The sequence below is a fragment of the Paenibacillus sp. FSL F4-0087 genome (assembly GCF_038020215.1).
GTDB classification, from domain to species: Bacteria; Bacillota; Bacilli; order Paenibacillales; family Paenibacillaceae; genus Paenibacillus; species Paenibacillus taichungensis.
This window is the reverse complement of sequence record NZ_JBBODJ010000001.1, coordinates 4,729,065-4,844,407: the sequence shown is the minus strand read 5'-3', so window position 1 is coordinate 4,844,407 and position 115,343 is coordinate 4,729,065. Positions and strand designations below refer to the sequence as shown.

General features: G+C 46.6%; 105 protein-coding genes, 2 tRNA genes, 1 other RNA gene and 1 other annotated feature (2 of these 109 cut by a window edge). Of the genes, 8 read left to right on the top strand and 100 right to left on the bottom strand.

Annotated elements, in window-relative coordinates:
• The 24 genes from MHB84_RS22230 to pyrR all read right to left on the bottom strand — a co-directional run.
• Positions 1-221: the 5' portion of a DUF1904 family protein gene (locus MHB84_RS22230; protein WP_063567881.1), read on the bottom strand. 109 nt of this gene lie to the left of the window's left edge; 221 of the gene's 330 nt are visible here — the first part of the coding sequence; its start codon is at positions 219-221; its stop codon lies off the left edge, out of view.
• A 171-nt stretch (positions 222-392) separates the two neighbouring features.
• Positions 393-515: a sporulation protein YjcZ gene (locus MHB84_RS22225; protein WP_083678795.1), complete on the bottom strand. Its 123-nt coding sequence runs from the start codon at positions 513-515 to the stop codon at positions 393-395.
• A gap of 107 nt (positions 516-622) precedes the next feature.
• A complete protein-coding gene (locus MHB84_RS22220) occupies positions 623-1,306 on the bottom strand; it encodes a hypothetical protein (protein WP_179087131.1) in 684 nt (227 codons plus the stop codon).
• Positions 1,307-1,478: 172 nt separating this feature from the next.
• Positions 1,479-1,649 (bottom strand): hypothetical protein, encoded by a 171-nt coding sequence (locus MHB84_RS22215; protein WP_175383144.1) that lies wholly within the window; start codon positions 1,647-1,649, stop codon positions 1,479-1,481.
• A gap of 88 nt (positions 1,650-1,737) precedes the next feature.
• Positions 1,738-3,288, bottom strand: a complete 1,551-nt coding sequence (locus MHB84_RS22210) for a hypothetical protein (protein WP_076288157.1) — start codon at positions 3,286-3,288, stop codon at positions 1,738-1,740.
• Positions 3,289-3,527: 239 nt separating this feature from the next.
• Positions 3,528-3,953 carry a hypothetical protein gene (locus MHB84_RS22205; RefSeq protein ID WP_076288156.1) on the bottom strand — a complete coding sequence of 142 codons (426 nt, stop codon included), beginning with the start codon at positions 3,951-3,953 and terminating at the stop codon, positions 3,528-3,530.
• A 221-nt stretch (positions 3,954-4,174) separates the two neighbouring features.
• Complete coding sequence (locus MHB84_RS22200; protein WP_076288155.1) at positions 4,175-4,372, bottom strand: hypothetical protein; 198 nt, start codon at positions 4,370-4,372, stop codon at positions 4,175-4,177.
• Positions 4,373-4,554: 182 nt separating this feature from the next.
• Positions 4,555-5,787 carry a sialidase family protein gene (locus tag MHB84_RS22195; protein ID WP_076288154.1) on the bottom strand — a complete coding sequence of 411 codons (1,233 nt, stop codon included), beginning with the start codon at positions 5,785-5,787 and terminating at the stop codon, positions 4,555-4,557.
• A gap of 23 nt (positions 5,788-5,810) precedes the next feature.
• Entirely contained in the window at positions 5,811-6,179 is a 369-nt protein-coding gene (locus MHB84_RS22190; RefSeq protein ID WP_076288153.1) for a hypothetical protein, read from the bottom strand.
• Positions 6,180-6,417: 238 nt separating this feature from the next.
• Positions 6,418-6,491: transfer RNA gene (locus MHB84_RS22185), tRNA-Ile, on the bottom strand.
• A 56-nt stretch (positions 6,492-6,547) separates the two neighbouring features.
• Positions 6,548-6,621 (bottom strand) — tRNA-Met (locus tag MHB84_RS22180).
• A 72-nt stretch (positions 6,622-6,693) separates the two neighbouring features.
• Complete coding sequence (locus MHB84_RS22175; RefSeq protein ID WP_167666091.1) at positions 6,694-6,858, bottom strand: hypothetical protein; 165 nt, start codon at positions 6,856-6,858, stop codon at positions 6,694-6,696.
• 132 nt (positions 6,859-6,990) lie between these two features.
• On the bottom strand, positions 6,991-8,445 hold the full coding sequence (locus MHB84_RS22170) for an ABC transporter substrate-binding protein (protein ID WP_076288152.1): 1,455 nt from the start codon (positions 8,443-8,445) through the stop codon (positions 6,991-6,993).
• Positions 8,446-8,466: 21 nt separating this feature from the next.
• A complete protein-coding gene (locus tag MHB84_RS22165) occupies positions 8,467-9,330 on the bottom strand; it encodes an ABC transporter ATP-binding protein (RefSeq protein ID WP_063567873.1) in 864 nt (287 codons plus the stop codon).
• A 2-nt stretch (positions 9,331-9,332) separates the two neighbouring features.
• Entirely contained in the window at positions 9,333-12,239 is a 2,907-nt protein-coding gene (locus tag MHB84_RS22160) for an ABC transporter permease (RefSeq protein WP_076288151.1), read from the bottom strand.
• Positions 12,239-13,354, bottom strand: a complete 1,116-nt coding sequence (locus MHB84_RS22155; protein ID WP_076288150.1) for an efflux RND transporter periplasmic adaptor subunit — start codon at positions 13,352-13,354, stop codon at positions 12,239-12,241. Before MHB84_RS22155 ends, MHB84_RS22160 begins: the two co-directional genes overlap by 1 nt.
• The gene (locus tag MHB84_RS22150; protein WP_246318205.1) at positions 13,317-14,237 is read right to left on the bottom strand and encodes an ABC transporter ATP-binding protein; all 921 of its coding nucleotides are present in this window, start codon (positions 14,235-14,237) and stop codon (positions 13,317-13,319) included. Before MHB84_RS22150 ends, MHB84_RS22155 begins: the two co-directional genes overlap by 38 nt.
• A 289-nt stretch (positions 14,238-14,526) precedes the next feature.
• Positions 14,527-15,168 carry an orotate phosphoribosyltransferase gene (gene pyrE, locus MHB84_RS22145; protein ID WP_076288149.1) on the bottom strand — a complete coding sequence of 214 codons (642 nt, stop codon included), beginning with the start codon at positions 15,166-15,168 and terminating at the stop codon, positions 14,527-14,529.
• The gene (pyrF, locus tag MHB84_RS22140) at positions 15,165-15,905 is read right to left on the bottom strand and encodes an orotidine-5'-phosphate decarboxylase (RefSeq protein WP_076288148.1); all 741 of its coding nucleotides are present in this window, start codon (positions 15,903-15,905) and stop codon (positions 15,165-15,167) included. The genes pyrE and pyrF overlap by 4 nt, the downstream gene beginning before the upstream one ends.
• Positions 15,906-16,016: 111 nt before the next feature.
• Positions 16,017-19,235, bottom strand: a complete 3,219-nt coding sequence (gene carB / locus MHB84_RS22135; RefSeq protein ID WP_076288147.1) for a carbamoyl-phosphate synthase large subunit — start codon at positions 19,233-19,235, stop codon at positions 16,017-16,019.
• Between the two features lies 1 nt (position 19,236).
• Positions 19,237-20,379 (bottom strand): glutamine-hydrolyzing carbamoyl-phosphate synthase small subunit, encoded by a 1,143-nt coding sequence (gene carA / locus MHB84_RS22130; protein WP_076288146.1) that lies wholly within the window; start codon positions 20,377-20,379, stop codon positions 19,237-19,239.
• 405 nt (positions 20,380-20,784) lie between these two features.
• Positions 20,785-22,089, bottom strand: a complete 1,305-nt coding sequence (locus MHB84_RS22125; protein WP_076288145.1) for a dihydroorotase — start codon at positions 22,087-22,089, stop codon at positions 20,785-20,787.
• A gap of 126 nt (positions 22,090-22,215) precedes the next feature.
• Positions 22,216-23,127: an aspartate carbamoyltransferase catalytic subunit gene (locus tag MHB84_RS22120; protein ID WP_094939311.1), complete on the bottom strand. Its 912-nt coding sequence runs from the start codon at positions 23,125-23,127 to the stop codon at positions 22,216-22,218.
• On the bottom strand, positions 23,127-23,690 hold the full coding sequence (gene pyrR / locus MHB84_RS22115) for a bifunctional pyr operon transcriptional regulator/uracil phosphoribosyltransferase PyrR (protein ID WP_076288144.1): 564 nt from the start codon (positions 23,688-23,690) through the stop codon (positions 23,127-23,129). The genes MHB84_RS22120 and pyrR overlap by 1 nt, the downstream gene beginning before the upstream one ends.
• A 791-nt stretch (positions 23,691-24,481) precedes the next feature.
• Between pyrR and MHB84_RS22110 the strand changes: the two genes are divergently transcribed.
• Entirely contained in the window at positions 24,482-27,157 is a 2,676-nt protein-coding gene (locus tag MHB84_RS22110) for a YhgE/Pip domain-containing protein (RefSeq protein ID WP_076288143.1), read from the top strand.
• 154 nt (positions 27,158-27,311) lie between these two features.
• Here MHB84_RS22110 and MHB84_RS22105 read toward each other — a convergent pair whose 3' ends face one another.
• From MHB84_RS22105 to lspA, 8 genes are all read right to left on the bottom strand, one after another.
• Positions 27,312-28,523 carry a DUF6080 domain-containing protein gene (locus tag MHB84_RS22105; protein WP_341143062.1) on the bottom strand — a complete coding sequence of 404 codons (1,212 nt, stop codon included), beginning with the start codon at positions 28,521-28,523 and terminating at the stop codon, positions 27,312-27,314.
• 115 nt (positions 28,524-28,638) lie between these two features.
• Complete coding sequence (locus MHB84_RS22100; RefSeq protein WP_256716754.1) at positions 28,639-28,959, bottom strand: EamA family transporter; 321 nt, start codon at positions 28,957-28,959, stop codon at positions 28,639-28,641.
• On the bottom strand, positions 28,946-29,236 hold the full coding sequence (locus MHB84_RS22095) for an EamA family transporter (RefSeq protein ID WP_090810048.1): 291 nt from the start codon (positions 29,234-29,236) through the stop codon (positions 28,946-28,948). The genes MHB84_RS22100 and MHB84_RS22095 overlap by 14 nt, the downstream gene beginning before the upstream one ends.
• A gap of 26 nt (positions 29,237-29,262) precedes the next feature.
• Entirely contained in the window at positions 29,263-29,895 is a 633-nt protein-coding gene (locus MHB84_RS22090) for an HAD-IB family hydrolase (RefSeq protein ID WP_076288141.1), read from the bottom strand.
• A gap of 32 nt (positions 29,896-29,927) precedes the next feature.
• A complete protein-coding gene (locus MHB84_RS22085; RefSeq protein WP_076288301.1) occupies positions 29,928-30,818 on the bottom strand; it encodes a decaprenyl-phosphate phosphoribosyltransferase in 891 nt (296 codons plus the stop codon).
• Positions 30,819-31,028: 210 nt separating this feature from the next.
• The gene (locus MHB84_RS22080; RefSeq protein ID WP_076288140.1) at positions 31,029-32,282 is read right to left on the bottom strand and encodes an LL-diaminopimelate aminotransferase; all 1,254 of its coding nucleotides are present in this window, start codon (positions 32,280-32,282) and stop codon (positions 31,029-31,031) included.
• A gap of 109 nt (positions 32,283-32,391) precedes the next feature.
• Positions 32,392-33,375, bottom strand: coding sequence for an RluA family pseudouridine synthase (locus MHB84_RS22075; protein WP_143764570.1), 984 nt, complete (start codon positions 33,373-33,375; stop codon positions 32,392-32,394).
• Positions 33,368-33,862 (bottom strand): signal peptidase II, encoded by a 495-nt coding sequence (lspA, locus tag MHB84_RS22070; protein WP_024628399.1) that lies wholly within the window; start codon positions 33,860-33,862, stop codon positions 33,368-33,370. The genes MHB84_RS22075 and lspA overlap by 8 nt, the downstream gene beginning before the upstream one ends.
• A 220-nt stretch (positions 33,863-34,082) precedes the next feature.
• On the opposite strand from lspA, the gene MHB84_RS22065 reads away from it, so the two are divergent.
• Positions 34,083-34,820 carry a TraR/DksA C4-type zinc finger protein gene (locus tag MHB84_RS22065; RefSeq protein ID WP_076288138.1) on the top strand — a complete coding sequence of 246 codons (738 nt, stop codon included), beginning with the start codon at positions 34,083-34,085 and terminating at the stop codon, positions 34,818-34,820.
• A gap of 12 nt (positions 34,821-34,832) precedes the next feature.
• Here the strand turns inward: MHB84_RS22065 and MHB84_RS22060 are convergent, their stop codons facing one another.
• The 37 genes from MHB84_RS22060 to MHB84_RS21880 all read right to left on the bottom strand — a co-directional run bounded on the left by MHB84_RS22060 (position 34,833) and on the right by MHB84_RS21880 (position 78,145).
• The gene (locus MHB84_RS22060; RefSeq protein ID WP_076288137.1) at positions 34,833-35,189 is read right to left on the bottom strand and encodes a DUF5665 domain-containing protein; all 357 of its coding nucleotides are present in this window, start codon (positions 35,187-35,189) and stop codon (positions 34,833-34,835) included.
• A 229-nt stretch (positions 35,190-35,418) separates the two neighbouring features.
• The gene (ileS, locus tag MHB84_RS22055) at positions 35,419-38,517 is read right to left on the bottom strand and encodes an isoleucine--tRNA ligase (protein WP_076288136.1); all 3,099 of its coding nucleotides are present in this window, start codon (positions 38,515-38,517) and stop codon (positions 35,419-35,421) included.
• A gap of 676 nt (positions 38,518-39,193) precedes the next feature.
• Positions 39,194-39,485 (bottom strand) — a binding site (T-box leader).
• A gap of 58 nt (positions 39,486-39,543) precedes the next feature.
• Positions 39,544-40,053, bottom strand: a complete 510-nt coding sequence (locus MHB84_RS22050) for a DivIVA domain-containing protein (RefSeq protein WP_063566974.1) — start codon at positions 40,051-40,053, stop codon at positions 39,544-39,546.
• Between the two features lie 241 nt (positions 40,054-40,294).
• Positions 40,295-41,077, bottom strand: a complete 783-nt coding sequence (locus MHB84_RS22045; protein WP_076288135.1) for a YlmH family RNA-binding protein — start codon at positions 41,075-41,077, stop codon at positions 40,295-40,297.
• Between the two features lie 16 nt (positions 41,078-41,093).
• Positions 41,094-41,363 carry a YggT family protein gene (locus MHB84_RS22040; RefSeq protein ID WP_205524745.1) on the bottom strand — a complete coding sequence of 90 codons (270 nt, stop codon included), beginning with the start codon at positions 41,361-41,363 and terminating at the stop codon, positions 41,094-41,096.
• Between the two features lie 7 nt (positions 41,364-41,370).
• Positions 41,371-41,838 carry a cell division protein SepF gene (locus tag MHB84_RS22035; RefSeq protein ID WP_063566976.1) on the bottom strand — a complete coding sequence of 156 codons (468 nt, stop codon included), beginning with the start codon at positions 41,836-41,838 and terminating at the stop codon, positions 41,371-41,373.
• On the bottom strand, positions 41,829-42,530 hold the full coding sequence (locus MHB84_RS22030) for a YggS family pyridoxal phosphate-dependent enzyme (protein WP_076288134.1): 702 nt from the start codon (positions 42,528-42,530) through the stop codon (positions 41,829-41,831). Before MHB84_RS22030 ends, MHB84_RS22035 begins: the two co-directional genes overlap by 10 nt.
• Positions 42,531-42,536: 6 nt before the next feature.
• Positions 42,537-43,430, bottom strand: a complete 894-nt coding sequence (pgeF, locus tag MHB84_RS22025) for a peptidoglycan editing factor PgeF (protein WP_076288133.1) — start codon at positions 43,428-43,430, stop codon at positions 42,537-42,539.
• A 51-nt stretch (positions 43,431-43,481) separates the two neighbouring features.
• Positions 43,482-43,835, bottom strand: coding sequence for a YlmC/YmxH family sporulation protein (locus MHB84_RS22020; protein ID WP_076288299.1), 354 nt, complete (start codon positions 43,833-43,835; stop codon positions 43,482-43,484).
• Positions 43,836-44,069: 234 nt separating this feature from the next.
• Positions 44,070-44,852 (bottom strand): RNA polymerase sporulation sigma factor SigG, encoded by a 783-nt coding sequence (gene sigG / locus MHB84_RS22015; protein WP_024628410.1) that lies wholly within the window; start codon positions 44,850-44,852, stop codon positions 44,070-44,072.
• 111 nt (positions 44,853-44,963) lie between these two features.
• Positions 44,964-45,686 (bottom strand): RNA polymerase sporulation sigma factor SigE, encoded by a 723-nt coding sequence (gene sigE / locus MHB84_RS22010; protein WP_017687308.1) that lies wholly within the window; start codon positions 45,684-45,686, stop codon positions 44,964-44,966.
• Between the two features lie 11 nt (positions 45,687-45,697).
• A complete protein-coding gene (spoIIGA, locus tag MHB84_RS22005) occupies positions 45,698-46,678 on the bottom strand; it encodes a sigma-E processing peptidase SpoIIGA (RefSeq protein WP_063567038.1) in 981 nt (326 codons plus the stop codon).
• Between the two features lie 255 nt (positions 46,679-46,933).
• Entirely contained in the window at positions 46,934-48,046 is a 1,113-nt protein-coding gene (gene ftsZ / locus MHB84_RS22000; protein WP_063566980.1) for a cell division protein FtsZ, read from the bottom strand.
• A gap of 150 nt (positions 48,047-48,196) precedes the next feature.
• Positions 48,197-49,483 (bottom strand): cell division protein FtsA, encoded by a 1,287-nt coding sequence (gene ftsA / locus MHB84_RS21995; RefSeq protein WP_076288132.1) that lies wholly within the window; start codon positions 49,481-49,483, stop codon positions 48,197-48,199.
• A gap of 293 nt (positions 49,484-49,776) precedes the next feature.
• A complete protein-coding gene (locus tag MHB84_RS21990) occupies positions 49,777-50,544 on the bottom strand; it encodes a cell division protein FtsQ/DivIB (protein ID WP_076288131.1) in 768 nt (255 codons plus the stop codon).
• Between the two features lie 58 nt (positions 50,545-50,602).
• The gene (murA, locus tag MHB84_RS21985; protein ID WP_053781219.1) at positions 50,603-51,886 is read right to left on the bottom strand and encodes a UDP-N-acetylglucosamine 1-carboxyvinyltransferase; all 1,284 of its coding nucleotides are present in this window, start codon (positions 51,884-51,886) and stop codon (positions 50,603-50,605) included.
• A 17-nt stretch (positions 51,887-51,903) separates the two neighbouring features.
• Positions 51,904-52,809 (bottom strand): UDP-N-acetylmuramate dehydrogenase, encoded by a 906-nt coding sequence (gene murB / locus MHB84_RS21980; RefSeq protein WP_076288130.1) that lies wholly within the window; start codon positions 52,807-52,809, stop codon positions 51,904-51,906.
• A gap of 148 nt (positions 52,810-52,957) precedes the next feature.
• Complete coding sequence (gene murG / locus MHB84_RS21975) at positions 52,958-54,067, bottom strand: undecaprenyldiphospho-muramoylpentapeptide beta-N-acetylglucosaminyltransferase (protein ID WP_076288129.1); 1,110 nt, start codon at positions 54,065-54,067, stop codon at positions 52,958-52,960.
• A 7-nt stretch (positions 54,068-54,074) separates the two neighbouring features.
• Positions 54,075-55,172, bottom strand: a complete 1,098-nt coding sequence (gene spoVE / locus MHB84_RS21970) for a stage V sporulation protein E (RefSeq protein WP_076288128.1) — start codon at positions 55,170-55,172, stop codon at positions 54,075-54,077.
• Between the two features lie 48 nt (positions 55,173-55,220).
• Entirely contained in the window at positions 55,221-56,642 is a 1,422-nt protein-coding gene (gene murD / locus MHB84_RS21965; protein WP_076288127.1) for a UDP-N-acetylmuramoyl-L-alanine--D-glutamate ligase, read from the bottom strand.
• Positions 56,643-56,645: 3 nt separating this feature from the next.
• Complete coding sequence (gene mraY, locus MHB84_RS21960; RefSeq protein ID WP_063566988.1) at positions 56,646-57,614, bottom strand: phospho-N-acetylmuramoyl-pentapeptide-transferase; 969 nt, start codon at positions 57,612-57,614, stop codon at positions 56,646-56,648.
• 12 nt (positions 57,615-57,626) lie between these two features.
• Positions 57,627-59,039: a UDP-N-acetylmuramoyl-tripeptide--D-alanyl-D-alanine ligase gene (locus tag MHB84_RS21955; RefSeq protein WP_076288298.1), complete on the bottom strand. Its 1,413-nt coding sequence runs from the start codon at positions 59,037-59,039 to the stop codon at positions 57,627-57,629.
• Entirely contained in the window at positions 59,039-60,526 is a 1,488-nt protein-coding gene (locus tag MHB84_RS21950; RefSeq protein ID WP_076288126.1) for a UDP-N-acetylmuramoyl-L-alanyl-D-glutamate--2,6-diaminopimelate ligase, read from the bottom strand. Before MHB84_RS21950 ends, MHB84_RS21955 begins: the two co-directional genes overlap by 1 nt.
• Positions 60,527-60,656: 130 nt before the next feature.
• The gene (locus MHB84_RS21945; protein ID WP_076288125.1) at positions 60,657-62,621 is read right to left on the bottom strand and encodes a stage V sporulation protein D; all 1,965 of its coding nucleotides are present in this window, start codon (positions 62,619-62,621) and stop codon (positions 60,657-60,659) included.
• Positions 62,622-62,714: 93 nt separating this feature from the next.
• Positions 62,715-65,045 carry a penicillin-binding transpeptidase domain-containing protein gene (locus MHB84_RS21940; RefSeq protein ID WP_076288124.1) on the bottom strand — a complete coding sequence of 777 codons (2,331 nt, stop codon included), beginning with the start codon at positions 65,043-65,045 and terminating at the stop codon, positions 62,715-62,717.
• A 50-nt stretch (positions 65,046-65,095) separates the two neighbouring features.
• On the bottom strand, positions 65,096-65,524 hold the full coding sequence (locus MHB84_RS21935; protein WP_076288123.1) for a hypothetical protein: 429 nt from the start codon (positions 65,522-65,524) through the stop codon (positions 65,096-65,098).
• Between the two features lie 27 nt (positions 65,525-65,551).
• Entirely contained in the window at positions 65,552-66,502 is a 951-nt protein-coding gene (gene rsmH, locus MHB84_RS21930; protein WP_076288122.1) for a 16S rRNA (cytosine(1402)-N(4))-methyltransferase RsmH, read from the bottom strand.
• An 18-nt stretch (positions 66,503-66,520) separates the two neighbouring features.
• Entirely contained in the window at positions 66,521-66,958 is a 438-nt protein-coding gene (mraZ, locus tag MHB84_RS21925) for a division/cell wall cluster transcriptional repressor MraZ (protein WP_017687291.1), read from the bottom strand.
• Between the two features lie 275 nt (positions 66,959-67,233).
• Positions 67,234-68,499 carry an adenosylhomocysteinase gene (locus MHB84_RS21920; RefSeq protein ID WP_076288121.1) on the bottom strand — a complete coding sequence of 422 codons (1,266 nt, stop codon included), beginning with the start codon at positions 68,497-68,499 and terminating at the stop codon, positions 67,234-67,236.
• 45 nt (positions 68,500-68,544) lie between these two features.
• The gene (gene bshC, locus MHB84_RS21915; RefSeq protein WP_076288120.1) at positions 68,545-70,176 is read right to left on the bottom strand and encodes a bacillithiol biosynthesis cysteine-adding enzyme BshC; all 1,632 of its coding nucleotides are present in this window, start codon (positions 70,174-70,176) and stop codon (positions 68,545-68,547) included.
• Between the two features lie 155 nt (positions 70,177-70,331).
• Positions 70,332-72,095, bottom strand: a complete 1,764-nt coding sequence (locus tag MHB84_RS21910) for an ABC transporter ATP-binding protein (protein WP_076288119.1) — start codon at positions 72,093-72,095, stop codon at positions 70,332-70,334.
• Positions 72,096-72,112: 17 nt separating this feature from the next.
• The gene (locus tag MHB84_RS21905) at positions 72,113-72,994 is read right to left on the bottom strand and encodes an ABC transporter permease (RefSeq protein WP_371121656.1); all 882 of its coding nucleotides are present in this window, start codon (positions 72,992-72,994) and stop codon (positions 72,113-72,115) included.
• A gap of 47 nt (positions 72,995-73,041) precedes the next feature.
• A complete protein-coding gene (locus MHB84_RS21900) occupies positions 73,042-73,974 on the bottom strand; it encodes an ABC transporter permease (RefSeq protein WP_076288118.1) in 933 nt (310 codons plus the stop codon).
• Between the two features lie 190 nt (positions 73,975-74,164).
• The gene (locus tag MHB84_RS21895; protein WP_076288117.1) at positions 74,165-75,862 is read right to left on the bottom strand and encodes a peptide ABC transporter substrate-binding protein; all 1,698 of its coding nucleotides are present in this window, start codon (positions 75,860-75,862) and stop codon (positions 74,165-74,167) included.
• Positions 75,863-76,013: 151 nt separating this feature from the next.
• The gene (locus tag MHB84_RS21890) at positions 76,014-76,388 is read right to left on the bottom strand and encodes a DUF3397 domain-containing protein (protein ID WP_076288116.1); all 375 of its coding nucleotides are present in this window, start codon (positions 76,386-76,388) and stop codon (positions 76,014-76,016) included.
• Positions 76,388-77,350, bottom strand: a complete 963-nt coding sequence (locus MHB84_RS21885; RefSeq protein WP_076288115.1) for a ketopantoate reductase family protein — start codon at positions 77,348-77,350, stop codon at positions 76,388-76,390. The genes MHB84_RS21890 and MHB84_RS21885 overlap by 1 nt, the downstream gene beginning before the upstream one ends.
• 144 nt (positions 77,351-77,494) lie before the next feature.
• Positions 77,495-78,145 carry an RsfA family transcriptional regulator gene (locus MHB84_RS21880; protein WP_063567002.1) on the bottom strand — a complete coding sequence of 217 codons (651 nt, stop codon included), beginning with the start codon at positions 78,143-78,145 and terminating at the stop codon, positions 77,495-77,497.
• Between the two features lie 315 nt (positions 78,146-78,460).
• On the opposite strand from MHB84_RS21880, the gene MHB84_RS21875 reads away from it, so the two are divergent.
• Together MHB84_RS21875 and MHB84_RS21870 are read left to right on the top strand one after the other, a co-directional pair.
• The gene (locus MHB84_RS21875; protein ID WP_053781237.1) at positions 78,461-78,697 is read left to right on the top strand and encodes a DUF2626 domain-containing protein; all 237 of its coding nucleotides are present in this window, start codon (positions 78,461-78,463) and stop codon (positions 78,695-78,697) included.
• Positions 78,698-78,878: 181 nt separating this feature from the next.
• Positions 78,879-79,958, top strand: coding sequence for a hypothetical protein (locus MHB84_RS21870; protein WP_083678793.1), 1,080 nt, complete (start codon positions 78,879-78,881; stop codon positions 79,956-79,958).
• Here the strand turns inward: MHB84_RS21870 and MHB84_RS21865 are convergent.
• Together MHB84_RS21865 and MHB84_RS21860 are read right to left on the bottom strand one after the other, a co-directional pair.
• The gene (locus tag MHB84_RS21865; protein WP_076288114.1) at positions 79,950-81,230 is read right to left on the bottom strand and encodes an extracellular solute-binding protein; all 1,281 of its coding nucleotides are present in this window, start codon (positions 81,228-81,230) and stop codon (positions 79,950-79,952) included. The genes MHB84_RS21870 and MHB84_RS21865 overlap by 9 nt on opposite strands.
• Before the next feature lie 222 nt (positions 81,231-81,452).
• On the bottom strand, positions 81,453-82,787 hold the full coding sequence (locus MHB84_RS21860; protein WP_076288113.1) for a PhoH family protein: 1,335 nt from the start codon (positions 82,785-82,787) through the stop codon (positions 81,453-81,455).
• 153 nt (positions 82,788-82,940) lie between these two features.
• Here MHB84_RS21860 and MHB84_RS21855 point away from each other — a divergent pair, with 153 nt between their 5' ends.
• Positions 82,941-83,636: a YhcN/YlaJ family sporulation lipoprotein gene (locus MHB84_RS21855; protein WP_064636421.1), complete on the top strand. Its 696-nt coding sequence runs from the start codon at positions 82,941-82,943 to the stop codon at positions 83,634-83,636.
• Positions 83,637-83,643: 7 nt separating this feature from the next.
• Here MHB84_RS21855 and MHB84_RS21850 read toward each other — a convergent pair whose 3' ends face one another.
• The 6 genes from MHB84_RS21850 to MHB84_RS21825 form a co-directional block, all read right to left on the bottom strand.
• Complete coding sequence (locus tag MHB84_RS21850; RefSeq protein WP_063567005.1) at positions 83,644-84,096, bottom strand: pyridoxamine 5'-phosphate oxidase family protein; 453 nt, start codon at positions 84,094-84,096, stop codon at positions 83,644-83,646.
• 99 nt (positions 84,097-84,195) lie between these two features.
• The gene (locus tag MHB84_RS21845; RefSeq protein WP_076288112.1) at positions 84,196-85,257 is read right to left on the bottom strand and encodes an LCP family protein; all 1,062 of its coding nucleotides are present in this window, start codon (positions 85,255-85,257) and stop codon (positions 84,196-84,198) included.
• Positions 85,258-85,347: 90 nt separating this feature from the next.
• Positions 85,348-85,644 (bottom strand): YlaH-like family protein, encoded by a 297-nt coding sequence (locus MHB84_RS21840; RefSeq protein WP_036614990.1) that lies wholly within the window; start codon positions 85,642-85,644, stop codon positions 85,348-85,350.
• A 293-nt stretch (positions 85,645-85,937) separates the two neighbouring features.
• On the bottom strand, positions 85,938-87,782 hold the full coding sequence (typA, locus tag MHB84_RS21835) for a translational GTPase TypA (protein WP_076288111.1): 1,845 nt from the start codon (positions 87,780-87,782) through the stop codon (positions 85,938-85,940).
• 177 nt (positions 87,783-87,959) lie between these two features.
• Positions 87,960-88,454 carry a hypothetical protein gene (locus MHB84_RS21830; RefSeq protein ID WP_076288110.1) on the bottom strand — a complete coding sequence of 165 codons (495 nt, stop codon included), beginning with the start codon at positions 88,452-88,454 and terminating at the stop codon, positions 87,960-87,962.
• Between the two features lie 288 nt (positions 88,455-88,742).
• Entirely contained in the window at positions 88,743-89,402 is a 660-nt protein-coding gene (locus MHB84_RS21825; RefSeq protein ID WP_076288109.1) for a TerC family protein, read from the bottom strand.
• Positions 89,403-89,505: 103 nt separating this feature from the next.
• Between MHB84_RS21825 and MHB84_RS21820 the strand changes: the two genes are divergently transcribed.
• Complete coding sequence (locus MHB84_RS21820) at positions 89,506-90,207, top strand: TerC family protein (protein ID WP_062326458.1); 702 nt, start codon at positions 89,506-89,508, stop codon at positions 90,205-90,207.
• 130 nt (positions 90,208-90,337) lie between these two features.
• Here the strand turns inward: MHB84_RS21820 and thiI are convergent, their stop codons facing one another.
• From thiI to MHB84_RS21790, 6 genes are all read right to left on the bottom strand, one after another.
• Complete coding sequence (gene thiI, locus MHB84_RS21815; protein WP_076288108.1) at positions 90,338-91,582, bottom strand: tRNA uracil 4-sulfurtransferase ThiI; 1,245 nt, start codon at positions 91,580-91,582, stop codon at positions 90,338-90,340.
• Between the two features lie 6 nt (positions 91,583-91,588).
• Positions 91,589-92,737 carry a cysteine desulfurase family protein gene (locus tag MHB84_RS21810; RefSeq protein WP_076288107.1) on the bottom strand — a complete coding sequence of 383 codons (1,149 nt, stop codon included), beginning with the start codon at positions 92,735-92,737 and terminating at the stop codon, positions 91,589-91,591.
• 174 nt (positions 92,738-92,911) lie between these two features.
• Positions 92,912-93,673 carry a lytic transglycosylase domain-containing protein gene (locus MHB84_RS21805; RefSeq protein WP_076288106.1) on the bottom strand — a complete coding sequence of 254 codons (762 nt, stop codon included), beginning with the start codon at positions 93,671-93,673 and terminating at the stop codon, positions 92,912-92,914.
• A gap of 242 nt (positions 93,674-93,915) precedes the next feature.
• Positions 93,916-94,335, bottom strand: a complete 420-nt coding sequence (locus MHB84_RS21800) for a hypothetical protein (RefSeq protein ID WP_076288105.1) — start codon at positions 94,333-94,335, stop codon at positions 93,916-93,918.
• 34 nt (positions 94,336-94,369) lie between these two features.
• Positions 94,370-94,588: a DUF1540 domain-containing protein gene (locus MHB84_RS21795; RefSeq protein WP_064636410.1), complete on the bottom strand. Its 219-nt coding sequence runs from the start codon at positions 94,586-94,588 to the stop codon at positions 94,370-94,372.
• A 155-nt stretch (positions 94,589-94,743) separates the two neighbouring features.
• Complete coding sequence (locus MHB84_RS21790; protein ID WP_063567014.1) at positions 94,744-95,250, bottom strand: YpuI family protein; 507 nt, start codon at positions 95,248-95,250, stop codon at positions 94,744-94,746.
• Between the two features lie 287 nt (positions 95,251-95,537).
• Between MHB84_RS21790 and MHB84_RS21785 the strand changes: the two genes are divergently transcribed.
• A complete protein-coding gene (locus tag MHB84_RS21785; RefSeq protein ID WP_076288104.1) occupies positions 95,538-97,415 on the top strand; it encodes a S8 family peptidase in 1,878 nt (625 codons plus the stop codon).
• 95 nt (positions 97,416-97,510) lie between these two features.
• Here the strand turns inward: MHB84_RS21785 and MHB84_RS21780 are convergent, their stop codons facing one another.
• On the bottom strand, positions 97,511-97,768 hold the full coding sequence (locus MHB84_RS21780) for a hypothetical protein (RefSeq protein WP_064636406.1): 258 nt from the start codon (positions 97,766-97,768) through the stop codon (positions 97,511-97,513).
• An 85-nt stretch (positions 97,769-97,853) separates the two neighbouring features.
• Positions 97,854-99,374, bottom strand: a complete 1,521-nt coding sequence (gene pdxR, locus MHB84_RS21775) for a MocR-like pyridoxine biosynthesis transcription factor PdxR (protein ID WP_076288103.1) — start codon at positions 99,372-99,374, stop codon at positions 97,854-97,856.
• Positions 99,375-99,483: 109 nt separating this feature from the next.
• Here pdxR and MHB84_RS21770 point away from each other — a divergent pair, with 109 nt between their 5' ends.
• Entirely contained in the window at positions 99,484-100,713 is a 1,230-nt protein-coding gene (locus tag MHB84_RS21770) for an aminotransferase-like domain-containing protein (protein WP_076288102.1), read from the top strand.
• A 250-nt stretch (positions 100,714-100,963) separates the two neighbouring features.
• Here the strand turns inward: MHB84_RS21770 and rnpB are convergent.
• The 15 genes from rnpB to MHB84_RS21695 all read right to left on the bottom strand — a co-directional run.
• Positions 100,964-101,373, bottom strand: an RNA gene (rnpB, locus tag MHB84_RS21765) — RNase P RNA component class A.
• Between the two features lie 81 nt (positions 101,374-101,454).
• On the bottom strand, positions 101,455-102,570 hold the full coding sequence (locus tag MHB84_RS21760; protein ID WP_076288101.1) for a Nif3-like dinuclear metal center hexameric protein: 1,116 nt from the start codon (positions 102,568-102,570) through the stop codon (positions 101,455-101,457).
• Positions 102,546-103,304, bottom strand: coding sequence for a tRNA (adenine(22)-N(1))-methyltransferase (locus MHB84_RS21755; RefSeq protein ID WP_076288100.1), 759 nt, complete (start codon positions 103,302-103,304; stop codon positions 102,546-102,548). Before MHB84_RS21755 ends, MHB84_RS21760 begins: the two co-directional genes overlap by 25 nt.
• A 184-nt stretch (positions 103,305-103,488) precedes the next feature.
• A complete protein-coding gene (rpoD, locus tag MHB84_RS21750) occupies positions 103,489-104,628 on the bottom strand; it encodes an RNA polymerase sigma factor RpoD (RefSeq protein ID WP_024628459.1) in 1,140 nt (379 codons plus the stop codon).
• A gap of 43 nt (positions 104,629-104,671) precedes the next feature.
• Complete coding sequence (gene dnaG, locus MHB84_RS21745) at positions 104,672-106,492, bottom strand: DNA primase (protein ID WP_076288099.1); 1,821 nt, start codon at positions 106,490-106,492, stop codon at positions 104,672-104,674.
• Between the two features lie 47 nt (positions 106,493-106,539).
• Positions 106,540-107,028 carry a YaiI/YqxD family protein gene (locus MHB84_RS21740; RefSeq protein WP_076288098.1) on the bottom strand — a complete coding sequence of 163 codons (489 nt, stop codon included), beginning with the start codon at positions 107,026-107,028 and terminating at the stop codon, positions 106,540-106,542.
• Positions 107,029-107,235: 207 nt separating this feature from the next.
• Entirely contained in the window at positions 107,236-109,311 is a 2,076-nt protein-coding gene (gene glyS, locus MHB84_RS21735; protein ID WP_076288097.1) for a glycine--tRNA ligase subunit beta, read from the bottom strand.
• Positions 109,304-110,191, bottom strand: coding sequence for a glycine--tRNA ligase subunit alpha (gene glyQ, locus MHB84_RS21730; protein ID WP_024628463.1), 888 nt, complete (start codon positions 110,189-110,191; stop codon positions 109,304-109,306). The genes glyS and glyQ overlap by 8 nt, the downstream gene beginning before the upstream one ends.
• A 407-nt stretch (positions 110,192-110,598) precedes the next feature.
• Positions 110,599-111,351 carry a DNA repair protein RecO gene (gene recO, locus MHB84_RS21725; RefSeq protein WP_076288096.1) on the bottom strand — a complete coding sequence of 251 codons (753 nt, stop codon included), beginning with the start codon at positions 111,349-111,351 and terminating at the stop codon, positions 110,599-110,601.
• 33 nt (positions 111,352-111,384) lie between these two features.
• Positions 111,385-111,525: a YqzL family protein gene (locus MHB84_RS21720; protein WP_076288095.1), complete on the bottom strand. Its 141-nt coding sequence runs from the start codon at positions 111,523-111,525 to the stop codon at positions 111,385-111,387.
• A gap of 104 nt (positions 111,526-111,629) precedes the next feature.
• Positions 111,630-112,529, bottom strand: coding sequence for a GTPase Era (era, locus tag MHB84_RS21715; RefSeq protein WP_076288094.1), 900 nt, complete (start codon positions 112,527-112,529; stop codon positions 111,630-111,632).
• A 41-nt stretch (positions 112,530-112,570) separates the two neighbouring features.
• A complete protein-coding gene (locus tag MHB84_RS21710; RefSeq protein ID WP_076288093.1) occupies positions 112,571-112,984 on the bottom strand; it encodes a cytidine deaminase in 414 nt (137 codons plus the stop codon).
• Between the two features lie 242 nt (positions 112,985-113,226).
• Entirely contained in the window at positions 113,227-113,598 is a 372-nt protein-coding gene (locus MHB84_RS21705; RefSeq protein WP_076288092.1) for a diacylglycerol kinase family protein, read from the bottom strand.
• On the bottom strand, positions 113,598-114,095 hold the full coding sequence (ybeY, locus tag MHB84_RS21700; protein ID WP_063567028.1) for an rRNA maturation RNase YbeY: 498 nt from the start codon (positions 114,093-114,095) through the stop codon (positions 113,598-113,600). Before ybeY ends, MHB84_RS21705 begins: the two co-directional genes overlap by 1 nt.
• 34 nt (positions 114,096-114,129) lie before the next feature.
• Positions 114,130-115,343, bottom strand: the 3' portion of a protein-coding gene (locus MHB84_RS21695; protein ID WP_063567029.1) for an HD family phosphohydrolase. Its footprint extends 1,036 nt past the window's final position; the window shows 1,214 of its 2,250 coding nt (coding positions 1,037-2,250); its start codon lies beyond the right edge, outside the window; the stop codon is at positions 114,130-114,132.

Below are 115,343 nucleotides of genomic sequence, written 5' to 3'. Positions count from 1 at the left end.
ACCTGCATTGAGGAAGCAATCCGATTATGAATCTCCTGATCACGTTGGAACATCAAGATCTCTACTGAAGCCGGAGAAGGAGTAAGGGCTTGTACGTCATGACGTTCTGCCTTCATTCTCTCCCGCGGAATATTGGTAATTAACGCAAATTGCTCCGTGATACGGGGTACAACTTCCTCCAGTTGCGGTCCTGTGAATCCTTTAAAACGAATAAACGGCATTGCTATCCCTTCAATCTCTATTATTAGTCTCTTATGTGATTTTAAGCACATTGTTTTCGGTTGTCAAATCTCTTTCATCATATCATTTTTTTCATAGAAACGCAGAAAAGCCCCGCTGAAGTCTCAGCGGAGCATTCACGTAACCATCATCTCACTTTGTTCTACAGTGGCTTACAGCCAGAAAGATTTAGTGATGATTACGAGCAGGATGAAGAGTACGAGAATTGCGCTTGTGGAAGTCCATCCGCCAAATCCACCAACATTGCCGCCACAACCGTATCCAACTTGACTCATTTGATTGGCCTCCTTTAAATTTCAAGGTATGCCATAACATATGTTGATTCGAATAAGAATGACCGGGCTATACGGCAAGCTAACCGGCCCAATCATTGTGTATTCTGTCAGTTGAATGATGCCAAAGGAATGACTTGAATGTTCACATGATTTCCTGATACTTCACGATAGAGGTCTGCTGTATTTTGCTTCTCCAGGACAATCAAACGAGTACGCGTATCGTTTCTGGACGCCAAGACCACTTGACCATCCGGGGCAATGCAATAGGCGATTGGTATTGAAATTTCACTGTCACGATATGAACCGTCCGCATGACTGGTCCCCATAACAATGCATTGATTTTGTATCGCCATCCACCGTGCTTCTTCAATCCACTCTATATACTGCTCTTCACTGAACATCCCCACACCAATGGAATGCATAATGATATCCACTCTGCCAATATTCTCATTGCGAAATCCTTGCAGCACCAGTTCGTCACATAACAATGTGCTTATGGTCCAGTCCTGTTCCTTAACGACCTCAGCAGCGGTATACTTGGCTTTCTCCAATACAGTCTCCCCAGCTTTGTTAATGATGATGGCACGGTCCTTGGGACGTTCATCCAACCTGCGATGACCTGACACAATCATCGTTCCATATACAGCCGCCAGACGTCTAGTCTCTTCCACATTCTGATTCAAGTAGCCCTCAGGAAAGAGTAACACATCCACTTCTGGATGTTGTTTCAATTCCGCCTCCAGCTGCAGCAATTGTTGTTCCAACCTGGGTTGTCCAATAATAATCTTCAACGTTTATCCCCCATTCATGAAAAAAACCGGTTCATACCTGTATCAGGTACGAAACCGGCTTAAAGGCTGCTGTACAGGCAGGATTCCTGCTCATCACACTTCGCTTCAAGAGTAATTGTCTTTGGAATAACGCTAATCTAACAATTACTTTTACAGTTTAAATGATATGTAGTTAGGAGTTTCTGTGTTCAATTCTATCATAAATCTCCTGCCCGTCATAACCTCGATCTGTAGCTATATCTTTCGCAAAAAGTACCATATCGCCAGCCGCAGCTGAATTCGTGCCCAACGCTCCCACAACCGCCGCAAGTGGATAAAGCAAAATGGTCAGAACCTTCTTCATGTACTCATCTCCTCTTCCGTATACAGGAAATTTTTGTGTGATCATCCTAATAATACGATGAAGAGAAGTAAGTTTCAATATTTTATAGTCATTCGAAGCTTTTCAGCAAATCCATTGCCTCTTCATGATCAGGTTCCAAAACCAGTACTTTCCGCGTGTAAGCCAGTGTTTCTTCTTCCAGTTCAAGTTCATAACAACACACGGCCAAGTCATACAGCACCGCTGAGTCCTGTTTACTCGAATCAGCATCTAACGACAGCTCCAGAAACCGCTTGGCGTCCTCATACATGTACATCCCATATAACAACTGACCTGCAAGGAATGCCACATCTCCTAGCCGCTCCATTACATAATATGAAGACCACATGATGTGGATTCCAGACTGAATATCAAGCATTTCCTCATCGCTTGCATCCGGTAGAAGGTTCGAAATTCGGTTGGCACTATGAATCAAAAACTCAGCATCATATCCGCCCAGACGCCAGAACGGTATAATCTGCTTCAGTTCCATTCGCTCTACCTGATGATCCATCCATTCTTTCATACTAAAGAAATCATCGGGTCCAAAACGTTCAACAAATCGGTGATACGCCAGCCGTGTGTTCACGTACCCTAACGGTTCGTCCACCATCAACATACATCCAACGTTCAGATCCTTGTAATGATGTGTTGTAAAGCGAGTGTGGGCTCCTTGCCCTTCCAATACATATTGAATGGCATGATAATTCGCCGTTAAAGAAAAACTCCCATGAAGTACGAATTCAGGCGGCTCAGCAAACTTCCAGTTGTCCAGTCGATGGTCCCCTTTGTCCGCAGTAATCAACACATATCCCGACTCAGATAACTTGTTTAATCGTTCGAGACAGGACAGACCGATTGCCGGGAACATAATGTGCGAATCCTCCAACTCTTCCTTGTACAGAGCGATAAGCCCTTGATAGGGATAGTCTTCTGCACTGTACTCAGGTGCACGGCGGTATTCATAACTCAGTATCATGTTTTGCAGTAACTCGGCAGGCTCCGAATGAAGAGGAGATTTTGGAGATTGGACGAGTACGTCACACTCATATATCTCACCCTCACCGACATAAATTAATTCCTGTGGAATGCTGTCAAAAAAGTAATTGGCAATCAACAGCAAAGGTTGCTTCAGATCGCCTGGTCGAATAACTGTATCCGCCACTACCAGATCCAACTCAGTGTCCTGTATCGCGTCAAAACGTGCAAAATCCAGTATTCCTTGGTCAATAAAGGATTGCATAGACGGATGCTCTCTCCAGCCCAATACATTATCTTCGACCAGATCGGTCATTACATATCGAAAAGCAGGCAGCTCCACGCCTGCAAAATCTTTCAACTCTGTCAGTTTGAGCAGAATTTGGTGAGCCAAGCGGCCTACGCCCGCTCCAAGTTCCAGAATGATCACCGTCTCAGCCGTCTTTCCTTTGTTGGCGAGATCTTGAAGAAAACCAAAAATCATCTCTGCATACGCCGTTGCAATCATGGGGTTACTCGTAATATATTGCGGAACCTGATTCTCGGTCCAAGCGTGCAGTCCTTTCTGTTCATAGTATGCCCGCTGCCAGTCCCATACCGGAGCTTCACTGAAGCGGAATCGTTGTCCTTCGTTTTGCATCATTGGTTGAAAACCTGCTTTCCATTCATAATTTCATCGACTTTTTGGACTTACAATTCCATGCACTCATAGACCGTTCCCTTAATCTCTAACGCATTATATCATAAACGATGCCTGATCCAATGAAGTGCTAAACCGCACTCCTGTAAAATAGAAAAAACCTACCTTTCTCAAGGTAGGCCATATTCGTTAATACATTTATGCTTCATTTATAACGAACTGTTGGCAAGGGCGCTCAAAGTTTAGTCCGAATACAAGACTCCATCAAAGTTCTCTGGACCTACACGAATCGTACCCAGCAAGTTAGAGCTGACGAATGCAGTGTACGTCAATTGAGGTGTGACTGGTGGATTGAAATCATCCGCAGAGAACGTAATGATCTGAGGAGCCAGAATGCTCAAGCTGAACGTAGACGTTGCAGAATAGATGACAGGGTCCGTTGCCAAGGTTCCTCTGACAATCGTTATCGTTATTCCAACGAGGGCCAAGGGAAGTTGAACTGAAACGGTTCCTTTGAATTGCACCCTCGGATTAGCACCAATACCCGCGCTAGTTACAAGTCCAATCTGGCCAAATAATTGTGGCGTATTAGTAACAAGAATCGGTATTGCAATGGAGTTCGCCAAACTAGCATTCTGGGACGTTCTCGCATCAATAAATTGGCTCATGAAATCTACCTCCTATTGTTTGGAATATGATAGTATATGTGAGATTTCCTATATGGCATGGACAGACACTGATATTCTGAAAAAAGGGCACACTAAAAAGACACTGCCCGTATTGCTACGGCAGTGCCTCTATCGTTTATCTTTCAAATTTTGCAAAGTAGCGGCTTCAATCTGATCGAATATACTATCTTCAATTTTGGATATTCGTCATTTTAGAATAACTATTCAAGTTTATGCTCGTTTTTCTCCAATTTCTCTTTTAATAATCGAATCTCTTGTTTCAAACCTGAGATTTCCTCTCTTAAACCAGATCTTTTTATTGCCATAGAAAACACAGCATATAAAATCAGACCAACCAAACCAATGAAAATAAATATAGTTAAAATCCCTACAAAACTGACAGCACTAGCACCATTCATAACTTTAAGTTGTCACCACCTTTACAACATATATTTTAACAATGATACCATATATTTATGGTATCAGTTTCGTTTGCAAGTTCGTTCACATGAGCCTGTCAAAGAAAGCTCCGTAGCATTGTGCCAACAGAGCTTTCTTACCGTTGTTTATTTGAAATATTCTCATCATAACTTGGAATTCATCAACTTCCAAAATAAACGTCCAATTTTCCAGTGGGCGGTGTGGTTGCCATCCAAACTGCTGCTAAATTATCGGGAGCATACGTTGTAGCGGTGATATAATCACCAATTAATACTGTAGGTGTAGAGGAATTGCCATTAGGATTAAATGAAGTCGTCGTGAGTCTGCGATTTGCGAAGGTTGCTCCTCCGTCAAACGATTCAGCCACAAACACATCTAAAAGAAACCCGTCAATTTGATTGGAATAATAAATAACCCTTACAGTTCCTGTGAATGGCGATACGGTGATGGAGGGGAAGAAATTTTGTGACCCAGCAGGTGCTCCGGTAATGCTAACGGGATCTGACCATAGAAGCCCATCCGGTGAACTGCATAGGAAAATGTCGGTGTATCCATTCCGCGCATCATTCCATGTTGCATAGACTGTCCCACTAAAGGTTCCATTGGATATGTCAGCTCCCAAGCCCAGGTTCGTCTGAACTCGAAAAGCATAATTCGTGACAGGTAAGGGAGATGGTGCAGGCACAACAGAAGCGATCAACGTGGATTGTTGTTGAATAGGTGGCTGAAACGTAGCCCCTCCATCGTACGAGATGCGAAGTAAAGCGTACGGACTGTCCGGACCCGTAGTAATATAACCTGCATATACCTCACCTGTAAAACCTATAGCTATAGCACTTCTATCATGAAAACCTCTCGGGCTTGAAATTCGGCTTGGAGTCTGCCACGTTGTACCCTGATCTAATGATCTCTGCAAAAAAATGGACGATGCCAAGGTAGCGAGAGGTGTGTACCCCACATACGCGTTGCCCCGATAAGGACTTCCAGGTGTTCGATCCACTGCAATATACGGTTCATCATTATGAACGATAAGACCATATCCCCTGTTCACAAACACGGGAGGAGTCCAAGTCACCCCATCATCTAGGGACGTGTAACTAATAATTGTACCGTCATTATCACCGTTAAATATATGGACTGTCACTATGAACGTACTCGGAAATGTGTAATCAATGGTTGGTGCTTCGGCGCCAGCATATCCGGCAGGTTGCTGCAAAATTGTCGTTGTCCATGTCTGCCCAGTATCAATTGAACGGTAAAACCCAATGAGCGTAGGGCCTGTACTTGTATCTACTGCAACCGCACACATGATATTGGGAAGCAATTCGTTGGTAGCTATAGAAGGTTCGAACTGATTTCCACCAAGTGCTCCTGTAATATTTACAACGGGCAAACCACTCACCTCCAATTCGTAAGTTAAGGAATATTCGTAAATCGGTCAACCCATATCATTTCAGACTGTAAAACGCGTTGAATAATCTCACCCGTAGAATCAATGCCGTACACATGAATGATCGTACTCGTAGCACTAAAGTAGTCCGCTTGGACTTCATAAAAAGCTGCACCATTCAGCGCATAAATCAAGGTCCGAGAAGCTTGAGGTCCTAATTGAAATAAATCGTGCCCAATTGGAATTCTGGCATTCTGAGTAGTGTCCCACTTAAACGCTTCAATCTCGATATTCACAGGAATATTAAGTGAATCATTTAAACAAGTTACAAGAATCTGAGTAGCCATACTTGCACCTGTTGGTGAATTGTAAATCAATCCTGTAGAGTTTGGCAATCGAACCATCCCTCCTCTTTGAACCGCAAATTAACTACACTATTTGTACGCGCCTATCATTTAAAGTAGTACCGGTTCTTTGTTAAAGGAGAACACAATAAAAAAGCCTTGATAAAACAGCAAAGAATGATGATGATCACCATCGGGCTTTTGCAGGCTTGTTCCAGGCTCAGTTAGTATTTATTTTGAGTTTGTAACAATAGAAAAAAACCCTTGCTACGCAAGGGTTTTGAGAGAATGGGCCCTACAGGACTCGAACCTGTGACCAATCGGTTATGAGCCGACCGCTCTAACCAACTGAGCTAAGGGCCCTGAACAAAAATGTATAACGTTCAGATGATGGCTGTGAATCATCCAGTAAAACTAAATTGCGGGGGCAGGATTTGAACCTGCGGCCTTCGGGTTATGAGCCCGACGAGCTACCGGGCTGCTCCACCCCGCGTCAGTAAGAAATATTAAAACAGCGACTTAATTAATATACACCATACCTACCCATTAAGTCAAGGGGTAATGTTTAGGGGATAAAGCGTACACCATATCTCCCCTTTTTTGAACGATATACTTCCACTTCAGCCGGCTCGTTATGGCCATAAATCCACCCATCCTGCTCCATCCGTTTTGCAAGACACCCTGCCTGAAATTTGGTTGCATACAATTTGCTGAAATATACCCAGTGCATTCCACTCGTCCTTTCTTTAAGTCATCATTTATCCCTGCTTTTGTAGAATACCCCAATTCCATAAAAATAGCCGCCGAAGATATAAATCTCCAGCGGCTGCATCTATGATTTTATTACAAGATCATCTAACTTTTATTGAAACGTGGCTTTAGGGTTCTTTTTCAATTTCTCCAGCATCTCGTTCCCTTTGGCTGCCCATTCACCAAGCGCTTCTTTTGGTGTTTTTTTGTTCGCAAGAACTTGATTGAAGTATTCCATACCCTTATCACTTACTTGCCACAGGTTCGGCATTTTTTGATACATTTTATCCAAGTTCGTATTAGTCGGAGGTACAGGTTTCAATGTATAGAATGCCTGAATGTTGTAATCCAAACCATCCTTCGGTTTAATGAAGCTTTTCCGAGAAACCATCTCGTAACTGCTGCGCGCTTTGATCTTCGCCCAATCTTCACTGTTCATATACTTGATCAATTCCCACGCATCATCAGGGTTCTGAGCTGAACTATTAATGGCCATAAGGTTGCTCAGATAAATATTGCCTCCAATTTCAGGAGCCTCCGGATGCACTGGAGGAGTGACAACATCCCAGTCTACCTTCGTAAAACCTTTCATTTTATCCGCATTTTTATTGGCATCAATCAATTGATTAATGTAACTGTAATCTCCAATCACCATGGCTGTTTTGCTACTCAGGAACAGATCACCCTGAAGCGGATTATAACGTCCACTCTCATCCTGATTATCCTGCGGTTCGTCTCCTTTAGGGATGACTTTATCTAAGGCGAGTTTGCTTATCGTGCTCCATACTTTCTCCCACTGAGGAGAATCTACAGTCATTTTCTCCGCTTTGTCATCAAAAATTTTCAGCTGCAAAGAGTTATAATACTGCGACATCGTATAGTATGGAGAACCGCCTTGATAGGTACTGAAAGAGAAACCAAATACATGGTCTTTTCCTTCACCTTTGGTAAGGCGTGTACCCAAGTTGAAAATATCATCCCAAGTCATGTTATCCGTTGGAGGCTCAACGCCTGCTTTTTCAAACATACCCTTGTTATAGAACAAAGCTGAAGAGGAAAACGTTGGCGTCAAAGCGTAGATGCTCTGATCTCCCAAATCCTTGATTCCTTCGAGAACACTTGGCACAATATCCGTAGTATCAAACTTGTCTTCCTGCATCAGTGGGTCCAGTTGTTTCACCATGTTTTCCTGAATTAACGACTTGACTGTCGCCGTATCAGCCACGATGACGTCTACCGGGTTATCTCCTGTCATAATCTTCTTCAAGCTTTCCATCGTATCCGGAATGTCCTGCTGTTCTTCCTGGTTACCATACCCATACATGCTGCCCTGATCTACCGCTGGTACAACTTCAATCGTTATATTTGGATGTGTCAGTTCAAAAGCATCGGTAAACTGCTGACGGAAATAACTGTCATCCTGCCCCCCCCATAACGTCGCTACACGCAGTACACGCTGCTCGTTATCCTTGGACTCACTCGCTGTACAACCCGCAAGCAGCGGCAAAGCCAGACTGGCTGTAGCCAGCACGGCTAGCACCCGTTTTCCCCAAAACCTGTTCTTCATCTCCCAATTCCCCCTCTAAAATTATCTTGGCGGTGTAATGACAATACGTTCACCGTCAAATTCCAATGTGGCACGATTATCAATGGACAGCGCCTCCAGATACTCCTTGGGCACCTGAAGACGTCCCGCCCGGTCAATAATGACAAAAGCTTCATGAATATCCGGGGCTCCAGCCTCCGATAAGCCATGTTCGTCATCCAGATTCGGATTGCGTTTCACAAACTCGGTGCTAGTCAAACCGTCCCGAATCGCCACGATGCGGTCCACCTTACCAGCAAGGGTTAGATCATGAGTAACAATTACAATCGTGACCCCGAGCTCCTTGTTCATTTTGCGAAAAATGCCCATGATGGTATCACATGTCTCTGAATCCACCGAACCTGTTGGCTCATCGGCAAGCAGCAGCTTGGGGCGATTCGATAGCGAGATGGCAATTGCCACCCGCTGCTGCTCCCCACCGGATAATTGATGCAGCTTGTTGTGCATGCGATCCTTCAGTCCAACCCACTCCAGCAGCTGCATGGCATAGGCGCGATCTCTCTTGCCTCCCAAAATCATGGGCGTTTCCACGTTTTCCAGTGCTGTAAGGTATGGCAGCAGGTTACGGCCGTTATTTTGCCAAATGAACCCTACGGTATGACGTTTGTACTCCACCAATTGGGCATCTGTCATTTTCAGCAAATCCCAATCCCCGACAACGGCTGTACCAGCTGTTGGACGATCAAGTCCACCCAGAATGTTGAGCAATGTGGATTTACCACTACCACTGTTACCGATAATGGCCATCATTTCACCTTGATTGACAGTCAGATTGAGACCTTGAAGGGCAACGACTTCCACATCGCTGGATTTAAAAATTTTGACAAGTCCTTCGCATTGGATCACGTTTACCTCTCCTCTCCCATTTTGACTGCCTGGTGAACACGCAGCCTGCGGATTTGCCACAGCAGCATCGTTGCTCCAATGATCAGCATGACCACGGTCACGCCATACAGTTGCAACATATCTTTCTCTTCAAATACAATTCGGAACGGAGGTACCTGTGCGGACACATTATCTGTCGTTTGCAGGAAGGGCAGGAACAGACGGCTGGATACCTGACCAATGCCAATACCAAGAATGATGGACAGACCCGCCGTGAACACCTGCTCCAGCAGCAACATACCGCTCAATTGCGCCCTGGATAACCCCATTGCCCGCAGAACACCGAATTGTACTACACGCCCGGATAGATTGAAGAACCAGTACAGAATGTATCCGATCAGGGAAATAATCACCGACACAAGGAATCCGAGACTCAATATGCCGAACACTCCCCCCCTTGACGGATGTTTGCCCTGGGATACCAGCTCTGTACGCACATCGCGCACAGACGATAACTCAATGCCTTCAGCTGCAAGTTTCTCCATCAAAGGAGCGACTTTGGCATCCGGCTCCATCTTAAGCCAGACCTCATATGGAATCAGAGGCACCTGATCATAGATGTAATCCAGATTGGCAATGAAAAACGGCATCTGATCCGGGTACTGGGCAGGCCAGTAAGGTATAATGCCAAAGACCACAAATTCAATCGCCTGGCCCTGTACACCAATGGAGACGAGGTCTCCGGTTTTGAGCTTGAATTTGTCTGCAAATTTGGAAGAGATCAATACGGCCCCTTCATATTTTCCAAGCAAGTCAAGGTACTTATAAGGATGAGCCGGGAACAGATCGTTGCGGAACCACGCCACTTGGGCAAAATCCACATTGTCGATCCCCACGAGCATTCCCTGTCCACCTGATTTGCCAGAGACAATAATATTGCCTTTCGTTTGCAGCACTCTCGCTGCATGTTCGACACCATTCAGGCTGCGGAACACTTCAAAAGGTGGCTCGGAATAGATCATCTTCGTGGGTTGTGAAGTACCACCGCCCCCACCTGATCCACCTCCACCACCGTTACCGCCGCCTCCAGAACCACCACTACCGTTTCCTCCACCCTGTCCACCGCCTGAACCTCCGTTTTGTCCGGAACCCGTTGGCTTAACCTCAGGTGTGCCTTCCCATACCGTCTGCATAATAACATCCGAACCATAGCGATATAATGTACGCTCGGTTGAGTTCAGATCAATGGTACGAGCCGCCGCCGAGTTATACACACCGAGTCCGAGTGTCAATACAAGCAGGATCATCAAGGGATAATAAGAAGATGATGAACGCGAAAGTTGCGTCAGTGTCAGATACAGTGGAACCGGGAGAAACTTACGCCCAATCAGCTGTATCAGCTTCAAAATCCACGGGAACAACCGTAAGAAGAACAGTCCCAGTGCAAAGATCGCGAGTGCCGGTACAAAGAACAGAAACGGCTGCACCTGAAGCTGATCTGTCGTCATTCCGGTCTGGAACGTCAACATTTGCCGTTCATAGAACAAGTAGTATCCATATCCGGCGAGCCCCAACAGCGCGATATCCAGGAACCAGCGCTGCCATACCGGCGCACGATCTGTACGTGCTTGCCGACGCTTAGCCGATACAATTGTGGCCCGTGCATAAGTTACTGCCGGAATGAGCGAGGCTATGATTGCCACTAACACGGCGATAAGGCCAAGCAGGATGGCTTCCTTTGATATTCCGATTGGAATGGATTTCCGATCCACGAACGACAGGAATCCGCTCGCTGAACCGATGCTTTTCGCCATAAACCATCCAAGAAACGGGCCGATGACAAGAGCAATCGCTCCCAGGAATATACCTTCAAGCAGATAAAGAGAGAAGATCTGCCGGGCAGAAGCTCCGCGACTGCGAAGAACCGCGATGTCACTTTCCTGCTTTTGTAGTGACTGTCTAGCATTCATGGCTATAAAATAAAAGACCATCGCAATCATCGGTGCTGCCAATGTGAACAGCATGGTCTGCAATTGCAGACTCTGACTGCGGAATTGTTTCAGCAGATCCCCGAAGGTGATGTCCACTTTCGTATCCTTCAACCGCTGATACAGATCGATATCCAGCCTTTCCAGCACAGAGGTCAATCCCGAGAGCTGGCTCGTTTGAATCTCTTTCAGATCAAATGCATAATACCAACGTGAATTCTGAAGAGGGATCCCTTTTTCCTTTAGCAAAACATTATTAAATACCGATTCATCCACATATAGTCCATTCATCATACCGTCAAATCCCTGTACCCAATACGGGCTGCTAGGATCATCGGCTTTGAAAGAACCTATAATCTTCACACGCAACGTAATATCGAGACCGCTGTAAATCGGATATTCCAGAACATCTCCGATATGCAGATCGTTACGATACATACCCTCTTCGAGCATAACCGCTTCAATCGTATCGTCCTTGACCTGGTTGCCCGGCTTCACTCCCGCAGAATAATTAACCTGTGCATCCAGGCCTGTCATCGTACCCAGACTCATGCTGCGGACCCGGCTGGCATCCACTTTCGTCGGGTCTTCCGGGTTCACTTCCGTGCTGCGGATGGAACGGGAGTTCACATACGTATGAAAAGGAAATCCGATGTCACGAGGCACATCCTCACGAATATATCGATCCACCTCTTCCAGACCACGTGTGTCTGTCTTCACACCACCAGGTGCCTGGTAACTCATGAGCAACGAGCCGGCTGGCAGTCCCTCACTGTTATCCTGCAGCGTCTGGGCCACGACCCGCTTCAGCGCACCATCGGCATACATTGGAATACTAACGGTGAACGCTACCGCCACAATCAGTCCGATCAGTGTGCTGAACGTCATCCAGCGAGTGTTCCACATTTTGCGGAACAACAGTCGAAGCAATGGCAGCCCCATTAGCGGCCCACTACTTTCTGTCCAACAGTCAGACCTTTCAGAATCTCCACATCCGTGGATGTCTGCTGCCCGACTTCTACGTCCACTTCACGCTTGCTTCCATCACTCTCCACCACTTGCACGTACGTTCTTGAACCGATGGAGCGCAGAGCGGATACAGGAATGACAATCGCGTTCTCTGTACGCTGCGTGACAATTGACACCGTTAGAGGTGTACCGCGTTCAACACCCTTCGGCATTTTCGCCAGCGAGACGATCACATATTGATCCAAGCTTTCTTTTGCTGGAGGCGTTCCGCCTTCTCCTGAACCTCCGCCGGTACCACTTCCACTTCCCGATGCTTGGGCTACAGGCATCACTTTGACTTTGCCAGCCACTTTGCCTGCGCCATTAATGTCCACATCCGCCTTCATGCCAGCCGAGAACTTTTCCAGATCTTCCTTGGCAAACGTAGCTGCGACAACCAGGTTGGATGTATCTGCTATGGTCGCAATCGGGTCATAAGCTTTGACAGCCGCACCCTTCTCCACCTGCACAGCAATGATTGTTCCACCGAATGGAGCGGTCAAAGTGGCTTTACCCAACTGATCCTCCAGATCGGCGAGTTCCTGACGTAGCTCTTCAAAGGCAATCGTGGACTCTTCGAACTCTACCGGGTCCATCTCATCCCGTTTGCGAAGTGTTTCCTTCATTTGCACTTCCGATTTGCGAATCTGAAGGTTTTTGGCCCGGATTTCCTTCTCCACGCTCTCTACATCAAGAACAGCGAGAAGTTGACCTTTTTTCACTTTATCCCCTGGTTTTACATTCAACTCTTTGATATGCATACCGTCCAGCGTAAAATACACCTTTTCCTCCCGCTGGCTCATCATCTTGCCGCTTCCGCTTACTTTCTTCTCCAGCGTCTCCGTCCGAACTTCATATTCCGGCTTCTTGGAGATCGTTGGCGGTGTAATCGGCGGAAGTACTTCTTCCTCTGTCTCAGCCGGCAGCAAAGAGCAGCCGGACATCGTTGCAGCCACTATCGCACTAAGCACAATAAGCGCTGCGCGTCTCCCCCTCTTCGGAGCGGCCCCTTTACTTGATAAATCTGCCGTCCGCCATTTCATAAACATGGTCCGCAACCTCCAAAATCGTAGGATCGTGTGTAGTCATACAGATCGTTACTTGTTCAACTTCAATAATATTGCGAAATACAGCCATAACCTGTGCTCCCATTTTGGAATCGAGTTCAGCTGTCGGCTCATCCGCGAGCAATAACCTCGGTCTGTGGGCTATCGCCTTGGCGATGGCCACCCGCTGCTGCTCTCCCCCGGACATCTCGAATGGACGGTGCTTGACCCGTTTGGTTAGTCCGACCAGATCCAGACAATGACCTACACGGTCCTTCCATTCCGAACGCGGCACGTCCGCCATGCGCAGCGACAGCTCTACATTTTCCCAGGCAGACAACAAAGGCATAAGTGCATACGCCTGAAAAATAAAACCAATTTCTCTGCGCCGCAAAGCGGTCCGCCGCCGGTCGCCCCAATCCTGAAGAGGCTGGCCGGAGAACAGAATATCTCCACTTGATGGCTGATCCAGCCCACCCAACATATTGAGCAGCGTCGTTTTCCCTGAACCTGACCGCCCTTTCAACATCACCAGCTGTTGCGGGTTCACTTCCATATCGATGCCTTTGAGCACATGAATAATACGGCTACCCGTCTGGAAACTGCGATGAACATTGCGAACCTCCAGCACAGGTCCGTCATATGGAGGCAACAGATCCTTCTTGGAGGACTTGGACTTCACTTCAGGTTCAGCTGCTGCAACCGCAACTTCCTCCTGGCTTGTTTCACTGGTTATGTCGTGCGGATCGATGGATGTATTCTGCGGTTCACTTATGTATGCCGATTCCTCCTGCCCGACTGGTTCCCTATGCTCCGTTTGTCCGACTGCACTGTCCTCGCCTGACTGGCTCTTGGCAGGTCTGATTTTGGAAAATAAATTCTTCATGCCAGCAATCACGCTCATCCTTTCTTCATATCCCGTTCACTTCATCAAGACACTAAAAATAGAAATCTATTCCATACTACACTGCATTATAAACGACGGATCACAACTAAAAGTTACAAGCTTTTTACAACGTTCCCGTGAAAAAGTTAATATTTTGATGAACAAACGAAAAAAGCACCCCAACGAGCGGGATGCCTCTTGAATATTCGATGAATTTGCCTCTATGGCGGCAATCATTACAATTTTGATACCGTTCACAAGCAAACCTTTCAATCCGGTGTGAATGATATTATTTACCAAATGAAGAAGGATCTTCACGCCAGGATTTGAGCAGTTCAAAATCACTTTCCTGGATTGTACCCTCAGCCAAAGCTACATCCATCAGAGCTGTGTAATTGGACAGAGTTTGCAGCGGAATTCCCGCTTCTTCAAAAGCCTTAATGCCTTTGTCCAGCTGATAGCTGAAAATCGCCAGTACTACCAGTGGAGTGGCCCCAGCTACACGTACTGCTTCAGCGGCCTTGATTGAACTGCCACCTGTCGAGATCAGGTCTTCAATGACAACAACCTTCTGCCCCTCAGTGATCAGACCTTCAATCAGGTTCTCTTTGCCATGTCCTTTGGCTTTATCGCGAATGTAAGCCATCGGCAGATTCAGCTTTTGCGCCACCCAGGCAGCATGTGGGATACCCGCAGTTGCAGTACCTGCGATGACTTCTGCATCGGGGTATTGATCACGAATCATCGCAGCAAAAGCTTCAGCGATGTCGTTACGAATCTCGGGATAAGACATCGTTAGACGATTATCACAATAGATTGGTGATTTGATGCCGGATGTCCAGGTGAATGGCTGCTGCGGACGCAGCGCCACCGCTTTAATTTTCAACAGTTGGGAAGCAATATGGTTAGGAATCTCAGTAAGTTCGATCATGCGTTCAACATCTCCTTCAAAATGGTTTCTGCCGCTTCACGCGGATTGGGAGCGCCCGTAATTGGTCTGCCTACAACAATGTAATGGCTGCCTCTGACAATGGCTTCACCTGGCGTCAGGACACGAGTCTGGTCTCCGAGTCCACTTCCTGCTGGACGAATGCCTGGTGTGACCGTGTGAAAATCACTGCCACAGGCTGCGCGGATCGCCGGTACTTCCAGCGGGGAAGCAACGACGCCATCGAGACCTGCCTCATGGGCCAGTCCTGCATAACGGACTACTGCTGCCTCAACGCTGCCCTGGATGCCGATCTCGGTATTCATCGTTTCCTGACTGGTACTGGTCAGCTGGGTAACCGCAATAATCTCAGGTCTGCGAAGAGAAGGATCAGCAGCCAGAGCCGCCTCTGCACCTTCACGGGCAGCACGCATCATGCTTGTACCTCCAGCTGCATGCACATTGAACATATCCACTCCCAGACGGGTGATACTTTCAGCACCCCCACGAACCGTGTTGGGAATATCATGCATCTTCACATCAAGGAATACCGAGTACCCCTTTGACTTCAACTCACGAATGAAGTCCGGACCAGCGGCGTAAAAGAGCTGCATGCCCACCTTCAGATAGCAGGGAATGCCTTCTAAAGCTTGTACCAATTCCTGTGCTTGCTCTGCTCCCGGATAATCGAGTGCAACCATCAGACGACCAGCCATTTCGTTGAAATTCGGGTGATTCATATTCCAGCGCTCCTTCCAAAAGCTTGATTTTTCCGTTTTTGCCCGATATAAAGGACATCCCGCCAGCCCGAAGGCTGACTGATGTCCTTGATCAGTGACAAATCGTCTTATTTATTGTACAAGAGCTGGCATAGCCTCAGAGGAGAAGTTGATCGTTTGCAGCATGATCAACAGGGCACGGATCGTATCCAGTGAAGTCATACATACAATGCCGTTCTCTACCGCTTCACGACGAATACGGAATCCGTCACGCTGCGGGGTTTTGCCTTTGGTCAGCGTGTTGAACACAAAGTTTGCTTCGCCGCTGCGAATCATATCGAGAATGTTCGGCGAACCTTCACTTAATTTGTTTACCGTCGTCACCGGAATGTTCGCTGCTTCAAGCGCAGCTGCCGTACCTCCGGTAGCCATGATTTTGTATCCCAGTCTATAGAAACCTTCAAGCAGTGGAACAGCTTCCTCTTTGTCTTTATCGGCTACCGTTACCACGATTGCTCCGGTGGCTGGGATCTTCATGCCTGCACCGATGAGACCTTTGAACAACGCTTTAGCGTAATTCGGGTCACGACCCATAACCTCACCTGTGGATTTCATCTCAGGTCCAAGCGTTGGTTCCACACGACGCAGCTTCGCGAAGGAGAAGACCGGAACTTTTACGGAAACATGATCCGATTCAGGCCACAGACCGTCCACATATCCGAGGTCTTTCAGCTTCACGCCCAGAATGGCTTGTGTTGCCAAGTTCGCCATCGGAATGTTGGTTACTTTGCTCAGGAAAGGTACTGTACGGGATGAACGCGGGTTCACCTCGATGATGTACACTTCACCCTTATGGATAACAAACTGGATGTTAACCAAACCGATCGTTTTCAGTTCTTTTGCAATCTTGATTGTAATCTCTACAATTTTCTCTTTGAGATCCTGGGACAGGTGCTGTGGCGGATAAACCGCGATGGAGTCGCCGGAGTGAACCCCTGCGCGCTCGATATGCTCCATGATCCCCGGAATCAATACCGTTTCACCATCACAGATCGCGTCAACCTCAACCTCTTTACCCATCATGTAACGGTCGATCAGGACCGGATGCTCCGGATTGATTTTAACCGCCTGCTCCATATATGTCAGCAATTCTGCATCGGAGTACACAATCTCCATCGCACGACCGCCGAGTACATAGGAAGGACGAACCAGTACCGGGTAGCCCAGACTTTGAGCCGTTTCAACCGCATCATCTACCGAAATGACTGTTTTTCCTTTTGGTTGTGCAATTTCCAGACGGGAGAGCAAACGCTCGAACTTCTTGCGATCCTCTGCCTCATCAATGTTTTCCAGATCTGTTCCGAGAATCGTTACACCAGCGGCACGCAGTGGTGCTGCCAGGTTGATTGCCGTTTGGCCACCAAACTGTACGATAACACCTACAGGCTGTTCCTGTTCGATAACGTTCATTACATCTTCGAAGAACAGAGGTTCAAAGTACAAGCGATCTGATGTATTAAAGTCCGTAGACACGGTCTCCGGGTTGTTATTGATGATAACTGCTTCATAGCCTGCTTTTTGCAGAGCCCATACTGCGTGTACTGTTGAGTAGTCAAACTCAATCCCTTGACCGATCCGGATTGGACCGGAACCAAGCACAACTACTTTTTTCTTATCTGAAGGAATGACTTCATTCTCAGTTTCGTAAGTAGAGTAGTAATATGGCGTTGTTGCTTCAAATTCAGCTGCACATGTATCTACCATTTTGTAGACTGGGCGAAGGTTTTCCTCTTCACGACGTGCTCTGACTTCAGCTTCTTTCGTTAGCGTACCTCCTGGTTGACCTTCAGCCCGCAGCTCAGCAATGGCACGGTCTGTGAAACCAAGACGCTTCGCTTGATACAAGGTTTCGGAGGACAATTCGGATTCCTCACGAATGCGATCTTCGAAGCGGATCAGCCCTTCGAGTTTATCCAGGAACCACCAGTCAATCTTCGTCAGATCTTGAAGCTGTTGCAATGTATACCCTCTGCGGAATGCTTCAGCGATCAGGAAGATACGCTCATCGTCAGCTTTGACCAGACGCTCGTTCAGCGTTTCTTCATCAAGGGTTTCGGCATCTTTCAGATACAGACGGTGTACGCCGATTTCCAGGGAACGAACAGCTTTATGAATTGACTCTTCGAATGTACGGCCAATCGCCATAACTTCGCCTGTCGCTTTCATCTGTGTACCCAGTTTGCGGTTCGCTGAGATAAACTTGTCAAACGGCCAGCGTGGGATTTTGCTCACGATATAGTCCAGTGTTGGCTCAAAGCATGCATATGTTTGGCCCGTTACCGGATTCACGATTTCGTCCAGTGTGTAACCCATTGCAATTTTGGCAGCCATCTTAGCAATTGGATATCCCGTTGCTTTGGAAGCTAGTGCCGAAGAACGGCTTACCCGTGGGTTAACTTCGATAACATAGTATTGGAAGCTGTGCGGATCAAGCGCAAACTGTACGTTACATCCACCTTCAATGTTGAGGGCACGGATAATTTTCAGGGAAGCTGAGCGCAGCATTTGATATTCACGGTCAGACAACGTCTGGCTTGGTGCCACAACGATACTGTCACCTGTATGAACACCTACCGGGTCAAAGTTTTCCATGTTGCAGACCACGATACAGTTATCGTTTTTGTCCCGCATAACCTCATACTCGACTTCTTTCATGCCTGCGATGCTCTTCTCAACCAGACATTGACCGATCGGGCTATACCGAATACCTGCTACGACTGTCTCACGCAGTTCTTCTTCGTTGGCACAGATTCCGCCGCCTGTTCCGCCAAGCGTGTAAGCTGGACGGACGATGATTGGATAACCAATCTCATTCGCAAAATCAAGTGATTCCTCAAGTGTAGTTACGATTACACTCTCAGGTACAGGCTGTTCCAGCTCGCGCATCAGATCACGGAACAAGTCACGGTCTTCCGCTTTCTCAATGGAAGTGAGCTGAGTTCCGAGTAGTTTAACATTCTCACGTTCAAGCACACCGGCACGTGCCAGTTCCACAGCCATGTTCAGACCTGTTTGACCGCCAAGGGTAGGCAGCAAACCGTCTGGACGTTCCTGACGAATAATTTGCGTTACAAAATCCAGTGTGATTGGCTCGATGTATACTTTGTCAGCCATGTTGGTATCCGTCATGATCGTAGCCGGGTTGCTGTTGATGAGTACAACTTCCACGCCTTCTTCTTTCAGTGCCTGGCATGCTTGTGTACCGGCATAGTCGAACTCGGCCGCTTGACCGATGACGATTGGACCTGAACCAATCACCAGGATTTTTTTGAGATCTTTGTTAATCGGCATGTTATTGTGCTCCTTTCACTGCGGCTGCCAGTACGGCTTGACGCGGCTGTTGCGGGTGAGTAATCTTGTGTTCCCGAATCATCTCGATAAAGCGGTCGAACAGATAGCTGTTATCATATGGTCCTGGCGCTGCTTCCGGGTGGTACTGAACGGAAAACGCCGGGAATTTTTTATGTTTCAGACCTTCGATGGTCTTATCGTTATTGTTGATATGTGTCACTTCAAGCTCCGTATTTTTCACGGATTCTTCGTTTACAGTGTAACCGTGGTTCTGAGATGTGATGAAGCAACGTCCGCTCTCCAGTTCTTTAACCGGGTGGTTTCCGCCACGGTGTCCAAACTTGAGCTTCTCTGTGTCGGCTCCTGCCGCAAGTGCGAACAGTTGGTGACCCAGGCAGATTCCGAAGATCGGATATTCGCCGAGAAGTTCACTGATCATTTTAACCGCGTGAGGAACGTCTTTCGGGTCCCCAGGGCCGTTGGACAACTGGATGCCATCCGGGTTCATGCGGCGGATTTCGTCCGCTGTTACATCATGCGGAACTACGACAACGTCACAGTTACGTTTGCTGAGTTCACGCAAAATCCCTGTTTTTGCACCGTAGTCAACCAATACAATGCGTTCAGCCGTTCCCGGGCTGTTGTAAACATGTTGAGTAGAAGTCATAGGAACTTGATTACGCAGCTCAGCGATGCTGGTGTCTCCCATCATCTCCAGCAACTCTTCCACAGGTTTCGATCCTGTTGTGAGAATTCCTTTCATTGTGCCGTGGTGACGAATCCGACGAGTCAGCATCCGTGTATCAATCTCGCTGATTCCTACGATGCCATACTCTTTAAGCAAATCGTCTACGCTGTATTCCGCACGCCAGTTACTTGGTGTTGGCTCATGACGACGTACCACAAAACCGTGTACGAACGGACGAATCGACTCGAAGTCGTCACGCGTAATGCCGTAGTTACCAATCAGTGGGTACGTCATGGTTACGATTTGACCGCAATAAGAAGGATCCGAAAGCACCTCTTGATAGCCTGTAATTCCCGTATTAAAAACGACCTCACCTGTTGTTTCACCTTCAGCACCGAACGCTTTCCCGGTGAACAGTGTGCCGTCTTCCAACAATAATCTTGCCTGTGCCTGCATCCCATTTCACTCCTCTGTGTTTATCAAAGTTGAATACTTTGAGTTGAACTGGGAGACGTTACGTTTGGTGCGGCTTCGTGGGCAGAAAACCCTTTGATCGCTGTTATCCCCGGATTACTTTGATCCCATTCTTCAAATGGAGTAATCCGGTGATAAAGGCGAACGCTTTGCTTCTTCGGGTTCTTTCTGCCCACTCCGCAGTTACGTTCGTGTCCAAGTTCAAAAATCATTATTCAACTTTTCTTTGTTTCGTATGTTTGACTCTCGGCATGGTCTGCCTCGAGTTAGTTGTAAAGTTGTTACTGGTCTATACATTGTTAATTTAAAGCTATGAAGACTAGTTGTTTGATCAATTATTCAAAACCTGATGATGTAATTGATGTAGCGGTTCAGCAAGGTGCCGTTTTACTGTTGTACCGTATTATTCCACACGCTTTTGCCGTCCACCCATGTTTGTGTGGCCCAGCCTTTCAGCTTCCAGCCTGTGAATGGTGTGTTTCTTCCTTTGGTTGCGAACGTTGCAGGATCAACCGCTTTTTCCTCGTTCAGGTCAATCATCGTGATATCCGCAGGTGCTCCCTCTTCCAGTTTGCCAGTATCCAGCCGGAATACCCGTGCCGGATCAGCTGTCATGCGTTTCACGAGGAAGTCTAGGCTCCAAAGCCCTGTTTCCACAAACTTCGTGTACAACAGCGGGAAAGCTGTTTCGAATCCGACGATGCCGAAAGGTGCCAGCTCCATGCCTTTTGCTTTTTCTTCTTCGCTATGCGGCGCGTGATCGGTAACGATCATGTCCAGCGTTCCGTCCAGCAAACCTTCGATACAAGCTTGCACATCGCGTGGTGAGCGAAGGGGCGGGTTCATCTTCCAGTTGGCATCCATACCTGGGATATCCTCATCAGACAATACCAGATGGTGCGGACATACCTCAGCAGTTACTTTAATACCGATGGACTTCGCCAGGCGAATCAAGCGAACCGACTGCTCCGTACTTACGTGGCAGACGTGGTAGTGAACTCCCGTTGCTTCTGCAAGCAGGATATCACGGCCTACGTGGATGGCCTCAGATTCATTTGGGATACCTTTGATACCGTGACGCTTCGAAAACTCGCCTTCTGTCACATATCCGCCAACAACCAATGAGTCGTCTTCGCAGTGAGCGATGACTGGCATATCCATGCTTGCTGCAAGGTTCATAGCATCTTTCATCATTTGAGCGTTTTGTACGCCAACGCCATCATCCGTGAATCCAATCGCACCCGCTTCTTTCAATGCAGCGAAATCCGTAAGCTCACGTCCAAGCTCGTTCTTCGTAATAGCTGCATAAGGCAGTACTTTTACCAGGTCGGCTTCTTTGGCTTTATCCAAAACCAGCTTAACGACATCCGCGCTGTCGGTTACCGGTCTTGTGTTCGGCATACATGCAATCGTTGTAAAACCGCCTTGTGCTGCCGAACGGGCACCCGTCTCGATCGTCTCTTTATGCTCGAATCCAGGCTCACGCAGATGCACATGCATATCAATCAAACCGGGAATGACCAGTTTGCCTGAAGCATCGGTTACGCTATGCGCTGATTGCTCTGCTTTCAGTACCGCTTCGTCTTCCACTCCAGCGATCTTTTGAATTTTTCCTTCATCTATAATGATCGTTTTCCGTTCAAGTTCCCCTTGTTGATTCAAGATGTTCGCGTTCTTTATAATCTGTAGCATAATTGCCCTCCGCTTCGGTTCTGTCCGACTTGCCAGATAAGCCGGATGATTTTCTTTATCGTGTACCCTCACATTGCTCTATAAGAACTTCCGTCCCGTCAGCCTATGACCCACAGCCAGACCCTGTTACAGTTTCATCGCACGTTCCATGACCGCCATGCGGATTGGAACACCGTTTGCCATCTGCGGGAAGATCCGCGATGCTGCGCTCTCCACTACCGCGTCATCCACCTCGACATTTCGGTTCACAGGAGCAGGGTGCATAATGATTGTGCTTGGTTTCAGGCGTGACGCCCGTTCTTCCGTCAATCCATAGTGTTCGCGATAATCCTCAGCCGAAGTAATCAAGCCATGTTTATGACGTTCCAGTTGAACTCGGAGCATCATGACTACATCCGCATCGAGAGCTTCTTCCAGACCTACATAAGGTGCGTGTTCTGCGAGCTCCGGTGCCTGCATCGTTTGCGGTGCGCAGAAGCGCACATCTGCACCAAACTTTTGCAGTGCCCACAGATTAGAGCGAGCTACACGGCTGTGTAGGATGTCTCCGATAATTGACACACGCAAACCTTTCAGCTCACCGAAAGCCTTCCGCATCGTGTAGAGATCCAGCAGCGCCTGTGTAGGATGCTCGTTATTCCCATCTCCAGCGTTCACCAGTGGAACATTCACTTTCTGAGCCAGTTGTTGCAGAACCCCCGAAGGTTTCAATCGGATCACCCCTGCGTCGATGCCCATGGACTCCAGTGTGCGTACCGTATCATAGATGGATTCACCTTTCTCCACGCTTGATGCAGCCGCCGTGAAGTTCAGTACTTGTGCACCCAGACGTTTTTCCGCCATCTCAAATGAGAAGCGAGTACGCGTGCTGTTCTCGAAGAACATGTTGGCTACGAAGTGGGATTCCAGTACAGGAACCAGTTTCTCCTTCTGCGCTTCCCAGTGTGCTGCTCTGTTCAGAATGGATTCGATCTCATCGCGACTAAGTTCCTTGAGGCCAAGCAAGCTCCGGTCCTTCAATGCTGGTTGTGTAATCATCATGCTTGTTCCCCCCGGTTCTGAATGATCTTGACTTCGTCCTGTCCGTCCGTTTCCATGAGCGCAACCACGATCTCCTCTGATTTGGAAGTTGGCACATTCTTGCCGATAAAATCAGGTCGTATCGGAAGTTCCCGGTGTCCGCGATCTGCGAGAACCGCCAGCTGAATGTTCTGTGGTCTTCCACAGTCCATCAGGGCATCCATCGCTGCGCGAATCGTCCGTCCGGTATAAAGCACATCATCGAACAAAATCACTTTTTTGTTATGAATCGAAAGTGATTCAGGTGTCATCGTCAACAGTTCCTTGCGATTCGCTTTATTCTCATCCAAGCGATCATCGCGATAAGGGGTCACATCGAGTTCTCCCCAAGGGATCGGTGTACCTTCGATTTCTTCAATCTTGGCGGCGATCCGTTCTGCGAGGTATACACCCCGTGTTCGAATTCCGATCAGTACACAGCCCTCAATGCCTTTGTTTTTTTCCAAAACCTCATGGGCAATCCGTGTTAATGCGCGGCGGATCGCGGTTTCATCCATAATGACATGTGTCTCTGTGCTCATGCGTTCAGCCTCCTCAGGATTTACCTTTCAGATCATGGCCCCGTGACGAGGAGAACAAAAAAGACTCCTTGCCGTGTTTATTGGCAAGGAGTCTCCGAACTTCAGACCGCTCTGAAGAAAGTTTACTCTCGGGATGCATCGCTTCATTTGCCGCAGCAAAAAAACGATGTATCGTTCACGTTACCTTGCCAGTCTCACGGGACTGATTTAAAGGTGCTATTCATGTCGTTCATATTGAAGGACCTCACAGGGTTCTATACTCAATATGTCCGTTTGTCTTCATGAATTATGACAGAAAGACAACCCTCTGTCAACACCTCAACATCACAGGCGAAATTCCACTACTGTATTCCCTTTAGAACTAGAATCAGCAGTTCGGCTGAAAAACATCCAAACACATCACATTTCATTCGTTATTCATAATTATACAATAATTCTGTATATTTATCCATAGGAAATTGCAGAGAACCTTACAACCAAAATAATCCTCTGACTATAATCCAAGTTGAGACAAAGCTCTCCCCCTTTGGAACATGCAATGAGTTTTGTCATAACTATTTTAAGTTCTGAAGGCATTTTCAATATGATCCATCTCTTCTAATTTTAGAGTTCAACGTCCAGAAACACGGAATACATGAAGGCTCTGCATTAGTCCCCAGTGAAATGGGTAAAGTTTATAAACATGAAACAATTCATTGATGCTTCAATAAAGCCGATATACATAAGGATTTACAAATACGCGACATAGAAATAAGATAAGACCTACATTTATTTACATTTAGGAGGAAGTTATGCGTCACATTTGGCAAGTTTACAAAACAGACTGGTTGCATATTTTGAAGGTTCCCACAGGTATTTTTCTAATTGTGGCTATTATTTTACTACCCGGGGTGTATGACTGGGTCAACGTGAAGTCCGTATGGGACCCGTACAGTAACACCCAAGGAATTAAAATTGCGGTGACAACCGAGGACAAGGGTGCAACTGTTGCAGGAACTAACGTCAATATTGGAGACGAATTGGTGTTCAGCCTTAAACAGAACGAAAAGCTGGGATGGACTTTTGTGGACCAGGCTGAGGCTGATCGTGGTGTACAAACAGGAGAGTATTATGCAAGCCTGCTCATTCCTGGGGACTTTTCAACCAAAATTACAGGTATCGTTGACGGGAAGCTGGAGCGCCCAGAGGTAATCTATACCGTTAACGAGAAGGTTAATGCCATCGCTCCAAAAATCACAGGCTCTGGTGTATCTGCGATTACAACACAAATCAATGAAAATTTCACGGAAGCCGTCAGTCAGGCTGTTCTAACCAAATTGAAGGAAGCCGGAGTTGAGATCAATGCCCAGCTTCCAACTTTGCGCAAGATGGAGAATGGCATATTCACGCTTGAGAAAAATCTTCCGGATATACAAGCTGCAGGTCAAAAGGTACTGGAAGTAGAAAAAGCCATGCCTGGTATCGTAAAAGATGCTCAAAAGATCGTCGAAATCGAAAAAAAACTACCCGAAATCAATGAAGCTGCACAATATGTGCTCAAGGTACAGGAGTATTGGCCTCAAATTAATGATGCGGCATCCGAGGTGTTGGCTATTCAGGGGCGGATTCCCGATATTCAAAAAGCCGTAGAACGTATTCAAGAAGTGGATGCGAACTTTGGTCAGGTATCTAGTGTCATCCAAACGGCCCTGGATAAAACCGATAAGGCTCTCTCTATCGTAACCGCCGCTGAGCAAGATCTGGACAAAGTATCCCAAATCGCTGGTAACGGGATTGAGCTGGCCGAAGGCTTGAATCGGTTTGTGGATTCCAGTGAAGAAGCATTTCAGGCCATAGGCCCGGCAATCCGGCAAAACCTGCTGTTGGTGCAACAAATCGCAAACGCTGCGTCAGACGTATTTGGGCAATTGCAGAATACGGATCTTACTAAACTGCCAACAGCAGAAGATCTGGACCGGATCGCTGCCCGCTTGGGGATTGCGGTAAAACTCGTCGACAGTATGGCAGAACTACTGGGCAAAATCGACAACTTGCTTCCAAGCCATCCACTTGCTAATAAAATTACGCAGCTGAACACCATTTCAGATAAACTTCAGTTGCAAATCCGCCTGGCTGGGATTATCAGTGATGCTCTGCGTCGCAATACAACTCCACCCGCAGACGTCATCGCCCAGTTAAATGCTCTCTCCAAGGAGATTAGCAGCGGCATTGGGAATTTCATGAACACCTACGAGAGCGAAATATCGCCGGCTCTTGCGGCTGGTACGGATAAGCTGAGGTCTATCCTTTCCACTTCAGCAGATACACTACAGGGAGCAAGAGATCGAATTCCGGATATTGCGGACATTCTTGCATCAGCCAAAGAAGGCATTACGTTTGGGCAGACTGAATTGACAAAAATCCAGAGCGAACTGCCCCAAATACAATCTAAGATTCATGAGATATCAGAGACGCTCGCAAATAAAAGTGAAGGCTTTATCCAAGCTTTGAACACAGTGTCTTCATTAATACGAAACGATCTGCCCAAGCTGGGGACCAAGCTGAATGAAGCGGCTGATTTTGTTCGGAACGATCTGCCCAATGCTGAGAAACAGATAAGCAAGGCATCCGATTTTGTACAAAATCAGCTTCCGGAGGTCGAACAAGGAGTACATCGTGTTGCCACGCTGGTACGTGATGATCTGCCTGCATTGGAAAGTGCCATCAGCAAGGCAGCAGACAAACTTAGAGAAGTCGAAGGCAATAACCAGTTTGCCGAGCTCGCCAAGCTTTTGCGCGGCGACATTGAAGAAGAAAGTGCTTTCCTAGCAAGTCCGGTGCAAATCAAGGAACAGCAGCTTTACCCGATTCCGAATTACGGATCAGCCATGTCACCGTTTTATGGCGTGCTGTCCTTGTGGGTAGGCTCAACGCTGCTGATTTCCCTGCTTCGTGCCGAAGCTGAGAATCCAGAAGGCAAGTTCCGGGGATACGAGTTGTATCTTGGACGTCTTGCCACTTTCCTGACGATTGGATTGCTTCAGGCGATCTGTGTCAGCCTGGGAGATATCTTGATCCTCGGCACCTATGTCGCAGATAAACTGTGGTTTGTCCTATTTGCCATGCTGGTGAGTGCCGTATTTGTCACCATAACGTATACCCTACTGTCCGTTTTTGGGAATATCGGAAAAGGGATCGCGATCATCTTCATGGTGTTCCAGTTCTCAAGCTCCGGCGGGACGTTTCCGATCAGTATGACATCGCCCTTTTTCCAGGCATTGAATCCGTTCATGCCCTTCACGTATGCGATCAGCCTGCTACGTGAGTCGGTCGGCGGCATCCTGTGGTCGACTGCCATTAAGGATATTCTGTGGTTATGCATGTTTATCGCGCTGAGTCTCATCATTGCACTCGCTTTGAAACGTCCACTCAGCAGTCTCACCAAACGTTCAGCCGAGAATGCCAAGAAGACCAAAATCATTGCTTAAAAGTGTCCCTGAGACCCTCTGCGTAATGAATGCAGTGGGTCTTTTGTTTGAAACCAACATGCACATATCGAATGAATCTTGCCAAACAAGACAAGGCCATTGGATCTACAGTCCAATGGCCTTGTCTCATTATATAGATAATTAAAACCTCTGATTATTTCACTGTACGTTCCTGTTCCAACTGATCATAGGACTGCTTAATGGTTGTTAATGTTTCTACATGCCGATAGATGTTGTTGCCTGCGGTGACGAGAATACATAACATGATCAAGCCTATTAGCACTTTTTTACCTAGCCCCGGACGGAGACCGATGACGAAGCCCCCACCGAGGAGGAAAAACGCAAACAGATAGTGTCCTGCATACAGGTACATATCGTATTGAAATACCGCAAGCCCAAAACCAACAACGATATGAAGTAAAAATGCAAACAGAATGTATGGCACAAGAGTCCACACTTCCCGTTCACGTATCCCTTTAATAAACCCCGTGAGCGCCAGCAGCAGAATAAAAATACCCGTGAGCTGAACATAGATCGGATTAGAACGGGATAGATCCGTTACAAACGCGACCATGCCCGGGTCCAGCAAATGCACTTTCGGTGACAGCATCGGATTAATTGTTAGCAGGCTTAGAGCCTTCCAATGAACTGCGAACTGAAATGGAGTGGCATAGCTTGTTCCCCCATTTTGAATACCAAGCAACCAATTGCTGACCCAACTGCGACCGCCAAACGCGATGTACTGTATCCCAGTCAATACTACAATGAAGGCAACAGCCAGTGCCATAATCCCGATATACTTTTTCCAACCAGATTTGTTACGCCACGTACGTAAATTAAAAAACATGGCGGCCGCAAGCGGTACAATGTTCGTCGATGTCAGTCCAAAGTTGATGGATGCCAGCAGCGCATTCGGGATGTAACGGACATCTTTGCGTTCACGGTTGTACTGCATATACAGCACAGAGAACAGGATAACAAACTGTACGTACGGATACGAATCCGGAATCAACGCGGTAAACATCAGATAGGAGCTGAAACCGAACAGTACTGCGAAAAGTAACGGTGTGGTGATTTGTTTATCTTTTTGATTCAAAAACAGAAATACCAGCACAACCGAACCTGCATTCACAAGGGACTGCAGGACAAGAAAGAACCAATTTCCGCCCAACAGTTGAGCACCTGCTTCAAGCGCGACTGCTAGAAATGAAATTAACGGATGAATTACCGAAGAACTGTTATCTCCATAATACATGGAAGGATCGAAGTTAAATAAATTAAGTGGAAACTGCGTCGTACTAAATGGCGTGTATGAGCCAAGCAGCTCGGCATGATTCGCTATGTATGTCACGTAAGGCCCATTCATGAGAGCGTAAAAAAGAGCAAAACCCGCAAAAAGGCAAAATGCCGTCCAATTGGTCCTGCGATTATAAAATATGAAGTCCAAAAATTTCATGCGTTCACATCCAGTTTCAATTATTCTAGAAAACCAATAAACACAACCCGCCCATAATACAAGCGACACCGATCCAGCGCAAAGGACCCACTGTTTCCTTAAAGGCAAAGCGCGCTATAATGAGCGTCCACACATACGTTAATGCATTGGCAGGCAGCACAACCGTTAAGGGGAGAAATTTCAACAATACAATATTCAGCAGCGCACCTGTACCGTAAAATCCTAGCCCCATTAGAACATGCAGCTTTTTGCGGCTGGTGGCGTAGGCTTTCAAACCCGCTCCCCCCATCGCTCCACACAGGGTCATTGCAATTAATACAGCAATCATCCAGCTATCGATCAACACTGGTCAACGTCACCCCGATTCCAAGCAGCACAACAGCGGCCAGCTTCTGCACCGTAATTTCTTCTCCTAGCAAAAAGTAACCATAGATCAGCGCAAACACATAGCTGGCACACATCAAAGGATAGGCCACAGACAGCTTTTCCAAAGCAAAAGCCTTGATCATCAAAATGGCACCCAGCCCATAACATAGAAAGCCGATGCCCAGATAGATCCACTCGGTCAGACCCCACTTCCAGAACAGTTGTCCCGTCGCTGTAAGAAAAGCGGAGACAAGCATCAACAGCTTGCCTGTGTGGCGCCCTTTTATCTCCCCCACGACAATGCCTCCATCTCTGGCACGCGCTTGTTAATAAAGTATCGCTGACTCACCAACTGCATCACTGGAAGATCGGATAAGGAGTCGGAGTAAGAGCAGGATTGATCATAATCAATCACCATCTTTTTCTCATCCAGATAGGCCTGAATACGGCGAACCTTCTCATCCCCTTTGCAATTGCTGCCTTCAATCCTACAAGTATAGCCATTCGAGTGACGAACCAGATCGGTACCAATGACATGATCCACCCAAGGGAAATTTTTAAAATATTTCATATAGGCATGCGGAGATGCGGTCACCAGCAATACATGATAGCCTGCTTCCTTACGGTGCTGCATCTCTACACTTGCCTCTGCAAAAATAGCCGTACGCAATCGTGTATCAAAAAAATGCTCCAGATCATTTTCGGACATGCGCTCAATGCTCTTAAAATAGGAACGTTTGACACGCTCAACGGTCATCAGACCAGCCTTGAACAACGCAGTATGAAATGCAATTACAGGCAATCTCCATACCTGCCATGGGTAACGCCGAACGCCGTAATGTACAAACTGAAACATGGAATCTCTGCGTATAATCGTTTTATCAATATCAAAGATGGCAACTTTCGTGCTTTTCACCCTGATCCCCCTCTAGCTTTTTGACTCTAGTTTTATTCGAAAATAGCGAAAATAGAAACAACACTGATGACATACAAAACAACGGTGATTAAGATGGGCTTGTCCTCAAATAGAACTCGATCAGGCGAACCCCCTTGGTTCTTCATATGAATCAGATACAGATAACGGAACATGCCGTATATAACCAAAGGAATCGTCCACATTAAATGAATGGTGCGATCGGATGTGAACGTAAAGAGCGAATAACTGATAATGGTCGCCGTTGTGACAATGGTATTGAACTGATCCAATAACGTAATCGAATAATTATCCAATACTTTACGGTGTGAACCGGTATTTCCCTCAAGCAGAGTAAGTTCATTCCTCCGTTTGCCAATAGCCAGGAATAGAGACAAAAGCATCGTACAGATGAGAAACCACGGCGTAAATGGTACATGGATCAGCACACCGCCCGCAATCGCACGAAGTACAAACCCAGCCGCAATAGTCATCATATCCAAAATAACGAGATGTTTCAGTACAAATGAGTACGACACATTCAGAAGGAAATAAACAATACATAACACTCCGAATAACGGGTTCATTACGAAGGCTGTCCCGAGCGAAAAGATCAATAACAGTATTCCAAACAGCAAGGCGTGAGCCGGATTGACCTGTCCAGAAGCAAGGGGACGGAACATCTTCACCGGATGCTGACGATCTCTGTCGCGATCTACATAATCGTTTAAAATATAAACGCAGCCTGCAACCAGGCTAAATAAAATAAAACCTAGCAAAGTCGATAGAATGGTCTCCGTCCGAATTTCCTCAAAAGAAAAAAGCAGCGCGGCAAATAACAACAAATTTTTGGTCCATTGTTTTGGCCTCAATAATTTTAGCAATCCTGAAATGGTATTGCCTGTCCCTGCAGCAGGTGTAGACACGGTACTGGTACGTGATGATAACAATTTCCATAACTCCCTTCAAAAGCAACTTCTGACTTATATAAATAACGTAAAGATCTAATCATATGTTGCTTGTATAATTTTGTAAAGGGATTACAGGAAGAATTTATATTTTTTTGCATAAAAAAAGAGACCGTTTCCGGTCTCTTCTTTCTTTACATTACATCATTATGATTATGTGAATTTAAACTAAAATTCGAATTGCACGTCGCTTAGACGGTGTTTAATCTCAGCGATAACACGTTTCTCTTCTTCTTCCCCTTTAGCTTCAAAGGTAACGGAGAAACGAACAAAGTTACCGGCATCATCCCAAGGCACCGAAGAGATCAGTTTCTCACGAATCAGGAACTGGGAGAAGTCTTCGCCTGATTCAAAGCGGCGGCCTCCGACAATACCTTTTGGAGCTTCAACATAAAGGAAGAAGGAACCTTTAGGTTTCTCAGCTTGGAAGCCCAGCTCGTTCAGTGCAGCTACCAGCAGGTCGTGACGACGGGAATATTTCTCGGCGATTTTTTCCGTGATTTCCGGGTGGTTCAATCCATAAGCAGCAGCCTTTTGGATCGCGATGAACTGACCGGAGTCATTGTTGTCTTTTACGTCGCTGAATGCTTTAACAACAAGCGGGTTACCTGCAACAAAACCGATTCTCCAGCCTGTCATGTTATAGGACTTGGACAGGGAGTGCAATTCTACGCCCACATCCTTCGCACCAGGTACAGACAGGAAGCTGAACGGTTTTTTGCCGTCATAAGTCAATGCTGCGTATGGAGCATCATGTACAACGACTACGCTGTATTTCTTCGCCCATTCAACCACTTCCGTAAAGAACTCTACGGTAGCACTCGCGCCCGTTGGGTTATTCGGATAGTTCAGATAGAGCAGTTTCGCTCGTTTCGCGATATCTTCCGGAATAGCCGACAGATCTGGCAGGAAGTTGTTCTCCTTGGTCAATTGAATGTTGAACACTTCACCACCCAGGTATTTGGTGTGTGTACCCATAACCGGATACCCTGGCACCGTCATAATCGTTACATCACCTGGATTGATGAAGCAAGAAGGCATCATCGCCAAAGCTGGCTTGGAACCGATGGAATGCACGATTTCAGTTGATGCATCGATACCTTCAACATTAAATACATTTTTCAGGTAAGCAGCTGCCGCTTCCTTGAATTCAGGAATACCATTATCCGCGTATCCACGGTTCTCAGGTTTGGAGGCTTGCTCCGCCAATGCAGCTACGATGCCTGCATCTGCCATCTCGTCTGGTTCACCTACGCCGAGGTCAATCAGTTCTACATTTGGAAAATCTTTTTTAGCCGAAGCTTTGGCACGTTTGATTTTCTCGAATTTATAGATGTTGGTGTCTTTACCATAGTTGGAGCCGCCAATACGGTCGGCAAAATTAGTCTGAATGTACGTTTCCTGATATTTATCGATACTCATGATTTTGTTCATCTCCTCATTTGACGCAAATTTCTACACTTTAATATGAAGCATTTGCGCGTTCAAAACCATGGACAAATTATCCGAACATTTGTACTTTCTCGAGCTGTCAGCGGCTACGCAGTGAGGCCAGAACATCTTCCATATCCTGCGGAAGCGGAGCTGTAAATTCAAGGTATTCTCCAGTCGTTGGATGTACAAAACCGAGAATCGCGGCATGCAGGGCTTGTCCCTGCATTTTGATTCCTTTGTTACGACCATACGTCGGATCTCCAACAAGCGGATGACCTATAAACTTCATGTGAACACGAATCTGGTGGGTACGCCCTGTCTCCAGTTTCAGCTCCAACAACGTGTAGTCATTGATGCGCTCGGTGACGGTAAAATGCGTGACCGCATGTTTACTGTTACGCTCTGTCACGGTATACATTTTGCGATCATTGGTATCTCGACCAATCGGTGCATCAATCGTACCCTGATCATGGCTAAGATGCCCATGAACGAGTGCAATATATCGTCTATTCACACTATGTTCTTTGAGTTGAGCGGCCAGTGAGGCGTGAGCACGATCATTTTTGGCAGCCATAATTAGACCTGATGTGTCCTTATCAATCCGATGAACAATACCCGGACGCAGTTCGCCGTTAATGCCTGAGAGATCTTTACAGTGATACATCAATGCATTTACCAGTGTTCCTGACGTATGTCCTGGTGCTGGATGTACAACAAGGCCACGCTGTTTGTTGATAACGATCAAATCACTATCTTCATAAACCACTTCAAGTGGAATATTTTCAGCAATAATCTCTACAGTCGTCGGTTCAGGGATCAGAAGCTCTACCAGATCGCCTTCAGATAATTTGGTGTTAGCTTTGACTTTAGCCCCGTTCACCGTTACGAATCCGTCTCCGATCCACAATTGAACTTGGGAGCGCGATACGTTATCCATGGATTCTGTAATATATTTGTCAATTCGTTCTTTATTATGTTCAGCAGCAACCGTCCATTCCATACGATCATTGCCATTCAAGAGTTCATCGTCATGCGTTGACGTGTCTCCGTTAGTCTGTTCTTCATTTTGCGATTTACTCATGATGTTCATTCCCTTCGACCTTTGCGGCTGCTTTCTCGCGCCGTCCTTCAAGCAACGTTTCTACAATAATCAGTACCACACCGATACAGATCGCCGAGTCGGCTATGTTGAAAATGGGAAACGTATAGCTACCAAAATTAAGCTGGATAAAATCGACAACTTCTCCGGTCAAAGCCCGATCCAGGAAGTTACCAATAGCCCCCCCAAGCACCAAACTAAGCGCTACAGGCAGCAATTTGTGCGGAGTATCTTTTACCTTTTGCAAATACCAAACCAAAGCCACCACGACAACCAGTGTAACCACAATAAAGAACCAGCGTTGATCCTGTAAAATACCAAAAGCTGCACCTGAGTTACGATGTGATGTGATGACAAAGAAATTGCCAATCACCGGAATTTCATCTCTAAGTTCCATCCGGGTTGCAATTAGGAACTTCGTTCCCTGATCGACTAAAAATACGATAAAAGCGAGGATATAATACACCACGTTTGTTTGTCACTCCGTTCTTGTCTTTTCCAAACGATACCAGGCTTTACGCCAGACTTGTTCATTGTAGCACAGCTGTTTGGAAATCGTCCACGACGCGGTTAGCCGCAGCCTGCATGGCAAAAACGATAACATTTCCCTTCTGTAATTCTGCACCAAATGGTACATCCTACAACAGAGTTAAAATCCGGAGTTCATACGGAACAGAAAGGGGAAAATGATGTCACATTTCACTGCCAAACAACTGCAATCCTTACGTTCCCAATTGATAACTGAAAAGCGCGATATTGAACATAGACTGGAGCAGAACGAACATTATGGTCTTGGTGACTCCATGAAGCTTCAGACAGGCGAATTATCACCGATTGACAACCATCCGGGTGATGTAGCTACCGAGATGTATGATCGCGAAAAGGATATTTCCCTGCTGGAGCATGATGAATTTCAATTGGAGCGCATTGATTCTGCCCTGCATTCCATCGAAGAAGGTCATTATGGAACTTGCGCCGTCTGTCAGCAACCTATCCCCTATGAACGCATGCAAGCTGTTCCTTACACCAAATACTGCAAAAAGCATCAACCGGAAACGGTTGTTTCCGAAAATCGCCCTGTCGAGGAAGAATTCCTCGCCCCTGCCTTTGGCCGCACAAGCCTAGATGAACGTGATGACCAGAACGGTTTTGACGGCGAAGACGCATGGCAGATTGTTGAAAGTTGGGGTACCTCCAATACTCCCGCTATGGCTGAGGGACGCGACATCGACAGTTATGACGTTATGGCGATTGAAGCCACTGACGAAGTCGAGGGATGCGTTGAGGCATATGAGAGCTTTGTTGCAACCGATATCTACGGTCATGACGTGTCCATCGTGCGCAATCGGCAATATCGACAGTATCTGGAGAACCGTGAAGGGGAAGGTCTGTTAGAACCGGATGTCGAGTCAGATGACACGTATTAATCTACGGGTACTCTAATAAGTGTTTAATTCCAACTGTCGCTGCACAATCCGTACAATATCTGCGATGTAATCACCCACGATGGGCAGATTAAGCGCGCCTAGCACTTGTAACACATAAATGATCGTTGCTGCAAAAAAAGTAAAACCGATGGCAATCCCCACGCCCCTTGCGGCGCCAGACAACAGATTAAGTCCGATCAGCTTCCACGGTCGGTTCAGTAATTCCGTATACTGTGCGATTCGTGAACGTTCAAGTTCATTCGCGAGCCGGTTAGTGAGCTTGTGAAGTTCTTCAATCTTGTCCTCCGCATTTTTGGAATGCGTCGTGGATCCTGTATTAGATGGCGATTGGGTATCATGTTCGTTCATAATTTACTCAGTTCCTTTGATGTATATAGAATGTCTGCACAATAGAAATCATTGCCCATTTGCTGAAAAACCAAACGAGCCAGGACACAGGATTGATCTCCTGCATCTGAGGCTCGTTGGCATGTCTGTCTCTATATACTGTCCTATTTGAAATAGAGTTACTCTGTCCCCGTTAAAGTCTGACAGAGCAATCCTTTCTTCAGGAACGCCTTACGTGAGAATTACAGTATTACCCCTCGATATAAACACCGATGGCTTTGCCTCCAGCTTCAATGCGCTGCATTGAATCATTCGTTCCGAAGGTAACTTCGGTAACGAGCACATTTTCACGCAGCACATGATCAAAAGCCTTAATCGCTTCTTGTAAAGCAGAGTCTACATCCAGCGTCAAACGTACTCTTTTCTCAATCGGCAGATCCAGCTTCTTCCGTGTGTCTTGAACTGCACGAATAACTTCACGGACCCAACCTTCCTGTTCAAGTTCTGCTGTGATCTCCGTATTGAGAGCTACCGTCAGACCATAGCCGGATGCCGAGGCAAAACCGGATTTGGCTTGTTTCTCAACCAGCAGTTCTTCACCCGTCACTTGCAGCTCTTCACCTTCCGGAGAAACAACGTTCAGAAGATTTTCTGTCACCACTTTACGCGTCTCATCTGCTGACATTCCCTTGAAGAAATTCTGCAGGAACCCTACGTTTTTACCGTATTTTTTACCCGCTACTTTCAGGTTCAGCTTCAAAGTGAAATCAACGAAATCCGCATCATCATGCTCAGTACGAATAGTTTTGACATTGATCTCATCCTTGATGATCTCTTCATAACTTGCCAGATCGAAGCCTTTATCCAGAGAAACAATCAGTTCGGACAACGGTTGACGTGTCTTGATTCCTGTTTCGTTACGGACATTACGGGCAAGTTCCACGATTCGGCGTGCTGTCTCCATATCCTGCTCCAGATTCAAGTCAATCAGCGTTTCATTGGCAACCGGATAATCATCCATGTGCACACTCTCACCGGTAGTCAGGTTCAGATAGATATCTTCTGCAAGCATTGGTGTGAATGGAGCCACGAGCTTGGCAGTAGTCACCAGCACCTCGGTAAGTGTACGGTAAGCGTCCAGTTTGTCTTCTGTCAATCCACTACCCCAGAAACGGTCACGTGAACGACGGATGTACCAGTTGCTGAGTTCATCTACAAACGCTTCAATGGCTTTGGAAGAGTTCAGATAGTCGTTAACAGACAGCGCTTTTTCTACAACGAGAATCAGACTATTCAGTCTTGACAAAATCCAGCGGTCCAGATTGTGTGAAGACAACTTGAATGGATGCTCCTGTGGATCAAATCCATCAATCGTAGCATACAGCGTCAGGAATGCATGGGTGTTGACCAACGTATCCACCATTTTGGATTTCGCTTCGCCCACGATGCCTTTGGAGAAACGTTTGCTGTTCCATGGTGCGCTGTCAGACAGTAATGCCCAGCGGAATGCGTCTGTACCGTATTCTTCGATAACTTCCCAAGGATCGATAACGTTACCTTTGGATTTGGACATCTTCTGTCCGTTCTCATCGAGAACGTGGCCTGTTGCCATAACTGCTTTGTAAGGCGCTTTGCCTGTCAAAAGTGTAGATACAGCCAGCAAGCTGTAGAACCAGCCACGCGTCTGGTCAATTCCTTCACAGATCATGTCTGCCGGATATTGCTGTTCGAATATTTCTTTATTTTCAAATGGATAGTGCTGCTGGGCAAACGGCATGGAGCCGCTGTCGAACCAGACATCAATCACTTCTGGTGTGCGTTTCATTTCATATTTGCCACAAGAGCTCATGACTTTGACGTCATCTACATACGGCTTATGCAGCTCCAGATTCTCAGGCACGTCACCAATTGCACGAGCACGCAGTTCAGCGATGCTATGCGGTGCGAATTGTTCACCTGTCTCTTCGCACACCCAGATGTTCAATGGCGTTCCCCAATAGCGGTCACGGCTGATATTCCAGTCTACGAGATCTTCAAGGAACTTCCCGAAACGCCCGTCACGAACGTGGCCCGGGTACCAGTCTACTTCACTGTTATTGGCGATCAACTGATCCTTGATTGCTGTTGTTTGGATAAACCAGCTGTCCATTGCATAGTACAGAAGTGGTGTATCACAACGCCAGCAGAACGGATAGCTGTGCTCATATTTTTCTTTGCTGAACAAACGTCCTTTTTCAGACAGGTATCTTACGATATCAATATCGCAATCCTTAACAAAACGTCCGGCAAAATCAGTTACCTGTGGCACAAACTTGCCTTCCAGGTCCACCATGTTCACAAAACTGATGCCATTCTCACGACATACACGATAGTCATCTTCACCATGTGCTGGTGCCATGTGTACAATCCCTGTACCACTTGCATCGGTTACAAAGCCTGCACCCAGGATGATGTTTGCTTTCTCAGCCTGCACGTAGTTGAACGGAGGATCATACGTTTTGCCAACCAGGTCAGAACCTTTCAAGGCACCGATGATTTCATATTCACCTTTGGCATCCTTCATGACTTTCTCAACAAGATTAGTCGCCATGATATACACTTCGTTGTCCTGACGAACACGGGAGTAGTCCATATCCGGGTTCACGGCAAGTGCAACGTGTGAAGGCAATGTCCAAGGCGTTGTTGTCCAGGCAAGCACGAATTCGCCGCTGTCATTCAGCTTGAATTTGGCTGTAGCACTGAGGTCTTTCACGTCTTTGTAACCTTGCGCTACCTCATGGGAGCTAAGTGTAGTCTGACAAGACGGACAGTAAGGACTCACGCGGTGACCGCGATACAGCAGGCCTTTTTCATGAATCGTCGCCAGAATGTTCCACACACTTTCGATGTAATTGTTGTCAAGTGTGATATACGGATTATTCATGTCTGTCCAGTAACCAATACCTTCGGTCAGATCGCGCCATTGTTGTTCGTATTCAAACACGCTCGCTTTACATTCGTTAATGAATTTCTCCACGCCATAATCTTCGATTTCCCACTTGTGGGAGATGCCCAACTTTTTCTGAACACCCAGTTCTACAGGCAGACCATGTGTGTCCCAGCCTGCTTTACGAACGACGCGGTAACCCTTCATCGTGTTATAACGTCCCACGAAATCCTTGATGACCCGTCCCAGTACGTGACCGATATGCGGTTTACCGTTGGCTGTAGGCGGTCCCTCGTAAAATACGAAGTTCGGCTTACCTTCGCGGTTTTCGATGGATCTTTTGAATGTATTCTCGGTTTTCCATTTGTTTAACACGCGTAGTTCTCTGGCACGTGCTTTCTCTTTGACGTCAACTCGTTGCATGATAATCTTCCTTTCGAGATATAGTTGTGGACCGTCCACAAAAAGCGTTTCAATCCCCCTAAATCCCCCTTACCAAGGGGGACCCCATAGGCGCTCCGCCCTCTGGACACCCGGAATGGGTTGTCTTTGGCGGGAGCTACGGTGGCGTTGGCGAGGGTGTGTATGTTGGAGTCGGCCCTCATGCGGCTGTTCCCTTCTGGAACGCCGCAGGGCCTTACCGCGAGAAGGGAGTTGCCGGACGCTTCGCTCCTCCGGCGGTGGGCTCTCTCCATGAGGTCCTTCGGGCCTCATGGGCGTTCGCCTTAGCGAAACCCTGCTGCCCGACGCTCTGCTCCTCCGGCGAGTGGCTCTCTCCTTGAGGTCCTTCGGGTCTCATGGGCGTTCGCCTTGGCGAAACCCCGGTGCCGGGCGCTTCGCTCCCCCGGCGGTGGCTCTCTCCTTGAGGTCCTTCGGGCCTCATGGGCGTTCGCCTTGGCGAAACCCCGGTGCCGGGCGCTTCGCTCCCCCGGCGGCTGGCTCTCTCCTTGAGGCACCTTCGGGCCTCATTGTACGTTCGCCTTAGCGAAACCCCTGCTGCCGGACGCTCTGCTCCTCCGGCGAGCGGCTCTCTCCTTGAAGCATCTTCGGGCCTCATGTACGTTCGCCTTTTTTTGGACACAAAAAAACCTCATCCCTGGAAAGGGACGAGGTTATGCTCGCGTTACCACCCTAATTCTGTTCATCACAAACCACATCCAATATAAATTGGGTATGCTCTGTCATCAACAGCGCTTATGCCCCGCTTAACTACAGCAGGGTGCCAATGTAACGTTCGGCTCACGGTTTCGCTTACGCACGGCCAATCCTTCACCGCTTCAGCGTCACTTCTCCGGGGAGATATTCGGCTATAACTCATCCATTGGCTTGCACCAGACGCCAACTCTCTGAGGGATGAGATCATAACGTACTGAACCCGTCATGGAATCACTATTCATTATGAATATAGTTATAGCCTCTTTACAGGCAAAAGTCAACCAGGCGGATAGACTAATAAATTTCCTTCATTTCCCGCTCACGGTCACGGACTTCCTGCTCCCGGCTCTCCAGCGCTTCCCAACCATCCTGAGTCAACAATTCAAGCTGTGCTTCCACAAGTGTACGGAAACGGGCACGATAGATGGACGCCTGCTTTTTCAGCTCTTCGACTTCCAAAGCAATTTTGCGTGATTTAGACAAAGATTCGTTTACGATCCGGTCCGCATTTTTCTCGGCTTCCTTCACGATCAACTGTGCTTCTTTTTTCGCATTGTTCTTCACATCATCTGCAGCTTCCTGCGCAATGATGATCGTTTTGCTCAGCGTCTCTTCAATCGTTGCAAAATGATCAAGCTTCTCCTGAACGGACAGCAACTGATTACTCAGCTCTTTGTTTTCGCGAATGACGCCTTCGTAATCTTTGATGACTTGATCCAGGAATTCATTGACCTCATCCTCGTCATACCCGCGCAAACGTCGGGAAAATTCCTTGTTGTGTATGTCCAGCGGCGTTAATGGCATGCTGTCCACCTCCTGTAAAAGTTCCTTCCCGGAATGAGAAGGTTTGCAGCATATGGGTTCCACCCAAGGGGCCGTATATGTGATGCCCAATCCTGGCACGAATACGGAATGCAGGATCAGACTCTGATCCTTTGGCGGTCATATCAACCTTTGCACTTTAATGTATATCGGAAACACCGAATGTTTTTTGCACCTTTACCTTAAACATTTCGACAAGAAAGCGGGTTTTCCTGCAACACTCTTAGGCAAATTTGCCGATTTTTACGCGGCAGCGTCCCTTTTTGGTCAATCCATCCTGTTCCATCACCTTGAATCGACCAAATCCTTGAATGGATACCACATCGCCTGCCTTCAGCGCTTTGGACGGATCTTCCTCCACTTTCCAATTCACACGACAGCGGCCAGCCTTGATCGGAACGAGAACTTTACTGCGACTAAGCCGATACACATCTGCACAGATGCCATCCAAACGCAGTGAAGCGACAGTAATATCCATCGTCTCCAGTTTGCTCTCGGACCATTTCAGCTGATCCAGTGCCAACAGCTCCGTAAACACATGTACCCGGTGCACCTGATTCAGTTGAAGCGATAAAAAAGCGCCGGTTTCCGACGCCACCACCGTATGGCATCCGTCCTCCAGCACTTGAATATCACCGATCTTGCCACGTTTCATGCCAAGCCCGAGCAGGGCACCCATATAGTCCCCATGCTCCAGCTCTTTGATTTTCTGATCGTCAGACGTAATGCTCATCACCTGCATACCCATATCCTCATCGTCCAGATACCGATAATCCGGTGCAATCAGCGCACGCTTACGTTCAGCTGTTTCATAACCACCATCCAGACGAATCTGTACATCATCTCGACGGTTCACAAGTGTTTGTAAAATAAAGACCTGCCTAGGATCAAGAAAGTCAGTTAGCTTCATGTCATGATACTTACCTGCCCGTTCAACCCAGTCTGAGGCTTTATCCACAAAATCCCGCTCATCATGACTAAAATGCTCGTAAATCTCACCGCTCATCTATGTTCACCCTACCTTAATATACAAAGTATCGGAGGACGGAGATCAGCCCATTAAGCGCGAGTTGAAGAACGATCAACGCCACAATCGGTGAAATATCCAACACACCGAACAAAGGCGGAATAAATCGGCGGAAAGGTCTTAAATATGGTTCTACAAACTTACCTAGCCATTCACCGATGAAGCTCTCCCGTGCATTGGGAAGCCATGACATCAATATGTAGACAATGACCATGTAAAAGTAAATCTGGTATAACGTGTACAACACGCTTTCAATCTGATACAAAAGTGGCTCACCTCATTCTGTTATAATCTTGCTCGCTGTCAGCCAGTATTTCCGTAATTGAACCCTGAATTTCAACCGTATCTGGCGTACAGAGAAAAATGTTGCCGCCAATTTTTGAAATACCGCCGCCCAGTGCATACACTGTGCCACTCAAGAAATCAATGACGCGCAAAGCCTGATCCTGACGTACCCGCTGCAGGTTAACGACAACTGTACGATGGGAGCGCAGATGGTCAGCAATCTCCTGTGCTTCGTCATAAGAACGCGGTTCATAAAGGACGACTTTAACATTTTTCTGGGAATGAATGCTCACCACATTATTACCCCTTTGGTTTCTACGTTTATCGAGACTTGAGGTTTCAGCTTCCTGCTGATCAGGATCATGTTCCTCTTGTGCCGCCATACGCTCACGTTCCACAATCTCTTCCTCTTCCTGAAGCCCGAGGAAATTCATAAACTTATTCATTACGCCCATTGCGAACCCTCCTCTTTTCCTACGAGAATCGATCCAAGCCGAACCCAAGTTGCCCCTTCTTCAATCGCCACTTCAAAATCATTGGACATGCCCATCGACAACTCGGTCAATGGCTCCGCTGTCAAAGCTTGTCCATTCAAATGGTCTCTAAGCTCACGCAGTCCGCGGAATACGGGACGTGTAAGCTCTGGATCTTCCTCATGGGGTGCCATGGTCATCAGGCCGATGACCTTCAGGTTGTTGAACGAACTGATTTCACGCAAAAAGGAACTCGCCTGTTCAGGCTGCAAGCCATACTTACTTTCTTCACCCGAAATATTCACCTGCAATAATGTTTCCACCTGGATGCCAAGAGACGCCGCCTTTTTATCCAACTCCTTGGCCAGGGACAAACGATCCAGTGAATGTATGTAACGGAATTTACCGATGACGTCCTTCACCTTATTCGTCTGTAAATGACCGATAAAATGCCAGGTTCCCTGCTGACCGAATGCTTCCCATTTCGCTTGTGCATCCTGCCAGCGGTTTTCGCCAATATGCTCAAGACCGTGTTCCAGCACAGCTCCCGTTGTTTCAAGTGAGACGTATTTCGTGACAGCAATCACATTCACATCTTCACGTTGACGGCCACTGCGCTGACACGCGGCTTCGATCTTCTGATTTACTAGTTGTATACGCTCCTCCAATGACACAGAGGGTCACCTCTCTTCCAGCCCAATCCAGCTCGCCATTCTCCCGGTAATGCCATTTTCTTTACGATACGAGAAAAATAGCTCGGGATTGCAGCTTGTACACCAAGTTGTACATTCGATATGATCCGGCAATATTCCTGCTTTCATCATAATGTGTCGATTGCATTCTTTCAAGTTTAACATCGTTTTGCCATTTGCGGCAGGTCGATATACTTGATTGGATGCAGAGTTCTTGTATTCATCATTACCCGAGGAGTGGTCCAGCCAAACCCGTACATGCTGCATAACCGCTTCATCCACTTCATAACAGCAATCCCCAATGGAGGGACCTATTGCAGCATGGATATCCTGTCTGCGAGTTCCATATTCTTGCTCCATCTTTTCGACCATCGACTCAGCTATACCAGCAACTGTACCTTTCCATCCGGCATGAGCAAGCCCCACCGCTTGATGTACGGGGTCATAGAAATAAAGGGGTACACAATCTGCATAAAAGGAAGTCAGCAGCACACCAGGCACATTAGTGACCAACCCATCCGTATCCTGTAATGCAGACTGTCGATCCAGCAAACCTTTGCCCCGCTCTTCAGCCGTGATTACAGCCACATGTTTACCGTGTACTTGTTCTCCACAAGTCCAAGATTCCAAAGGGAAACCCAGCTTTTCAGCCACAAGTTTGCGATTATTCAGCACGTCAGCCGGATTATCACCCACATGATAGGCGCAGTTGAGACTGGCGTAAGGTGTGCTTCCGACACCACCCTGCCTTGTCGTAAAACCGGCTTTCATATGCTTAAACTGCAATTTCCACGGCTCCACATATAATAACAACGGGTCAGGACCCCAATTTGAGTTCTGGCTTCCCGACCGTATTTCCTTATCCAAAATAAACGGTTCCATCTTCTCACCTCACAACTTCCAGTGTACCAAATGAACCCCGTTCTGTCTCGGTTATATCGTTCGGCGCTGGTTACGATTCAAACGTTCAATACGTTCCACCCGGTCCATCCGGCCGTTCTGTTCGTCATACAAGCGGGCTTCACGGTCGCGCTCATCATAGTTAGTTTCCTTCATTTCATCCATTTTAACCAAAATCACATCCGAACCGATCTTCACAATGTTTCTCCAAGGGATAACCAGATCCGTCCCCCCGCCAAACAGCCCCATAAAACGACTGTAACCTGGCACAACAATCGCTTCAATTCGGCCCTGCTTCAGATCCAATTCCAAATCACTAATCTGACCCAGACGTTTTCCATCCGTAATGTTAATAACATCTTTGGTTTGAAAATCCGAAATTTTCATCCCGCTACCCACCGCTTCATCTGTGTTCACTTTCATTTGGTCCCGCCCCCTGATTAATCCGCTTCTGCCCGTTCTCCACTTCTATACAATATATGTTTCATACGCGAAAAATGTCCTCTTTTTCGAAGGAAAGGCAATGGAACAATTCCAGATTCTCTGATGTCGAAATCCAAAAAGCAAAAAGACGATCAAAGGAATATTCCTCCCTTTGATCGCCTCTTCGCTAACCCCGTGTTACGACTTCACATGTTTCTGCATTTGTTGTATCGCTGATTTCTCCAGACGGGATACCTGCGCCTGGGAAATACCAATTTCATCAGCCACTTCCATCTGGGTTTTTCCTTCGAAAAACCGCATCGACAGAATCATTTTCTCCCTTTGACCGAGACGATGCATCGCTTCACGCAGCGCAATTTCCTCAATCCAGGACACATCCTTGTTTTTGTCATCACTGATCTGATCCATCACATAGATCGGATCTCCACCATCATGATAGATCGGTTCGAAGAGCGAAACCGGGTCCTGGATGGCATCCAATGCAAAAACCACATCTTCCTTCGGCACATTTAGTACCTCAGAAATTTCGAATATCGTCGGTTCACGGGAATTTTTATTCGTCAGGCTGTCACGCACCTGAAGTGCTTTATAAGCAATGTCCCGCAATGAGCGAGATACCCGAATTGGGTTATTATCGCGCAGGTATCGACGGATTTCACCGATAATCATCGGCACCGCGTAGGTTGAAAATTTGACATTCTGGGATAAATCAAAATTATCAATGGCTTTCATCAGGCCAATACATCCAACCTGGAACAGATCATCGACAAACTCTCCCCGATTGTTAAAGCGCTGAATGACACTGAGTACGAGACGCAGGTTGCCATTCACTAATTTCTCTCTTGCTGAGCGATCATGGTGTTGCTGAAGGGAATGAAACAATTCCCGCATTTCTGTGTTGGTGAGGACAGGCAATTTTGCGGTGTCCACGCCACAAATCTCGACTTTGTTTCGGGTCATCGTGATTTACCTCCCAAGGAGAAACATTAATGTACATTATCTCCGGGGCAGGCTTTTTTATTCGCACTTGGCATCCTTGCCATTAATACCCATTATGAAAAATGCTCCTGTTCATACCATCTTGTTGAACTCCTTGCGGAGTCTTTTAATGATTCTTTTTTCGAGACGAGAGATATAGGATTGGGAGATTCCAAGCAGATCGGCGACATCTTTTTGTGTCTTTTCTTCCCCATCCGTCAAGCCAAAGCGAAGCTCCATAATCATTCGCTCCCGCTCGGTTAATTTTTCCAATGCTTTATGCAAAAGCTTCCGGTCTACCTGTTCTTCGATATTCCGATAGATTGTATCGTTCTCAGTACCGAGTACATCGGATAATAATAGTTCATTTCCATCCCAATCAATATTGAGTGGTTCATCAAAAGAAACTTCTGTACGAATTTTACTGTTACGTCTCAGGTACATCAAAATTTCATTTTCGATACAGCGGGAAGCATAGGTTGCCAGCTTAATTTTCTTTTCCGGGTCAAACGTATTAACGGCTTTAATCAAACCGATTGCACCGATGGAGACCAGATCCTCGATATTGATACCTGTATTTTCGAATTTGCGTGCGATGTAGACTACCAGTCGCAGGTTCCGTTCAATCAGCATGGCACGGATCGCGGAATCTCCAGAAGACAACTTTTGCAACAGAAATTCTTCTTCTTCACGTGTTAACGGGGGCGGTAGTGCCTCACTGCCTCCGATATAATAAATCTCTTCACTTTTCAAACCAAGCAGAAATAATAAACGATAGTACTGCAGCTGCGCCACCAGTTTCCATTTTACAAGCATGTACGTTCCTCCTATACCACATTCAGCGGCTTTTCTGTTGCTCCCGCAGAGATAGCCGTAGACTGCGCAGAAGCAGCGTCTTGCACAAGCTCAGGGTGAATCACGGCCTGGTATTTTCCATCGGATGACAATACGCCCCCGTCCAACCCTATTAATACCTTTGTCGTCTCATAACACATCTCATCCATCGTTACCTTCACCCGGTCTGGCTTCATCGCCAGCATAAACGCAGTTCCTTTGTTAATACCTCGATAGGGTACAAGCCTTAAACGATCCTGCCAGTGGAAGTCCTCCTGATCGAGCTCCATGATAAGGTTGTCCGGCGCCTCATCCTTCAACCTGCCCTTCCAAGCAGCAGGCAGCATGTCTTGCCATAGCGATACCTCCATTACCATGACGGGCATACGTGAAAGGGGGTCTGTAAGTTGATTTCCTGTATCCAGAAGGCCTGTACAAGAAATAGTCACATCATCAATAAAAACCTCCACTTTACCCAAGTACGTTGTCATTCGGTCTGTTTTTCGTTTGGAGCTCTGCACGGCTTTGAATAGAAAAAGCACGGCAAAAAAGACGACAAACGTGAACCAGAAGGCAATTTTCAAATCAAAAGACATTCCACCTGATGCTGTAAACCAAATGCCGTTGAACAATTCCCCAGAGCTTTGCAGCATGTAGTGCACACCCAGAATTCCCCCTGCGGCGACAAAATTGATTACATAGAAGGTACCCAAGGTCCTCATAAATGCCTGAAGACCCTTAAACCCAAATGCAATACTCAGCATCACCAGAGACAATCCAAACTTGATCAAAAAGGTGAACATAAAATCAAACTCCGGCACAAACATCATGACAACGTACAGCGCACCCACGATCGCGGACAGCAACCATCGCCACCAGACCAGCTTCGTTTTGCGCATCCAGGCCGTCAGTCCGATGAGCGCACCGTCAATACACAGGTTCGTCAAAAAAATAAGATCCACATATACAACCACATTCTTCACCTGCCTGCGCGCAACATATCGAAATAACGTTATCCCGATATTCATGAGCATATTCACAAGTATAAGGAGCTCACTTTTCAAAGTCTGTCTAATCATGGGGGGATCGTTCCAACTTTTTTTGTCGGAATTACTCAGAGCAGTTGTTCAGAATTTGTTCAATACGATGTGATAGGATAATAAAAAAAACAAAAAAGACCCGGTTGCTCCATCAGGAGCACCGGGTCTTCAATGAAATCTATTATCGTATTAATCGTTGTTATTATTACGTGAACGATTGCGCAAAAATGTCGGAATATCCAGCTGATCATTGCTCGGCTGATTTCCGAACGGACGCAAGTTCGGGGAACGGTTATCCGCAGGCTCACTTGCTGGAGCGGGTTTACGTCCTGGTGGTGGGGAAGCAGGTTTATCTTCAAAGCCAGTCGCAATAACTGTGACTTTGATTTCCTCCTTCAGATCCTCATCAATGATGGCACCAAAGATCATGTTCACTTCCGGATCAGAAGCTGACGTAACAATCTCAGCTGCTTCATTGACTTCATACAGGGACAGGTTAATTCCACCCGTAATGTTCATGATAACCCCGCGTGCACCTTCGATGGATGTTTCAAGCAAAGGACTCATGATGGCTTTACGTGCCGCTTCTGCAGCACGGTTCTCGCCAGTCGATTCACCGATACCCATCAGCGCAGATCCGCGCTCGTGCATGATCGTTTTAACGTCTGCAAAGTCAAGGTTGATCAGACCCGGTACAGCGATCAAGTCAGAGATACCTTGTACGGCTTGACGCAATACATTATCTGCTTGACGGAACGCTTCAAGCATTGGTGTCTTTTTGTCTACAATCTCAAGCAAACGGTCATTTGGAATGACGATCAGCGTGTCCACTTTTTCCTTGAGAGCTTCAATACCTTGCTCTGCATGGCTTGAACGTTTACGTCCTTCAAATGTGAACGGGCGAGTAACTACACCCACGGTAAGTGCGCCGCACTCTTTGGCGATTTCGGCAATAACCGGAGCCGCACCTGTACCCGTACCGCCGCCCATACCCGCTGTAACAAATACCATGTCTGCACCTTTCAAGGTGTTCATGATCAAATCACGGGATTCTTCCGCTGCTTTTTTACCTACATCCGGGTTGGCACCAGCGCCAAGACCACGGGTTAATTTATCACCGATTTGCAATTTATGCTCGGATTTCGCGAGGTGCAACGCCTGAGCGTCCGTATTTACCGTAATAAATTCTACACCTTGTACACCGTTTTCGATCATTCGGTTGACTGCATTGCTTCCGCCGCCGCCTACACCGATGACTTTAATTTGAGCCAAGCTCTCCATCTCGAAATCAAATTCCAACATATTATTCCATCTCCCCCTCAATGTGCATGGATGGCCCGTCCAATTTTTGATTGAACCGAATCAATTTCATATATCGACGAACGAAAGCGTTTATTTTAGAACCAGCGCATTCAGACGGCTTCAAGAATTGTATGAAATGGATTCAACCTTTTATATAAATTCGCTGAACATATTTTTCAGCCGTTCGAACAGACCTGGTTTCTGCTCCGATTCCTGGGCCGTATTCGGCTTAGGACGGTTGGTCGGTTTTTTGTTGTTATTATTGTTGTTGTTGTTATTTCCACCGCCGTTGTTGCTCGAGGGACGAATACGCAAACTGCGGATTACACTGTGCAAAATGCCGACTCCGCTAGTAAAGCCAGGGTCACGCACACCGATATAATCCGGCACCGCAACTCGTACCGAAGCAGCAAGCTCATGCTGAGCTACCTGCAGAACACCCGGCATAGAGACCGTACCTCCCGTTAGTATATAACCTCCAGGAAGATCATTGTAACCAAGACGCTTCACTTCTTGAGAAATCATTTGGAATATTTCTTGAACCCTCGGTTCAATAATAGCCGCCAGATCCTCTTGAGAGAATTCCTTGTCTACGTTGCTGCCGATCCGTGTTACTTTGAACATGACATCCGCAGCAGCATCATCCAGCCATGCGCAGCCATATTTTAGTTTTACCTTTTCGGCTTGATCTGTTAATGTGCGCAGACCATAGGCAATGTCATTCGTTACAAACTCCCCGCCAATAGGCAGCGTTGAAGTGGCAACCAGACTGTCTTCTTCGAAGATGGCGATGGTTGTAGCCCCTGCTCCGATATCCACAAGCACGGAACCCATCGTTTTTTCATCCTTGGACAATGCCAGCTGACCTGCTCCAAGTGACATGAGTACCAAATCACTTACTTTCAAACCCGCTTTTTCCACGCAGCGCAAAAGATTATGTATCGCGGTTTTTGCACCCGTAATGATGGTCGCCTCTACTTCCAGACGAACACCAATCATACCACGGGGGTCCTGTATGCCCTCCAAGCCATCTACAACATACTGCTTGGCGACAACATCAATAATTTCCCGTTCCGGTGGAACCGCAATCACTTCGGCTGCTTTCAACACCCGCTCCATGTCTTCTTCTCCGATTTCACGATCCTCGTTAGACACTGCCACGACACCGTGACTGCTCATCAGTCCGATATGATTTCCCGAGATTCCAACATACACTTCGGATATTTGAATACCTACCATACGTTCTGCATGATCCACTGCATTGCGGATCGATTGCACCGTCTGATCGATATCTACGATTACACCTTTGCGAATTCCCTCCGAGTCGGCAGATCCAACTCCAATAATATTAAAGGTTCCATTATTCATTTCCCCAATAATAGCGCGAATTTTGGATGTACCGATGTCCAAACTAACAATGATGTCATTGTTGCTCAAGTCTGTGGCACCTCCTGACTCCAAATAGTAAAATACGTTCGGGTTTAAACACTCTTAAAATATATTCAACACACTTTAGGCTTTCCCTCTTTTTTCTACAATTTTTTTGGGTGCCAAGATCTGGTTGCGAGACATAAAACCTTGAAGAAAAAAGAAGGAGGCAACTCAAGTGCCATAAGTTCAAGTGTATCATTTTTTCTTCGTCTCAGAAAGAACAACTTTCACTGGATAAAAGGGGCTAAACCCCGATCCCGCCTGGTTTTAAATACTGATCAACCGAATAAAGGCGGAAATCAGGGAGTTGCTCCTGGTTCAGCATCTTCTTCCGGGTTATCCGGAATGAAAGGCACGTACGTATCGGCCTCCAGCATCGTGATTTTCCCTGGACGTTCCGTCTCAATGACCTGGTTGAGATACTCTACCTTATCGGACAATAGAGAAACGGTTGTAATCACTTCAAACTGTGACTTGGTATACATCCGAATCTGATCCGGGAAAGAAGGTGTAGGATTCGGAATAATCTCTGAAATATCCGTCGTTAGTTCATTCGGGATCTTGGCCAACTCTTCACTCAGCTTGGCCTTGAGCGGATCATCCGCCTTCCACTGGGTCAAAATCGGTTTCTCAACCGCAACACCAATGGTGGCAGGGACCGTTAAGCTTGTCCCGCTTGCCAGTATGGCTTTTAGCGTACCGTCAGAACCAAGTTCATACGCAACCGTTGGATATTCCTGCACCTTGATAAGAATAGTCCCTGGAAATTGTTTATCCACAGTTACGGTTGATATAGCCTTGATCGTTTTCAGTCGCTCAATCACATCAGTAGAGGTTGTCCCAAAAAACTGTTCGCCCTCCTTCAGCCCACTTTTCTCCAGCAGTTCTGAAGTCGTTGTGTATACATTACCCGTAATCTCAATTGCCGAAATCCGACTCATCGAAGAACGAAAAAAAAGTACAGCAAGTAATACAATAAAAAGAAGTAAGAGAATAAAAACAATTTTACGGCTTGTGTTTCGTTTGGGCCGATTCTTCTTCAGAACCGGAATTTGACTTTTAGGCATAGGTCGCGCTCCACAAAGCCTCCGGCCCCCTTCCCTTAAGAAGGGGACTCAAAGGACGTTAATTGGCAAAATCCAGCTGCTTCGAAACGGGGGACTGTCGCTCAACCGAAGCTCCAAGACTCTGAAAGAGCTTCTCGATACGATCGTACCCTCTATCAATATGATGCACTTGCTCCACAACCGTTTTTCCCTGGGCAGCAAGGCCAGCAATAACTAGTGCTGCACCTGCACGCAGATCGGTTGCTTCCACTGTAGCCCCGTACAACCGGGGAACGCCACGGATAAATGCTGCATTCAGGTCTACCGAGATATCGGCTCCCATGACATTCAGCTCATCCACATGTTTGAACCGACCCTCGAATACCGTTTCCTTCATCACACTGAAACCGTCGGCCAGACTGAGCAGCACCATAATTTGCGACTGCAGGTCTGTTGGAAATGAAGGGTACGGAGAAGTCACAATGCGGTCTACTGATTTGGGACGGCTCATACAGCTCACCGTCATTATATCATTGCAGACTGTGATTTGAACACCAGTACGCTTCAACACATGTATAAGGGAAGTAAGATGGGCCGGATTGCAGTGTGTAAGCGTTACATTCCCTCTCGTTGCTGCGGCTGCAATCATCACCGTTCCTGCAACGATCCGATCAGGTATAATTTCATAAGAGCAAGGCTTGAGTTTCTCCACACCATTAATGGTGATCGTATCCGTTCCAGCACCGATAATTCGTGCACCCATCGCATTCAGAAAATGTTGCAGATCCTGTATCTCTGGTTCTCTGGCTGCATTAAATATCGTTGTTGTACCCTCAGCTGTAACGGCAGCCATCATAATATTTTCTGTGGCTCCTACACTGGGGAAATCCAGATGAATGTCTGTTCCCACCAGCTTGCGCCCACGGCATATGATCTGCTGATCCAGTTCTTCAATCGAAGCTCCGAGGGCCTCAAGGCCCCGAAGGTGAAGATCAATTTTGCGTTCCCCAATGGCACAGCCACCTGGCTGGTACACGGATACTTGCCCAAACTTAGCTAGCAATGGTCCCATCAAAAAAATGGAAGAACGCATCTGCTTCATGAGATCCTCAGGCACATCATATGACCGGATGGACGATGTATCTATCGTCACTGTTCCCTGTTCATGCCGACACGTGCATCCAAGTCGTTCCAGGATATACAGCATCACTTCGATGTCCAGCAAGTGTGGAACGTTGTGCAGCGTAACTTCTCCGTCTGCCAACAAACTTGCGGCCATGATCGGTAAAGCGGCATTTTTTGCTCCATGGATGCGTATGGATCCTGAGAGGGGTTTCCCGCCTTCAATCACCAATTTGTCCAATGTATCACCTCCGGGGTTTACCGTTCACCCACTACGAAGACTTCCGGTACCAGGTTAATACCGTTTTGAGATGATATAGTGTTCTGAATCTGCTGCATTAGGGTGATAACGTCCTCTGCTGTTGCTTGGCCTGTATTGACAATGAAATTGGCATGCATGGTGGATACCTGTGCGCCTCCCCGAGTCATACCCTTTAACCCCGCTGCTTCAATCAGGCGGGCGGCATGATCACCAGGGGGATTCCGGAACACGCTGCCAGCACACGCCATCTGCAGTGGCTGTGTACGGCGTCTACGGTCTTTATAGGCCGCCATCGATTCCGAAATGACTTTGCGTTCTCCCTGCTGTAGTTCAAATGTAGCCTCCAGCACGATGCCTCTCCGGTCATGCAGAACAGAGTGGCGATAGGCAAATTCCATGTCCTCCTTGCTGTAACGTACCAATTCCCCTGTCTCCAGTACAATCTCAGCGGATTGAAATATCCGTGACACATCCGATCCATGGGCACCAGCATTCATATATACGGCTCCGCCGACTGTTCCGGGGATTCCGCTGCCAAATTCCAAACCGGTCCACTCTTTCTTTGCAGCAACAACACTGAGTTTAACAAAGGAATGTGCCGCTCCAGCAGTTACCCCGCCCTCGTGAAATTCGGCATAATCAAAACCTTCTCCCGGTTTCACGACAACTCCGCGTATTCCCTTGTCAGACACCAGCATGTTTGAACCCCGTCCAAGCTGCATCCATGGGATCTGATGTTTGTGCAGCAATTGGATGAGATTGACCATCTGCTCCTTGTTTTCCGGTATGACCAGCGCATCTGCAGGACCGCCGATCTTCCATGTGGTGTATTTGGCTAGCGGCTCGTTTTCAAGAACTTTGCCGACATTGTTCTGGGATAGTAACGATATCCACTGCTGCATATTAATATCCTCCTTTACTTCAAAACCGATGAGCACGGCAGTTTTCGTTGCTGCAAGCCGTGTTGCGGCGCCATGGAACGATTGTCACGATTTATAGGGTATCTTATGTCAGTCCCGCCGTGTGTGTGACAATCGCCCAAAACGCACATTAACGCCCTGCAGCAAGACGCCGAATCTCGCTCACAAGCACTTCGGCTGCATCAGGTTTCCCCAGCTGCCGGGAGGCTTCCGCCATCCTTTTGCGCGCCGCTTCGTCATTCATAATTCCAGCAATCGCTTTATATAGCGCCTGGCCTGTCAGATCCTTCTCCAGCATCGTAAGTGATGCACCGCCACCCTCAAGCGTACGAGCATTCGCCTCCTGATGATTATTTGTCACGTTAGGTGACGGAATCAGAATGGATGGAATACCTAGAGATGTAATCTCGGCAAGGAACGATGCCCCTGCACGATTTACGATCAGCGACGTGCATGCAAGAACCTCAGGCATGTTGTGTACGTATGGCAACACATGCAGATGATTTGGCATCGTTCCAAGGGAACTGCGGATCGCTTCACGCGTTTCATCAAAATATGAGTCACCAGTCACGTAGACCACATGCACATCTTCAAGCTTGGCCAGCATCGGTGCCATATCCACCATGGCTTTATTAATTGCTTTCGCACCACGGCTACCACCAACCACAAGAACAACTCGGCTGTCCATGGGTACACCCAATGTCGCAAATCCACGATCACGGCTGGCTTGAGCTACCGTTGTAGCCCTTGGATTACCGGTATACACAACCTTTTTGGCTCCAGAGAATGCTTTCTCCGAACCCTCAAAACTAACAGCTACCGTGTCCACATATCGAGTAAGGAACTTGTTAGTTAACCCAGGAATGGCATTCTGCTCATGAATAACACTTGGAATACCTAGTTTGGCTGCTGCATATACGACAGGCCCACACACATAGCCCCCCGTACCGATGACAACATCAGGTTTGAATTCCTTGAGCATTTTCTTGGCTTTACGTACACCTTGCAAAAATCTCATCACAGTCTTCACGTTGTCAAAGGACAATTTCCGGCGAAAACCTGTGATATCAATCGATTGAAACGGAATATTCTCTTGTGGCACAAGTTTGCTTTCCAGTCCACGGGTACCACCGATATATAAAAATGTCGAGTCGGGATTCTCCGCCTCACATTGCCTTGCTATAGCAACGGCCGGATAGATATGCCCACCGGTACCGCCGCCGCTCAGAACGACTCGCATCGTACATTCACCTCACATAACGGGATAAGTTCAATAATATGCCTAACGCTGTCAACATCAAGGTCAGAGAGGAACCACCATAACTGATGAGTGGGAGTGTAATCCCCGTAACTGGCATAAGCCCAATCACAACGCCAATGTTGATAATGACCTGAACAGCCACCATACCCACAATACCTACGCCCAGAAGGCTGCCAAAAGCATCTGGTACCGTCATGGCTACACGCATCCCTCTCCATACCAGGACCAGGAACAGCAATAATACAATCATTCCACCAATGAAGCCAAGCTCTTCTGCCAAAATGGAAAAAATAAAATCCGTCTGTGGCTCGGGTACATAGCTGTATTTTTGCCGACTCATACCTAGCCCCAAGCCGGCAAGTCCTCCCGGGCCGATCGCATATAAAGATTGAATAATCTGATATCCGGCGCCAAGTGGATCAGACCACGGATCCAAAAAAGCCGTTATTCGCTGCAATCTGTAAGGAGCTGCCGCAATCAACGCGGCAAATCCCGCTACACCGCCTAGGGCAAGAAGCAAGAGATGCTTCATCCGTGCTCCTGCTGTGAAAATAATGAGCATTGATGCACCCAGCATTACTGTGCCTGTCCCCAAATCGGGCTGAAGCATAATAATACCAAAGGCCAAACCAATCAAACCGAGCGGCGGCAGAAGCCCCGTCGTAAACGTTTTGATTTTGCCGGGTTCCTTACTTAACCAATGAGCCAGAAACAGGATCATACCCAGTTTCATGAATTCCGAAGGTTGTATGCCGAATGAGCCAATGCCCAACCAGCTTCGTGCTCCTCCGCGAACAACTCCGATGCCAGGAATCAGCACCGCAATCAGCATTATAAAACAGGCAATCAGTATAGGCTTTGCATACTTTCTCCAGACCCGGTAGTCCACATTTGCCGTAACAAACATGGCAGCAAGTCCAAGTCCGGCGAACAGCAGCTGTCTTTTGACAAAGTAAAATGAATCACCATAGTCATGAAAAGCAAGCACCGAGCCCGCACTGTATACCATAATAATGCCGATGGAAAGCAATGCCAGAATACAAATTAGGAGCCAGAAATCCGGCGCCGGTCGCGTCTGTTTCATCAGGAGGCCACCCCTTGCATGGAAGTAGGGGCTTTTCCACCCCCCTACTTACAAGTTATGCGCCGCCTCTTTAAAAATGCGTCCCCGCTCTTCATAGGAAGGAAACATGTCCCAGCTTGCACATGCCGGTGATAACAAGACCACATCACCTGGAGCTGCAAACTGTGAAGCTTCCTGCACGGCAGCGGTTAACGTTTGGGCAGCGTCCTCCTCATTATCGACGACCTTAATTTGCTTTAATCCCGCCAGTTCCGCGACCTTGGCAATTTTCTCACGTGTCTCTCCAATAGCAACCACAGCTTTCACCCGCTCCTGGAATAATGGCAGCAATTCCATCATGTCTGAACCACGATCTAGTCCTCCGGCAATAAGCACGACCGGTTCCTTGAAGGAGTTCAGCGCCATTACGGTTGCTTTGGAGTTGGTCGCTTTGGAATTGTTGTAATAGCCCGCTCCATTATGTTCAAGTACATATTCAAGACGGTGTTCAACCCCCTTGAAGTCAGCCAGAGGCGCAGCAAGCACAGATGGATCGGCTCCAGCGGATACAGCAATAGCTACTGCTGCCAAGGCATTTCCCACATTAAATCGTCCTGGTATTCCGATGTCTTCCACATCAATAATGACATGATGGTTGCCCTGACCGTCTGCATAGATTACCTGGCGCTTCACATCATCCTCTTCCCCATCCACGTAAGGAGGATCAGCATATACCCCTGTTTCGAGCTTCTCTGTCAGCGAGAATGGGAGCAGTCTTGCTTTGATATATGGAACTAGTCCGCGGCATACCGGATCATCCCAGTTCAGGATAGCCACATCCTCCGGTTGTTGGTTGGAGAACAATTTGGCTTTGGAAGCTACATAATCATCCATGTCCCCATGATAATCCAAATGAGTCTCCGCCACGTTTAGCAAACTGGCAATACGCGGACGGAAATCGGATGTGCCTTTCAGTTGGAAACTGCTAAGCTCCACCACCATCCAGTTATCCGCAGAAGCCTGCTCTGCCGCCTCACACAATGGCGTTCCAATATTACCGGCAACGATTGGTTTCAAACCGGCAAGCTCCAACATGTTGCCTACCCACGTTGTTGTGGTTGTTTTCCCGTTAGAGCCCGTGATCCCGATCATAGGCGCAGCGCATAGATGGTAAGCTACCTCCACCTCAGTCACCACTTCTATGCCTAAGGCAAGTGCCTGTTGCACAGGAGGCGCCTGATAAGGAATGCCCGGATTTTTGACTACAAGCTTCACATCACTATGAATCAGGTCGTCTGGATGTCCACCGCATACAACAGAAATTCCCAAAGCCTCCAATTCGGATGCTTCGGGACACTGTTCTCTCTCTTTTTTATCATTAACTGTAACGATTGCGCCGGCACGGTCCAGTACTTTAGCGACCTGCACGCCGCTCTTGGCCAGTCCAAGCACGACCACTTGTTGTCCACGATATGATTCAGGATGATTCATTGTTTACAACCCCTTGTTGAGATAAAGTCCGAGAGCGGCCAAAATGGCGCCTACCGCCCAAAAAGTAATGACAACTCGCCATTCCGACCAGCCACTCAGTTCAAAGTGATGATGAATCGGGCTCATTTTGAATACGCGTTTGCCACGAGTTTTGAAAGATACTACTTGAATGATAACGGACAGGATTTCGATGACGAAAATACCGCCAATGATGACAAAAAGAAGTTCTGTCTTCGTCACAATGGCGACGGCACCAATCGCACCACCAATTCCGAGGGAGCCTGTATCTCCCATAAACACTTTGGCCGGGTGTGCGTTATATACCAGGAATCCAAGTACCGCACCAATCATCGCCGCCGCACATACTGCTGCTGGCATCGATGTTGCCTGCATCGCCACAATGGCAAATGCCCCAAATGCGATGGCGCTCACGCCAGACAGCAAGCCGTCCAGACCATCGGTAAAGTTAACTGCATTCGTGATGGCAAGCATCATGAATACCACAAACGGATAGTAGAACCATCCCGTCCAGTCGAAGGAGACTGATGTACCCGGAATCGATATGGCTGTACTGTGTCCATTCTGGATCAGTAAGTAGCACATCACTGCACTGAAAAACAACTGACCAATCATCTTTTGTCTAGCCGTCAGCCCTAGTGAACGTTTGAATACAATCTTGATGTAGTCATCCAGGAAACCGATCAGACCGAAGCCGAGTGTAGCCACCAGCAGGACGTAAAAGTCTGTATTTTTGACCGCTGAAAATTTCAAAAAGGCCAATGTGAACGCGAGTAAAATAACTACTCCGCCCATTGTAGGTGTTCCGCTTTTTTTCAGATGGCTCTGTGGCCCATCTTCCCGCACCTGCTGTCCGAACTTCATTCGACGCAGCAATGGAATCAAGAGCGGTGCAGCAATCACCGCCAAAATAAATGAAACACCGATTGTTAACAGTAATACCTGAAAATCCATGGGTTCACCCCTCTAGTCTACTCTATTCTGTAATGGAGCTATTTTTAGCGCTTCGACCACATCCTCCAGTTTCATGCCCCGGGAGGCCTTAAACAAGACAACATCTCTGGATTGGAGATTCTCCAGTAGATATCGGGTCAATTCTTCCTTGCTCTCAAAAGTGTGTACGGCTTCTGCTGGCATATTTTGTCTTGCTCCTTCTGCGATACTCGCAGATAAAGGGCCGTAAGCCAGCACCATATTCATTTTGTCGGGTGTAATGTATTCACCGATTCCCCGATGGAGCTCATGCTCCTGAGGCCCCAGTTCTAGCATATCACCGAGCACGGCGACTTTGATCCGATACCCCTTGAGGCCCTCCAGCACATCCACAGCGGCTTTCATGGAGGTTGGACTAGCGTTGTAAGCATCATTAAGCATGGTCAAACCACTGACGCCGTTAATAATCTCGATGCGCATGCCGGTTAATTTCAGACGTGACAGTCCTGCTACAATCTGTTCAGCAGCCACTCCAAAATGACGGGCAACCGCTAATGCAGCAATACAGTTGACCACATTATGTGTTCCCAATAATGGCAGTGTAAGAGCACTCTCTCCAGACTGCTTGGTGGTAAAAGCGACCCCACTCTGTACATTCATAATTCCAGTAGGATAATCATCGTTATCCGTCTGCAAGCCAAATGTATACCGCTGAAGTCCTTCAGGCAGCTTAGTCGCTGGCTCTGCCAGAACCTGCTCAATCAACGGTTCGTCGCCGTTATATATCAACAATCCACCTGGTTTCATTCCAGCAGCAATTTCAACTTTTGCCCGAGCAATCTCCAATCGAGATCCCAGTTGAAGTAGATGGGATTCTCCAATATTCGTGATGATTGCGACATCCGGCTGGGCAATTAAAGATAATTCTTCAATCTCCCCCCGGCCGCTCATGCCCATCTCCAGAATTACGATCTCAGTGTCCGGTTCCATGCTAAGTACGGTAAGTGGCAAACCAATATGGTTATTGAAGTTACCTTGGGTCTTATGCACTTTGAACGTTGTAGAGAGAATGGCATCCACAATGTCCTTTGTTGTTGTTTTTCCATTGCTGCCTGTAATGCCTACAACGGAGGCCTTGTTTTCTCTTAGATAGGAAGACGCAAGCTCCTGTAATGCAACCAGAGTATCCTCCACAATAATCACAGCACCTTGAGGTGCAACTCCGTGATCCTTTTGCCATAAAGCCCCGGCAGCGCCTTTCTCTACACAGGTTTGCACAAATTCGTGTCCGTCAAACCTTTCGCCAACAAGAGGGATAAAGAGACTGCTTTGAACCGGCTTACGCGAATCTGTAAATACACCTTCAACACCAACATCACCATAAGTAGCAACGTCAGTTAGTGTTCCTCCACACATCTCGGCCAATTGTGCCATTGTTCTTTTTATCAATTGGATTTGCCCCTTATCGCTTCTTTCGCTATGATCCGATCGTCAAAGTCCGTCTTGGTTGTGCCGATAATTTGATAGGTCTCATGGCCCTTGCCCGCAATCAATACTACATCGGCAGGGCTTGCCATTTCAATAGCCTCATGAATCGCCTGGCGCCGATCCACAATCATCGTATAACGGTCAGGTTGAATGGCATCTTCAATCAAGCCTTGTTCAATATCCTTGAGAATCAGATCGGGATCTTCTGTCCGCGGATTATCGGAAGTGACAAATACGATATCGCTATACTTCGCTGCAATTTTACCCATTAGAGGCCGCTTCGTACGATCTCGGTCACCACCACATCCAAATACACAGATCACACGGCCTTCAGCAAATTCTTTCACCGTCCGCAATACGTTCTCCAGGCCATCTGGCGTATGAGCATAGTCAACAATGACTGCAAACGACTGTCCTTCGTCAACAGCCTCAACACGTCCATCTACGCCCGGCACCGTCTCCAAACTACGTTTGATCTCCTCCAGCGGAATATCTTCAACCAGAGCAGCAGCGATGGCAGCCATTGCGTTGTACACATTAAATTTGCCTACCATGCGTAAACGAATATCGGTGCTGCCTCTGAATGTATCTACATGGAAAGAAGTCCCCTGCGAGGTAATTGAAATCTGGGATGCGCGAACATCCGCATTTTCCTCCATGCCGTATGTAATGACTTCAGCTGCAGTTACAGATATAAAATAGGCAGCAGCTGGATCATCTGCATTGATCACTGCAAATTTGCGCTTGGAAGCATCTGCGGTATATCCGTTACCCAACCGTGAAAAGAATAGTCCTTTGGCTCCGCGATATTCCTCCATGGAATGATGGTAATCCAGATGATCCTGCGTCAGATTGGTAAATACAGCCGTGCGGAATTCCGTCCCCTTCACCCGACCTTGCTCCAAAGCGTGGGAGGAAACTTCCATAACACAACAGTCCGTGCCAGCTTGAACCATATCATTCAGACTGCGCTGCAGATCAAGTGCTTCCGGTGTAGTGCCTGACATCGGGTACGTGCGCCCGTCATACCGCATTTGAATGGTCCCGATTAATCCTGTTTTTTGACCAAAGTCACTCATGATTTTTTCAATTAAATAGGTAGTCGTTGTTTTTCCGTTAGTTCCCGTTACACCAATCATATTCATCTTGAGGCTTGGCGAGTCAAAAAAGGAATCCGCCAGTACAGCCATAGCGAAACGGCTGTCTTTTACCAGCAACTGCGGAACAGGCAGATCCAGCTCTCGTTCCACAACCAGAGCAACAGCTCCAGCGTTTACAGCCTTCTCAGCATAGTCATGTCCATCAACTGTATGCCCTGGAAGACAGATAAACAGATCTCCCGGTTGTACCTGGCGAGAATCTGTCTGTAGGTTTTGACATTCTGTATTTGGTTCGCCTATGACACGGGCGGTTGTCAGCAATGATGAAAGTTGTTTTAAAAGCACATGAATAACCTCACTTTTTCCAAGTTTACTTCAATTTCAACAGTTCTCTGTAATCATTAATATCGTCAACACAGCCAATTAATGAAACGCAACTCAGTGCATTTTGTTGCGGTGGTGATCAAGAGCCCCATCAGGGCTCTTGTCCTTCCTCCTTGGTATGATCATGAATATCATTCAGAACATCACCCATATAGATCCGTATAGTAGAACCCTGATCAACCCGCGCTCCTGGCTTTGGAGCCTGGTTAATGACATATTTCCCACTGCCGGATTTAGCCAGCATAAAGTTCATATTCAGATCCTCATACAGGTCTTCGACCGTAGCTCCTGTCAGATCGGGAACCGTCACGATTTTCGTTTCTCCATACTTGTATTCTTTGGCTACCTGATCCTTCCGAACCGGAACATTCATATAATGCAGCGCATCCTCTAGAATGTTCTGTACGATCGGTGCAGCAACCACGCCGCCGAACTGAATTCCTTTCGGGTTATCCACCGCAGTATACACAACAATCTGCGGATCATCCGCCGGAGCAAAACCGATAAAGGATACAATATGCTCGGTAGAGGAATAACGTCCATTGATTACCTTCTGGGCTGTACCCGTTTTGCCGCCAACCCGGTATCCATCAATAAACGCCGGGCGTCCCGTACCCTTGGCAACGACACTCTCCAGTGCTTCACGTACTTGCTTGGACGTATCTTCGGAGATGACTTGTCGAACCAGTTCCGGCTTGGCCTCTTCCATCACTTCACCCGTTTCCGGATGAACCCAAGCCTTTGTAACATATGGCTTGTATAGTTTACCACCATTAATAGCTGCTGACACAGCTGCTACCTGCTGAATCGGCGTAACGGATACCCCTTGACCAAAAGCAGTGGTCGCAAGCTCCACAGGTCCAACCCGTGACAGTTTAAACAAAATCCCGCTGGCCTCACCACTCAGATCAATGCCTGTTTTGGTGCCGAATCCAAAGTCTTTAATATAGGAGAATAATGATTCTTTGCCCAGTCTCTGACCTAGTGCAACAAATCCAGGGTTGCAGGAATTCTCCACAACTTGCAGGAAGGTCTGGCTTCCATGACCGCCCTTTTTCCAGCAACGCAGGCGAGCGCCTCCAACTTCAACAAATCCGGGATCATAGAACTGATCCTGCGTCAGATTTACTTTTTTCTCTTCAAGTGCTGCTGCAAGCGTAATGATTTTGAACGTTGAACCTGGTTCATACGTCATCCAGATCGGTAAATTCCGGTTGTATACATCGGCCGGATATTGCTGATAATCAGCTGGTTCATATCCGGGTCTACTGGCCATGCCAAGGATTTCACCCGTCTTAGGGTTCATTGCAATGGCAAGCGCCGAGTTGGCCTGGAATTTGACCATAGCCTGATCCAGCTCGCGTTCCATGATGGACTGAATCGATTTATCAATAGTCAGCTTGAGGTTCAGACCATCCTTCGGTTCCACATACTTCTCAGATGAGCCCGGCATTAGCCTTCCGGCCGCATCGGACAAGTAGGACACACTGCCATTCAAACCGTTCAGTTTATCATCATACTTTTTCTCTACACCCGTTAAGCCCTGATTATCAATGCCTGTAAAACCAAGAATATGGGCCGCCAGATCATCATAAGGATAAAAGCGTTTATTATCCTCAGCAACAACGATACCCGGAAGCTTCAAATCACGGATGTGCTGAGCCTTCTCCATCGTAATTTTGCGGCCACCGGGTTGTAGTCGTACAATTAGTTCTCTTTTCTTGATGGTTGCCAGCACTTTCTCTTCGGTCATCCCCAGCAAAGGAGCCAGTTCTCTTGCTGTTGTCTCCGCTTCCTTCACCTGGGCAGGAATCGCCATAATGGTTGGTGTGGTTATATTGTAGGCGAGAGAGGTTCCATTTCGATCCAGGATCTCTCCCCGTTTGGCTGAATAAGGAATATTCCGCCGCCAGGACTCTTCCGCTTTCGCAGATAGTTCCGGCCCTTTCCCTAACTGTACATAAGCAAGCCTAATCACCAAGGCTGAGAATAAGAGAACTAAAATCACTAAACTCCATAACAACCTGCGCCGCAGATTTACGCTTGACCCCTTCACGAAAAGATCCCCCCACTCGTCCCAAAATCATGATTGTGTTCAATTCATGAATATTCAGGACAACCGGGGGTTAGAACAAGCTGTCTGTGATCTCTATGGAAGCGAAGCCCCATCCGATGTGTTATCAGATGATTTTGTCTCATTTGAAGGTGGATTTGTAGTATCGGTTTTGCCTGTTTCTTCGGTGTTCGCCGTTCCATCAGTTGCTCCCTGATTGTTAGTCTCGTCCCCTAATGCTGGATCAGAAGACTCGGGAGCTTCATCTGCTATACCGGTAACTGCCGCTTTGGCCGTCTGCAGCACAAGCTCAACCGTTCTCTGTTCGCCTGCCACCTGCTCCGTTTGCTTCACCACATATCCTTCACCTTTAACGGTCACACCCACTTTCATGAGGGAGAGCACTTCAAGTGCATCTCGTAGTGATTCGCCGGTCAGATCAGGGATCTTCATTTTGCTGCTTTCTTCGGTCAACAGGTAGATTCGTTGGCCAGGATTCATGGCTGCACCTGCCACAGGATACTGGCGAATGACATTTTCACCTTGACCAAGCGTCTCATAGGCAATTCCGGCGTTCAATAGTTGGCTTCTAGCCTGTTTGGCTGTCTTACCTGACAGATCAGGAGCTTTAGCTTGAACGACCGGCGTTGTTTTTGACTTTTTGTCAGTGGTCTTTACTGTATCTTTGGGAACTCCCATGTACTGAAGAGTCTGGCTCACAATCTTCTTGAATACGGGAGCAGCTGCAGTACCTCCGCCAATATTGGAACCATCTGGCTGGTCAATTACAATCAACATCGCGATTTTGGGATTATTAACGGGTGCAAATCCGATAAACGAAACGACGTCTTTGGATTTACTGTATTCCCCGTTCACTACTTTTCTAGCAGTACCCGTTTTACCTGCAACTCGGTATCCTTCGATATAAGCATTGCGCCCTGTACCAATCGTTTGGTCAGCTACAACCTGTTCCAGATAACCGCTCACCAGCTTGGAGGACTCCTTGGAAATCACCTGACGAACAACCTTCGGCTTGATTACTTCTGATGTACCGTCATTCGGGTTAATAATTTCCTTCACCAGATGCGGTTCCATAAGTTTGCCGCCGTTGGCAATGGCCGAAATGGCTGCTACCTGCTGGATTGGTGTTACCTGTACAAGACCATGACCATATGCTGCTGTGGCAATTTCCGATTTATAAACCAGCGGCTTGATTGGTGAAGCCGATTCACTCGGCAGATCAATGCCCGTCTTTTTACCAAAACCGAATTGGTCTATGTAATGACGCAAACGTTCACCGCCAAGCATGTTATAACCCAGATTAACAAACGCAATGTTACTTGAACGTTTGACACCTTCCAAGTAGGAAATCCGTCCATAGGCGTGACCGTTATCACTGATTGGGTAGCCACCAATATAGACTCGCTTGGATTCAAACGTAGCATTCGGATCAAACAGCTTCTCTTCAACTGCGCCCGCCAGAGTAACAATTTTAAAAGTAGATCCTGGTTCATAGATGGATTGTATCGCATGGTTGATAAAATTTTTCTGATCCGGCGTTTCCGCATACGTATTAGGATTAAAGGTCGGCCAATTGGCCATTCCTAAGATTTCCATGGTGTTAGGATCTGCTGCAATGACAGTCATGCTCAGTGGATTGTACTGGGCAACAGCTTCTTTCATTGCATCTTCGATGTAATACTGAATTGTATCATCAATCGTCAGCTTTAAGTTGCTTCCATTCTGCGGTGGAAGGTAGTTGTCCTGGGAATCAGGCAGCTTGTACCCTTTGGCATCATTTTGGTAGTTCAGATAACCATCTATACCTGTAAGCTGTTCATCATAGGAGACTTCAAGTCCATTAACAGCCTTCCCATCACGGCTCATGTATCCCAGCAAATGAGAGGCGAGCGTTTCTTCCGGATAATATCGCTTCGACTCTTGTGTCATGACAATCGCATTTTGACCCTTGTAGTCATCTTTCAGTTCTTTGCGAAATTCTTCTACTTTGGTAGCCAAATCAGGGTTAATTTTATACCCTTCACTTCGCACTTCACGTTGTTGAAAGAATGTCCCATCTTGCTTTTTCGCTGTTACAAGTGCGCGCATTTCACTCTCGCTTTTACCCAACAAGCTAGATAATTTGTTAGTGACCACATCTTCAATCCCAAGTTGATTAATTATCTTTGGGTTAACGGACACCGTGTATGCAGGCGCATCCGTCGCCAAAATGTTACCATTGCGGTCTGTGATTGTCCCGCGACTCGCCTTGATGGTTTGTTCGCGTTCAACCAATCCAGCTGCTCTTTCCTGCCAAATACCGCCATTAACAACCTGAATAAAAAAGATTCGGGTTATTAATACAAGAAAAAAGAGGGTAATACATCCCCCTATAAGCAGCGTGCGCATCTTTATTCTTTTTACCATCGGTACACCTCTTTTGCTTCAGCACTTTGTAAGGATTGATACAAAATGTTCTACTTATTTGCTGTATCCGAGGACGATTCAGTACCTGTCGAGTTCGTTGTACTTGTTGAGCGAGGTACAAAAATGACATCCTTGCCGGAAGCCTCAACGTAACCAAGCTTGCGAGCATTCTCGATGACCAAATTGTTTAGTTTTTCTTTTTCCACTTGCAAATCTGCAATCGTTCTCTCTGCTTCTCTCACGTCAGACAACGTTGTCTGTGCCTGCTTATTCAGATCATAGATGTGAGCGTAACGCGACATCATAACACCACCCACAAGAATGACTGCAACTAGAGTAATCAGATACAAAAATTTCTCGCGTGCCGGAAGACCGGTACGACGGGTCACCACTTTGGTGGTTTCCTTGTACCGCTGCTGGGTCACACGTTCTTGGGACGCTTTTTCTTTCACTGCCAGATTACCACGTGTATATGCCATACTCCGACTCTCTCCTCCGCTCTTGATTTACAGTTTCTCGGCTACGCGCAGCTTCGCTGAACGAGCACGGGAGTTTTCGGCCAGTTCCGTTTCCGTTGGAATCAGCGGCTTTCTGTTCACTAAACGCATGGCACCCTTACCGCCGCAAACACACAACGGGAAATCGGGAGGGCATGTACATTTCTCCAGATAACTGCTAAAAATCTGTTTGCAAATTCGGTCCTCAAGTGAGTGAAAAGTAATAACAGATACACGTCCGCCTGGTGCCAAGCACCGAACGGCCTGATGTAACGCTTCTTCGAACGCGCCCAGCTCATCATTAACGGCAATTCGCAATGCCTGAAAACTGCGTTTTGCAGGATGTCCTCCGGTACGACGAGCCGCCGCCGGAATACCTTCCTTGATTAATTCCACCAGTTCGCCAGTAGTCTCAATTGTGGACTGCTTCCTTTTTTCAACAATGACACGAGCAATTCGTCTTGAGAATTTCTCTTCACCATAGCGATACAGAATGCGGGCAATCTCCTCTTCCGGCCATTCGTTAACAATCTCTTTGGCGGTAAGGGATGCGTCCTGATCCATACGCATATCCAACGGAGCATCGTGATTGTAGCTAAATCCACGTTCTCCTTCGTCGAATTGCGGCGATGATACTCCCAAATCGTACAAAATACCATCGACCTGTGGCACGCCATCTTTCATCGGTACATCCAGTTCTTTCAGTACCTGTTCGAGATCACGGAAATTGGTTTTGACCAATGTAATCCGATCTCCATATGGAGCCAATTTTTCACGCGCGTTATCCAAAGCCCAATCATCCTGATCCAGTGCGATCAGACGCCCCCCTGGACCGAGCTTGGATGCAATCACGGAGCTATGTCCGCCACCGCCTAAAGTGCAGTCCACGTATATACCGTCCTGCTTGATGTTTAAACCCTCTGTTGCCTCTTCTTTGAGTACGGTTATGTGGTGAAACAACCTGCACCCCTCCTGACTTTATAGATCAAAATTAAAATCGACCAGCTTTTCGGCAATGTCGTTGAATGCTTCTTCGGATTGATTGAAATAACTCTCCCATATGCCTTTGCTCCAAATCTCCACCCGGTTCGACACGCCAAGAACAACGCAATCCTTGTCCAGCTTGGCATACTCTCTAAGATTGCCCGGCAAATTTACCCTGCCCTGTTTGTCCAATTCACATTCGGTGGCACCCGAGAAAAAAAACCGGGTAAACGCACGTGCATCGGATTTCATCAATGGCAGTGCTTTGAGCTTCTGTTCCATGACCCCCCACTCCTCCATGGGGTACACGAAAAGACACTGGTCCAAACCCCGTGTGACAACGAAAGACGGTCCCAGAGATTCGCGGAATTTAGCCGGAATAATAACCCGACCCTTGTCATCAATGCTATGTTGGAACTCCCCCATAAACATTGGCCCACTCACTCCTCACCCGATTCTCCCACTTTGCCCCACTTTCCACCACCTAAGCATAATAGATTCGCACAAAAAAATCAAAACCCTTCTTACAGGCTTTACTTTTTTTAATTTCGCAACCGCAAAAAAACGTCTTTGATCCTGTCACTCAGGATCAAAGACGTTTCCCGTTTACGGGCAATCGCACGTACACCCGCATATGAGCCATATCATTAATAAACCATTTTAAACCCTTTGAAGCACTTAATCAGCTTGTAATTAATGGATGGCTCTTAGAATTTCCAGCTATCCAGATATTTTTCCTGTTCGGCGGACAAGGAGTCGATGGCAATATTCAAGCTTTCCAGTTTGTAACTGGCAACTTGTTGGTCAATGTCATAAGGTACATTAACAACGGTTTTACCCAGTTCCGCATAGTTCTCGCTCACATAACGCAGACCCAGCGCTTGCAATGCAAACGTTGTATCCATAATCTCGGCAGGGTGTCCATCGGCTGCACCCAGGTTTACGAGACGTCCTTCAGCCAGCAAATACATTTTACGACCATCTTTGAAGCGATATTCTTCAATGTTGCGGCGTACGGTACGAATCGAATCGGAACGTTTAGCAAGTTCAGGTTTGTTTACTTCCACGTCAAAGTGACCTGCATTGCTAAGAATGGCTCCATCCTTCATCACATCGTAATGCTCTCCAGTGATCACATCTTTATTGCCGGTAACAGCGATGAAGAAATCCCCCAATTTTGCAGCTTCCACCATCGTCATGACACGGAATCCGTCCATATGAGCTTCTACGGCCTTTATAGGATCAATTTCAGTTACGATAACATTTGCTCCGAGCCCTTTGGCACGCATTGCTACACCTTTACCACACCAGCCATAACCCGCTACAACTACGTTCTTTCCTGCAACGACCAGATTGGTTGTACGGATGATACCATCGAATGCAGACTGACCTGTACCGTAACGGTTATCAAACAAGTATTTGCAATAAGCGTCATTGACTGCAACCATTGGGAAACGCAATTGTCCTTCTTTCGCCAAAGCTTTCAGACGAATGATGCCCGTTGTCGTTTCCTCTGCTCCACCACGAATGGTGGCAGCTAGATCAGGACGTTCAGAAGCAATAATAGTGGCAAAGTCTCCACCGTCATCAATAATCAGATCAGGTTTCACTTCAAGTGCACGGAGTTGCAGTTCTTTGAACTCAACAGGGTCCGGATTATGTTTGGCATACACAGTAACGCCGTCTTCCACCAGAGCAGCACAAACATCGTCCTGTGTTGACAATGGGTTGCTATGTGTAATCGTCACTTCTGCACCACCAGCTTGAATGACTTTCGCTAGATAAGCCGTTTTGGCCTCAAGGTGAAGGCAAATGGCTACCTTCAAACCTTTAAACGGAAGATCCTGTTCAAATTGGCGACGAATGCGGTTCAACACTGGCATATGTGCTTCTACCCAATCAATTTTCAGATGACCTTCTGAAGCGAGTCCCATATCTTTAACGATACTGTTTTGCAATGCAGGGGTAGTCATTCCTCATCCTCCTCGATTATCTATTCCTTCTATTATAAAAGGCCACTACAACGTGATCACTTGGTGTTGTCCACGGAATTCGTTCTGACTTTCAATCAGTTGTTCAATCCACTCGGTTCCATAACGGTTCAAGTAAAAGAGCACGTTATGCACTCGTTCCTGCGGTTTGTTCATGGGAAAGAGTGAGTTTTGCACCCCGTTCCAGTGCCTTAGACTCACATCGTGTTTATCTTTGATGGCTTTGTGGGTCTGCTGTTGCAGATACTGCATCTGTTCGCTGATCTTGCCTACATTGGTATCTCCAATTCGGTCCAAACCAGGGTGGATCTCTGAAATTTGATCAAGCAATGGACGATATAGATCGGCAAATGCTTGTTGAATGCGCTCGAACTGTTCATCGACCTGGAAGGTCTCCTGTTGCGCCAGCCATTGTTCCCTCTTTTCATCCATATGATATTGAACGTCCTGGAAAGAAAGACCGTACTGCTTCATATGTTTGTGATGAACATCTTCCATAATGGTAAAGGACAGACGTGGAAGCAAGATAGGCATCTGCAGCTCAAACCGGGCAAACGCTTCACGTGTCAATCCCCAGTACGCGATCTCACCTTGACCTAAGATAACAGCCGCTACAGGTAAAATGGAATCTTGCATCAATGGCCGGGTCAATACATTGTTGCTAAACCGCTCGGGATGTTCAGCCAGTTCCTGAAGCAGTCGTTCTTCTGTAAATGAAACCAGACCTTTACGGTCGCCGTACAAGCCGTCTTTCAACATCAGAAGCAACCGCGCCCCTTCATGTATGTAAAACAGATTGGCCCCATCTTCCGCGACTTCAGCTGGCATGGCATATCCGGCTTGTTCCAATGCGGAGGCACCTTGTGCATATGCTTGGCGTAATGTCCCATTTTCACGAATCAAACGTTCAAATACAGGCTGCTCAAGTCTGCGCAAGTCTGGATCTGCAGCATCCATCAGAATAAGTCCACTGCTGCCAAACAACGCTGAGATTAACCGGGCAAACGCATCACTCAAGTTCGAACTCGACTGATGAATCTCCGTAACCAGCTTTATTAATCCTGGTTTGTGCACCGTATCCGGTAAAAGATGCTCCACCTGCTTCAGCACGGTCATCCATTGTTCTGTTTCCACATGGACATAACTCACAGAATCCCTGCCTGCAAACCGCCCTTGTAACTTGATCTTTGTCATGTCACCGTTGGCGTCAGGCAAGTATGTGTGGTTCACCTCATCCCAATCATGGTCTTCACCTGCAATCCAAAAAACGGGAACGACCGGCCGTTGTAGCCTGTTCTCCGCTTCCCGCGCAGCTGCAACCACACTTGCTGCTTTGTAAATTACAAACAACGGACCTGTAAGCAGGCCGCTTTGCTGTCCTCCCGTAACAACCAACGCATCTTGTTCCGCGAGACGTGTGATGGAATCATGAACAGCACCATGATCGTTCACCCGTTTATTATATATACGTAGATACTCTGCCAGACGTTGACGAGGAATACGTGTGTTCTCCGATTGATCTAGCCACTCGGCACGTGTATGAAGCCCCGATTCCCAGCGAATGTCATACTCGTAAAGGCCACGCGCAGCATCCCTTGAACAGACATAGTCTTCTGCAAGTCGAGTTCCGCTGCGGAGTGCCTCGGTAATACCTTTCATGAGGTCTGCCTCCTATTCTGCTTCAAAGAGCCTTTCTTGATTGTACCGAATGAGAGCCCTCTTCGTCAAAAGAAAGTGCATCAAAAAATAAAAAACCGCCGAACAAAGTCGGCGGTTTGATATTCATGGATAAGTCCAAATGAAATTTGTACTTTTTATACGTAAGGTTCTGCAACCCAGTGACCTTTGGATACCTCAATCAATTGAGCGTTCTGCAGGTTGTATGGATCATTTGCAGGACCACCAGATCCATTCTTAAGTGCTTGTTCTTCCGGCAGCAAGATGCGACGTTTGCTCGCTTCTACTTCCGGATCAGGTACAGGGATCGCAGACAGCAATGTTTTGGTGTAAGGGTGAATCGGATTAGCATAAAGTTCTTCACTTTCTGCCAACTCGACCACTTTACCCATGTACATTACAGCTACACGGTCACTGATATGTTTAACCATGGACAAGTCATGCGCAATGAACAGGTATGTCAAGCCGAGGCGTTGCTGAAGTTCTTCAAGCAAATTAACGACCTGAGCCTGAATGGAAACGTCCAATGCTGACAATGGCTCATCACAGATGATGAATTTAGGATCTACAGCCAATGCACGGGCAATTCCGATCCGTTGTCTTTGACCACCTGAGAATTCATGCGGATAACGGAGTGCGTGGCTAGGATTCAGACCTACAAGATCAAGCAATTCTTCAACACGTCTCTTCCGCTCTGTCCGACTTGATGCCAGACCATGAATATCAAGAGATTCACCGATGATATCCATAACGTTGAAACGTGGGTTCAAGGATGCATAAGGATCCTGGAAAATCATCTGCATATCTTTACGCATTTCTTTCATCTTGCGTGGGGACAGCTTGTAAATATCCGTTCCATTAAAGTTAACATTTCCGCCTGTTGGCTCATAAAGGCGCAGAATTGTACGGCCAGTTGTGGATTTACCACAGCCAGACTCCCCTACAACTCCAAGTGTTTCGCCTTCAAAAATATCAAAGCTAACATCATTAACCGCTTTGAGAATGTTCCCTTTGCCCAAATTGAAGTATTGTTTCAGGTTCTTCACTTGAACCAGCGGCTTGTTGGCACCTTTGATAATACCAACTGGAGTAGGCTTTTCTTTTTTAGGCTCGTCCAGACGAGGAAGAGCATTCAGCAATTTAATCGTGTATGGATGTTGAGGATTACTGAAGATTTCAGCAGTTGTTCCTGTTTCAACAACTTCGCCTTCCTTCATAACGACAACACGGTCACACATTCCTGCAACTACTCCAAGGTCATGCGTGATAAGCATGATCGAAGTTCCAAGCTTTTGCTGCATGTCTTTCATAACATCCAAGATTTGTGCCTGAATCGTTACGTCGAGTGCAGTTGTTGGCTCATCCGCAATCAGAAGGGATGGACGACATGCCAAGGCAATTGCAATCATAGCACGCTGGCGCATACCACCGGAAAATTGGTGTGGATAATGGTTCATACGCGCTTCCGCATTTTTGATGCCTACAAGTTCGAGCATTTCCAATGCGCTTTTTTCAGCTTCTTTTTTGGACATGTTCTGATGCTTGCGCAGTACCTCGGTAATTTGCTTACCAATTTTGATGGTAGGATTCAAAGAAGTCATTGGATCCTGGAAGATCATGCCGATATCTTTACCACGGATGGCTTCCATCTGTTTATCTGTCTTATTCAGCAGGTCCTGCCCGTGAAAAGTAATTTCTCCGCTTTTGACCTTCGAAGGCGGGGAGGGAATCAATTTCATGATGGTTTGGGCAGTAACACTCTTACCACTACCGGATTCACCTACGATCCCCAGCGTCTCTCCTTTGCCAAGTTCAAAACTCACATTTTTAACGGCATCAAACTCACCAGAACGCGTCGTAAATGACACACTCAGGTCTTTGACTGTTAAAATCGGCTCCATAATCCCACCTCCTATTTCTATTTACGTAATTTCGGATCAAGCGCGTCACGCAAGCCGTCACCAAGCAAGTTAAATGCGAGCATTGTCATAACCATCAAACCTGCAGGGAACCACATCCGCCAAGGATACAGCGTCCAGCCTGTAAGTGCATCATTGATCATAGATCCAAGAGAGGATTTAGGTGCAGATACACCCAATCCGAGGAAGCTCAAAAATGCTTCTGCGAAGATGGCATTTGGGATGGACAACGTCAATGTAACGAGAATTGGTCCGACAGCATTTGGCAACAAATGACGGAAGAGTTGACGTCCAGTGCTTGCGCCCATGGAACGAGCAGCAAGGATAAAGTCTCTGTTTTTGAGTTGCATAATCTCGCCACGCACAATCCAGGACATACTGATCCATCCTGTAATGGTGAGTGCAATGATAATCGTTGTCAGACTTGGCTCCAATACAACCAGCAACAGGATAACAACGAGCATGTATGGCAGGGAGTACAAGATCTCAGAGAACTTGTTCATGATGCCATCAACACGTCCACCGTAGAAGCCCATAATGGCTCCATAAATTACCCCGATGACAAGGTCAATCAAAGCAGCAGCCAAACCTACAGTAAGAGACACACGTGCACCTACCCAGGTTCTTACCCATACATCACGACCCAGTTCATCTGTTCCGAACCAGTGTTCAGCACTCGGTGCAGCATTGGCATTTAACAAATCATTGGAATAATAATTATAGCTTGAGAACAACGAAGTTGGACCAATCATAGAGAAAATGACAACAAGGACTAGAACAGCCAAACTAATCATAGCGGCCTTGTTGGTTGCAAGTCTGTACATAGCGTCTTTGAATAGCGATACACTCTCTTGCGATTTCAACGCTGCCTGACTATCCAGGCCTGTGTTCGCCGTTTCATTATTGTTGTTATTCGTGCCAGACAACGTTATGCCCCCTTCCGGCTTTCTAGCTTAATTCTAGGATCAATCAACACGTAAGCGATATCCGTCAGGAAACGTGCAAGCATCAAGAGAATACCATAGAAGATTGTAATCCCCATGATCATCGTGTAATCACGATTCGTAATACTCTCTACAAATACTTTACCAATTCCACCAATATTAAAGATCTGCTCAATAACAACGGAACCCGTGATGATATTTGCTGTCATCGGACCAACATAAGTAACGACTGGCAAAATACCGTTCCGTAAAACGTGTTTAAACATGATAGCAGGCCATTTCAAACCTTTGGCTTTGGCTGTCTTGATGTAATCTGCATGCAACACTTCCAACATGCTTGAACGCGTCAAACGTGCGATAAAGGCAATTGGAGATGCTGACAGTGCGGCAACCGGAAGCACATAGTCGAGTGGGCCATCGAAGCCCATAACATTAAACCAGCCGAGTTTGAATGCAAAAACATATTGCACCAGGGATGCGAGCAAGAAACTCGGTACAGCAATCCCGATAACAGCCAGAATCATCGTAATATCATCAATCAACTTGCGATGGTACACTGCGGCAATAAGCCCCAACAAAACCCCCACAACAATTGAGATAATAATCGCAAAGATTCCTAGCTTCAGCGATGCTGTAAACGTTTGAGTGATCATACCCGTTACATCTTGATTCAGGTATTTCATAGAAACCCCGAAATCACCCTGAATGATTCCACCCATATACTTCAGGTATTGTTCATACATCGGTTTGTCCAAACCATACTTCACTTCCAAAAGTGCCCGGATTTCAGGTGATACTTTTTTCTCGGATGTAAAAGGGTCACCTGGAATGGCCTTCATCAGGAAGAAGGTTGCTGATGCGAGTATGAAAAGCGATAGCAGCATAAATAGCAGTTTTTTCAGCACGTACTTAACCAACCCTTGCACACCTCCACAAAACAATATTTTGTATACAAATCGATTGTAGAATTAGACAAGAATAATGTCCAATCCATTTATCGGAAATTTCAAGAATTATAAGGAAAATCGGTGCACATACAAAAAAATCGGGATATATATGGAATTCCACATATATATCCCGAAGTAATCATATAGACTTCAGAACAACTTATTTCTCTTCCAGATATGCACGAGTGAAGTCAATAGCTCCACTGAAATCAAGTTGTATGCCTTTCAGGTAAGGCTTAGTCAAAGATACGTTAGTGTAGTAATAAATCGGCAATACGCCCATTTCATCTTGAATCAGGATTTTCTCAGCGTCAGCAAAAGCAGCCATACGAGTAGCTGGATCTGCAGATTTTACAGTCTCTTTAACATCTTTGTCATACTGTTCATTGCTGAATTTGGAATCATTGTTTGTGTTTCCAGTAGTCCACATTTCCAAGAAGTTGTACGGATCGTTGTAGTCAGCAGACCAGCCCGCACGAGCGATTTGGAAGTTTTGGTTTTGACGGTTCTCAAGGAATACGCCCCACTCTTGGTTTTCCGTTTTCACGTCAACACCAAGGTTTTTCTTCCACATGTCAGCAACAGCAAGAGCGATTTTCGCATGACCGTCACTAGTATTGTAGATCAAAGTTACTGCTGGCAATGTTGTGTAGCCTTCTTCTTTCATACCTTCAGCAAGCAATTTCTTAGCTTCTTCTACGTTCTCAGTGAAGTAGTCGTCTTTGTGCTCATCACGGAATTCGGCGTTTTCACCGCGGATACCTGGAGGTACAAAGCCGAAAGCTGGAATTTGTCCACCTTGTGTTACTTTGTCAACGATCAATTGACGCTCGATTGACATTGCAAAAGCTTTACGGATTTTAACGTTGTTAAATGGAGCTTCATTAACGTTGAACTGGTAGTAGTAAGTACTTGCAATACCAGTAGCTTTAAACTCGTCCGGCAATTCCGCTTTTACAGAAGGAATTTGGTCGGAAGGAATTTCACCGTTAGGTGCGCCTGTGTAGTCCAATTGTCCAGACTTGTAAGCTTGCAGTTCGGAAGCACTGCTGTTTGTCAGGGACATATTAATTTCAGACAATTTAATGTCAGAAGCTGCATGGTAGCTATCGTTTTTCTTGACAACGATTTTTTGACCTTTAGCGTATTGATCCATTGTGAATGGTCCGTTAACGATCATGTTTTTGTAGTCTGTGAAGAATTTGTCATTCGTGTCAGCAGACTTGTGTACTGGGTAGTACGTGTAGAATGCTGTCAGACCCAAGAAGTAAGGTGTTGGGTTTTCCAACGTTACTTCCAGCGTGTGCTCATCAGTAGCTTTAACACCTACTTGAGAGAAGTCTGTGATTTTAGTACCTTTATATGTTTCGTCTTTGCTCAGGTTGTAACCCTCAGCACCTTTGATGTAATACAGTTGGTAAGCATATGGAGAAGCTGTTTCCGGTTTCAAAGCGCGTTCCCAAGAACGTACAAAGTCTTCGGCAGTGATTGCATCACCGTTGCTCCATTTAGCATCCGGGTTCAGGTTGAAAACATATTTCAAACCATCTTCGGAAATTGTCCAGTCTTTAGCAACACCTGGAGCTTCTTTGCCATCAGGGTCGATACGCACAAGACCTTCATACAAGAATTTCAGTACAGTGTTGGTTTGGCTGTCTTTTGCTTGAGCCGGGTCTAACGTAGGAGGTTCAGCTGACAGGTTAATTTTCAGGACTTGATCTTTAGCAAGACCATTTCCTTCGGTTGCAGAACCAGTATCGGTGTTACCTGTGCCTTCGTTTTTCGATCCGCACGCTGCAAGTACGGTACCGAACGCCAAAATCAGCGTCAAAAGGACTAATAGACTTTTCCTTTTCATCTAACACTTTCCCCCTAAATTGATGTGGTATATGTTTATAGATTATACAACCACCGGTCAAAAAAATCTACATTACTTTTTCAGAAAGTAATGTTTTTTTCAGTTTTCGACAAAATCGACACATTTTTTAGCCCTTTTGCGTTATGTATCCTCACATCTGTTTCATGAAGTATCTAAATAATCCAAATATAGTAAACAAAACATATCCAAAACTCATTATGACAAAAGCCATGCGCCAAACGGCCCGGAACATTCTACCCCCATCGACCTTACCTTTGAGCCGATTTTGCGCCCCTCCGATGAATCCAAGCGCTATTAGTATGAGTATTAATGTTAAATAAAATCCAAAATTCGAATCAAATGTTAAGTTGAATAACGCCGATACAGAGAATATAAGGAATAAGGTTGTAACATCCATTGCCGAGCGCAGCGCCACACGCTTATCTTTTTTCCATCCATACATGATCCAATAGACAAGAAAAAACGGAAAGAACGGCAGTATGCTCAGCACAATAAAAAATCCCATTAACTCACTCCTTCCGGTTGCATACCTTCAATCAGATGAAGCAGTACTTCATGCGTTGGAGCAGACAGGCCACACCGACACGCCATGCTTACAATTTGCCCATTAATGGATTGTACCTCCGTTTCTTGTCCATGCAGAACATCTGACAGCATGGAAGATGTATTCGAGGCTGTGGAACGACAGACGGAAAGTATTTGTTCCCACACATCTACCTCAAGAAGTATTCCGCTTGCTCTGTATACCGCCAATGCCTCATCATACAACTGACGCATAAACACGATTCGCTCTTCCTTTGTAATTAACTCCCCGTTAGGAATACGCCATATCGCGGTAAGTGGGTTAATGACAGCATTGATTAACAACTTCCTATAAATCAGCTTATCGATTTCATTCGACACTGTACAGCCAAATCCTGCCTGCAGCAAAAGTCCCTGTAAACGAACGGGTTCATTAGGATCCATTGGCTTTAAAGATGAGATACGTACATCTGCACTTTTGCCCAACCAGGTCTCTCCTATACCTGCACGGATGACTCCATCTTGCTGTCGTTTCGCTCCTTCTGTGGTTATGACGCTGTATACATTGGAATGTGGCATATTGGTTTGCACATGATCCAGATGCCCAACCCCATTTTGGAAACATGCGATGTTGAGCACTTGCGTCTTCAATGAACCAATTTCACGTATAACATCATGTATTGCTGTCTGTTTCACCATTAATAGTAGCCAATCTCCAGGTGAGTTTTCCCATACTCGGGTAAACTCCGTAATCGGCTTGGCCTGGGTATGATCAGGTGTAATCTGGATGGTTTTCTCCTGTTCAATGACCTTAAATCCTTCGATACTAAGTTTGTTTGCCTGTTCGGCCGTTCTTGTCCAAAATCGAACCTCGTTGCCTGCGTCCTGAAGCTTACCTCCATACAAAAGACCCAGTGACCCTGAACCTACAACGTCAATGATCATCCTGCATCCCTACCTCTGCTCCAATAGTTGCTTTTATCTATAATAGAACAAAAACAGCAAACAAAAAACCCATCATACCCGCCGTTATGTAACGGAGGTGTGACGGGCCCTAATCTAATGCTGATCATCAGACATCGTTTGCTTTTATTCAATTCGTTCCAGATTCCCGTTGGCATCCATTTTGAATCTCGTTTTGAGTTCCTCTTCTTCTTCTGTCAGAAATGCAAGTCTGCGAGCACGATCCATAATCTGAATCAACGCTTTATAATCGTCGTTTACAACACGATAATCAGTCTGTACTTCATTCACTTCCTTAGACAGACGATCATTCTCGCAACGCAGTTCATGAAGTTCATCCTCTTTTTCACGAAGCTCTTTCTCAAGCATTTTGAGCTGGCGACCGTTTTCCTGTACAGTTCCCTTCCATTGCCGCAAGAATCGTATAACTGCATCGATGGATAGAGAGTCTTCCGAAATACCATCCGCCTTGTACAGATTTTCTTCTGTATCCAGGGTGGACAAAGCTGCTACTTGTGGTCCAAGCAAAGCCGGTTGTTTGCGGAGATAACTTCGTTTTTGTCGTTGAGCCTTAGCATTGCTTATAGCAGACTCGTATTTCTTACGTACACAGCTGTTCCAGCGAAAACCGCAAGCGGCAGAAGTTCTGCCTATTTTTTCGCCAACCTCTTCAAAAGCAGCCAGTTGTGTACTTCCTTCCCGAATATGACGCAAAGTAACCTCAGCCAAAATCAAATCGTCCTCTGTACTCCAAGCATCCTGTCTCACTGCAGTCATGCTATAATACCCTCCTAACAACATCCTAAAATAACCGTCCCCATAACCGAGTTCCCGGCATGTGAATTAGGTATAAAAGCTGCTTTATTCATTCTTATGCCTCTCATAGAGTTCATAGAATTGATTTCATACTAAAATGTATTTCCACATTTATGAGTACTCATACGTTACATATGCAAAACAAACCATACTTTAACTCTTTTAGGCCAAAAAAAGAATTCGCTTTCATATCCAATTTTGTTTACACCTTTTTCCTTTCCCGGTATAATGTTGTGTAGACAATCTATGATCGTACATAGGAGAGGAGGACTTACCGTGGCGCGCATGTTTCGGGTACTCGGGTTCTTCACGCTAGCGATTGGCCTGATGGCTTTTGCGGGAGACCTGGTCGAAATGGCTTTGCTTTTTTTCCTGCAGACTGCGTTTTTTGTCATTTTGGGATATTTGAAATTTACGGAACGTACGTACATATTGCTCTTCTGGGGCTATATGATCGTGACATTCACAGGGTTCAGCTATTGGACCGTATTCCAAATGGATTTGCCGCTCTAATCCGCCAGCAGCATCAAAGCGATCCGGCTAATGTCGGATTGCTTTTTTGTCGTTTTCAGATTAAATGACTATTCTTTGTGTTATGTAACCACTACGGATATTTCACGTATCTATTTCATATATTGTCTGGAAGAGATAAGCCTGGTCGCATCATATGTGGGTATGGAAAGGAGAATGATGGGTGAAACGTCGATACGGCATTCCCGGCTTCATCGTATGTATTATATTTTTGATTCAGCTACCTTGGACTTATGCCTATGGAGAGCCTTCATCTGAGGAAACACGCGAAATACTGCAACAAAGCCTATCCATCGTCGAAATCGATCATGAAATCGAACGTATTACAGCAAGACAAAAACAGTTGGACGAACAGCGTCAGACGTTATCCATTCAGCTTCAGGAACAGGAAGACCAGATACATACTCAGCAAGACCGAGCGGGCGCAGTTGTAAGATCCTACTATACCGGGGAGCGTGATAGTCTCTTGATGACGGTACTCGGAGCAAGATCCATTAAGGATCTGTTCATTCTATACGATTACTATCAGATTATTATTGGCAGGGATCAGGCTGTTCTGGACAAGTATCAAGATCGATATCGCACGATGCAGCAAACGTCTGCCCAGATTAATCAGACCTCTGCAGAGCTGTCTGAACTCAAAAATAATCTTCAACATCAACGTGAACGGGTACTTGCATTGCAGAAAGAAGTGGACGGAAAAGTAGCTGCCAGCGGGGATGCTGCAGCCATGCAGAAATTGATGGATGAGTTGACCATCTATTGGGAGAACATTGGCATATACGAGGTCAAGCGATATTTTAAAGCTTTGGCATCAGCTATGCAGAACCTGCCACAGTTTATCCAAGAACAAAACGGAGGAATCTCCACTACCGGAACATCGTACACCATTCGAATTGGACAAGATGAGCTGAATACGTTTCTTCGATCACAGAATCCGATCTTTGAAGACTTCGCCTTTCAGTTCGACAAAGATCGAATCACTGCTTCCGGGCAGCGTGATCAGTTGCAATTAAGCATTGAAGGTCATTATACGGTCGAAAATGAACCGCAGAATTCAATTCGATTTCATGTCGATAAACTTGTGTTTAATCAGTTAGAACTACCCGATACCACACGTCGTATGCTGGAACGAGAATTCGATCTCGGATTTTACCCACAGAAAATTCTTTCCTTTGTCAAGGCCACAGAGGTATCCACAAGCGAAGGCATACTTGAAGTAAAGCTCGCCATTTCATTTTGACGAGCTTTGCAAGGCAATAATACTTTTGACATATTGATTAGCCGTAATCTCTCCCGCAAGAAGTTGTTGTATCTTTTTTTGAAAGGCAGAAGTTAGTATAGGACTTTCCGTCATTACGGCCTGTGAAGATTCAGCTGGAAACCAGGATTTTACATCAGTCGTATCATACTTCGTTATTAGTTTCTGTGACTCAAGATCTAGTTCCTGTTGCTTTGCTGGTAAATAGTTAGCCTGTTGGTGCCACTCCGATTGCACGGTAGAGGAAGTCATTCCTTCAATCCAGCGGCTGGCCTCTTCCGCCTCAAGTGAGCCAGCTGCGATAACAAGACTTCTTGATCTTAGCGGTTCCAACGCACTGAGAGCTATCTTCTCCGATGAGCTCTGATCGCCTGCCACGGCTTTATCTCCACTCAACAAACGAGAAAGCAACGTTACTACCATAGGAGTTCCCGTCTGCTCATCAGAAGAAAAGATCATCGGATTTATGGATTCGGCTGTAATGTGCGACTGAATCTGATCCAACAGCTGTATGATTTGTTGGTATGCCTCCGTCTGCGAAGAAGTTTGCGCTTTCTTAATTTTGTCGGGGGCCATGCCTGGCTCAAACTGATTCAGCCACGCACTTACCGCATGAAGGTCATTTGAATTTATACTTATCAAATCCGTTCCATCTTGTGTTGCTTGTTGTACAAGTTTGATCCATTGCTCCTTATTTTCGGGTAAACCTGCCAAACCGGCTTCGTCTAGGAATGGAGAGCGGGCTGCGAGTACATAAGCGTCAAAATCAAACGGCATCCCCCATTGGTAACCATTCCACTCTGTCATTTCACGTAAGCCAACCACAGTTTCTCCCAAAGACTTGGACAGTGTTGTACCGTTTAACGGATACAGATGTCCTTTTTTGGCATGATATTGAACTTCCGCGCTATCCAGAAGAATAATATCCCCGCTCTCTCCTACCGAAAACTTATTATCAAGCACTCGCTTATATGTAACTGGCTCTAAATTCCGAAGACTGATTTCCACATGTTGAGAAGTTGCTACTTCATTAGCCATCTTTTTAAACGATTTAAAGTCGGTCTCAGACATCGAGACTACAATCTCTAATGGGGCATGTTGGTCTTCACTACGAGATGACGTGTTGGGAAATGCATCTTTTTCCGAATCTCGTTCCTGATTAAGCTGTGAACCTCTAAAATCAAAGCTGGGAGACAGAATCGTTAACGAAAGCAGTAGCACTGCGAACAAAACAACCTGGTGTCCACGCTTCATTAACTTCCCCTCCTTGCTCACCTAATTTTTTCCTGCAACACTCATTGTAACAAATAAGTAGTGCTCTTGTCCTATCCTGCCAAAAAACAGTTTTCCGATATTTTGCATACCTCGAGCATATCGAGTTCTGTGCAATAACTGATTTTTATTTTTTCAGCAAAAAACCGGCCCTAAGAGCCGGTTCAATAGAAACATTTTCCGGGAAATAAACTTCCCGTTACCTTACAATAAATCCGCTGCAAGCTGAGCCAACTTGGAACGTTCTCCTTTTTCCAGCATAATGTGTCCACTGATCCCCTCTTGCTTGAACCGCTCCACAATATACGTCAGACCATTACTTGCTGAGTCCAGATAAGGATGGTCTATTTGCTCAGGGTCACCCATCAAAATGATTTTACTGCCTTCGCCCACCCTTGATACAATAGTCTTCACTTCATGTCGAGACAGGTTCTGCGCTTCATCAATAATGATGAACTGTCCTGGTATAGACCGTCCACGAATATAAGTGAGTGCCTCAACCTGAATACTGCCAAGACCCATCAGAATTTTATCAATGTCGCCTGCTTTTTTGGTATCAAACAAAAATTCCAAGTTATCATAAATCGGCTGCATCCATGGTCTTAGTTTTTCTTCTTTCTCACCAGGGAGATAACCGATATCTTTCCCCATCGGAACAACCGGACGAGCGATCAATAATTTTTTGTACTTATGATCATCCTCCACTTTAAGTAAACCCGCAGCAAGCGCCAACAAAGTTTTACCTGTACCCGCCTTTCCTGTAATCGTGACAAGTGGAATATCATCATTCAGGAGCAGTTCTAGGGCCATACGCTGTTGCGCGTTACGTGCACTGATGCCCCATACATTATCATTACTAAGGAAAAGTGGTTCCAACTTCGTTCCTTCTGTATTTACTTTGAGTAAAGCCGATTTATTGGTTCCCATCTCATCCTTGAGAATTACAAATTCATTCGGGTAAAGCGAATAAGACAACTGTAACGGTTTGATCGGTAGGAAGCGATATGTGTAAAACTCATCAATGACCGAAGGATGAACCTTCAGGGCAGTATAGCCTGGATATAATTCACTAAGGCCTGCCGTTCGATCTGATAAGTAATCCTGTGTGAAAAGACCGAGTACATCCGCTTTGATACGAACAAGCACATCCTTGCTGACCAGAACCACTTGTCGCTCAACGACCTCTTTCTCATTTTCCTCAATCTGATAATTCAGTGCGACGGCCAAAATCCGATTATCGTTGGATACCTCTCCAAACATTTCCTGTACTTTTACAAAACTACGATGATTCAGTTCCACTTTCAGATAGCCTCCATTAGCTAAAGGGACGCCACTGTGCAGATGTCCCAATTCACGCAACCCATCAAGAAGTCTTGATACATTACGGGCATTACGCCCAATTTCATCGGCATTTCTTTTTTTGGAGTCGATCTCCTCCAGTACAACCGCGGGAATGATTACCTCATGTTCATCAAAGGCAAATATGGCATTGGGGTCATGCAGAAGCACGTTCGTATCCAATACAAAAATCTTTTTCATTCAATCCCCTCCAAAGCGGCGTCGTTAAAGGCATGGATAAGTTTGATCTTTCAGCAGCGGCATGGACAATCATGCTCCCATACATAAATGTATTCGACTAGGACAAAATAATTGTCAACCATTCTGAAAAACTCCAGGAAAGGATGAACATTTATGAAATATTGGGTTTGCACGCTGCTTCTGATCTTTATACTTACAGGCTGCAACAGTTCTACACGTAATGCCTCGCAGCAACAAGGTCAGCATGCCAAAGGTTACGGAGGAAATGTTACAACTCAGCAAGACCAAAGGAAAGGATCTCACATGCTCAATACTCAGGAAGATCGGTTGCACCCTTCAGCTGTGGACCATCTGACCGAAAATACAGGTGAGGTTCATGAGAAAAACGTTATGGACAACACCAAAGCCGATCGGATGCCAAATGAAAAAAGGGTGACCCACCTCAAAACACTTGCCAAGCAAGTGGAAGGTGTCAAAGATGCCAACTGTGTCATTCTTGGCAATACAGCCGTAGTTGGCATTGATGTCGACGGTGAACTGGAGCGTGCACGAGTAGGTACAATTAAATACTCTGTAGCCGAAGCCCTCCGCAAAGATCCGGAAGGTGTGGATTCCATTGTTACCGCAGATGCTGATGTCACTGAACGCATTAAAGAAATTGGTGAGCATATTCGTCAAGGTCATCCAATATCCGGTTTCGCTTCAGAACTTGCTGACATGGTGGGCCGGATCATTCCCCAACTACCCAAAGATGTCAAAGTCCGTCAAAATCCGGATGAACATGTTGAACGTGAACAACAAATGCAGCAGCTGCATTCTTCAGACAAAAGACAACAAAAAGCCCAGTGATCTCTCACTAGGCTTTTTTCATTGCAGTAAAAACCTGCTCATCTAATTTCTCAGCAGCACGCTGATCATATATTTTGACAAATTGAGGCACAGAAGATAGCTGGGCTCCATAAAAAAGGGCGTTTCTTACCGCTTCAATGGAAATGTCGAAACAGCACATATTAAACGGAACATCCTGTAACGGATTTTGTCGTACGGAAGCACGTCCGTTTACCGCATACACCATCTCTTCTCCAAAAATGGTGACGGTAATAGCCGGGTTCTCGATCATATTGTTCACGAGACGTGAACGATGATCAATCGCCACACGAAGGGTAGAAGCATTCTCCGCATAAATCCAGGAGATTGCTGTTGATGTCGGACCTCCAGATTCAATGTCCACGGTGCTCAAAAGCACAAAGGTTTCGTTCTTGAATTGCTGTAAAAGAGATTCAGTCAATTGTGTGACGGCTTCGGACATCCAACCAGCCCCCTAATCTTCTTTATGCAATTCTTGATTCGTTGTTGATGATATTATAGCATACCATCAAACTTGCTTCCAATCCCAAAAGAATCAATGTTACTCAGCTGTTGGAGATGCTGTTACTTTGCCTGAAAGTGTATCCTGCAACGCCTGTTTGGCATTAGCCAATTCAGTTTCGTTGATATATACATATGGACTTCTCCACTCTCCGGTTACAGGTGTGTAGTGCACATCCGATTTGGAAATATTCCAATAGGTTGAAATGAAGTTCTTCATTTGCTCTGATTCCACATCTGTTGTCATGTTATCGTCAACAGCGCCTATCACTTTACCAATCTTCGTTACGCCTCCCAGTGATTTCAACTGATCCAACATGGAATTCAACACTTGATTCTGACGTTTATTTCGGTCAAAGTCGTTGGATTCATCTGTCTTCGGCTTACAGTTCGATTTACGGTAACGAACAAAATCAAGTGCTTCTTTACCATCCAAATGCTGTGCACCAGCTACCAGGTTAATATCCGTGCCATCGGCCGTATCTTTGTAACACATGTTTTTATCCACTGTCACATCCACGCCACCTACAGCATTAACCGCATCACGGAACGCTTGAAAATTCAATACTGTTGTATAATTGATATCCACATTCAGATATTTTCCCATCATTTCTTTCATTTGGTCCTCTGCATTTTTGCCAGAGGTTTTTTCTTGGGCTTTAAATTTAGGATAATAGGAATTCAATTTATTCGCCTTATATCCATCCAACTGAATACGGGTATCCCGAGGTAAAGATACAATGGTTGCCGTCTTGGTCTCCGGATTCAGAGAAGCTACCATAACCACATCCGAGAGATACGTACCTGTTTCGGGACGGTTATCCGTACCTAGCAGCAACATCGTAATGGGTTTGGTTTTGGCTGACATTCCAGCCGGTACTGGCTTATCAATACCCGTATCAGCTACCTGATTGTATACCCAATAGAGATATCCGCCGCCAACCACAATTGCAATAACCAATAAACTTAAAATCAGTCTGCCAAAGGTTCGCATCTTTTTCTTCTTCTTTGGTTGCTTGCCTTTGCCGTTCTTCGATCCAGAAGCGCCGGATTGAGTCGGTGCCTGTCTCCGTGGAGGCAGTCCGTTCGAATTCGAGTTCATATCTTCAACACCTTTATCACATCTGTTTTGGCCTATATATAAGACAACCGCTTTCCCTAAGGAAAACGGATGGTCTATACTATACAGAATTTATGAGTTTCGAGCGGCAGCTTCCGCTTTTTTCTTTTGACGACCTTCAATAAAATAGCGCACTCTCACTAACAACATCAAACCAACCGCGACCAACAAACATTGAATGATGGGCAGCTTGTCGATCTGAAAAATAAGAAGCATGAATGTGCCCATCGCCATCAAAATATAGAGAACGATTTCCTTACCAAGTGGCAATTTCTGACGTACCCGAAACACCTTGTTATATACGTAAGTAATCAATACAAAGATGACGATGTAGGCTACGATCGGGTGTGATGCGAACCATGCTTGCATGCACAGCCAGCTCCTTTCGTGTTCATGCTAGGATATAAGTTAATTGGTTGATGGAGCACTACCAACAACATTAATTACAAAGCTCTGCATGTGACCGTTTCGGATTCGGATCGTTCTTTTGGTCGCTGTTATCCCCAGATTTTTTTGATCCATTTACTCAATGGTAAAATCCGGGGATAAAGGCGAACGTTTCTTCAGAATCGATTCCGATCCCTTCACTACTTCCACTGTGCATAACATCGTTAACTCTGTGTTCCATCAAATGCTAACTTATATAGTTTATTTTATTGTTATTAGGCTTTTGAAGCCATTTTACGTTGTTTCTCTGCACGCTCACGCTCGGATTTATTCAGGATCTTCTTACGAAGACGAATAGATTTCGGTGTAATCTCACAATATTCATCTTCATTCAGATATTCAAGCGCCTGTTCCAACGAGAAGATAATCGGAGTTTTAATTTTAACCGTATCATCTTTACCAGAAGAACGAACGTTAGTCAGTTGTTTTTCTTTGCAGATGTTAACAACGATATCATTGTCACGTGTATGTTCACCAACAATCATACCTTCGTAGATTTCAGTACCCGGCTCCAAGAAGAGCGTACCGCGATCCTCAACGCCCATCATGCCATAGAACGTAGATGTACCAGTTTCAGTTGAGATCAGCACGCCTTGGTGACGTCCACCTACTTGACCGGATACTACTGGAGCGTAGCTGTCAAATGCATGGTTCATTACACCGTAACCACGAGTCAATGTCAGGAAGTTGGTGCTATATCCGATCAAACCACGTGCTGGAATCAGGAACTCCAGACGAACTTGACCACTACCTGTGTTGACCATGTTAACCATCTCTGCTTTACGTGCGCCCAGGCTCTCCATTACGGAACCCATGCTTTCTTCAGGGATATCAATCAACAAGCGCTCTAGAGGTTCCATTTTCTTACCGTCAACTTCTTTAACGATAACTTCTGGTTTGGATACTTGAAGCTCATATCCTTCACGACGCATATTTTCAATCAGGATACCTAAGTGAAGCTCACCACGTCCAGAAACGACAAATGCATCCGGGCTATCCGTTTCGTCAACTCGAAGGGAAACGTCTGTTTCCAATTCTTTTAACAAACGCTCACGAAGTTTACGGGAAGTTACCCATTTACCTTCACGACCTGCGAATGGACTGTTGTTCACGAGGAACGTCATTTGCAGTGTAGGCTCATCAATTTTCAAAACTGGAAGTGCTTCAGGATTGTTTGGATCAGCGATGGTTTCACCAATGTTGATGTCCTTGATTCCTGCAATCGCAACGATGTCACCTGCTCCTGCTTCTTCCGTCTCAATACGTTTGAGACCCTGGAAACCGAACAGTTTCTCGATACGTGCAGTTTTGCTCTTACCATCACGCATAATAACCGTTACCGATTGTCCTTGACGGATCACACCGCGGTTAACACGACCAATGGCAATACGGCCAAGGTATTCATTGTAGTCCATCAAAGTAACGAGGAATTGAAGTGGTTCTTCAACATTTTCGGTAGGGTGTGGGATGTGACTAACGATGGTATTGTAGATCGCCATCATGTTGTCATCCTGTTTAGCAGGATCACTTTCCATGCTGGATGTTCCGTTCAATGCGGAAGCATATACAACAGGGAATTCAAGTTGTTGATCGTTGGCACCCAGTTCAATGAACAGGTCCAATACTTCATCAATTACCTCAGCCGGACGAGCCGCTGGACGGTCAATTTTGTTTACAACAACGATAGGTGTAAGGTTGTGCTCCAGTGCTTTACGCAATACAAATTTCGTTTGCGGCATACATCCTTCGTAAGCATCAACAACGAGCAATACGCCGTCAACCATTTTCATGATACGTTCCACTTCACCACCGAAGTCGGCGTGTCCTGGTGTATCCACAATATTGATCAGGTAATCTTTATAGGTAATAGCTGTGTTTTTGGCCAGAATCGTAATACCGCGTTCACGCTCCAAATCGTTGGAGTCCATTGCGCGCTCCTGTACCGTTTCGTGATCACGGAAAGTACCGGATTGCTGGAGCAACTTGTCGACGAGCGTTGTTTTCCCGTGGTCGACGTGGGCAATAATCGCAATATTGCGAATGTGTTCTCTTGAATGCATGGTTTGTATCCATATCCTTTCCAATTTCAATTCTTATCTACTAAACTTCCCGCAAATTCGCAGGTTACTCACCCAAAATAAGCGTCGGTGATATCCCGACGCATGCCTATATCCCTTATATTATAGTTGATCATAGGTAAAAATCAAGATATTTCGCTTGAAAGACCGCTGGGAATGTTACCAGCCTCTCCCTTGGCGTCCTCGACCAAACAGCAACCACATCCCGCCTACAATTAAAATTACTGCCAGAACGTAGATAATACCGGTGTGAAGCAGTGTAAATCCAAATAAAATAATTGAAAGGATACCCACGCCCAATGCAACCGGAAGTACCATTGCAGGTCTTCGATGATCAGCCAGTGCATATTCAAGCAAACCAACGGCAATTCCAAGCAAAAAAGCAGGCCACAGGTTGCTCATTAATCCGCTGCCCCATGTATTGGTGATTCCGAACAACAGACCATAGACGGTTAATGTTCCTGCTGGAACGAGTGACCATGATGGCGTGAGCCTTGCATAATATAATGCATGAAGAGCAATACCAGGCAACAAGATGAGCAAAGGCCAGAAGTGCCGTCCAATAAAGCCAAACACACCAAGTTTCCCGAGTAAAATTATTAAACCTGCAATAAAAATAAATATTCCGATTGCTTTTTCATTTCTCATCCTCATCTACAATCACCTCTTATAACATTTGGCTATGTACCCCGTAAGCTAAACTATAAACTTTCCATGATGACTGAATGTTCCCAGCCTTCTTCTAGTGTAGCCGATGTGTATACAAAAAACTACACTTTATGTCGTACTTCGCCTCTCTCCATTATCCTGTATTACCCTAAAATGATCGGTCTATGACTTATTCAAGTTCACCCATTTCTTCTGAACAAATAAATACAGCAAAAAACTGCCCTTTACGGGCAGTTCGCCAGAAAATTCACATTTCCATTTGCTCAAATCAACTTACACGTTTCGACGAACGAACTTGTGTGCTCCTCCAATGGCGATTACAAGACAAGCCATAGCTACAGGAAGCAGTGTATGCGCCTCAGCTGCCAATCCACCGAGCCACTGTCCCAGCTTCGGATCATTCATCACCATCTCACCTGCTGTGAAGGCCAGAATACCTGAACCGGCAAATACCAGAATCGGAAACCGCTTCAACAAACCGACAATTAATCCGCTGCCCCACACCACAATCGGAATACTTATGGCAATCCCGATGACTGTGAGCGCCAAGTCCCCATCCGCGAGAGCAGCAATCGCGAGAACATTATCCAGACTCATGACAAAGTCAGCAATCAAAATGGTTTGGATCGCTTTCCAGGTCGTGGACGCCTTACGAATATGTACTTCATCTTCATTCTGAAGCAGCAGCTTGACAGCAATCCAGAGCAACAGCAAACCGCCGGCAGCCTGAATAAAAGGAATACCCAACAGCAGTACGGCTGCAAAGGTTAACAAACAGCGCAAAACTACAGCGCCGAAAGCCCCCCACCATACCGCCTGCTTGCGCTGTCTCACCGGCAAATCCTTGCTTGCAAGCGCAATAACAACCGCATTATCTCCACTCAGAACCAGATTGATCATTAATATTTCGGTCAACAGCCATAGCGTATCCATGCTTCTCCCCCCCACTCTAACTTGTATGTCAAAGTTGTCCATGCTATTCTTAAACGTTGAACAAGCTTTCTCAGGTTTGGATATATAGAAGGAGTGACATCGTATGGAGCTGTTTAGCCCCGCTTTTTGGCTAGCGTTGTTGAACGTTGTATTTATTGATCTAATTCTGGCTGGCGATAATGCCATCGTGATTGGTCTCGCAGCTCGAAATTTGCACCCTTCTGTGCAGAAAAGGGCGATTCTTTACGGAACAGGCGGCGCACTTTTAATTCGTATTGTAGCCACTGTGATTGTGCTCTGGCTGCTTAAAGTGCCTTGGCTGCTTCTTGTTGGGGGATTACTCCTGATCTGGATTGCGTACAAGCTATTGGCAGATCAAGGGGAAGAGCATTCGGATATCAAGGCTGGCAGTTCTCTCTGGGTAGCCGTGCGAACCATTGTCATTGCTGACGCTGCCATGGGACTGGATAACGTCATCGCCGTTGCTGGTGCAGCACAACAGCATTTGGTACTGGTTATACTCGGACTGCTGATCAGTGTACCTATTATCGTGTGGGGCAGTACGTTGTTTATCAAATTAATTAACCGTTTCCCTTGGATTATTTATCTTGGAGCCATCGTGCTGGGATATACGGCTTCCAATATGATCACAGAGGAACACCGCCTTGTTCCTTTCTTCACTGAGCATCCTGCACTTAGAATCTTATTTATCGTCCTCGTCACTGCTGGTGTCGTGTTTGCAGGATATCGTAAACGTGCAAGCAGCAATAAACCAGGTGGAGAGCGGCAGCATTCGTATTCCTAAGCTTTAAATAAGTGAAATTCCCATCAGCCACAACCATAAAAAGGACTGACCGATAATACATCGGTCAGTCCTTTTTCTTCATGCAGATAACATAGTGCTTATTATGTCATTCAATCCAGAATGAGGTTCCTCAAAACCACTCTTCTTTCATGTCATTAACTTCATCCTGTTGATTGGTTATCATAAAGTTTTCACCTGCATGCAGCGTAATTGTTTCTGTCTTCTCCACCGCCTGCTCCACCCATTCCGGTAGCTGACTCATAGTCGCTTCGATTTTGTCCACAATGCGAAGATTCGGGTTCGTTGTTGGGGATTTCGGTACAAAAAGAGTACAACAATCCTCATATGGCAAAATCGATATATCATACGTTCCGATCTGTTTGGACAGAGTAATAATCTCCTGCTTGTCCATCATGACAAGTGGTCGCAGCAACGGCAGATCCGTCGCACGTCCAATGACATTCATACTTGGCAGGGTCTGGCTTGCTACCTGACCCAGACTATCTCCGGTAATCAGTGCAAGCGCACGTTCACGTTCAGCTAGCTTGGTTGCAATACGTAACATGGAGCGGCGCATCAGTGTGATGATCAAGTTATCCTGTCCCAGTTGGGTAAAGGCTGTTTGAATTTCCGTAAAAGGAACCAGATGCAGCTTAATTGTGCCTGCATGATCAGCAAGTGCACGCGCCAAATCAATGACCTTTTCTTTGGCACGCTGGCTCGTGAACGGATAACTGTAAAAATGTACACATTCCACTTCCAGGCCTCTACGCATCGAAGACCATGCAGCTACAGGGCTGTCTATGCCACCCGATAGTAATAGCATCGCTTTTCCATTTGTACCCAAGGGAAATCCACCTACGGCCGGAATGACTTCACTGAAGATATACGTGCCCTGATCCCTGATTTCCACACGTAGTTCAATGTCAGGTTGACGCACGTCTACACTTAACTGCTGGAATTTCCGAAGAATCGGAGAACCCACTAGATGGTTCATTTCATGCGAAGAGTTGGGGAACTCTTTCCATACACGCCGCGCATTAACTTTGAATGTGGTACCGTCTTTGAATTCAGACTCTCTCTCATCCATAAAAGCAACGGCAGTCTCCACGATTTGATCAGTTTCAGATGGAGTCACTTTAACGGGACTGATCGACGTAACGCCGAATACTCGTTTCAGCACAGCAATCAGTTCTGTATGAGATTCACCACCCAGATCAACATACAACCGTCCAAACTCCTTCCGCAGACTTGCACCTGGGTAAGGTTTGAGCAGAGAACGTACCTGGGTGATGATTGTTTTTTCGAACCGGGCACGGTTTTTTCCTTTTAACATAAACTCTCCGAAGCGGAGAAGCAGCATATCATATTTCATCTAAAATCACATCCGCCTTTCCAACGGGCGCAGCTGCGCCACCATCTGATGTAAAGCCTGCTCCAGCAGTGCCACATCTTCTTCTGTATGTTCATCTCCAAGACTAATACGCAATCCACCAGCAGCACAAGCATTATCCCTGCCCATAGCAAGCAATACCCTGCTGGGTTCAGCCGATCGCGAAGAGCAAGCAGATTGTGTAGAAACAGTTACTCCAAGTTGTTCAAGGGTATGCAGCGCCACTTCTGCCTTCATTCCAGGATAGGAAAAATGAACAATGTGCGGAGCACCCTCTTTACGACTATTTAACACAAGTCCGGGAATCGTATCTATGACCTCCATAATACGATTTCGCAAAATCGTTGTACGTTGTGCAAAGTCAGCCTGACGTTCCGCAGCGAGACGCATCGCCTTCGCCATACCCACAAGCAAAGGTACGTTTTCAGTTCCCGCTCTCAGTCCCTGTTCTTGAGAACCCCCTGACAATAAAGGGGTAAGCTCCACTCCACTTCGTACGTAGAGAAGTCCAGCTCCTTTGGGACCACGAATCTTGTGAGCAGACAAGCTGTACAAATCTGCGCCCCATGCCGCAGGTTTAGCCTCTATCTTGCCAAAACCCTGCACGCCATCTACATGAAAAAGCACCCTTGGTGCTTCCTTCTTCAGTCGTGCACCAATTTCAGCAATTGGATGTATCGCTCCTGTTTCATTGTTCACATGCATCAGACTCACAAGCACCGTATCCGATCGTATAGCATCCATTACCTGCTGGGCGCTAACCAGACCATTGGAATCCACGGGAAGCCAAGTGACCTCCCAGCCCCACTGCTGTAGCTGCACAAAACTCTCGTATACTGAAGCATGTTCCGTTGCAGTTGTAATGATGTGTTTGCCCCGAGACTGGTAATGTAATGCCGCCCCTTTAATAGCAAGATTGTTGCTCTCAGTTGCGCCTGAGGTAAATACGATTTCTTCTGGTTTCACATCAATGGCGGCGGCACAACCAGATCGCGCTCGGCGCAACAGTTGATGGGCTCGCTCACCATATCCATGTATTGAAGACGGATTCCCATATTGGGCCTCCATAATCTCGGCCATTGTACGAACGACATCCGGATGAGGAGGCGTTGTTGCCGCATAATCAAAATATTTCAAATGAGGTTCCCCTCCTTGTCTGTTCGTTGTGGAATCTACAGTGAGCATTGTAACACGATCCCCGCTCAACACAAAAAGACCAAACAGGAACTAAGCACATTTAAGGCTGCTGTTCCCGCGTTTGATCTCTTCCTGGACGTACTGTTGTGTTGCCATTTCTGTCGTTTATACCATTTATACCGTATATTTCGACTGTGCTTTCTCCACTTTGGAAATATAAGCCTGTGTTTCCGAAGGGAGGCGGTTAAGTACACTCATCAGTTCAGCGTCACTCGATACACCCAGACTCGAAACCCGTCCCGGGCCGGCATTATAAGCAGCAAGTGCCATCTTCACCTCGCCACCAAAACGCTGAAGCTGGAGAGATAGGTATTTGGTTCCACCATCTATATTTTGAGCGGGATCGTAAGCGTTACTTACTCCCAACCCTGCTGCCGTACCATCCATCAACTGCATTAGTCCTTTGGCACCTGCGGAAGACACAACATTCGGATTGAAACCGGATTCAGTGTCAATGACCGCCTTGATCAATGATTCAGGCACCCCATATTTGGCGCTCGCCGAAGCAATCAAAGATTCAAAATCAGTAGGAACAGATGCACTCGAATCCCCTGTTCCAGTATTTAACAGGGAAGATAAAGAAACCACATTACTGTTCGAGGAAGAAACAGAACTTGTGTCTGGGTTATACATACTGCCCAGTTGCAGCCACAACAGACCGTCACTGGATCGTTTGGAGATCGCAGCAGAATTCACGTCTTCGCCAACGGTACCAGTATTGTTCAAAGTATTTGAATTCGTCCCGAGCAGCCCGTCCATCATACTGGCAAAATCCACTGTTGAAGCGGAGTTTCCGTCTGATGCATTTGTTTCGTTGAGACTATTGGACAATTGCAGTTCCAGCAACTGCCGCGACGCGCGCGGATCAATCTGCATGAGTTATATTCACTCCCGTATAATGTAAACGTAGATTATGACTTTATTCTACATTATTTTACAGAGAGGTTCCATTGTTTTCAAAAAAATAGACCGATCATACAACTTTATTTCGCACATGCGAAAAAACCTTCTGCAATCCCCATTTAATTAAGGTGGGAGCAGAAGGCTGCAAATAATAAGCTCATATCCTGTTTGGTTAAGCACTTGTGTATTGATTGTTACATCATGTTTGTGCTTTATTAACGGGCGAATGGAATCATGAAGAAATAGCTGAGTGTTGCCACTGCGCCAAGTCCGATGGACCACGCACCCGCCGTTTTCCGGCCATTGACGTAAGCGTAGTAACCAAGTACCGCTGCAGCTGGACCAAGGACAATGGACCACATAAATAAGGATGCGATACCAAAGGCCAGACCCATATATCCGGAGATTCGGCCAGTAGATTTCATAACACCGTCTTCATCTTCACGCTTCACAGGGGTATGATCTGTTCTTTCCGTAGGTTCTGTTCGAATAGAACCTGTTGGGGGCGCTACCTCTGCGCCATACTCTTCTCTGTGGCTACGTCTTGGATAGTCTACACGCTGACGCTGCTTTTCATCTAACGGAGTCGTTTTTGGACGTTGGAACGATTGATCATCTCTACGGTCATTATTCATTGCAAAGCACCTCCATATAAATGGGAATGACTGCTCATTTCGGTTTGAATGTGTGACAGCAAGTCGCAGATGAAGTACGGGCATGATCGTGATGATCGGAATCAAAAGTCTCTCCTGCAAATTCCTCATGTAAGCGACGGGTGGCATGTTGGTCGATGTCAATCATGATGGCATCAGCCTGGCAGAAATTGTTTTCTCCCCAGAAGTGGCAGTTAGCAACACTGCATTTGACGATCGGCTTCTCTTGGCTCATTTTTATCACCTCGACATCTATTGTCTCCGCACCGCAAATCGGCTATTCTCCAACGAAATGCCAGATGATGACATGATCCATGCCAGTTGAAGATAACGCAAAAAAACCGCCACAAGGGCGGTTTTGTCCAATTCGTATATAAGTTGAAAATGTAATTACGCGTGATTGCGTTGGTTTTGCATGCGACGCTGCGTTAGGTAGTCACTTTCATAAAAAGCCAAATCATCGCGCAGTTCTTCGTACGTTTTGGATATCTCAAGAATGACATCACGTACTGCTCGAATTGGCTTATCACGGAAACGGATTGCATCCTGACCAGTGTAAGCGTATCTTCCATCTTCGGAGTAACATTCATTTTTAGGATAGAAAAAGCTGTTTATGCTTTGATGATATGTGTTATAGAGAGCCTTTTCGGCAAAATCGACATCAAAATTGGCACGACGCAGCACAACGCCAAGTTTTTCGTAAGAAACTTCAGAAAAAACGAGCAAATGACGGAGATCCGAAAGAAATCCTTTGTAGAAGGCTGATGATTCCTCCGTCTGATTCTGATCCAGTTCAGGCAAGGCATTTTCATTCAAAAATTTTTCGATCCGATCGATAGCCGGTTTTAACTTTTCCCTAGTTGACTCACATGTTTTCTGTACATTGGCTGCTGACATAAAGGTAGCTCCCCCTTAAATAAGTCCTTACATATAGATCGGCCAACGGGAGGTTCTCCCCTGACCTTGAATTCTCAGGTACTATCCTACCATAAAAAGTTGACGAGCGGTATCCCTTAATCAGGCTTTCCCTTTCTGTTCCTGAACATGCCCATTACACACAGCTCACCTGATGTTCACCTGCATAAAAATAACCGCTTTTCCTAACGATAGATATATCCAGTGACAACGATGAAATCAGAGCACTGTAAGATGATTGTCAAAATAAACGAGGAGGTTCCATCCTTATGTCCAGACCGAAATGGGTTAACTGGGCCATTGCCGCGGGTGCGGGCGCACTTGCCTTGACGCTTTTGCTTCCAACATCCAATCGCCCTGTTCCTGCTCCAAGTGCCATGCCCGATTCTCCACACGAGGAACATGCGAGCAAACAACGTCTTAAAGTCCAGGATGTAAAGTCAACCGATCTGCTCACCCGTGCAGATGCCAAACAGCACCTCAGCATCATGCTTGAGAAGACCTCCAAAATGAATGATGTGCAAATAAGTCAATACGTTAAAGAGCTACAACAAACACATGATCATATACGGTCTATTGATGTAATGAATACCAAGGGATCACGCAGTCGGCACTTTGACAAAACAGCAGCAAAAGGAAGTAAAATGGAACAGCAAAAGCTGGAACATTCTCTCGCCCTAGCCAAGAAAGCAGTGAGCAAACGTCAAAGCTTCGAGTCTTCTTCCTTTCCTCTGGGCAAGGAAAAGTTTTTTGTTATGGCGCAGCCCTCCAAGGATGGAGAACGTGCCGTCATCGCTCTCTTTAGCCAAAATGTACTGAATGCCGTGGAACAGCATCAGCGCAAAAATTTGCGCATGATTCCTTATCCGCGTGAAGGTAAATTCAAAATCGAGTCTGTGCACCCCGACACCCTTAAAGAAATCACTGTAAAAACAGGACATGATAATGCCAATGCCAGCCATTTTTACGAAAATGAAATCGTCATTCGGTTCCGTCAGGATCCAGGTGAACGGGATATGCGCATGATTAAATCTGACCTGCGGACGCAATCGGCTCGCAAGCTGGGATACACGTATGTTTTTCGGTCGGAACATATGAATTATGAACAATTACATGCTTATTTCGAACGTAAATGGAATCCGCTATATATGGAACCCCACTACATGTATTTAACCAATGAGACCGTTCCTGAACAAAAAGATGTAACCGTGCCCAATGATATTTTGTTTTCCGATTACCAATGGAACTTGCCCGCCATTGAGACTAACCGCGGCTGGAATATTACGAAGGGCAACAAAGATGTTATCGTTGCGGTGGTAGACACCGGCGTTGATCTGACTCATCCCGATCTGAAGGGTAAGCTGCTGAAAGGTTATAACGTTGTCGATCCGGCGAGCCAACCGCTTGATGACGTAGGCCATGGTACACATGTAGCAGGCATCATCGGCGCTGTTGTGAATAACAACGAAGGTGTAGCAGGCATGAGTTGGTATAACAAGGTACTGCCTGTTAAAGTGCTGGACAATTCGGGTTCAGGCACAACCTATGCTGTGGCCGAAGGTATCATTTGGGCTGCTGACCATGGAGCCAAGGTCATTAACATGAGTCTGGGTAACTACGCCGATGCCCAATTTCTTCATGATGCTATCAAATACGCTTTTGATCGCGACATCGTATTAATTGCAGCGACCGGTAACGACAATACGGAACGACCAGGATATCCCGCCGCTTATCCGGAAGTATTTGCAGTATCTGCTACGGATCCGGACATGAACAAAGCTTCCTATTCCAACTACGGGGATTACGTCGATGTGACGGCTCCAGGGTCCAGCATTGCAAGTACGTATCCGAACAACCAATATGCAGCCTTGTCCGGAACGTCGATGGCCAGCCCCCATGTAGCGGCACTTGCAGGCTTGATTCGCTCACTCAACCCTGATCTGACCAATACAGAAGTCATGGATCTCATGCGTCAAAGCGTCATAGATCTGGGAGACCCAGGTCATGACAAGTATTTCGGTTATGGTCAAATCGATGTGTTTAAAGCATTGGAGGCGGCCTCTGGCAACAGTGCCCCACTTCAATTTTGGCCGCAACATGTGAGACAGCAAATGGACAATACAATGAAAAAGTACATCAAACAATAACCGCTCACTGGATATAAAAAAACAAAAGCAGCTGCGCCCCGGGGCGTATGCTGCTCTTTGGTATGTTCACCTATTTCCCCGGGGCACCCGCTGCACTAGCGTTTGCGAGAAGTTGTGCGGGATTTGCTTGATTTTTTCACGGATTTTTTCTTACCGTTGTGGCTTGAAACATAACAAGGATCTTCTTCTTTGACTACGACAGGATACATGTGATGATGGATTGGCACACAGTGATGTTTTTTGATGACTTCGATCGGGTGAATTACGGGTACGATTTGTGGGATGTAGTAATCTTCAACAACCTGGATTGGGTCACATACAATCGGACAAAGCGGTGGACAGAAATGGTTCATTTCAAACCAACTCCCTTTCAAGTGATACTATAACGTATTGCACTGGGTCCAATGTGGATTGGATGTATGTCCGTGTTCCGAAAAATTATATAAGCGGGAGCCTGTCCGCCGTTGCCCCACCCTGTTGCGGTGTAATGTTATTAATGACCATACATAATACCCGCAGCCCTTCGCATAACAGCTCCTGATTCGTAACCGTGAAGCAAATCCGTAGACTCGCCGTATCCGTTTCCCCCACATAACAAGCAGAGCCTGGCAAAAAAGAAACACCTGCGGCAAGTGACTGGCGGTGCAGCTCACGCATATCCAAACCATCTGGCAATTGCAGCCACAAGTTTAGTCCTCCATCAGGCAAAGTCCAGTACATCCCGGGAGAACCATGTTCCTCCAGTACCGCTGATGCGGCCAGCAGCCGGGAGTATAACTCATTTCTCAATCGCGCTGTATACGCACTGTATTGATGCTGTATAAACGATTGCAACGCCTTTTGTGTTAGCAACGGACTTCCGAGATCCGCAGTGGATTTGGCAGCAACAAGTCGGGTGAGCACACTTCCGTCTGCAACCGCACACGCCACACGACAGCCGGGAGACAATACTTTGCTGAAGCTTTTGATATATATCACATGACCCGTCCCATCCATCGATTTAATGGAAGCAGGGGGAGGATCACGAAAATACAGGTCGGCGAACGGATCATCCTCCAAGATGAGACAATGATAACTTTGAGCAAGGTTAAGCAGTTGCGCACGCCGTTTGGCACTCATCGTAATGCCTGTAGGGTTGTGAAACGTAGGAATGGTGTATATCAACTTGGGCGGGTATGTATCACACAATCGGGTTAACAAATCAATACGCATACCATCGTCATCCATCGGCACCGTAATAATCTTCGCTCCTCTGCTTGTGAACACATCAATGGCTCCCGTATAGCTCGGTGCTTCCATGTAAACAACATCACCAGGACCAACAAACGTACGCGCGACAAGATCGATTCCCTGCTGGGTACCGCTCGTAATCAGCATCCGTTCAGGCATTACCCGCAAACCTCTTTCTGAAAAATGCCCGGAAAACGTCTGACGAAGTTCCCGGTCCCCCTGAAAGGACCCATAGGCTGCCATGCGCTCTGGATGATTCGAGGAAAGCCGGTATGCACTGTCGATGATCTCTCGTGTTGGCAACAATTCAGGCTGAATTGCCGACATATGCAGCTCATATCTAACTTGGGGAGATGCATCAAAATGTCTCCAGAGCTGAGCTCTGGGCAGGTAATCCACAAGAGCCATCTGCCAGTTCCAAGGTGTGCTGGATTCATTCTTTGCATGAGTACGGTGAGTTCTTTCCATATCCTCCGTTTTCTCCAGCTCTTGCGCGCCCCGGACATAACATCCCTTCCCCTGGGAACATGTAATCAGCTGTATGGCTTCGAGCTCGGCATAAGCTTTGGACACGGTGACCAAGCTGACGCCCAGATCAGTCGTCATTTTACGAACCGACGGCAGACGGGTTCCAGGCTCGATTAGTCCAGACCTTATTCGGTCAGCAAGTGTAAGGGCAATCTGAACATACAATTTGGTGCTGCTTCCCCGTTTCAATTCAATATGCACACATGCACCCTCCCAACTGTTATGATCAGCATTTTACTGTTATACTGCATTCCGTCTAATATAGTTTATAATATCAGTATAACAGTGAATAACAGGAGATGAGAATAATATGAATATCCCTTGGTCCAAAATGGCACAAAATACCCCGTCCTCTGTCGTTCGCGACATGTTACAGGCTGCACAGGCGCCGGGAATGATTTCTCTAGCCGGAGGTTTACCTGCCCAGTCATCATTCCCGCTTGAAGCCATCCGTGACGCATACGAAAAGGTATTCATGGGGGGTTCAGCTGCTCTTCAATATGCAGAGACAGAAGGTTTCCGACCATTACGTGCCAAAATTGCAGAACGTCTTGAATCCAAGGGCATTCCCGCTTCACCTGATCATATGCTTCTGACTACCGGTTCCCAGCAATCCATCGACCTGGTGTGCCGAATTTTGCTCGATCCAGGCGACAGCGTACTGGTTGAATCACCAACCTATCTGGCTGCCCTTCAAGTCATTCATTCCTATCAGGCTGAGGCGCACGGTGTTACCTGTGATGATGACGGCATGTTACCTGAGTCACTGGAGGAACAGCTGCAACTCCATCGACCAAAGCTCGTTTACATCAACCCTACGTTCTCCAACCCGTCAGGTAAAGTATGGAGTCGCGCCAGACGTCAACAAGCGGTGGATCTGTGCCGGAAATATGGCGTACTGATCCTGGAAGACGATCCTTATGGTGAAATCCGCTTTAAACCAGAACAACTGGATGCCCCTGCACTGGCGCAACTGGATGCGGAATCCTATGAGGGTCCCTCCAATGTCATCTACACCAGCACATTTTCCAAAACAGTAGCTCCAGGTCTCCGCACTGGCTGGATACTGGCTGCTCCAGATGTTATCAAAATAGCTGCTCGCGCCAAACAGGGGGCAGATTTGCATTCCAGCAGCATCGACCAAAGAGCACTTCATGCGTTATTGGAGTCTTTCGATCTGGACGGGCATATTCGCAATATCTCACAGGATTATGAACAGCGGATGAAAAAAATGACCACTCTCATGGCTGCAAAATCGTGGGAAGGTATCTCTTGGAACTCACCGCAGGGCGGAATGTTCCTATGGCTGCAACTGCCTGAGGGCATGCTGGCCAGCAATCTGTTTACCTATGGAATTCAGGAGAAAGTATGCATTGTACCAGGGGATTCCTTCTATGCGGGTACACCGGAGCTGAACCGTATGCGGATCAACTTTACTCATACTGATCCTGATCTTCTTCCCGAAGCTGTAGAGCGTATGGACCGTGCCATTCAACGCTGGCATGCATCATTACAGTCGGACAGTGTAGTTACACTGTAACGAACTGTCATCCACTGTATCATTAGGAACAATTTCTCATTCCAACGAATAACAACAAAATTAACAACAAAAATAAGGCGTCAGACCCGAGAAACTTCGAAGTCTGACGCCTTATTTATATGACCTGCAAGTGCAGGAATTCTTTTGAAGTTTAATCGCGTCCTTCTGATCAGTCAGGCACATCAGGTACAATCGTTCTGTTTGCCTGTGACTGATAGTGGACTGCATTTGTTACTGTTTGTGTTGTAGTTAGGAAAGCTTACCGTAAGCCGGGTTCTGTGCTCTTCGTGGTTCAGACGGGAACTACCCTCCCACCACAAGCGACAATCATCTATCTAGGCCATACATTGCTGCACAGCTCAAGCGACCAACCTAGACACACCTCGGGCTAAGGCTGCCTTCTCCGAAGAGTCGACTGTGTCCCATTAGGTCTTGCTCCAGATGGGGTTTACCAGGAACGAAGTCACCAGCGTTCCTCGGGGTCTCTTACACCTCGGTTCCATCCTTGCCTGTGCCGGAAAATCCGGCCATCGGCGGTCCATTTCTGTGGCACTATCCTTCAACTCGCGCTGACTGGACGTTATCCAGCATCCTGCCCTGTGGAGCCCGGACTTTCCTCTCGTGGCAACGAAGGCCACCAGCGATTGTCTGTCAAGCTTTCCGAACAACATTACATAGTATACAGGCATTTGAGTCTACAAACAAGCTTAATCTTACAGGAAGCAATGAACCCGAGTGCTTTTAGATAAACTGGAATACTTCCGTATTTACCTCGGATGCAGTCACTTGCGTGTCATAACGCTTGTCTTCCAAACGTGAGCGCAGCCAATCCGCAGTTTTTGGTTTCATAATCTTTTCGGCATTATGCCCGGCGTCAATGATACACATACCCGCCATCAGCGCATCGTGAGCCGTATGATAATCAATGTCTCCAGTTACGATGACATCGGCACCTTTGAACCGTGCTGGAAGGGTATAACGGCTGCCTGAACCGCCAAGCACTGCTGCTTTTTTGATTTGCCGATTGAGATCGCCTACTACCCTAACGTATGGCACATCCAGTTGGGCCTTAACGACCTCCACCAGCTCACCGAGTGCCTTAGGTTGTTTGAGTGGTCCCAAGCGCCCCAGACCCAGCGTACGGCCTTTTAAATCCATTGCATACAGGTCATAGGCCACTTCCTCATATGGATGAGCCTTAAGCATCGCTTGTACAACCTTGCTTCGTAGACTCTGCGGTACGATGGTCTCTATCCGCATTTCCTCTACACGCTCCATCTGTCCCTCTGTACCGATGAAAGGATGTGTCCCCTCTCCCGGTACAAAAGTACCTGTGCCCTCCGTATTGAAGCTGCACTTGTTGTACTGCCCGATACTGCCAGCGCCCGCTTCGAGAATCGCCTGGAGCACCTGCTCATGATGAGTGCGAGGTACAAATACAGCCAGTTTGAACAAATGATCTGTATGTACATCCTCAAGTGATTCCTTGCTCTCAATTCCGATGGCCTCGGCCATCCAGTCATTCATGCCGCCTTCAGCCACATCCAGATTGGTATGACTAATATACACCGCAATATCATGCTTGATCAGCTTCTCGTACAGTTTCCCCATGGGTGTATCGGTATTCAATGACTTGACCGGACGGAAGATGATGGCATGGTGCGCAATAATCAGATTGGCTCCAATCCGAATGGCCTCGTCTACAACTTCGTTCGTCACATCAAGCGCGATAAGAACATGCGTAATTTCCTTTTGCAAACTGCCAAGTTGAAGACCAATCCGATCGTCCGGCACGGCCAGATGTTTGGGAGCAAGCTGCTCCATCAATTGAATTACAGTTTGACCTTTGGCAAACATGAGAGTACCTCCTTCAAGTTCACAATAAGACGCTCCACCTCAGCCGCCTTGTCCCGTGAAGACTCCTGATCTGATTTGGAGATGGAATGCACAACACTTTGCAGCTTGACGATTTCGCTCTCCCATTTGGCAAAAAACACATCCGTTGGACGGTCAGTTAAATAAGGCCCCATGCGCAGCAGCAAATCTGATGTCAATTCCACTCCGCCTTCAAGCGGACGAGCGCGATACACTTCCTCATTGGCAATCGGACTGAGTTCTTGCGGCATTGCTGTAATAATCTCGTACACTTTGCCATCTTCCTCAAGCAGCTGTTCTGCAACCACCACCCAGTGATGCTCGAGCAGCCAACGTCTGAGAATATCCTCACCAACATTAGGCTGCAAAATAAGAAGCTTGACCTCATCCAGTTTGGAGAGGCCACGATCCAGAATGGAGGCAATGAGTGCTCCTCCCATACCGGCAATGGTGATAACATCCACTTCTCCTGCAGAGATGACATCCAAGCCATCTCCACGACGTACTGTTATTCGTTCCTTCAGGCCTGCATCGCTGACTTGCTTGCGTGCAGCTTCATAAGGGCCGGGGTTGACTTCTCCGGCTACTGCACCTTCTGCTTTCCCGCTGCGTACTGCTGCTACCGGAAGCAAAGCGTGGTCTGAGCCAATGTCAGCCAAGCGGCTTCCTTCGGGAATTTGATCATGTATCCGCTGTAATCGATTCGAAAGTTTCATGAAGCACCTACACCATTCATTTAATTTATTGATTTGCATTGAACAACGAAAAGCGATAAAATGAAATCCAATAAAACATTTCAAGGATGAATTACCAAAACCAAGAAATTTAGATATTCAATTTAAAAATAAAGGAGACCCCGCCGCCGCTTAAGCGCCTTGCGGAAAGTCTCCCATAGTGATGTTATTCGAGGAAATCTTTAAGCCGTTTACTGCGGCTAGGGTGACGCAATTTGCGAAGAGCTTTGGCTTCAATTTGACGAATACGCTCACGCGTAACACCAAATACCTTGCCCACTTCTTCCAGCGTTCTTGTACGTCCATCGTCCAGACCAAAACGCAGACGAAGCACGTTCTCTTCACGCTCAGTCAAAGTATCCAGGACATCTTCGAGCTGTTCTTTCAGCAACTCATAAGCAGCAGCATCCGCCGGAGCCAATGCTTCCTGATCCTCGATGAAATCACCCAGATGGGAATCATCTTCCTCACCAATCGGTGTTTCCAGGGAAACCGGTTCCTGAGCGATCTTCGTAATCTCACGAACTTTTTCCACACTCAGATCCATCTCGGCAGCGATTTCTTCTGGTGTCGGTTCACGCCCAAGTTCCTGCAACAGCTGACGGGATACCCGGATCAGCTTATTGATCGTCTCCACCATATGCACAGGGATACGAATCGTACGTGCTTGGTCCGCAATTGCACGGGTGATCGCTTGGCGAATCCACCATGTCGCATACGTACTGAATTTATAACCCTTTTTGTGGTCGAACTTCTCAACCGCTTTGATCAGACCCATGTTACCTTCCTGAATCAGATCCAGGAATAACATTCCACGTCCAACATAACGCTTGGCGATACTGACCACGAGACGAAGGTTAGCTTCAGCCAAACGACGTTTCGCTTCTTCATCCCCGTTTTCAATCCGTTTAGCCAGTTCTACTTCGTCATCCGCAGACAACAGAGGTACACGACCAATTTCTTTGAGATACATACGAACAGGGTCGTTGATTTTGATTCCTGGTGGAAGGCTGAGATCATCATCAAAGTGGAATTCATCGTCTCCCTCTCTGGTGTTGTTCTCGGAATCTTCACTAGGGCGAAGGGTTACCTCTTCATCATTTTCGTTCACGACATCAATACCCAGGTCGCTCAGTTGTTCATAGAACTCATCCATCTGCTCTGCATCTTGCTCAAATGGGGAGAGTTTTTCTATAATTTCCTTGTAGTTCAACGAAGCTCTTTTCTTACCTGATTCAATCAATTGATCCTTAACCTGATCCAGTGTCAATTCTGTTTCTAGTTCAGTATGCTGATCATTCGCCATAACTCGACTCCCTCCTCCCTAGAAACATCCAACATTCAGACGTTCACTGTCTCTCTAGGGCAATCATTTCAATTGCAATTTGTGCCGCGCGTACAGAATCACCTGCCCGCTCTGCAGCAATCATTTCTTCTTTTTTCAGATCGTACTCTTTCTTACGCGGATATTTCAGCACTTCCCTGATGCAATCGTCGAGCACTTGAATACTCCATTCACCTGGACCATCCATCATCGAGATTGAACTGACCGTCTTTTCCAGTCGGTCGTCATGCAGTGAAGACATAAAACGGCTTGTATCCGACGGTTTGCCTTGCGCATAATAGGCATATAGATAAGCAGCAATAGCTGCATGATCATCCAAGTTAAAAGCTTCACCAAGATGCTCATTCACGTACTGGGCAGCCTCATCATCCTGAAGCATCCAGGCGAGCAGTTTGCGTTCAGCAGCGTGGTAAGCCGGCAACAGATTGGGTGTAGGCACCTGCCTATTTTGTTGCCTACCATTATTCCACCTTTTCGGGTTATTATCCCCATACTGGAGGTTATTTTTCATGGCCTCCCGTTCTTCATTACACTCCTGCTTCAGTGTTTCAAATGATACATCCACTTCCGCAGCCAGTTCCCGAAGATATACTTCCCGTTCTGTAGGAGAAGACAAAGGAGCAATAAGTTTCACCGCTTCCTTGGAATAAGCGATTTGTCCGCCGCCTTCTAGCAGTATATGGTTTTTTTTAAGGTTTATAAGCTTAAATTTTGTAGTCGTTACGGCGCCGTCCACAATCTGGTTTCGGAACCGCTCGCCACCATGCTTGCGGATAAAATCATCCGGGTCGAGCCCGTCCGGTATCAGAGCAATTTTGACCTGCAGTCCCGCTTCCTCAAGAATAGGAAAGTTTTTGAATGCCGCAGCCTGTCCTGCTCGATCGCCGTCATAACATACGATGACTTCATCACACATGCCTTTAAGCATCAATGCCTGATTCTCAGTGAGCGCGGTACCCATTGCCGCTACACCATTCTGGATATCCTGATCCCAGGCGGAGATAACATCGCCATAGCCTTCGAACAATATGGCCTGCCTTTGTTTGCGAATTGCATTTTTGGCATGATGCAGATTGTAGAGAACACGGCTTTTGTTAAATAACCGGGTTTCCGGTGAATTTAGGTACTTCGGTTGCCCGTCTCCCAAAATGCGGCCTGCAAATGCAATCGGCTTTCCGCTCCTGCCGTTAATCGGAAACATGACCCTGTCTCGGAAACGGTCCACATACCCCTGACCTTCGTTTCGCGGTGACAGTAACCCACCCTTCTCCATCTCTTCAAGCGGAAATTCGCGCTTTTCCAGAAATTGTACCAAGGTATCCCAGCGATTAGGCGCATAGCCAATCTGGAATTGGTCAATGAGTTTGTCGCTAAACCCACGTGAGCGTAAATATTCCATAGCCACTTTACCGTGCTCTGTATTTTTCAATAAGAAATGATACAGCTTCGCGGTAAGCTCATATGCTTCCAATAAACGTTCGGTTTCTGGATTAACATGAGCCGATTCCCGCCCTTGCCAGTCCCCCATTGAAATGTGGCTTTCTTCTGCCATCGTCTTGACAGCCTCGGGAAAGGATAACCCTTCGATTTCCATCCTGAATTTGATGGCATTTCCACCCGTGCCGCAACCGTAGCAATAGAAAATTTGTTTCTCCGGCGTAACTGTAAACGAAGGCGTCTTCTCAGAATGAAAAGGACAGAGGCCTTTCATATATTTCCCCTGTTTGGTCAGATGTACAAATCGGCTCACCGTATCGACGATATCATGCTGCTGTAACACCGATTCAATAATGCTTTCGGGTATACCGCCTTGTCCGGTACTCATCTTGGTCCACCTTCATCTCTTTAACACGTAAATATTATTCGATAAACTTACACATTCTCCTGCAAATCTTTCAAAAGTTTTGTCAGTTTATGTTGAAAAATTTCCCGATCCTGCTCTGTGAAAGGCTTTGGGCCTTTTCCATAATGCCCTCTTTTTCGTGCTTTGGCCGCAGTATGACGGGAATCCAGCATGAAATCAATGTCACGATCATTAAATTCACGACCACGAAATGATAAAACATAACAACGTTTGCCAAGTGCGAGCGCCGCCAGTCCATAATCCTGTGTAATGACCACATCGTATGACTTGATGTGATTGGCAATGTAAAGGTCTGCACTCTGATCACTTCGATCAACCTGAACGGTACGCACTCCCTCTCCGCCCTGAAGAAAATGGTCAAATGAAGAAACCATCAATACAGGAACTTTGAATCGGAGAGCTGTTTCTGCGATCTCAGCCTTGACCGGGCAAGCATCACCATCCACAACAATATGGCGTACATTCAACTCACTCAAAGCCAGACCACCCGGTTTCATAAAATATCTGCATATTGTAATATACGACCCCAGCCAGTCAAAATCCTTCTGACCGGTCTATGGAAATCAAAGGCTAAAATACGGAACGGCTGTAAATATAAATTTTTCACAATCCGTTCCGTATATTTATACCCTCATATATCCTTCTTTAATACTGAATTTATGCTTTGCCGCAGATCTGTCTACTCGGAGGAGAAAAGGATCCGATTACCAGACCAATTTGGAGAAATCAGCAAAAGCTTTCAGATCACGGTCTATGGCTGCAAGCAGTGCCAGACGATTCGCCCGCACAGCCTCATCTTCAGCCATAACCATAACCGAATCGAAGAATACGGTGATCGCTTCCTTCCAAGCCGATGCAATCGCGAGCGCTTCAGCGGCAGCATGCTGAGACAATACCTGACGATATTCCTCATTGGTTTTGCTCCATGCCTCATGCAGCTGGCGTTCTCCTTCTTCTGTGAAGAGTTCTGCATGAACCGAAGCATTGGATGCTTTAGCAGCCAGATTACCGACACGGTTGAAGGATTCGACAGTTGTTTTGAAGGCATCGCCCGTTTGGACAGCTGCCATGAGTGCCTCACCTTTTGGAACTACAGCGCTGATATCATCAAATCCGGAAGAAATCACTGCGTCCACTACATCATAACGAACCGTTTCCGACAACAGTTTTTTCACTCGAAGACCGAAGAAGTCCTGTAAATCTTTACGTACCTCTTCATCCGCACGTTTCAACAGGTTCATCTGAGCATGCACTTGAAGTGCAACGCCGAATACATCGGACAATGTCAGCGGAAGATTGTGATCCAGCAAAATTTGTACGATACCTGCTGCCTGACGGCGCAGTGCGTATGGATCTTGAGATCCTGTAGGAATGATATTGATCGAGAAACAACCTACAATTGTATCCATTTTATCGGCTGCACTCACAATAGCTCCAACGAGCGAAGCAGGAGATTGATCTCCAGCGAAACGTGGCTGATAATGCTCAAATACCGCTTTGGCCACTTCTTCTTTTTCACCAGCTTTACGGGCATAATCTTCACCCATCACACCTTGCAGTTCAGGGAATTCCCCCACCATAAGTGTAACAAGGTCGAATTTGCAGATATCCGCAGAACGATTCACCGCTTCGGCTACATCAGCTGGTACTTGCAGCTTGCTAGCCAGACCATCCGCAATTTTGCGAATACGGCGAACTTTATCTCCAACCGTTCCCAGCTCTTCCTGGAAGACGATACTTTCCAATTTCGATAATGCATCCTTGATCTCCAGCTTCTGGTCTTCCTCGTAGAAGAACTTGGCATCAGACAGACGTGCACGGAGTACCTTTTCGTTTCCTTTTGCAATGACATCCAGTGAATCGCTGCCGCCGTTACGAACCGTAACGAAGTATGGCAACAATTGTCCATCATTATCAAGCACAGGGAAATAACGTTGATGCTCGCGCATCGAAGTAATCAGTACCTCTTGTGGAATATTCAAAAATGAAGATTCGAATGTTCCGAACAGCACCGTTGGTGTCTCAACCAGGAACAGAACCTCTTCCAGCAAATCTTCCTTGATCGCAATATCCCATTTCTTCTCGGCAGCCAGTGCCTGGATCTGGGATACAATCATCTGCTCACGTTCTTTGATATCCGCAATGACGTGCTCGGAACGAAGCACTTCCACATACGAAGCGGGATCCGAAATAACCGCCTCTTTTCCGAGGAAACGATGTCCACGTGTTACATTGCCAGACTTTACGCCTGCAACTTCCAACTCAATAACATCGCTGCCCAGCAGAGCGACAATCCAGCGAATCGGACGTACAAATTTGAAATCATACGAAGCCCAACGCATGAATTTCGGGAAGGTCATGGCATGCAGTATAGCCAGCAAACCCTGTCCGATTACAGAGGACGTTTCCACGCCTTTACTGCTCTTGGTAGCGTAGATATATTCCACGCCGCTCAGTTCTTTAAATGTGAACTGATCCGGTTCAACACCCTGACTACGGGCGAATCCGAGTGCAGCTTTACTCCAGTTACCACTGTCATCCAATGCTATTTTACGGGAAGGTCCTTTAACTTCTTCCTCCACGTCTTCCTGTTTCTCAGCAACATCCTTGATCAAAACAGCCAGTCGGCGCGGTGTGGCATACGCATTCACTTCACCGTAAGCAATGCGGGATGCATCCAGCCATTTCACGACACGATCTTGCAGCTGTTCAATTGCTGCTCGCATGAAGCGTGCAGGCACTTCTTCCAGACCAATTTCAAACAACAGATCCTTAGACATGCTCAGCTCCCCCTTTCTTGATCAGCGGGAAGCCGAGCTTCTCACGCTCTTCCACATATGTTGCAGCCACTTGACGAGCCAGGTTACGGACACGAGTAATGTACCCAGTACGCTCCGTTACACTGATTGCCCCGCGCGCATCCAGCAGATTGAACGTATGTGAACATTTCAACACATAGTCATATGCCGGGAAAACCAGATTCTGTGCCATAGCCTTGTTTGCTTCCTCTTCATGCATGTTGAAGAGCGTAAACAACATTTTGACATCTGATACTTCAAACGTATATTTGGAGTGTTCGAATTCAGGCTGACGGAACACATCACCATATGTAATACCGTCTACCCATTCCAGCTCAAACACATTTTCTTTTTCCTGAATGTACGAAGCAAGACGCTCCATACCATACGTAATTTCAACGGCTACCGGATTCGTCTCGATTCCACCGACTTGTTGGAAATACGTAAATTGGGTGATTTCCATACCGTCCAACCATACTTCCCAGCCAAGACCAGCACAGCCGAGGGAAGGATTCTCCCAGTTGTCCTCAACAAACCGAATATCATGTTTAAGCGGATCAATACCCAACTGTTTCAGACTTTCCAGGTAAATCTCCTGAATATTGTCCGGAGAAGGCTTGATAATAACCTGGAATTGATGATGCTGATAGAGACGGTTTGGATTTTCTCCATAACGACCATCCGAAGGACGGCGGGACGGCTCTACATAAGCTACTTTCCAAGGCTCGGGTCCAAGCGAACGCAAAAAGGTCATCGGGTTCATCGTACCTGCCCCTTTTTCCGTATCATATGGTTGAACAATAATACAGTTGTGCTCGGCCCAGAATTGTTGCAGCGTGAGGATCATCTGCTGAAAATTCATAATCATGCTCCTTTTCGATGGTTTGTGATGAACAAGCCTAGAACGGTACAGACAATAAAAAGCCCTCGTCCTACGCCTGTTATACAGACATAGGGACGAGAGCTATTCCCGCGGTTCCACCCTACTTGGCTTAGACATAAACAGAAGTTCCTGTTCATTCAAGCCCACTTTTCCGTGTCATTCATGCTCCCGAGTGCCATTTCACAGACCGATTCAACCCGGCTCCCACCATCCCCGGCTCGCTCACACAAGATTAGTAAGGTCAATCGACCTCTGCTCCTGAATGTAATAAATCAAGTCTCCTACTTTCTCGTTCAATGCATGTCTCCAAAAGAGAAATTATAGTTCATAATATATAAAAACAAGTACGAAGTCAAGATATATTACTTATTTCACATGAAGACGACTCAAATCCCGTACTTTTCCATTTGATCAAGAAAAGAACGGGATTTTAAATTCAAGCCAAGCTGATGATCCATAAAGGCCCGCATGATCTTTTTAATCTCATCCCGGGTGCCTTCGCTCACCGATATATTACCAAGCCTTTGCAGATCCAGCTGTGCAAACAGACGTAAGAGTTTCAACGCCTTCGGACTCACGGACATCGCCGGAGGATCAAAGTGTTTGCAAGCACGGCACAGAACGCCTCCAAGTCTTGGACTAACAAATAATTGTTCATCCGGACGCTCGTGACCACAAGAAATGCAATCATCAAGCTGAGGTCCATACCCGGCTGCCTGTAATATTTTCATTTCATACAGGCTTGTGATGACGACCGGATCTTTCTCTTCCTTCAACGCCTGAAGACAGGCTTTCAACTGTTTGAACCAGAACGTACCTGTCTCTTCATCCTGCAACACACGATCCAGCAGTTCACAAGCATAAGATGCATAGGAGGCCTTAATCAGATCTTCACGCAGCTCATGATAAGATTCCATAATCTCACCTGCGTTTAGTGTTCCCAGACCGGTGTTACGAAAATATACATATTGACCGTACGTAAATGGCTGCACCAGTGCAGCATGTCGGCTTTTGGGCTTTTTGGCACCGCGGACGAGTACCCCTACTTTCCCGCCGCTTTCGGTGCAAAGCGTAATGATTTTGTTTCCCTCGCCGTAGTCCATGCTGCGGATGACAATCCCTTCCACCCTGTATAGCATGCCTCGTCACCTAACCATTCCCGAATTAGCCAATTAACCTTCGGCTTCTTCATCTTCAATCACTTCCCTTGCAGGTTCCGACTCCTGTCCCACCGAGCTGCATGCCTCGGAATACAACAAATAGGATTCCACATCCCCCGTCATCGCAAAAACCTTCCACGAAAAATCTCGCATCGGAATTTCATCCTCTCTTCGGAAATGACGTCTGCTTCTACCAGATAGGATGGAGTCTTGCAAGGTAAACTATGTGTTGCAATTACTGGATACAATTCCGACGATTAGTCGCGGCCAAAGCCAAGGTCACGCAGAACTCGATCCTGGTTTCTCCAGTCTTTCTTCACTTTAACCCACAGGTCCATGAAGATTTTGGAACCTAACAGGTTTTGAATATCCTGGCGGGCACGTTTCCCCACTTCTTTGAGCAAGGCACCCTGTTTACCGATAATGATCCCTTTTTGCGAATCACGCTCCACAAAGATGACAGCCGAAATATAAACGACGCCATTGTCCTGTACTTTCATATCCTCAATCGTTACGGCAATGGAGTGAGGCACTTCTTCGCGTGTCATTTGTAAAATCTTCTCCCGAATCAACTCAGCACAAACGAACTGTTCCGGATGGTCTGTAACCTGGTCATCTGGATAGTACTGTGGACCTTCCGGCAAATACTTGCCGAGCTGCTCCAGCAACGTGCTTACATTGCTGCCGAGCATGGCAGAAACAGGTACGATTTCAGCGAAATTGTGCAGCTTGCGATATTCCTCAATCAGCGGAAGCAGTGCTTCCGGCTCAATTTTATCAATTTTGTTCATGACAAGAATGACAGGCGTACGCACATTTTTCAATTGTTCGGCAATATAACGGTCCCCACCGCCCATGCCTTCAGAAGCATCGATCAGGAACAGAGCAGCTTCAACTTCTCCGAGGGTGTTCAAAGCGGTCTGGTTCATGTAATCGCCCAGCTTGGATTGACGTTTGTGAATCCCTGGCGTATCCAGGAAAACGATTTGTTGTTGTTCCGATGTATATACACCATGAATCTTATTACGCGTCGTTTGTGGCTTGTCCGACATGATCGCAATTTTCTGTCCAATGACTTGGTTCATCAGTGTGGATTTACCTACATTGGGACGTCCAATAATGGCTACAAAACCGGATTTGAATGCTTGTTTTTTCATATGTTCCTCCTCAGGCGCCTAGGCCTGGAATGTATTGGTTTTTACTTTTTAGCAGAGTTCAGATCAGATGGTCCAAAAGCCCATGGCAATAATTCGGCAACTGTAGTCTCCTGCAGATCACCTTTCAAGTTACCCAGAATGACCTTCATGTCCGGATCACACAGTTCGTACATCACTTGACGACATACACCGCAAGGAGCAATCGGTCCGTCTGTATCTCCTACAATCGCCATAGCCTTGAAACTGCGTGGTTGCTTACCTCCTGCAATCGCGCTGAACATAGCTGTGCGCTCAGCACAGTTACCTGGCGTGTAAGCAGCATTCTCAATATTACAACCATGATGCACATGTCCCTCACTGTCAAGCAAAGCTGCACCTACACCAAAATGAGAATAAGGCGTATACGCTTTCGTACGTGCCTTAATTGCTTCTTGCATCAACAAACCATTATCCATAATTAATCTCTCCCTTTGGGGTGTACTATAAAGTTAACTAGTGCATTTACACTGGACACTCCGCTGCCAGAACAACCTTCCGAGCGCTGTTATCCCCAGATTTTTATGATTCACTTTTTCAAAGTGAAAATCCGGGGATAAAGGCGCACACTTCGTTTCTTCAGGTTTCTTCTGACCTCTCCGTTATCGCGTTTGCATCAAGTAACTATACAATTGTGTGTAATTTAAAAACAAAAACAAAATCAGAACAAACCCAGCCAGCTCATCACCGGCTTAATGAAAACGACACACCCGATGATGACGGCGAACACCGCAGCCAGCAAAACTGCACCGGCCGCGGTGTCCTTCGCCGCTTTTGCCAGCGGATGTATATGCGGATGCGCCAGATCTACAGCAGCTTCCACAGCTGTATTCATCATCTCCGTCACAAGAACCAGAAAAACGGCTGTCAGTACAAACATCCAGTCCGTTCTGGAAATCCCGAAAAAAAAGCCGGCTGCACACATCAAAATGGCGACTCCTGTATGAACTCTTACATTCCGCTGAGTCCGCAGCCCGTATACGATTCCTTCCGCAGCATTGCGGAATACCATCCCCCAGGAGCGCCTTTTCATTATCGTGTCAACCCGGCTTGGGCAAGTACCGCTTCCTGTTTGCCCATCATTTCGGCTTCGCTGGCTTCATCCTGATGATCATATCCAAGCAGGTGCAAGAAGCCATGAACAAACAGGAACCCGAGCTCACGTTCAAATGAATGGCCATATTCTTCACTCTGTAGAATGGTCCGTGGAACAGAAATAATAATATCTCCCAGAACATCCGGCATTTCTTCCATCTCTTCATCCTCGTCAAGTTCGTAGATGATATCCAGTTCCTCATCTACAGTCTCATTCATCGCAAAAGACAAAACATCTGTTGGACGATCAATGCCGCGATAGTCACGATTCAGCTCATGAATCTGCTCATCATCTACAAAAGTCAGGGCCACTTCCCCGTCCGCAACACCCTCTGCTTCCCCTGCAAGGTTCAGCAGCTGCTCCAGCATTGCGATCATCGGTTCGGTGATTTCTTTATCCTGTTGTTCATTATTCCATGCTAGGTTAAGACTCATTCTTTCATACTCCTGTCTTGTCATAATTAGCGAATCAACCCGCTTCAGGCGAGGTTGGCTTCGGTTTCTTCATTTCTTCCGGATATTCAATCCTGGAGTGGAATATACCCATGACGGTTTCCTTAAGAGTCTTGGCGACGATATCCAGCTCCCGCATTGTCAGATCACAGTCGTTAAACTGATGATCGTCCAGTCGACCTTTAATAATCTTTTCGATCATGGACTCCACTTGTTCCACAGTAGGCTTCCGCAAGGAACGGACCGCAGCTTCCACACTGTCAGCAATGCCAACAATCGCCGACTCTTTGGACTGAGCCTTGGGACCTGGATAACGGAAATCATCTTCCGTGAAATCTGGTTCCACTCCTGCTTCCTCAGCCTGACGCAGTGCTTTGTGATAGAAGTAATGCAGGAAGGTTGTTCCATGATGCTGCTCAGCAATGTCCCGAATAGGCCTCGGCAGCTTGTAGTCCTTCTGCATTTCCACACCATCGCGTGCGTGAGCAACGATAATGGACTTGCTCAGCTTTGGATCAATCGAATCATGCGGATTTTCCATATTATTTTGATTTTCAATAAAATAAATCGGTCGCTTGGTCTTGCCAATATCATGGTAATACGAGCCCACCCGACATAACAACCCATTGGCACCGATTGCTTCCGCGGCGGCTTCTGACAGGTTTCCTACCATCACACTGTGGTGATATGTGCCTGGTGTCTCTGTTAGCAATTTGCGCAATAGCGGGTGATTGGGATTAGACAGTTCTACCAGTTTCAGCGCAGACAAAATGCCAAATGAGGTTTCGAAAAACGGCATCAGCCCAATAACCAGTATGGCGGTCAGTACGCCTCCGGCAAATGCAAATCCAATGCCATAGAGCGTTGTCGTACGGTTCCAGTCACTTGAGTCAATCAGAGCCAACGTGAAAACTGCAATCGATCCGAACAAGCAAACCATAATGGCGCCTTTCAGGATCGTAGACCGCTGACTTGCCCGATGGGTGGCGAAGATCGCAACAAACGATACCAACACCGCGAAGAATCCAAGTTCAAAGTCAAAAATTTGACCCTGATGTGTATTCAAAATAATGCTCGACAGCATGCCGATAATAATCGAGCAGACAAAGGCAAGCGATGTATCCAGCAGCAATGCTATTAACATGGCTCCTACGGCAACAGGGGCAAGAAAGCCTACGTATGAATTCTCACTGGTCTGGAGTATCGCAGTAACATGCATAACCACAATCG

Bases quoted from the DNA above. Each gene is read 5' to 3' on its own strand.
- MHB84_RS21780 (WP_064636406.1), bottom strand. From the start codon at position 97,768: ATGAACCATTTCTGTCCACCGCTTTGTCCGATTGTATGTGACCCAATC.
- MHB84_RS22125 (WP_076288145.1), bottom strand. From the start codon at position 22,089: ATGCTACAGATTATAAAGAACGCGAACATCTTGAATCAACAAGGGGAA.
- typA (WP_076288111.1), bottom strand. From the start codon at position 87,782: ATGCATTCAAGAGAACACATTCGCAATATTGCGATTATTGCCCACGTC.
- MHB84_RS22105 (WP_341143062.1), bottom strand. From the start codon at position 28,523: ATGAATGGGCCTTACGTGACATACATAGCGAATCATGCCGAGCTGCTT.
- MHB84_RS22205 (WP_076288156.1), bottom strand. From the start codon at position 3,953: ATGAGCCAATTTATTGATGCGAGAACGTCCCAGAATGCTAGTTTGGCG.
- MHB84_RS21880 (WP_063567002.1), bottom strand. From the start codon at position 78,145: ATGACTGCAGTGAGACAGGATGCTTGGAGTACAGAGGACGATTTGATT.
- MHB84_RS21910 (WP_076288119.1), bottom strand. From the start codon at position 72,095: ATGGAGCCGATTTTAACAGTCAAAGACCTGAGTGTGTCATTTACGACG.
- MHB84_RS22215 (WP_175383144.1), bottom strand. From the start codon at position 1,649: ATGAAGAAGGTTCTGACCATTTTGCTTTATCCACTTGCGGCGGTTGTG.
- MHB84_RS21885 (WP_076288115.1), bottom strand. From the start codon at position 77,350: ATGATCATTGACGTTGTAGGTTCAGGGTCACTGGGTCTTTTGTATGGA.
- MHB84_RS21865 (WP_076288114.1), bottom strand. From the start codon at position 81,230: ATGAAGCGTGGACACCAGGTTGTTTTGTTCGCAGTGCTACTGCTTTCG.
- MHB84_RS22200 (WP_076288155.1), bottom strand. From the start codon at position 4,372: ATGAATGGTGCTAGTGCTGTCAGTTTTGTAGGGATTTTAACTATATTT.
- MHB84_RS21825 (WP_076288109.1), bottom strand. From the start codon at position 89,402: ATGGATACGCTATGGCTGTTGACCGAAATATTAATGATCAATCTGGTT.
- MHB84_RS21740 (WP_076288098.1), bottom strand. From the start codon at position 107,028: ATGAAACCGGGTGGTCTGGCTTTGAGTGAGTTGAATGTACGCCATATT.
- MHB84_RS21710 (WP_076288093.1), bottom strand. From the start codon at position 112,984: ATGGATAATGGTTTGTTGATGCAAGAAGCAATTAAGGCACGTACGAAA.
- pyrE (WP_076288149.1), bottom strand. From the start codon at position 15,168: ATGATCGAACTTACTGAGATTCCTAACCATATTGCTTCCCAACTGTTG.
- MHB84_RS21890 (WP_076288116.1), bottom strand. From the start codon at position 76,388: ATGGGATTTTTTATTGTGCTGAGCATACTGCCGTTCTTTCCGTTTTTT.
- mraZ (WP_017687291.1), bottom strand. From the start codon at position 66,958: ATGTTTATGGGGGAGTTCCAACATAGCATTGATGACAAGGGTCGGGTT.
- MHB84_RS22095 (WP_090810048.1), bottom strand. From the start codon at position 29,236: ATGCTTGTCTCCGCTTTTCTTACAGCGACGGGACAACTGTTCTGGAAG.
- dnaG (WP_076288099.1), bottom strand. From the start codon at position 106,492: ATGAGTACCGGACAAGGCGGTATACCCGAAAGCATTATTGAATCGGTG.
- MHB84_RS21705 (WP_076288092.1), bottom strand. From the start codon at position 113,598: ATGAAAAGGCGCTCCTGGGGGATGGTATTCCGCAATGCTGCGGAAGGA.
- pyrF (WP_076288148.1), bottom strand. From the start codon at position 15,905: ATGAATCACCCGAATTTCAACGAAATGGCTGGTCGTCTGATGGTTGCA.
- rpoD (WP_024628459.1), bottom strand. From the start codon at position 104,628: ATGGCGAATGATCAGCATACTGAACTAGAAACAGAATTGACACTGGAT.
- MHB84_RS21790 (WP_063567014.1), bottom strand. From the start codon at position 95,250: ATGTCAGCAGCCAATGTACAGAAAACATGTGAGTCAACTAGGGAAAAG.
- murB (WP_076288130.1), bottom strand. From the start codon at position 52,809: ATGCAGCAGTGGATATCGTTACTATCCCAGAACAATGTCGGCAAAGTT.
- ileS (WP_076288136.1), bottom strand. From the start codon at position 38,517: ATGCAACGAGTTGACGTCAAAGAGAAAGCACGTGCCAGAGAACTACGC.
- MHB84_RS22075 (WP_143764570.1), bottom strand. From the start codon at position 33,375: ATGAGTAAATCGCAAAATGAAGAACAGACTAACGGAGACACGTCAACG.
- mraY (WP_063566988.1), bottom strand. From the start codon at position 57,614: ATGGATTTTCAGGTATTACTGTTAACAATCGGTGTTTCATTTATTTTG.
- thiI (WP_076288108.1), bottom strand. From the start codon at position 91,582: ATGAAATATGATATGCTGCTTCTCCGCTTCGGAGAGTTTATGTTAAAA.
- MHB84_RS21760 (WP_076288101.1), bottom strand. From the start codon at position 102,570: ATGTTTGCCAAAGGTCAAACTGTAATTCAATTGATGGAGCAGCTTGCT.
- MHB84_RS21785 (WP_076288104.1), top strand. From the start codon at position 95,538: ATGTCCAGACCGAAATGGGTTAACTGGGCCATTGCCGCGGGTGCGGGC.
- MHB84_RS21770 (WP_076288102.1), top strand. From the start codon at position 99,484: ATGAATATCCCTTGGTCCAAAATGGCACAAAATACCCCGTCCTCTGTC.
- MHB84_RS22225 (WP_083678795.1), bottom strand. From the start codon at position 515: ATGAGTCAAGTTGGATACGGTTGTGGCGGCAATGTTGGTGGATTTGGC.
- bshC (WP_076288120.1), bottom strand. From the start codon at position 70,176: ATGAAAGGTATTACCGAGGCACTCCGCAGCGGAACTCGACTTGCAGAA.
- MHB84_RS21935 (WP_076288123.1), bottom strand. From the start codon at position 65,524: ATGGCATATACACGTGGTAATCTGGCAGTGAAAGAAAAAGCGTCCCAA.
- murG (WP_076288129.1), bottom strand. From the start codon at position 54,067: ATGCGAGTCGTTCTGAGCGGCGGCGGTACCGGTGGGCATATCTATCCG.
- sigE (WP_017687308.1), bottom strand. From the start codon at position 45,686: ATGCTTGTAAAATGGAAACTGGTGGCGCAGCTGCAGTACTATCGTTTA.
- MHB84_RS21805 (WP_076288106.1), bottom strand. From the start codon at position 93,673: ATGCAGATTGATCCGCGCGCGTCGCGGCAGTTGCTGGAACTGCAATTG.
- MHB84_RS21830 (WP_076288110.1), bottom strand. From the start codon at position 88,454: ATGAGGATGAGAAATGAAAAAGCAATCGGAATATTTATTTTTATTGCA.
- murD (WP_076288127.1), bottom strand. From the start codon at position 56,642: ATGAATCATCCTGAATCATATCGTGGACAACAAGTGGTCGTGCTTGGA.
- MHB84_RS21845 (WP_076288112.1), bottom strand. From the start codon at position 85,257: ATGAACTCGAATTCGAACGGACTGCCTCCACGGAGACAGGCACCGACT.
- MHB84_RS21860 (WP_076288113.1), bottom strand. From the start codon at position 82,787: ATGAAAAAGATTTTTGTATTGGATACGAACGTGCTTCTGCATGACCCC.
- MHB84_RS21755 (WP_076288100.1), bottom strand. From the start codon at position 103,304: ATGAAACTTTCGAATCGATTACAGCGGATACATGATCAAATTCCCGAA.
- pgeF (WP_076288133.1), bottom strand. From the start codon at position 43,430: ATGGAACCGTTTATTTTGGATAAGGAAATACGGTCGGGAAGCCAGAAC.
- MHB84_RS21990 (WP_076288131.1), bottom strand. From the start codon at position 50,544: ATGCCTAAAAGTCAAATTCCGGTTCTGAAGAAGAATCGGCCCAAACGA.
- MHB84_RS22050 (WP_063566974.1), bottom strand. From the start codon at position 40,053: ATGCCATTAACGCCGCTGGACATACACAACAAGGAATTTTCCCGACGT.
- MHB84_RS21850 (WP_063567005.1), bottom strand. From the start codon at position 84,096: ATGTCCGAAGCCGTCACACAATTGACTGAATCTCTTTTACAGCAATTC.
- MHB84_RS22210 (WP_076288157.1), bottom strand. From the start codon at position 3,288: ATGATGCAAAACGAAGGACAACGATTCCGCTTCAGTGAAGCTCCGGTA.
- glyS (WP_076288097.1), bottom strand. From the start codon at position 109,311: ATGTCTAAGGATCTGTTGTTTGAAATTGGTCTGGAAGAAGTGCCTGCA.
- MHB84_RS22065 (WP_076288138.1), top strand. From the start codon at position 34,083: ATGTCACATTTCACTGCCAAACAACTGCAATCCTTACGTTCCCAATTG.
- MHB84_RS22080 (WP_076288140.1), bottom strand. From the start codon at position 32,282: ATGAGTATCGATAAATATCAGGAAACGTACATTCAGACTAATTTTGCC.
- MHB84_RS21920 (WP_076288121.1), bottom strand. From the start codon at position 68,499: ATGACTACCCCTGCATTGCAAAACAGTATCGTTAAAGATATGGGACTC.
- MHB84_RS21800 (WP_076288105.1), bottom strand. From the start codon at position 94,335: ATGAATAATGACCGTAGAGATGATCAATCGTTCCAACGTCCAAAAACG.
- era (WP_076288094.1), bottom strand. From the start codon at position 112,529: ATGAAAAAACAAGCATTCAAATCCGGTTTTGTAGCCATTATTGGACGT.
- ybeY (WP_063567028.1), bottom strand. From the start codon at position 114,095: ATGAGTCTTAACCTAGCATGGAATAATGAACAACAGGATAAAGAAATC.
- carA (WP_076288146.1), bottom strand. From the start codon at position 20,379: ATGCAGGCACAGGCAAGATTATTGTTGGAAGACGGCACACTGTTCACC.
- MHB84_RS22045 (WP_076288135.1), bottom strand. From the start codon at position 41,077: ATGAGCGGTGAGATTTACGAGCATTTTAGTCATGATGAGCGGGATTTT.
- MHB84_RS21795 (WP_064636410.1), bottom strand. From the start codon at position 94,588: ATGAGCCAAGAGAAGCCGATCGTCAAATGCAGTGTTGCTAACTGCCAC.
- ftsZ (WP_063566980.1), bottom strand. From the start codon at position 48,046: ATGTTGGAATTTGATTTCGAGATGGAGAGCTTGGCTCAAATTAAAGTC.
- MHB84_RS21855 (WP_064636421.1), top strand. From the start codon at position 82,941: ATGAAATATTGGGTTTGCACGCTGCTTCTGATCTTTATACTTACAGGC.
- MHB84_RS22120 (WP_094939311.1), bottom strand. From the start codon at position 23,127: ATGATTACACAACCAGCATTGAAGGACCGGAGCTTGCTTGGCCTCAAG.
- spoVE (WP_076288128.1), bottom strand. From the start codon at position 55,172: ATGAAACAGACGCGACCGGCGCCGGATTTCTGGCTCCTAATTTGTATT.
- MHB84_RS21940 (WP_076288124.1), bottom strand. From the start codon at position 65,045: ATGGTAAAAAGAATAAAGATGCGCACGCTGCTTATAGGGGGATGTATT.
- sigG (WP_024628410.1), bottom strand. From the start codon at position 44,852: ATGACCCGAAACAAAGTCGAGATTTGTGGCGTGGACACCGCAAAATTG.
- MHB84_RS21895 (WP_076288117.1), bottom strand. From the start codon at position 75,862: ATGAAAAGGAAAAGTCTATTAGTCCTTTTGACGCTGATTTTGGCGTTC.
- MHB84_RS22155 (WP_076288150.1), bottom strand. From the start codon at position 13,354: ATGTTTATGAAATGGCGGACGGCAGATTTATCAAGTAAAGGGGCCGCT.
- MHB84_RS21820 (WP_062326458.1), top strand. From the start codon at position 89,506: ATGGAGCTGTTTAGCCCCGCTTTTTGGCTAGCGTTGTTGAACGTTGTA.
- MHB84_RS22175 (WP_167666091.1), bottom strand. From the start codon at position 6,858: ATGCACTGGGTATATTTCAGCAAATTGTATGCAACCAAATTTCAGGCA.
- MHB84_RS22150 (WP_246318205.1), bottom strand. From the start codon at position 14,237: ATGAAGAATTTATTTTCCAAAATCAGACCTGCCAAGAGCCAGTCAGGC.
- glyQ (WP_024628463.1), bottom strand. From the start codon at position 110,191: ATGAATTTTCAGCAGATGATCCTCACGCTGCAACAATTCTGGGCCGAG.
- MHB84_RS22110 (WP_076288143.1), top strand. From the start codon at position 24,482: ATGCGTCACATTTGGCAAGTTTACAAAACAGACTGGTTGCATATTTTG.
- recO (WP_076288096.1), bottom strand. From the start codon at position 111,351: ATGCTATACAGGGTGGAAGGGATTGTCATCCGCAGCATGGACTACGGC.
- MHB84_RS22035 (WP_063566976.1), bottom strand. From the start codon at position 41,838: ATGGGCGTAATGAATAAGTTTATGAATTTCCTCGGGCTTCAGGAAGAG.
- carB (WP_076288147.1), bottom strand. From the start codon at position 19,235: ATGCCGATTAACAAAGATCTCAAAAAAATCCTGGTGATTGGTTCAGGT.
- MHB84_RS22160 (WP_076288151.1), bottom strand. From the start codon at position 12,239: ATGGGGCTGCCATTGCTTCGACTGTTGTTCCGCAAAATGTGGAACACT.
- MHB84_RS21720 (WP_076288095.1), bottom strand. From the start codon at position 111,525: ATGCGAGATTTTTCGTGGAAGGTTTTTGCGATGACGGGGGATGTGGAA.
- pyrR (WP_076288144.1), bottom strand. From the start codon at position 23,690: ATGAGCACAGAGACACATGTCATTATGGATGAAACCGCGATCCGCCGC.
- MHB84_RS22060 (WP_076288137.1), bottom strand. From the start codon at position 35,189: ATGAACGAACATGATACCCAATCGCCATCTAATACAGGATCCACGACG.
- MHB84_RS21840 (WP_036614990.1), bottom strand. From the start codon at position 85,644: ATGCAAGCATGGTTCGCATCACACCCGATCGTAGCCTACATCGTCATC.
- MHB84_RS22020 (WP_076288299.1), bottom strand. From the start codon at position 43,835: ATGAAAATTTCGGATTTTCAAACCAAAGATGTTATTAACATTACGGAT.
- MHB84_RS22170 (WP_076288152.1), bottom strand. From the start codon at position 8,445: ATGAAGAACAGGTTTTGGGGAAAACGGGTGCTAGCCGTGCTGGCTACA.